Genomic DNA, 115,343 nt, shown 5'->3' on the forward strand with positions numbered 1-115,343 from the left:
TGTAGTGCGATACCGTTCATGATAGCAGTCATACCAAATTCACGTACACCGTAGTGGATGTAGTTACCAGAGAAGTCGTTCGCTTCTAGAGACTTAGAACCAGACCACATGGTTAGGTTAGAAGGCGCTAGGTCAGCAGAGCCGCCCATGAACTCAGGTAGTAGAGCACCAAATGCCTCTAGAGCGTTTTGAGATGCTTTACGTGACGCAATGTTTGCTGGGTTTGCTTGAAGATCCGCAATGATTTGGCTTGCTTTCTCTTCCCACTCAGCTGGAAGTTCACCGTTTACGCGGCGTTTAAATTCAGCTGCCAGCTCAGGGTACGCTGCTTCATAAGCTGCAAATTTCTCGTTCCACGCTGCTTCCTTAGCTGCGCCTGTTTCTTTCGCTGACCATTCTGCGTAGACTTCCTGCGGAATTTCAAAAGGACCGTGCTCCCAACCTAGTTCTTTACGTGTCGCTGCAATTTCTTCAGCGCCTAGTGGTGCACCGTGACAGTCGTGTGAACCAGATTTGTTTGGTGAACCAAAACCGATGATAGTCTTAGTACAGATTAGAGTAGGGCGAGGATCCGCTTTTGCAGCTTCAATCGCTGCGTTGATTGCGTCAGCATCGTGACCGTCTACTGCTGGGATTACGTGCCAGCCGTACGCTTCGAAACGCTTAGGTGTATCGTCAGAGAACCAACCTTCAACGTGACCGTCGATAGAGATGCCGTTGTCATCCCAGAATGCGATCAGTTTGCCTAGGCCTAGCGTACCAGCAAGAGAACATGCCTCGTGCGAGATACCTTCCATTAGACAGCCGTCGCCCATGAACACGTAAGTGAAGTGGTCAACGATGTCGTGGCCTTCTTTGTTGAATTGCGCTGCTAGCGCTTTCTCAGCCATTGCCATACCAACAGCGTTGGTGATGCCTTGGCCTAGAGGGCCCGTTGTTGTCTCGATACCAGGAGCGTAGCCGTACTCTGGGTGACCTGGAGTCTTAGAGTGAAGCTGACGGAAGTTTTTCAGATCATCGATAGATAGCTCGTAACCGCTCAAGTGCAGTAGAGAGTAAATTAGCATTGAGCCGTGGCCGTTTGAAAGTACGAAACGGTCGCGGTCTGCCCATTCAGGGTTTGATGGGTTGTGGTTTAGGTGAGAACGCCAAAGAACTTCAGCGATATCAGCCATACCCATAGGTGCGCCTGGGTGGCCAGAGTTAGCTTGTTGAACACCGTCCATGCTTAGCGCACGGATTGCATTTGCTAGGTATTTACGATCCATAGTGATTACTTCTCGATAAGTGTTTAAATAGAGGGAACTCGTCTAAACAAGTTCAAATAGAAAATCTTGAATGAGCGTTGATGCTAAAAGCGAGTAGACGGGCTACTCGCTCTTGGTAAGCAATTAAAGCTTAGCTTCGATCATCGCTTCTAGTTTGCCTTGGTCAACTGCGAAGTTGCGGATGCCTTCTGCCAGTTTCTCAACAGCCATTGGGTCTTGGTTGTGTTCCCATAGGAACTCAGCGTGAGTCATTGGTGCTGGACGCTCAGCTGCGCCTTTAGAATCAACTAGCTTCTCAACCACTTCACCTTCTGCAGCTTCTAGTTCTGCAAGTAGAGCAGGAGCGATAGTTAGACGGTCACAACCAGCAAGTTCTAGGATCTCACCGATGTTACGGAAGCTTGCGCCCATAACAACCGTTTTGTAGCCGTACTCTTTGTAGTAGTTGTAGATCTTAGTAACAGACAGTACGCCTGGATCTTCTGATGCTTCAAAGTCGCGGCCTTCTTTCGCTTTGTACCAGTCCATAATACGGCCAACGAATGGAGAGATTAGGAATACGCCCGCTTCTGCACAAGCACGCGCTTGAGCGAATGAGAATAGAAGAGTCAGGTTACAGTTGATGCCTTCTTTCTCTAGGATTTCAGCTGCGCGGATACCTTCCCAAGTAGACGCCAGTTTGATAAGGATGCGGTCGTTAGTGATGCCAGCATCGTTGTACATTTTCACTAGTTGGCGTGCTTTCGCTACGCTGCCTTCCATATCGTAAGATAGGCGAGCATCAACTTCTGTAGAGATACGACCTGGGATAGTTTTTAGGATTTCTTTACCGATGTTTACTGCAAGCATGTCACAAGTGTCTTGAACTTGTTGAGCTTTATCGTTGCTCTGTGCTTTAGCGTATTCGATTGAAGCATCGATTAGAGGTGCGTACTCTGCGATTTGAGCTGCTTTTAGGATAAGAGAAGGGTTAGTTGTTGCGTCTTCTGGCTGGTACTTTTTGATTGCATCAATTTCACCAGTGTCTGCTACTACAGTCGTTAGTTTACGAAGTTGCTCTAACTTGTTGCTCATAATCGATCATCCTATATAAATGGGCTTAAGCGTGGTTTTTGTTGCCACAGCTTGTGCATTTGCAAGCGAGTTAGCTAATCGTCTCATCGCGTTTAATGAGACATCTGCTCAGCCAACTACGGAAAATTTCGTTACCGAACAAATGCTATGAACATTTGATCGATAGCTGAGTAAATGATGTGTTCATATTTATCCTATCTATGCCGAAAGTCAATCGGTGAAATCGACTTATAGTGAACTTCATCAACGTTTTTTTACTGTGTGTTTAGCGGTTAACCCAAATAAACGTTTGCCCTTATTGCTCAATGCTTGAGCGTTGTTAGAAATAGCAAAAAACCGTACTGAGAAAATGTTATTGCAGTGAGCAAATGTTGCGTTTAAATTGATGGAGAACATATGCTAAGTCAATGAGCAGATGCTCACTTATTGCATACAATGTCGGGCCTCTTAAACGACGAGAGTAAACATGAGCAGTTCTAACCAAGATATTTCCATTGAAAACACGGATTTGTTGACAGAGATCTCCGTTGCCTACTATCAGGACGGTGCGACTCAGGAAGAGATATCGAGAAAATTTGCCATTTCACGCGCGAAGGTAGGGCGAATGCTCAAACAAGCGCGTGATGAAGGCATCGTTGAAATCACCGTTAAATATCACCCGGTATTCAGCGCCAAGATTGAGCAACGTTTGATCGAGCGATTTGGCGTAAAGCGCGCGCTTGTCGCTCTTGACCAACCGAATGAAGAAGCGCAGCGACTGCAGGTATCGGGATTAGTATCCAATTATCTCACCAGTACGCTTAAAAACGGCATGGTGGTGACCGTTGGACAAGGGCGTAACGTCTCTTCTGTTGCTCATCATATTGGGGTGATCACCCCACGAGACTGCAAATTTGTGTGTGGTATCGGCGGTATTCACCCACGTGGTGGTATGTACAATGCTGACCACATTTGTCGTCAGTTAGCTAAAAAGTACGGCGGAACGTCCGAAACGCTTTACGCGCCGGCTTATGCAGAAAACCGCGAGCAAAAAATGGCGTTCATGCAGAATGCGACCGTCAAACAAACGCTCGATTTGGCACGTAAAGCCGATGTCGCTTTAGTCGGTATTGGTGATATGAGCGAAAACAGCTACATGGTCGATCTAGGGTGGTTTACACCAGATGAAGTGGTTCAATCTCGACTAAAACAAGGCGTAGTAGGAGACTTTGCGGGTTATGACTTCTTTGATATTCACGGTAACGTTGCCAACACCGTAATGAGTGACCGTGTCATTGGCCTTGGAATTGAAGAGTTTCGGCCAATCGCAGAAGTGATTGCTATCGCTGCTGAAAACAGTAAACCGCTTGCATTACTTGGTGCGTTACGTACCGGTGCAATCGACGTGATTGCTACCAGTGTAAGCAACGCTTTGACAGTATTGAACTTGGATGAGCAAATGCACGGTAACGCGGCATCTGAGAGTTAGCACAAATAATATGCAACTTATGTAATCAGGCTGCGAGGATTTATAAATGACTCGCAGCCTGATTTCGTTTTCAAGTTAAAAATATTCTCTAGGAGTAGCTTTAAATTTGTACACCTACTCTGGAGAAAACAATGAAAAAGACACTTCTTGCTGCACTAATTATGGGGATAACTGGTGCGGCGCACGCCGAGCAAAAAGTCGTAGCGGGTTACTTTGCGGATTGGCAGTACGCGAATGCAGAAAACCCATACACGGTGAAAGATATTCCCGCCGATAAACTGACACATGTGATTTACGCGTTTCTCAGTATGTGCGGTCCTCATACCGGTGCCTCTGAAACGGTGCAAAACCTAGTAGCTAAACAATGCGAAGGAAAAGATCCCTATACGGCGATCATTGTCGATACCGAAGCGGCACTGGAAAAGAACTTTGGCGCTGTCTCAGTTAACGTGCCATACAAAGGTCACTTCGCTCAACTTGCCGAAATGAAGAAACAACATCCTGATCTCAAAATTCTTCCTTCTTTTGGTGGTTGGACAATGTCCGAACCGTTCCATGCTATGGCGAAAAACAAACAAGCGATGGATCAGTTCTCAAAAAGTGCCGTTGAGTTGATTGCTCAATATGATTTCTTTGATGGCATTGATCTGGATTGGGAATACCCAGGCGGTGGCGGTTTAACAACGTCGCCTTGGAACCCAGATACCAAGCTTTCTGATGAACAAAAAGCGTCTGAGCGTGAGGCGTTTACCTACTTGGTGAAAACCATGCGTGCAGAGTTAGATGAACTCACAAATCAAACCAAACGTGAATACGAACTCTCTACGGCGGTAGGCGTTGGTCCAAAAGCGGCAGGTATCGATTGGAAAGCAGCAGAACCGTACCTAACCAACATGTTTGCGATGACGTATGACTTTCTTGGTGGGTGGGGACAACAAACTGGCCATACTACCAACTTGCACGCGACAGAGCGAAGCTGGTGGGGCATGGGCGCAGACGTGTTCATCAACCAGATGATCGAGCTGGGTATTCCAAGTGAAAAACTGGTGATTGGCGCTGCATTTTATGGGCGTGGCTGGCAAGGTACTAAAGATTTTTCGGGTGGCTTACCAACGCAAGATCTCGTATCCGAGCAAGGAGCGCAGTTTGGTACGGGTGAGAACGGCTATTTCATGTTCTGGGATTTAGTGAAGAACTATGGAGCGAAGCAGGGCTACGAGTACAACTATGATGAGCAATCCCAAGCGCCGTACTTGTGGAATCCTGAAAAGAAAGTTTTTATCTCTTACGAAGATCAACGCTCGATCAAAGCCAAAGCAAATTGGGCGAAACAGGCGAACTTAGGTGGCATTTTTACTTGGGAATTGTCGGGCGACCCGAAAGGCGAGCTTGTTGAGGTGATGTACCAAGAAATGCAGAAATAAACGGAAATCGTGGTCTAAAACCGACATCACTAAAGCCATCGTTAATCTATGATGGCTTTTTCTTCTTTATTGTCTTTCACAAAGCTAACCAGTTGGTCAAAAGAGAGAGGCTTGGAGTAGAAATAACCTTGAATCAAATCACAGCCACACGCTTCTAATTGGTCGTGTTGGCGTTGCGTTTCGACCCCTTCAGCTAAGACTTTCATTTCGAAGTTTTTGCCAATAGCGATGATGTTTTTCACCATATTCAGCGCTTTTTTATCGTGCTCAATATTGTCGACAAAGCTCTTGTCAATTTTAACTTCATCAATCGGCAATGTTCTCAACATGCTTAGTGACGAGTAGCCCGTTCCGAAATCATCCAATGAAATCTTAAAGCCCAAAGCGTGCAAGCGCTCGCAAGTCGGAGAGAACTTTTCTAGATCTTCGATAAACAAGTTCTCGGTAATTTCTAACGTGATTCTATTGCAATCAAGATGGTATTTGTCCATCGCTGCCATCAAGCGCTCTATAAATTTGGCGTGCAGGAACTGTTTGACGGAAATATTGATCGACATCTGAATTGGAGTGGCAAGGTGGGTTGTCAGTAAGCCCATATCTTCAAGGCTCTTTTCGATGATCAACTCACCCAATCGCACCATCAAACCAGAGCTTTCAGCGACAGGAACAAATTCGTTAGGTGGCACTTTGCCCAGTTCTTCGTCTTCCCAACGAACAAGCGCCTCAACACCATAAATCTCGCCATTAATGTTTAACTGCGGTTGATAAGCCATAAACAGCGTTTGCTTCTCAATCGCAAGCCTCAGACGTTGCTCGACTTTCATCTTGTGCAGATGACTTGCTTGCATCTCCTGATTAAACAGACTGTACGCATTACGCTGTTTTTTCGCTTGATACATGGCGATATCTGCAGAAAGCAGCAGCGCGTCTAAGTTGTCGCCGTGCATTGGGTAGAACGCAATCCCAATGCTGCAACTGAGCAGGAACTGGTTATCGTTAACGTTATATGGTTTGGAAAGCGTTTGAATCAGCTCGCTTGCTAGATCTTTGATGGTCTCTTCATCAGTTCGATTAACGATAAAGATGAACTCGTCGCTTGCCTCACGGACGATCAAACGACCTTCGCCCGAAAAGTGGTTAAGGCGAGTCGAGATCTGTTTTAGAACTTCGTCACCAAATTCGTGGCCGTGTGTGTCATTGACCGATTTGAAGTTATCGATATCAATGAACATTAAGGTGAACGGGTTACTGCTGCCACACATCCAACGTTGAATGTTGGAACGTAAATACTCACGATTAGGTAGGCGAGTTAGATGATCATGACAAGCTTGGTAAAGCAAACGCTCTTTGGTTTCGTGTTCATTGTTAGCGATTGAGCGAAACAGCGCATAAAACGCTGCTTGAACGATCAGAAAGACGATGCAGTAAAACGCAAATTGGCTGTAAAAGCCGCGCTTAATGAAGCCCAAATCGGTCGACGACGCCGCCCATAAGCCATAATCAGGAAGGTATTTGAGTGTGATTAATTCATTCAAACGTTGGGTATCGACGACGACATTGATTGCTCGGGTTAGCTGTTTTACTTGGTCGGCATCCCAGCCGTAGTCTTGCTGGATTTGATCCAATAAGGCTTGTTTATTTAAATCATCGGCGGGCTTTTGATAGTCCTTGATCGTGGTGTCTTCAGATGAGCTAAACGTAAGGTAGCCGTCATTTCTAATTAGGGACACGCGATTGTGTTCATTAGCATGAATGTCGTTACGAAACACTGACGACGTATTCATGTTAAAGCCAGCCGTCATTACCGCTTGTACTACGCCATTTTTATCTGGAATCGCTTTACGAATGGGAATAACTAACGAATCTTGCGCTTCCATAAAGTAGGTTCTGCCGATGACCATGCGATCGGAGTTCAACGCTTCAAGGAAGGTCTCTCTGGTCAGCGGATCTTGCTTGAGATTGTGTAGCTTTTCCAAAATCAAGTTCGAGCTAACGGAAATGTAGTCGCCGTTGGGATTGGTCAAGCCAAAACCGATGATCGCCGGATGAATGTTGAGAAGTTTATCTAACATTGGGCGAGTTTGAATGGCCGCGGTACGAGTGAAGCTATTTTGCTCCACCAGTTGATGACCAACGACTTCTAGCAGCGATTCTTGCCCTTTTAAAAGTGACTCAACGGAGGAAGCAAACAGCTCCAATTGTAGGAGCTGTTTGTCTTTGTATTTGTCTAACGTTGCTTGGTAGTGGTAATAGCCGAATAGCGAAAATGTCACGATACTGACGGTGAGCAGCATCATGTAAAGAGTCCAAATGTTCTTCTTTAATCCGACCATGTTGTTTTGATAACCCCTAGCTTAACGCGTAATTGGCAGTGAGCAGTCTGCACCCCATTCTGTCCATGAACCGTCATAAACAGATAAGTTGCGTAAGCCTAGTTGATGAGCTGCCAACAATAAAATACAGGCAGTCACACCTGAGCCACAGCTGAAAATGATTGAATTGTCATTATATAGCGACAGTTCGCTAAATGCTTGTTTCAATTCTGAGTTCGGTTTGATGTAACCGTTATCCAGCAGTTCTTGAAAAGGCAGGCACAACGAGTTTGGAATATGGCCACTGCGCAATCCTTCTCTTGGCTCAGGCACTTCACCAAAAAAGCGCGCTCGTGAGCGAGCATCAACAATATGCGCACTGCAATTGTTTGAGTACTCTAATACTGCATTTGCGTCCAAAAATGCATTTTTATTTAATTTTCCCGCAAAATTTCCTAATTGTTCAGGTTTTGCTAGTGAATCTACGACGGGCAATCCCGCTTCGATCCAAGCTGGAAGTCCACCATTAAGTACTTTGACGTTCTCGTGTCCCATCGCTTTGAGCATCCACCATGCGCGTGGTGAAGCAAGCGTACCTGAGTTGTCATAAACGATGATCAAGTCTTCGTTATTTAGCCCAAGCTTTTGTGCGCTTACATTAAATCCTGCTTCGGTTGGCATCATGTGCGGCAAAGAGGTATCAGGCAGACAAAAGTCATTGTCGTAATCAAAACGGTAAGTGTTTGGAATCCATTTATCGGTGATTTTTTTGCTTTCAGAAGGAATTTGAAAGCTAATGCTTGCGTCTAAAAGCTTTACATTTTGTTGGTCAAGTAGGGCATGGAGTTCTTTTGCACTGATCAATGCTTGCATTGCTAAATCCTTCTTGTCGTGGGAGTGACCACTGTTCTAGTTACAGCTGACGAATGAAAGTGATGGTTCAAAAGTTGAGCTTGTTGCTTGCCTAAATGTGGCTGTCGAACCGATCGCACAATCAGTTGTTATCGGAACGGCGACGCGTTGTTGTTCGATATCAGGAGCGTCTATCGTCAGGTAACGTCGTTGCCCGTCTAAAGACTGAGTCAAAGTGTTGCTGATGACGGTCGCTGATAAGGTTTTTTCGCTGGTGGGTGAGCCCCACAAAAGTAAAAGGAGCAGAGCAATCGAACCGATGAAGACCAAAATGTAAGTTTTGGGGGTATCCAAGTTGAGTTCCACCCGTTTAGGCTAGCGTAAGCCTATTGTTTTACAATAAAAAAATCGCATGTTCAAAGAACGATGCGATTTTTGCTGATATTTAACATCTCTAAGAGGTTTAGGTTTGTTTGCTATTCATGACATTAATGCTTACAGGCGCCAAGATGAATCTTCTGCTGATATCACGTGCTGCACGGGGTCTGAACCGTCATAAAACCAAACTTCGACTAATAGATTTCCTTGGCTATCGGAGACCGGAAAATTCATTTCGGCTTTTCCGTTGATGAGTGCTTCAGAAGCTACTTTGCTTGCGTATTTCGCTTGATAGGTACCTGAAGTCATCTCTTGATACTCTTTATAGACACTAAGGTGCGCGCGTTGTGAAGAGTAGCCACTAATGTCAACAGATAGAGCACGAGCGACGATCGGATCGTAGTCGTAGCCATCTGGTACGTTCAGCGTTTGCATGCTTGGTTCTTCGACCACGATGGTGGTCTGAGTTGGTGGAGGCGTTGAGCTGTCACCGCTTTTATCACCGCCGCCACCTCCACCGCCGCAGGCTGTTAACGCTAATCCCATGATGATTGTGATTAAATTTTTCATAATGTGGTCTCCTATGGAATGTAGCATTTGTTTGCTTTTGGTGAGGCATGCCAGTTAGCATTTTGACTGCCGGCTGATTCAGCGTAAGTGGCAAATTGTGGATACGCGTCAACCAAGTCTACGTTTTCCAATGGCCACTCCCAGTCCTCAACAATCAGCAGAGCCCAAGGTAGGTTGTTGCTGGTTTTGAAGTAAGTACCTTGTACAGGATCACTTGCATCAACCCCGAGTCCGTACAAATTGGCATCATCAAACTGCTCGGTTGGCGCTTGATCCGGTAGGTGTACTTCCCATTTCCGGCCTGGTTGGAAGGTAATACCGTCACCGTGGTAAGTATTTGGTGTTGCAAAGATAAATGGGTCGTAAGGCATGGCTTGTAAGCCAGAGCGGTCGGAGCCTTCCTTAAAATAAACCGTCAACGTAAAAGAGAAAGCAACGTTGTCATCACATCCTGATTGAGTTCGGAAGTAGGTACAATTGCTTTGCGTGTATTGGCTGAGATCATCGCTGACGATGAAAATGGCCTCTTCCGAGACAGTTTCTAATCCATTGCTTGATTGTTGAACGCCGTTAAACGACAGGGTAGTTAAGCCATTCTCAATACTTGTTTTTGCTACGCCCGGTAAACGAATAGCAAAGCCATTTTTGTATCCTGCACCGTAAGCGGCGAGGTCACCGGTGATTTGAATGTTCTCGACCACACCTTCCGTACGCGTTTCTGTGATTCGGAACTGAATGACGACGTCGTTCATGTCGTAATCTGCGGTGTATGGCCAGTTATCCTCAAACGCTACCGTTGCGTAGCCTTCTGCACTTGGGAAATGCTGAACAGATACGCCATTTTCGGTGATAGTGATTGGATGATCTTCCACTTCGCCGGAGGTTGAGCCGCCATCGTATTTGAGCCCTGTTTGTTGGCTAAAGCGAAATCGGCTCCAACTTGGTCCTGCGGTTGCCAATTCAGAGACAATAAATGGAAGTGTGTTGTTTCCTGTTGCGAGTAGCTGGTCTGTAAATACTTGTTCACCTTCATCTGCGAAATCACCGTCTCGGTTCCAGTCAAACCAAGCAGACAAGTAACCAGAAGTAGACGCCATCACATTCACCAGTGAACTCAAACCTGGATCGAGTGCGGCAACAAAACCAACACCATCTTCGTCTGCGGTACCAACTTTGTTGTCGCCAGAAGGCGCAATTTGTCCGTCAGGATCGCCATCAGGCGCAATGACACCAAGCCATGTCACACCATCGATTTCGTGTCGTGGGCCGTTTGAGGAAAGAAGCGTGTGGTAACTGTCTGGAGCATCGCCAAAATCGATTGGGTCATCTTCATCTATAACTGGCGCGTTGGCGCAGCGTGCACCGTCATTTTGGCTTGAACTTGGGCCGTTCGAGACAAACTCAACCGCTGGGACAATGCCCGCGTTGATGTTTGAAGCGTTGTCCGCTGACAAATTAATACGGTAGATTTTTCCGTCTTGATTGCGGGAAACGTAGTAATTGCCGTTGACGTCAAAATAGCCCGCACCAAAGGTACCGGTTTCGCCCGTATCTCCAATCATAGTGGCTTGGCCGTTTGCAGTATTGAATTTGTAGAGAATGCCGGAGTTGTTGTCGATTCCGTAAAGCGAACCGTCGCCAGGATGAAAGGCAAAATCCGTCAAGTTGACGTTTGCGGTCGCGGTAATTTGCGTAAGTGTTAGCGTCGCATTTGGATCGGTATCTAACGGTGATAAATCAATGGAAAATAATCCTTTTCCTTTGCGATATAAGTAGTAAACGTGATTATAAACATCGCCAACAAAAAACGTATGGCTAGGCAAACCAGCGACATTCAGTGTTTCTGCTTGAAAGTCTTTCCCTAAACGGACGATTTTCAAGTTGGTGGTATCGTAGCCATAAATGTATCTGTCTGTGAAGTCGAACCCGACGGCATTGATCCCTGATGCCAAACCCACATCATCAGCTAATAAAGTGGTGGAACCCGTAACCAGATTGACGCCATAAACTTGAACGGGGGTCGATTGGAATAAATACGCTTTGCTCGGACAAGTGTCGAAAGGCGCCGCATTCGCATAAGCGCTTACGAACAGTGATCCGAGTATTAGTGATGTTCTTTTCATGATTCGCCCTCTCATTGATTTGTTTTATATGCAATGAAAGGAGCGTGCCAATTCTTAAGTGGCTGTTTTTGAAGGATATTGACAACTAAAAGTTCGAGGTTTTAATTTTGAATCTCAGAATAAGAAAAAAGCCCAACGTTGCGTTGAGCTTTTTGAGAACCGATTGATACGGGAGCGAATACGTTACTTACCCACAAACAGGGCAGGTGGGCATTTTCATCAAGTTCATTTCTCGCCACGACATGCTGAGTGCATCGAGAATAAGGATTTTCCCTTTCTTTGGCTGGCCGTAATTTGCGATCACCTTGATGGTTTCCATCGCTTGTACGGCGCCCACAATCCCGACCACTGGTGCCATTACACCCGCTTCAACGCAGCTTAGTGCACCGCTACCAAATAGTGCGCTCAAGCACTGGTAACAAGGTTGAGTTGGATCGTCGTACGTAAACACACTCACTTGACCTTCCATACGAATTGCCGCCCCAGAGATAAGCGGGGTTTTCGTTGCAAAACAGAGACGGTTCAGTTGATTACGAGTGTCGACGTTATCAGACGCATCAACTACCACAGTGTGTTGTTCAATCAAAGCTTGAAGTTGAGCATCATCGAGACGTTTGGCAACGGTGTTTACCTCGACGTGGGGGTTAAGTTCTCGTAGCGCATCGGCGGCAGAATCCACTTTTTTGCGGCCGATATCTGTGTCGTGGTGTAATACTTGGCGCTGCAAATTAGAGAGCTCTACAATGTCGTCATCGATGAGTGTAATACTGCCGACACCTGCTGTGGCGAGGTATTGGCTAGAAGCACAGCCTAAACCGCCCGCACCCAAAATAAGCACGGAGCTTTGTTTGAGCGCTTCTTGCCCTTCGAAATCGAACTGGCGAAGAATGATCTGGCGGTTATAGCGCAGCATCTCCTGATCGGAAAGAATATCCACAGCACGTCCCTAGTATAACGTTGAGTTAAACAGTTGGATTTGAACCGTTTCGCCAACTTCCACGCGGCCACGCTCACGTTCCAACACCACAAAGCAGTTTGCCAAACTCATTGAGCGGAAGGCACCAGAACTTTGGTTGCCAGTGGTTTCAACGACAAATTTGCCATCTTCTAGCGTGTAGATGCCACGTTGGTAATCCGTGCGGCCCGGCGCTTTCTTAAATGCAGTTTTTGTCGTAGCAGGGATAGACTCAGGTGCTTTCCATTCAGTATGGCCAGCCAATTTCGCCAACATTGGCTGAACAAGTACGTACATGGTTAGCACAGCAGATACAGGGTTACCTGGTAGACCGCAGAACCAAGCTGTACTTAACTTACCAAATGCGAAAGGTTTACCCGGCTTGATTGCCAGTTTCCAAAAACCGATTTCCCCAAGTTGTTCAAGAATGTCCTTGGTGTAGTCTGCTTCGCCAACACTGACGCCGCCAGAGGTGACAACCACATCCGCGAGCGTTTGTGCTTTTTCAAACGTCGCTTTTAATGTTTCTGGGCAGTCAGGGATAATGCCAAGATCAATCGCTTCACAACCAAAGTTTTCGATAAGTGGTTTAATGCCGTAACGGTTGCTGTCGTAGATTTGACCTGCTTCGAGTGGCTCACCTAATGGTTTAAGTTCATCACCTGTCGAGAAAAACGCCACCTTCGGTTTACGCACAACAGTGATATGGCTTACGCCAAGAGAAGCAATCATTGGAATATCGCGTGGTGTTAGGCGCGCGCCTTTTGCTAATACGATATCGCCTTGCTTGATGTCGTCACCAGTTGGGCGGATGTTATTTTGAGGTTTCACATCCGTTTGGTTGAACTGGATACCCGCTTCGGTCACGGTCGTGTTTTCTTGCATGATAACGGCATCGCAACCTTCCGGAATTTTCGCGCCAGTCATGATTCGAACACAAGTGCCTGTTGGCCATTCACCTTCAAAAGGTTGGCCCGCAAAGGATTTGCCCACCATCGGCAATACAGTCGACGCTTCTAAATCTTGAATACGGATTGCATAACCGTCCATTGCTGAGTTGTCAAAAGGCGGTACGTGAATTGGCGATAAAACGTCTTCGGCCAGTACAAAACCCAGAGCATCAGCAAGAGGAAGAGAAAGTGTCGTTTGGATAGGTTTGATGCGCGATAACATTTTGTCCATCGCTTCTTCAATTGGCATCAAGCCAGGTGCGTCGCAGCAGCCCATTGAGATAATCCTATGTTCTTTTGTTTTGTGGCAACTCTACCATAAAATCGGACTTGGTAAGAATGTCCACCTATAAAATATGGGTGTAATTATTCAAAAATCCGAGTATCCTTGTCACCCATCCGAAAGGGGTAAACGCCTATCGGAACTAAAGAAAACGGCTCAGTGTATTCTTGTTATGTGCCTTGGCGATATGAACATCTAACTGAGCAACTTAGACGCTAACGGGATGAAAACACTGCAATTGTATTTCACACCGAGAGTGGTAGTTACAAAAGAGGAAGTGGAATGTCAGGTCTTAGCGAGTCAGCGAAGTTAGTAAAAGAAGCGCTAGAGCAACGCGGTTTAGAAACACCAATGCGTCCTAATGCCGTGAGCCGTGAAGAGAAGAAAGAAAAGATCGAGCACCACATGCGTGAGATCCTAACCCTGCTTCAACTCGACCTTACGGATGACAGCCTAGAAGAGACGCCACATCGCATTGCAAAAATGTACGTGGACGAGATTTTCTCTGGTTTGGATTACTCCAACTTCCCAAAAATCACGGTTATTGAAAACAAGATGAACGTAAGTGAAATGGTTCGCGTGAAAGACATCACCGTAACCAGCACGTGTGAACACCATCTTGTCACGATCGACGGCAAAGCGGCCGTTGCGTATATTCCTCGTGGTAAAATCATTGGTCTCTCTAAGATCAACCGCATTGTCCGTTTCTTCGCGCAACGTCCTCAAGTTCAAGAGCGTATGACACAGCAAATCCTAGTTGCTTTGCAAACATTACTTGAGTCTGACGATGTGGCCGTGACTATCGACGCGACGCATTACTGCGTGAAATCACGTGGTGTTATGGATGCAACCAGCGAAACGACAACCACAGCATTAGGTGGTATTTTTAAGAGCAACCCAGCCACTCGCGCAGAGTTTCTTCATGGTTTACGCTAGTCAAAGCGAAGTATAGATTTGAGAGAGGATGGCAACGTGCCATCCTTTTTTATACCTGAATCATGGGTAAGTGAGTCGCAATAAATAATATTTATGCAATTGTGTGTTGACAGTCACATTCGTTGCTCTTAGTATATGCGCCCAATGAACGGCTACAACGTGTAATCGTTTGTTTTGAAAAGAGATATCTCTCTAAGTTCAGCTGATCTCGGTCAGTTGTCTTTCTTTTTTTCTAATAATAGAAAGACAACAAATTTGAGACTTGGCATGACTACACAAAGCACTATCAGCACCTCTTCCATTTCCGCTCCTGTAACAGAAACCAGTTGGCAAAAGAAAGCCATGCTAAGTGTCGCGTTTTTGATGGCGACGACCTCTGTTGGCCCAGGCTTTTTGACTCAAACTGCTGTCTTCACGAACATCTACAAAGTCGACATGGCGTTTCCAGTATTGGCTTCGATCTTTATCACGTTTGGTATCGTGATGAACTTGTGGCGCATTGTGGGCGTTTCTGGCATGCGAATCCAAGACATTGCGAACAAAGTGGCGCCGGGTATGGGTTATGGTGTCGGTATTCTCCTTGCGCTTGGAGCTGTGGCGTTTAACTTTGGCAACGTAAGTGGCGCGGCGTTAGGCATTAATGTGTTAACGGGCGTGGACACGACTTGGGGTGCGCTGTTTACTGGTGTGGTCGGCTGTTTGCTGTTTGTGGTTCATAACGCCTCCAAACGAATGGACCAAATGGCTCGCTACCTTGGCTTGTTCATGATTGTTCTGATTGCATATGTGGCAATGACGAGCTTACCTCCGATGGGAGAGACACTAAGTGCAGCGGTGATGCCTATGGATGTTGGAAGCTTGCTTCTGCCTACATTGACTATCGTTGGTGGCGCAGTTGGCGGTTACTACACGGGTGCACAACGTCTAGTGGACATTGGCTTGAAAGGTAAAGAGAACGTACCTTCCATCACTTCAACGGCGTGGGCTGGTATCTCTATTGCGGTGGTTATTCGCGTACTACTGTTTTTAGCTGTATTTGGTGTTATCGCGACAGGCGCAACGTTGGATTCAGCTAACCCGGCAGCCGACGCTTTCCGTCAAGGTGCTGGCCAGCTTGGTTACTTCATCTTTGGCTTAGTACTGTTTGTTGCTTCCATCACGTCTGTAGTGGGTAACTCTTACATGGCTATCTCATTAATTAAGACGCTTTTCCCCGTTGTAGCGCGAAACGAAAAAGCGTGGTGTGTCGGTTTCATTATCCTAACCTCGCTAGGCACGGTTACCATGGATATGCCAATTCTTCTACTTATGTTAGCGGGTTTAGTGAACAGCATTATCCTTCCTATCGTTTTGGGTACCGTCTTAGTTGCGACAAAACGCAAAGATATCGTCGGTGACTACCAACACCCAATGTACTTAACGCTAACTGGAGCAGCGATTGTTATCGTGATGGCTGCATCGAGTTTGACTAACATCGGTAACTTCATGGCGAAGTTTACGGGTTAACACTTTGTTGATAGTGATAAAAAGCGGCCTCTTAATGAGGCCGTTTTTTATGCTTGTTTGGTCGGGGTTCTTACAATTTCTGGCCAGTACATTTTCACATAACCTGCCGATACCCAAACGACCAATACGGTCGCGATACTGAGTTCTAAAAAGCCGAAATCGTGTAACCAATGCCATTGAGGATGAGATTGTTCGAAAAAAGAGGTTAATCGGTGCATCGCAATGGCGCTGATGACTGAAGGAAAAGTCACCGCTGCAATCGAGGGTTGGAACTTCAATCGAAGTAAGCGGAAATAACATAAGTAGATCAGTAGCGTCATTGTGATCGCGATCCCCGCCAATGCGCCCGTCAGAATAGGGTCGGGTTGGGGAAAATTCACTAAATAAGCTGCCAGTGACAAGTTAACTGGCGCGGCCATAATTGCGAGCGTTGGTCTTGCTCGTCTTGGCAGTGAGCCAAAAAACACCAAGCGATACAACACCAGTGGCAGCATAAAGAAGTAAATGCCGATACACATGATCGCGAGGGTTTCGGAAAATAGATTATGACCGAATTGCGAACCAGCCAACGAGCTACTGATTAATCCAACAGGGTAGAGAAACCAGCTCGGGACGATGTTCGACATTTTGAAGTTCATGAGCTGGAAGCCAAAAAACAGCACCATCATTGTAAAATGCAGCAGCACAGCTAAACACCAAAGGGGATAGGCAATGAGTGGTGAAACCGACGCGAGATAATCGGTCAGGATCAATAATGCCATACTCATTGGTGCCATTAAACTACCACTTAACGGGTGCTTAATATCCGCCATAAATAGGCGAGGATTGGTGGCGTACTTAATCAGAACGGGAGCGAGCAATAACGCGCCAAATGAAGCCAGAAAAGGACGAATTGGCGTACCAATATCGGGAACATAGAGCGCCCACGCTTGGCCAAGCCCGATCATACCCAGTGCCAGCGCCGCTTGAGAAGGCGGGACACTATAAAACTGCACAAGTCTTTTCCAGTTCAAATCTACTCCGAATTGATTTTGCCCGAATGAAACGAAAAGTGATGTTTAAAACCAAATTATCTTTGGCTGCTTTGCGTGTGAAAATCGCGAACGGTGTGGAATCAGAACGTTGATTATCTTCATCTTAGCCTGCTGCTGCCTTGCATTGCGAAACGCGAATTTTCAACGCATGTTTTACGCAATTGTTGACTCATTTTGGCCTGTAATGGGCGGATTTGAGTGGAACAATTGCTCTATTTTATGGCGCGAATATTAACAAGTTTAACAGGCGATGACGCCTAAACATGATGGGTAAATATCAGAGAATGAGAACTTTGTGAGTTTGGTATCGAATATTTGCGAACCGTTGCAAAATTATAGAAATGCAGGCTCCAAACATTCGTGATACTTACAAGTAGGTTTGGAGCCGGAGTGCTGTAAGTTGCCTAGGAGGCCTGATTTTCAGGGAGATCTTGTTGACGTAGCTTGTCATTTTTAAGCGTACGATGCAGCAACTGGCTGTAAATAGGTTGTCCACCAAGCAACTGTGCGACAATCACCGCCCCTAGACAGGTAATGATTAGCGGAAGAATCAGATAGTAGTTGTTGGTCATTTCGATCACCAACAAAATACCAGTGATAGGCGCGCGAACTGTCGCAGCGAACAGAGCTCCCATTCCTGCAATCGCAAAGACGCCAGGTTCTATATCAAGCGTTGGCAATAGAACATCTGCGCTTGCGCCAAATGCGTATCCAAATAGTGTGCCCAGCGCGAGCATTGGCGCGAAAATACCGCCTGGTGCGCCAGAGCCAAAGCAAAGCAAAGTTGTGACCACGCGACCAATAAACAGCAGCACTAAAATAGAGATTGAGTAGTTACCTGTTGTGACATCGGGAATAAGTGCAATGCCCCCGCCCGTTAATTGAGGTACGTAAAGTAACAGCAGACCAAATACGCCGCCCAAAATTGAGCCTGTGATCAGGTAACGTTTACGATCGTTTTTATGAATAGCAACAAAGCTGTCTTGCGCCACTGTAATCAGTTTGTTGAAGATCACGCCAAACACGCCAAACAGTGCGCCAAGTAATAGGAACAACCACAAGGTTTGTAGCGCTGGGGATTGATATTGCGGCATGGTGATTACGGCGTCTTGACCATTGATGGCGCGGAACACAATGTTCGCCATAATGGCAGAAATGATCACGGCACGAATCGAGATGAGCGAGTAGCGAAACTGAGGTCGCATTTCCTCAACTACGAACATGATCCCCGCAAGCGGTGCATTAAAGGCCGCAGCCAAACCGCCAGCAGCACCAGAAGCGAGCAGGGAATGGCGGGTATCATCATCTTTAACGCGGAAAATATCGGTCACCATTCGACCGACAGCACCGCCCATTTGCACCGTTGGGCCTTCACGACCGAGCACCATACCAGATCCAAGTGCGCCCATGCCGCCGAAGAATTTTACTGGCAGGACTCGCCACCAACGCACAGGACGAATGTTGTCCATCGCGCCTTCAATTTCAGGGATACCTGAGCCCGCCGCCTCTGGGGCAAAGCGGTGAACAAGAAAGTAGCCAATAAAAGCAAGCAGCGCGCTGATCAGCACCGCAGCAAGCCAAAGAGGAAGTACGCTACCGATTTCGCTTCTCAGCCATTCGGTGCGGGTTTCAGAAACAAAATGAACCGCAAGTTCGAAGTAAGTACCGACGAAACCAGCTAATGTGCCGACGATGGCGGCCATAATCAGGACAGAAAATGGTGTGGACCCTCGAGAGACAAACTGGTTAATCGCATCTTTCGGTACGTGCGCTAACACAGATTTCACAATTCTCTCTCGTTTGGTCATTAACAAATTCTCCTGAAGCTTGTGGAAAGGAAGAACGAAAGTATACGCTTCGGAGAGTCTAGACCTAATCAGTAAAGATGCAATTTAGCTTTCCACTATTGAGTGTTCGAAGAATCTCGACGACAACCATTATTTAGGATTGTGCTATTGCTCTCATATTTGGCGGTTTTTTGATATAAAAAAACTTGTTTTCTGAGCAAAATGAACCATGCTTTAAGTGTAAAGCAACATGACTGCTTCAGAAGGAGGGATGTGAGGTTTTACACACAATTTGGATGGATTCAAACCCTACAGTAAGTCCTCGTTTTATGTTCGGGATGCATCAATAGACATCATCGATTCGCAAACTCACGATTGAGTAACGAGGTAGAGGCGCACGCAAGAGTGCGCCTTCTTAATGTCTGCTAGATAACATTTTCGTACTCGCCTCTAAAATATTCTCTTTGATAAATCTAAGCCTAACGTTAAGGTCGTTGTTTTCCGTTTTTAACTTTAAACACACCATGCGATTTGCTTCTCGAACTTTGCTATTTTCCTGCTGTGTCGCGGCATCCTTTTCTTCATTGGCTTCGCAACGCTGGTGGCAAGAAGTCTTGTCTTCTACGCCGTACCAGAAATTGAGTGAACAGGTTCAACATGATGGGAACTGGTATCCGTGTGATGTGCAGATTGGCGAGACAGAAAATCTCAGCCGTTCTTTCTGTTTAGATGAGTTTTCCTACTATCAGCAGACGCTATACGGCGAGGCGGTATTCGAAGAAAAGAAAGCGCAATTCTCCGTTTTAACCGAGTATCAGAGACAAACGCTGAGTGAGCTCATTCTTAATCTAAGAAAAGATGGTTTGGTGATGCGAAGCTTAGCAATCGGCAACGAGCAATACGATGTCGCAGCGTCGCTGAAAAACAAATCTGCAGGAGAGGTCGACAAAGAAGTGGTGTTACTGATAAATCGCTACCCGCCAGAGATTGAGAGGTCGATGGTTTGGGTAAAAGCAGATGAGTTTACAGAGCCATCACCGCACGTAGTCATTACTTTACGCAGTGATGGCGAAATGATCGAGTTGCGACTTACTCGGCTTTAGTTTCTTTATGCAAAGCAAGAAATGTCGCCATGGCGGATTCATCTAAAAATCCGTCTGCCTTTTTATGTGCGCGCAGGTATTGGTACCCTGCAATGAGCTTTCGATGAAGCTCTTCTTTATCTTCTGTCAGCTCTTCATTCATCACGTGTTGGAAAGCCAATTTATAGGCATCCATATCCACCACTTCAGCTCGGCGGTAGAGATAACCGCAACCCGTCGCTAACCATTCAAGAGAGCAGTTAGCCCGCATCGCAATCTGATTGGCTTTGGTTAGGCTAGGTTCGCTGCCTTTTAGGTACTTTCGGATGAGCGCTTCCGACACATCAACGCGTCGCGCAAATCCGCTGATGCTTTCTTCGCCAATCAAAGTGGCTAAACGTTGGGCAAAAGACATATTTCGTACTCCAGTTCGAATTGCGAAAGTTTACCCGTTGAGACGACGTGAAAACAAGACTAGGATGAATGCAGTTCAATTGAAGGAGAAAACCCATGGTTGCAAAAGTTGTGACTGCACCAAATGGCCCTGAATTTTCAGAGCTAGTTCAAGGATATTGGCGTGCGGCAGATTGGGGAATGACGGCTCAAGAGCGTTTGTCATTTCTTAAGCAACATATTGAGTTAGGGATCACTACGGTAGATCACGCAGACATTTACGGTAATTACGAATGTGAAGCGTTGTTTGGTGAAGCGTTAGCTTTGGATAAAAGCGTACGCGACCAAATCCAGATCGTGACCAAATGTGACATTAATTTGTGTGGTGACAAAACACCTGAACGCAAAATTAATCACTACGACACAAGTTCTGCACACATTTACCAATCAGTGAACAACTCACTTGAGCGCTTAAATGTGGATGAAATCGATGTGCTATTGATCCATCGTCCAGATGTATTGATGGATGCTGATGAAGTTGCGGAAGCATTCACGGAGCTGCACAAAGTAGGTAAAGTGAAGCACTTTGGTGTGTCTAACTTTACGCCGCGTCAGTTCGAATTGCTGCAATCGCGCCTTGGTAAACCTCTTGTGACTAACCAAGTGGAAATCAACCCGCTTAATTTTGAGGTTGCGCACGATGGAACGCTGGACCAAATGCAAATGTTGCGTACGCGTCCAATGGCTTGGTCTTGTTTAGGTGGCGGCTCAATCTTCAGTGGGGAAAGCGAGCAAGCGATTCGCGTTCGTAACGAGCTAGAAGCGATTCGTGAAGAAGTGGGGGCGACCAGCATTGACCAAGTTATTTACGCTTGGGTACGTCGCTTGCCATCTAAGCCAATTCCAATCATTGGTTCAGGGAAAATTGAGCGTGTGCAAACGGCCGTGAATGCACTGAATATCGAATTGACTCGCGAGCAATGGTATCGAGTTTGGGTTGCTTCGAAAGGTCACGGTGTGCCATAGAAAGCGCATTAGCATCGTGATTTTACTTAAGGCATCTTATTAGATGCCTTTTTTGATGTTTCATCTTTCCTTTCTTCACTTTAGCAAGTAACAAACTTTTTCTCGGTTTTCTGGAGCTTAGATAAACGCAACCCTATGCGTATCAAGGGCAGAGAATGGTCAGTAGGCTTTGTTCGATGTCACTAAATCGACAGTGAAATGCGTTGTTTCTTGTTGGCTAGGTTCACTCATCTATTGATCTTGCGTATGCTTACTGCATAAACAAAAAATACAAATTCCTCGTCAGTTTTCTCGTACTATATGCGGTAACAATCTGGTAGACTCCAGCGCAGATTGTTGAATATAAAAAGGTGATTGAATGTCTTTTCCTGTACTCATCTGTGATGATTCAGCGCTAGCACGCAAGCAGATGGCTAGATCACTGCCAGCAACATTGAATCCGGATATTACGTTTGCTATCCACGGAAAAAATGCGCTTGAAGAATTAGCGCAAAAAGAATTTAAACTGATGTTTCTTGACCTCACCATGCCAGAAATGGACGGTTTTGAAACCTTAGAAAACATGCAGCGTTTAGGAAATAAAACGCCAGTTGTGGTTGTGTCGGGGGACATTCAACCCAAAGCCAAAGAGCGCGTTTTCGCGTTAGGTGCCAAAGCATTTATTCAAAAGCCCATCGCAAAGGATGAGCTAAAAAACGCCCTCAAAGAGCTGATTGAGCCAGAGCCTCGACCGCTTATCATCACACCAAGCGTGATTGAGCTACCAATTCTCCGCCGACGTGATATTTACATGGAAGTGGCGAACGTTTCTATCGGCCGAGCTGCCGACGCGTTAGCTCGCCATTTTGACGTATTTGTTCAACTGCCTTTACCAAACGTGAATATCTTTGAAGTGAGTGAGCTTCACATGGCGCTGCGTGACTTGGCATCGCACGATAACGTCTCAGGCGTTTGTCAGGGCTTTTGTGGCGAAGGCATTGCCGGGGAAGCATTGGTCATTTTGAGTGACTCTAGCGTATCGGATCTGAAAAAGCTGATGAAAGTGCCAGCCGACAGTGAAGAGCTTGAAGAACTCGAGCTGTTGATGGATATCTCTAACATCTTGGTTGGCTCGTTCCTAAATGGTTTAGGCGAGCAATCAGAAGTGCGTTTCTTCCAAAGTCCGCCGGTATTGCTTGGTCAGCACATTTCGATTGATTCCATTATTGAGTCCACAACGGGCGCATTCAAACGCACAATGACGTTTGAAGTGAGCTACAACATCGAAGGCACATCGATTCGCTGTGATTTGCTGTTTATGTTTGTTGATGAATCGCTGCCATTGCTTGATAACAAACTCGCATACCTAATGGAGGAGTTCTAATGTTGAATATGCCAGCAGAGTTTGAACAATTCCATTGGATGGTCGACATGGTACAGAACGTCGATATGGGGTTGGTGGTGATTGATCGAGATTACAATGTTCAAGTCTGGAACGGTTTTATGACGCACCACAGCGGTTTGCAATCGCATGAGGCAATTGGCCGTTCGATCTTCGATATCTTCCCAGAAATCCCGCCGGAATGGTTTAAGTTGAAGACGAAACCCGTGTACGACTTGGGTTGCAGAAGCTTTATTACGTGGCGTCAACGTCCGTATTTGTTTCGCTGCCGCAACGTACGCCCTGTTACACAACAGGCGGAGTTTATGTACCAGAACGTAACGCTTAACCCAATGCGAACACCAACTGGAAAAATCAACTCACTGTTTTTGTCTATCCAAGACGCGACAGCAGAAGCCTTGATGTCACAACATAAATAGCGATTGAAATTTATTCGTTAAAAGCCAAGGGGAACCTTGGCTTTTTTGTATACTTATAATTGTGTTTCCCCAATGCGCAGAACGTAAATATGGACTTTAATCTCGCCTTAAAACTCTACACCGCCGAGCAAGTCAAAAACGGAGAAGTGGTTGCCGCCCACATGGCAGGCGTTTCTATGTATAGCCTAATGCAGCGAGCTGGCATGGCTGTTTATGAACGATTTCTTCATTTATACCCAAGAGCGAAAAACGTTCTTGTCGTGTGTGGCAAAGGCAACAACGGTGGCGATGGCTACGTGTTTGCATCCCTTGCAAAACAAGCTCAGCTGAATGTTCAAGTTTTTCAAATTGGTGATGTAACGCAGCTTCAGGGCGATGCTTTGCGTGCGTATCAAGACTGGCAAACCGTTGATGGTAAAAACAGCAGTTGGGATGACTGGAATACTGCGTTACTTGAAGCGGAAGTGATCATCGACGCTATGTTAGGCACGGGGCTAAAGGGTGAAGTCCGAACTGAATATCGTCGTTATATAGAGCAGATCAACCAAATTCAGTGCCCGGTTATTGCGGTCGATATCCCGTCCGGCTTGTGCGCTAACACTGGCTCAGTTTTAGGTGACGCAATTCAAGCTGACCATACAGTTACGTTTATTGGCGTTAAGCAAGGGTTATGTACCGCTCAAGCGAGAGACCGAATTGGCGAGCTGCACTTTTGTGGCTTGGGCGTCAACGTGGAATTCGATTCCATAGAAGAAGAAAGCGCACTGGGCATTGACCATAAAGTCATCCCTCGTTTGCTCCCAAAGCCAAAAGCGACCGCTCACAAAGGCGATAACGGTAAATTACTTTGCGTCGGCGGGAATCAAGGTATGTCTGGTGCAATCCGTTTGTGCGCGTCTGCGGCGGTTCGAAGCGGGGCAGGGTTAACAGCAAGTATTACGCACCCAGATAGTTTCATCCCTCTGCAGGTCAGTTGCCCAGAAGTGATGAGTCAAAGCATAACCACGGATTTACTCAGAGACACGGAAAACGCGCTCACTAAGCGTATTCGCTGGGCGGATGTTTTGGTGTTTGGCCCCGGTTTTGGCGACGATGAGTGGGCGTATCAAGCTTATCAATACCTATCTCAAGAACAAAAACCGAAAGTTGTGGATGCGGATGGTCTAAATATTCTGGCAATGTTAAGTCAACGATGTGATGGCACATTGGTGTGTGACAACCAACGTGTCATCACTCCTCATCCGGGAGAAGCCGCTCGTTTGTTAAATGTGACCACTCAACAGATTGAAAGTGATCGATATTCCGCAGCACGCCAACTGCAAGAACGCTATGGTGGCGTAGTGGTGTTAAAAGGTGCAGGAACGCTGGTTTTTGATGGTGTCAGAATGTATGTGTGTCTTGCAGGTAATCCGGGCATGGCGACGGGCGGAATGGGTGACGTACTTTCTGGTGTGATTGGCGCACTGCTTGCCAAAGGTTTACCGATCTCTATCGCAGCGCGATTAGGAGTCATGATTCATAGCCACGCTGCCGATCTCAATGCAGAAAAACATGGAGAAGTGGGATTATTAGCCACAGATGTCGTGGAGACTCTTCGCGCTGCGACTCATATTAAACGAGCGAAAAACTGAATCTCGGGCGAAAATGTGACTTTAAAAGTGAAATTTCTTTAATGATCTTTGAGATGTATACGCGAGATTGAAGGTTAACTGGTTGAGTTTTAATCAGGTTTGAGAGGTATATCGGTCAAGATAAAAGTGAATGACGCAAAGGTTTGCGCAATGGATTAGCTTTTAGGTTTTCTTAAGTTGTTGAATATGTTAATTAAGAAGAAAAAAGAGTGTCTTGAAAGGGATTTTTGATATGCGATTTTCAAGATGGTAACACAAAAAAAATGCAAATATCAGACTTGTAGGAAAGAAATCACAGCCTATAATGCTGAAAACCGGAGCGTCTGCCAACGCTCCGGTTTTTTTGTGTCCGAAGAACAGTGAACCCGTCTGCCAACGGTTTCACTACGCACTCTGAGATGACACATAGACATATGAATCAAGGAATTACACAATGCGTATCGAACAAGAACTTAAGTTAGGTTTTAAAGATGTACTGTTTCGCCCGAAACGTTCTACCCTGAAAAGCCGTTCTCAAGTAAATTTAACCCGCGATTTTACATTCAAGCATAGTGGTCGTCAATGGTCTGGTGTGCCTGTAATCGCAGCGAACATGGATTCAGTTGGTAGCTTTGAAATGGCTAAAGCACTGGCTGAGCATGGTGTAATGACAGCCGTTCACAAACACTACACAGTGAACGACTGGGCAGACTTCGTAAAATCTGCTGACAACGCAACGCTAAAAAACGTGATGGTGTCTACGGGAACTTCTGACGCAGATTTCCAAAAAACAAAAGATATCATGGCGCTTTCTGACGAGCTCATCTTTATCTGTGTTGATATCGCGAACGGCTACTCAGAGCATTTAGTTGAGTACGTAGAGCGTGTACGTGCAGAGTTTCCAGACAAAGTGATTTCTGCGGGTAACGTGGTTACTGGTGATATGTGTGAAGAGCTTATTCTTGCTGGCGCAGACATCGTAAAAGTGGGCATTGGCCCAGGTTCAGTATGTACTACTCGTGTCAAAACGGGTGTGGGTTATCCTCAGCTTTCTGCAATCATTGAGTGTGGTGATGCGGCGCACGGCCTGGGTGGTATGATCATCGGTGACGGTGGTTGTTCATGCGCGGGTGACGTATCAAAAGCGTTTGGCGGCGGTGCAGACTTCGTGATGCTTGGCGGTATGTTAGCGGGTCACGAAGAGTCAGGCGGCGAGATCATCGAGAAAGATGGTGAAACTTTCATGAAGTTCTACGGCATGTCTTCTCAGTCGGCAATGGACAAGCACTCTGGTGGTGTGGCTAAGTACCGTGCCGCTGAAGGTAAAACCGTACTATTGCCATTCCGTGGCAGTGTTCACGGTACGATCTCAGATATCCTTGGTGGTGTGCGTTCAACCTGTACCTACGTAGGCGCAGCGAAGCTTAAAGAACTAACGAAGCGTACGACTTTCATCCGCGTACAAGAGCAAGAGAACAACGTATTCGGTAAAGAGAAGTAATTTAAAACTTCGAATAAATTGAAATAGTAAGAGCCGCAATAGCGGCTCTTTTTTATAGCGCATTGGTCAGTGCGGGCTGTGTTTCAACGGCAATTGTGGCTATCTCTTCCAAAACCTCCGGATTCGCAATTGCGCCGATATTTTTAACTGTCTGACCATTCACGACCTGCTTTACTGCCAGTTCAACCGTTTTACCGGAACGCGTTCGTGGAATATCACTGAGTGCGAAGATCTTGCGCGGGACATGTCGCGGTGAGCACTTCGTTTTCAACGTTTGGCGGATCAAGTCAGTCAGTTGTGGCGTTAACTCAACACTTTGGCTTAATTTGACGAATAACAAGATCTCTTCAGATTGCTGGCTCAACTTACCGACGGCAATCGAATCTTCGATACCCGATAGCGAATTCACTTGTTGATAGATTTCTGCTGTACCAATACGTACTCCGCCGGGATTGAGCGTTGCGTCACTTCGGCCGTAGAAGATAAAGCCGCCGTTTGCGGTTTGCATGACGTCATCACCGTGGTGCCAAGTATCCGCAAATTTGCTCCAGTAAGCATCGTGATAACGTTCGCCATTGTCATGCCAAAAGCCGATAGGAAAGTTTGGCAGCGAGTTGTTACATGTCAGTTCTCCGCGTTGTGAAACTACTTCGCTCCCTGCGTCATCAAGTACTTTTACATTGTTACCGAGCCCCGCGCCTTGGCATTCCCCTTTGTAGACGGGAGAAATCGGGTTACCGAGAACAAAGCAGCCACAAATGTCGGTTCCGCCTGCGATGGAAGCTAAGTGTAAATCCTGTTTGATATGTTGATAAACGTAACTGAACTGCTCAGGATAGAGCACGGAACCTGTGGAGCATAAGGTCTTCAGCGAATCCAAATTATGCTCTGACCGAGGCGAATAATTGGCTTGCTCAAGCGCTTCGAGATACTTTGCAGAGGTACCAAACAGTGACACCGACTGTTCTTCCGCCAAGCGCCAAAGCACAGAATGGTCGGGGTACACGGGGCTACCGTCGTAAATCACCAACGTGGCACCGCTCGCGAGTGCGGAAACATGCCAGTTCCACATCATCCAACCACAAGTGGTGTAGTAGAAAACCTTGTCGAGAGGTTTTACATCGCAGTGCAGCTGATGTTCTTTCAAATGATTGAGTAAGGTTCCACCTACGGAATGGACAATGCACTTAGGCTGCCCTGTGGTTCCTGACGAATATAAAATGAATAACGGGTCATTAAACAGTACTGGTTGGTAGCGAATAGCTTGTGGAGCAATGTGTTCAGACAACTCGTTCCATGTGACGAAGTCGGAGTCGGATCGTTCGTCTCTTGGTTTTAATTCGCTGCTTGGCGTTAAATAGTCAATTTGGCAAACGCTGATGGTGTTTCCGAGTTTGCTGCTAATCGCTCGGTTTTTTTGCGTCATATCGAAGATCTTGCCGCCAAATTGGTAGCCATTACAACAAAACAATACTTTGGGTGTCACTTGGCCGAACCGCTCCAACACGCTGTCGACGCCAAAATCTGGAGAGGTCGATGTCCAAATAGCACCGAGGCTGGTGGTCGCAAGCATCGCGATTACGGTCTCAGGAAGGTAGGGCAAGTAGGCCGCTACGACATCTCCTTTGCCGACACCATTTGCAATCAACCATTGTTGGACGATGGACACTTGCTCAATCAACTGTTGACCAGAGAGCTGTTTTTGCTCGCCACTTTCATTGCTGAAAACAATCAATTGTCCCTCTGGTGATTGCTCAGCGTGTACAAGTAAATTCTGAGCGTAGTTAAGGGTTGTATCGCAGAACCAAACCGTATCTCTGTTGATATTTGGTGAGTTTGAATCGCTCCATTTTGGCTCGCCTAAACTTTTGACTTGTGAACCTAACTTGCCAACGACTTTACAAAATTGCCAAGTGTGCTGCCAAAATGCGTCATTGTGTTCAATAGACCAGCGGTGTAATGACGCATAATCGCTAATCTCATTACTTGTGCTGCTTCGTACATTAGTGCTCTCGATAAATCGAAGCAGGTTACTGTCTCTGACTCGCTCAGCAGATGGCGACCAAATAGGAGTTTGGCTTGGCATAGTTCCCTCTATATTCAATCCATTGTTAACTTACGTTGATCAAAAAGGGCGAGCATCATCATGCTCGCCCTTAGTCGGTTTATTTATAGCTGTTCAGCGAGCTGAGGCAATATCTCAAACAGATCGCCGACTAACCCATAATCTGCCACTTCGAAGATTGGGGAGTCTGGATCTTTATTGATCGCAACAATCACTTTCGACTCTTTCATGCCGGCAAGGTGTTGGATTGCACCAGAGATCCCGACGGCAATGTAAAGCTTAGGCGCGACGATTTTGCCGGTTTGACCGACTTGTAAGTCGTTAGCGACAAAACCTGCATCGACAGCAGCGCGAGACGCGCCAATCGCTGCGCCGAGTTTGTCGGCGACTTTTTCGATAAGCTCGAAGTTCTCTTTGCTACCCACGCCACGACCGCCAGAAATTACGATTTCAGCAGCCGTCAGTTCAGGCCGTTCAGATACAGTTTTGTCGATAGCAACTAGCTCTACAACGGGAGATTGAGTCGAGGTTTGCTGATGTTCAATATCGACTTGGCTATTGCAAGCAACAGGATCAAAAGCAGATGCGCGCACGGTGACCACACGTAAACTGTCATTTGAAGTCACTTTAGCGAAAGCGTTGCCCGCATAAATTGGGCGTATAAACGTTTTGTCATCCACCACTTGAACGATGTCAGATATTTGCCCAACACCACATTTAGCGGCGATACGTGGCGCAAGATCTTTGCCTTTGGACGATGAGTTAGCCCAAATGCCATCAAAGCTGTCTGCAAGTCCTACAACAACTGGCGCGACATTTTCGGCGAATTGGTGCACCAGCGATTCGTCGTCAATGCAAATCACTTTAGCAATGCCATCAACTCGGCTTGCTTGTTGGGCAACGTCTTCACACTGATAACCAACCACGAGCAATGTGTTATCTTGGCCCGCTTGACTTGCGGCATTCACGACTTTCAACGTATCGGCGTGCAGTTGGTTGTTGTCATGTTCTGCAATAATTAAATTCTTCATGAAATCACCTTCGCTTCGTTACGTAGCTTATCGAGAAGTTCTGAAACAGACTCCACTTTGATACCGGCTTTTCTTTGCGCTGGTGGGGTAACTTCCGTGATGGTTTGGCTAAACACAACTTCAACACCCAAGCTCTCTGGTGTGATCGTGTCGAGGGGCTTACGTTTGGCCTTCATGATATTAGGTAGGGAAGCGAAGCGAGGTTCGTTTAAACGCAAATCAGTGCTGATCACCGCTGGCAAGTTCATTGCTACCGTCATCAATCCACCATCAACTTCTCGCACAACTTGCACTTTTTGGTCTTCAATCTTCACATCCGATGCAAATGTTGCTTGTGGCCAATCAAGCAAAGCGGCCAGCATCTGCGCGACTTGGTTGTTGTCCGTATCGATCGATTGTTTGCCGGTGATCACCAGTTGGGCTTGCTCTTGTTCAACAATCGCTTTGAGCAACTTGGACACCACGAGCGGCTCAATCTTGTCCGCCGTGTCGATATGAATCGCGCGATCTGCTCCTAGTGCTAGGGCCGTGCGCAATTGTTCCTGACATTGTGTGCCGCCAGCACTCACAACGATAACTTCTTCTGCAATCCCTTGCTCTTTTAGTCGAACCGCTTCTTCAACGGCGATTTCGCAAAACGGGTTGATAGTCATCTTGACGTTATTGGTTTCAACATCGCTGTTGTCCGGTTTAACACGGACCTTAATGTAGGGATCAATGACCCTTTTTATTGGCACTAGTATTTTCACGTTAGATTCCTTTTTACAGTGAAGACTATGTGTTTACGTCTTTAAATTGATGTTAATTTACCTTTACGTTTGCGTCAACTTTAAATATATTGTTGATTAACAAGTTGGCAACATGCAAAGAAAGAAGGGAATACAACCATGGAAAGAGACTGCATGGAGTTTGATGTTCTGATTGTTGGTGCGGGCCCGGCGGGCTTGTCTGCTGCTTGCCGTATCAAACAGTTGGCAATGGAAAAAGACCAAGAAATCTCAGTTTGTGTTGTAGAGAAAGGTTCGGAAGTGGGGGCGCACATTCTCTCTGGCGCGGTGTTTGAAACGCGCAGTTTGGATGAGTTGTTTCCGGATTGGAAAGAAAAGGACGCGCCGCTCAATACCAAAGTCAATCAAGATAAAACTTACTATTTAAGTAACGAACTTAATGGCCATGAACTGCCAACGTGGGCGGTGCCGAATACGCTGCATAACGATGGTAATTACATCATCAGTTTAGGTAATTTGTGCCGTTGGATGGCATCGCAAGCAGAAAACCTAGGCGTAGAAATCTACCCTGGCTTTAGTGCTAACCGAGCCATTATTGATGAACAAAACCGTGTTTGTGGCGTGATCACAGGAGATATGGGACTCGACAAAAACGGCGAGCAAAAAGCCAATTTCGAGCCGGGTATCGAACTTCGAGCTAAGTTTACGCTGTTTGCCGAAGGTGCCAGAGGTCATATTGGTAAGCAATTGATTAACAAATTTAATCTGGCTGAAGATAAAACGCCACAGCACTATGCGATTGGCTTTAAAGAGCTGTGGGAAATACCCGCAGAGCAACATCAGCAAGGATTGGTTGTTCATGGGTTAGGTTGGCCGTTGGCAAACGAAGCCAGTGGTGGCAGTTATCTTTATCATCTTGAGGGCAACCAAGTCGCAGTTGGCCTGATTGTTGACCTTAATTACGAAAATCCCCACCTGAGTCCGTTTGACGAATTTCAGCGTTTTAAACATCACCCGTTGATTGAGCAGTACCTGAAAAACGGTAAGCGCATCAGCTATGGGGCTAGGGCGATTGCCAAAGGCGGCTTTCATTCCCTTCCGACCCAACAATTTGCGGGTGGACTATTGATTGGCTGTGATGCTGGCACGCTCAATAGCGCGAAAATCAAAGGCACGCATACCGCGATGAAGTCGGGGATACTCGCCGCTGAAGCCGTTTTTGAAGCGGTTTCAAATCAATCGGTTATTGCCGACTACCAAAGCCATTTCAAACAGTCATGGCTATATGAAGAGCTTTATCAAGCACGCAACTTCTCTAGCGGAATACACCGTTTTGGCTCTTGGTTAGGCGGTGGTTTAGCGATGTTGGAACACAACGTGTTAAAAGGCAAAGCAAAGTGGAATGTACGTTGTGAACATCCCGATCATCAGTCTTTAATTCTTGCGGAAAACAGCGATGAGATCCTCTATCCGAAACCTGATGGCGTGTTGAGTTTTGACCGCCTTTCTTCCGTCTATTTATCCAATATTTTCCATGAAGAAGACCAACCGTGTCATTTGCAGCTTGCCAGCCAGCGCATTCCTATCGAACAGAATTTGGCGCTCTATGCCGAGCCCGCTCAACGCTACTGTCCTGCTGGGGTGTATGAAATTGTAGAAGGTGCAGAGCAAGCCGAATTACAGATTAATGCGGCGAACTGTATTCACTGTAAAACCTGCGATATCAAAGACCCAAGTCAAAACATCACCTGGACGCCTCCTGAAGGAGGTGGTGGTCCCAACTACCCAAATATGTAGTGGTCTGAGAATAATTTTTATTAACAACTTATTTACTTAAAGTTTGCGTCAGTTCAAATCTTTATCGGTGAACTCGATTGCAACTTAATCTTCAAGGCACTATTCTGATTTTAAATTGACGTTTACGTAAACTGAATGAAAAGTTGATGCATAGGTGTAGAAGCGGTTACCAGTATCAAAGTGAAGTTTGATATCGAAATAGTGCTCAAGGAAACGCACTCAAAATGAAAGGGAGATCAACTATGGTATCGGAAACACCTCTTTTGCAGGTAAACGATATTTCATTGGCCTTTGGTGGGGTGAAAGCGTTAACCGACGTGAGCTTCCATGTGAACGAGAAGGAAATTTTCTCAATCATCGGTCCCAATGGTGCTGGTAAAACCTCGATGCTCAACTGCATCTCTGGCCGATACACTCCGAACAAAGGTTCGGTCATCTTTGCTGGAAACGACGTAACCAAACGCACACCCAGCCAACGCGCTGAGTTAGGTCTGGGCAGAACCTTCCAAAACTTAGCCCTCTTTTCACACATGTCTGTGCTCGACAACATCATGGTTGGCCGACACCACCTATTGAAAAACAACTTCGTGACAGGCCCGCTTTACTGGTTCTCTAACGCGCAAAAAGAAGAAATGGCGCACCGCAAATACGTGGAAGATGTGATCGATTTTCTTGAAATCCAACACATCCGCAAAGCCACCGCTGGCACGCTTTCTTACGGTTTACGTAAACGTGTCGAGCTTGCGCGAGCAATAGCGTTAAGACCAAAACTGCTTTTACTCGATGAGCCGATGGCCGGTATGAACCTTGAAGAAAAGGAAGACATGGCACGTTACATCATGGATCTGAACGAAGAACTCGACATCACCATCATCATGATCGAACACGATATGGGCGTGGTCATGGATATCTCTAACCGCGTGTTGGTTTTGGATTTTGGTAAACACATTGCAATGGGCGAACCGGAAGAAGTCATGGCGAATCCACACGTGAAACAAGCTTATTTGGGTGAAGAACTACCGACATTAGAGGAGAGTGCATAATGGCACAGCAACATAATGATTGGGCAGATATAACCAGCTTAGATACCTTTCCAAAAGTGTTGCAGCACAATGCCAAGCACTGGCCAGAGCAAGTGGCAATGCGTGAGAAAGAGTTCGGTATTTGGCGAGAGTTTACTTGGCAGGATTACGAAAACCGAGTCAAGTGGATGGCATTATCGCTACAAGATTTAGGCATCGGCGAGCAAGATGTGATTGGCCTGTTGGGGGATAACCGACCTGAATGGGTTTGGGGTGAACTGGCTGCGCACGCGATCAAAGGCTATTCACTGGGTATCTATCAAGATTCCATGCATGAAGAAGTGGCGTACTTAATCAACTACGCCAAAGCCAAAGTTGTGATTGCCGAAGATGAAGAGCAATGCGACAAACTTCTTGAGCTTGGGGATGAAATTCCAAGTGTGGAATACATTATTTACTGCGATCCACGCGGGATGCGCAAATACGATGATCCGCGACTGATTGATGTTGAGCAGGTCTACAAAAAAGGTCAGCTGATTGATAAAGCGGATCCAGATGAGTATCTCAATATGGTTGCCGCAACCAAAGGCAGTGATCTCTCGATTCTTTGTACCACTTCGGGTACGACCTCAAAACCGAAATTGGCGCAACTTCACAGCGGCACGTTCTTAGATCACTGTGCGGCTTACTTGCGTGCGGACCCACGCTCTCCGGGCGACAACTACGTTTCTGTTCTGCCTCTGCCTTGGATCATGGAGCAGGTGTATGTGGTTGGTCAGGCGTTGATTTCACGTCAAATCGTCAACTTCGTGGAAGAACAAGAAACCATGATGTCGGACTTACGCGAGATTGGCCCGAACTTTGTGCTGCTTGCACCGCGAGTATGGGAAAACATTGTGGCGGACGTCTCTGCGCGAATGATGGACTCCACACCGTTTAAGCAGAAGATGTACAAACTTGGCATGAGCTTGGCGAACAAAGCATTGGATCAAGGCAAACGTTCTAAGCTCGCGGAATGGATTCTACTGCGTGCTCTGCGTGACCGTTTAGGTTTCTCGAATCTGACTTCTGCGGCTACTGGTGGTGCGGCAATGGGGCCAGACACGTTCCGTTACCTGCAAGCGATCGGTGTGCCACTCAAACAGCTTTATGGCCAGACCGAAATGTGTGGCGCGTACACCGTGCATAAAGCGGATGATGTCGACTACGACTCAGTCGGTGTCGCATTTGACAATGCAGACGTGAAAGTCATCAACCCAGACAGCAACGGTGTAGGCGAGATCATTGCGAAAAGTACCGGCATGTTTACCGGCTATCTCAATAACCAAGCGGCGTACGACGAAGATGTTCAAGACGGTTGGATGCATACCGGCGATGCGGGCTACTTTAAAGATACTGGTCACTTAGTGGTGATTGACCGTCTGAAAGACATGTCGGAAACCAGCCATGGCGACCGTTACTCTCCGCAGTTCATTGAAAACAAACTCAAGTTCTCGCCATTTATCGCAGAAGCGGTGGTGGTGGGTAAAGGCCGACCTTGGCTCTCTGCGATCATTTGTATCCGTTATGCGATCGTCGCGAAGTGGGCGGAGCAAAAGGGGATTGCATTCACCAACTACACCAATCTTTCTGCACAGCCAGAAGTGTACAAAGCGATTCGTGAAGAAGTACTTAAAGTGAATGAATCGCTGCCTGACGCACAGAAAATCAGCAAATTCATTCTGCTTTATAAAGAGCTGGACGCGGATGATGGCGAGCTAACTCGTACACGTAAAGTTCGTCGCGGTGTGGTTGCCGAGAAATACGGTGACATCATCGAAACCATTTACAGTGCTGCGCCAAATGTCGATGTCGATACGGTGATCACTTATCAGGATGGAACCAAGACACGCATTCAAACGTCGCTGGTGATAGAAACGCTTATTCAACATGAGCTGACACTGGTGGATAGCGAACAACGGAGGATCGCATAGTGAATACGGATTTATTACTGCAACTCGTCATTAATGGCGTGATCGTCGGCATGTTGTATGGCGTGGTCGCCATGTGCTTTGTACTGATTTACAAATCAACTCAGGTGGTGAACTTTGCGCAGGGTGAGTTTCTACTGATCGGCGCGTGGGTGTGTTGGGCTGCATTGGTTCATCTACAACTGCCATTTTTCGTCGGCTTCTTACTCACTCTCGCCTTTATGATGGTGTTTGGTATCGCCGTGCAAACCATTGTGCTCAGGCCGTTGATTGGTGAGCCTATCATCTCGGTGATCATGGTGACCATTGGTTTGTCGATGTTCTTCCAAGCACTGATGAAATGGATGTTTGGTGTGTCTGCGGTGTCGTACCCACAGGTATTCGAAACCAACGTCGTCAATATTGGTGGTTTGAACGTAGAATTTGCTTACATCCTGAGCTTGATCTTCTCGATGATCATCATGGGCGCGTTCTACTGGTTCTTCAAATTCAGCAAAATGGGTTTGGCGATGCGTGCGACCGCATTTAACCAGCAGGTCGCCCAGAGTCTTGGCATTTCCATCAAGAAAGTGTTTGCGATCAGTTGGGCTATTTCGGCGATGGTATCCGCGACAGCAGGGATTGTTATCGGGATCGTAAATGGCGTATCAGACGCGCTATCTATCATCGGCATCAAAGTGTTCCCAGCGGTTATTTTAGGTGGCTTGGATTCAGTGGTCGGCGCAATCGTCGGTGGCATCACCATCGGGGTGCTGGAAAACTTAGCTGAGTTCTTTGATAGCCAATACCTGCAAGTGGGTAACCTTTACAACATCGCACCGTTCTATGTGCTGTTAATCATTCTTGCCTTCAAGCCATACGGCCTGTTTGGTACCAAAGATATTGAGCGTATTTAAGGAGAAATACTATGGCTCAACTTAGCATGCGCCCATGTGGGGATTTTCGAACCACATACAAAAGTGATACGCCAATTTTTGAAACCAAAACCATCAGAAGCCTCGCGATAGCGGGTGTGATCGCCATGCTGGCAGCGCCTCTGGTACTGGATATTTACTTCCTTAACTTGTTTATTCAAATTGCGTACCTCGGTATCGCGGCCCTTGGTTTGAACATTTTGGTCGGCTTTACCGGACAAATCTCGCTAGGTCACGGTGCGTTCTTTGGCTTTGGCGCATTTGCATCGGCTTGGCTGAACAACCAGTTCAACATTCCAGTGGTGTTTGCCATTCCGCTCGCGGGTTACTTGACCATGATCGTCGGGATGCTCTTTGGCTTGCCAGCTGCGCGAATCAAAGGTTTGTACCTTGCGATTGCAACTTTAGCCGCGCAGTTCATTTTGGAAGACTTCTTTGCTCGTGCTGAATGGTTCAGTGGCGGTTCATACGGCGCGAGTGCCAGCCCAATCAACCTGTTTGGCTTTGAGTTCTCGACCGATGAAAGCTTCTTCTATGTTGCACTGTTTGCTCTGATCTTTATGTATCTATGGGCTTCCAACCTCATCCGATCTCGTGATGGCCGCGCGTTTGTTTCGGTACGCGATCATTACCTATCGGCTGAAATCATGGGTATCAACCTGACCAAATATCGTCTGCTCTCTTTCGGTGTGTGTGCGTTTTATGCAGGCATCGGCGGCGCGCTCTACGGGCATTACTTAGGGTTCGTGTCTGCTGAAGGCTTCACCATCATGATGTCTATTCAGTTCCTCGCGATGATCATCATCGGTGGCCTGGGATCGGTGAAAGGTACATTGATGGGCACGATCTTCATCGTATTGCTACCGGAGGTTTTAGAGTTTGGTGTGACGGGGCTGGCAGCGTTTAGCGATAACACGTCGTTCATTGATGGACTTGCTTACTTCAAAGAAATGGCGATTGGTCTGGTCATCATGCTGTTCCTGATTTTCGAACCGCAAGGATTGTCGCATCGCTGGCAACAAATTCGAGCATATTGGAAACACTATCCGTTTTCTTATTAACGTGTATTTAAGTGGAATATACCTAAATAACAAGGACAACGAGTTATGAACAAAGGACATTTAGCGACAACGTTGGTGCTATCTTCGGCGCTGTTTACTACCGCATCTTGGGCAAAAGATTCTGTATTTGTCGGGCATCTGGTGGACTTCTCTGGTCCTACTGCTTATGTGAGCAAGCCTTACGGCTCTGGCGTGCGAGATGCGCTACAGTGGATCAACCAAAATGGTGGCATCAACGGGACCGAACTGGAATTTGAAACGGTGGACATGGCGTACAAAGTGCCCGTGGCGATCTCCAATTACAAACGTTGGGTTGCGCGTAAAAACATGGTGGCGATGCAAGGTTGGGGTACGGCGGATACCGAAGCACTGATCTCATTCGTAACCAAAGACAAAGTGCCAGTATTCTCGGCATCTTACTCGGGTCATTTAACGGACCCTACGGGCAAAAACCCGAAAACCGCCAAGCCTGCTCCGTATAACTTTTTCTATGGCGCGTCTTATTCAGATGCCTGTCGTGCATTGGTGAAATGGGCGAAAGAGGATTGGGAATCAAAAGGCAATACCACGGCACCTAAATTTACTCACATTGGTGATAACCATCCGTTCCCGAATGCACCAAAAGACGCGTGTGCGGAATACGCCAAAGAGCTGGGCTTTGAAGTGCAAAATCCTGTGGTTGTATCACTCAAACCGGGTGATTTCAAAGCGCAATGTCTGTCGCTAAAAGAATCCGGCACCAACTACGGTTACATTGCGAACCTAGGTGGCTCAGTCATTTCACTAGTGAAGTCGTGTAACACTGTTGGCACGGAATTCCAGTACATGGCGAATATCTGGGGTGGTGATAAACCCGTAATTGAAGCGGCAGGTGACGGTCTGAAAGATTACGTATTCCCAGGCATGACGGCATTCTGGGGCGACGATAGCGAAGGCATGAAGTTGGTTCAGAAAATCTCCAAACTGTCCGAATCTGAGCCGGGCGAGTTCCGAACTCACCATTACATTCGCGGCGTTTGCTCAGCGTTTTACATGAAAGAAGCGATGGAATGGGCGAAGGACAATGGCGGCATTACGGGTGAAAACATCAAGAAAGGCATGTACGTTCACAAAAACTGGGTTCCAAAAGGTCTAGAGGGCGTGTGTATTCCTGCTAACTGGCAACCAGAAGATCACCGTGGCACTACCACCGTAAACGTGTTTATGGGTAACAACCAAGGCGGTGCAGTAGACATCAAGAAAGTGTCTCAGGTGACATTGTCACGCCGTGACGATTGGCTAGGTTACTAACAACAAAACAAGAACAGGTGAGGGGATACGATATACGTCATCCCTTCTCCTGAACAAGGAGTGGCTTGATGAGTGAATTAGCAAGGGATATAGAACCAGCGGAGATTTTACTCTCGGTAAACAACATCGAAGTGGTTTACGACGAAGTTATTTTGGTTCTGCGTGGCGTGAGCCTTGAAGTACCTAAAGGTCAAATCGTGACGCTGTTAGGCGCGAACGGGGCAGGTAAATCGACCACACTAAAAGCCATTTCGGGTTTGTTAAAAACCGAAGATGGTGAAGTGACTCACGGTGAAATTACCTTCATGGGCGAGCGTATCGACAACAAAAGCCCAGAAGAGATTGTCCGTTCGGGTATTTTCCAAGTGATGGAAGGGCGTAGAATCGTCGAAGACATGACGGTTATCGAGAACCTTCGTTTAGGGGCGTTTACCCGCAACGACAACGAGGTCGAGAAAGACATCGAAATGGTGTTTGATTACTTCCCTCGACTCAAAGAACGAACTGGTCTCGCGGGCTATTTGTCGGGCGGTGAGCAGCAGATGTTGGCTATTGGCCGCGCATTGATGGCGCGCCCGAAAATGATCTTACTTGATGAGCCGTCGATGGGGCTTTCGCCACTGCTGGTGAAAGAAGTGTTCAGCATCATTGAAAAGATCAACAAAGACCAAGGCATTACCATGTTGCTGGTGGAACAGAACGCAAACTTTGCGCTTCATGCGGCCGACTATGGCTACATCATGGAATCAGGCAAGATTGTGCTCGATGGCAGTAAGCACGAGCTGCTTAATAACGAAGACGTGAAAGAGTTCTACCTTGGTGGCGGCGATGAAGAGCGCAAGAGCTTCAAGAATCTTAAGTCCTACAAACGTCGTAAGCGCTGGCTTTAAGGAGTGATGATGAACGAATTATTCGATGCAAAAGAGTCTTTATCTCCCGCTGAGAGAGAAGAATCGTTGTTTCAACGTCTGCCGACACTGATTGAAAATGCAAAAGCGAACAGCGAGCACTACGGCAACATTTTTGCTGATATCGACGCCTCAATCGCAAGTAACCGTGAAGGGCTTGCCCAGTTTCCGATCACTCGCAAATTCAATGTCCCAAGCCAGCAGCAACTCAAGCCGCCGTTTGGTGGCTTAAATAGCGTTGCGATTGGCCAGATGGCGCGTGTGTTTCAATCTCCGGGACCGTTGTATGAGGCTCAAACGGATGAATCGGACTTCTGGCGTATGGGACGAGCGTTTTATGCCGCAGGATTTCGCCGTGGAGATTTAGTCCACAACACGCTTTCTTATCATTTCTCTCCGGGTGGATTCATTATGGATGGCGGTGCTAGAGCGTGTGGTTGCGCGGTATTTCCGGCTGGGGTAGGTAATACCGAAGCGCAGATTGAAGCGATCAAACAGCTTCAGCCGACGGGTTACACGGGAACGCCATCTTATTTGTTGACGTTGTTACAGAAATACCAAGAGCAATACGGCGAGTTACCTAGCTTTACCAAAGCGTTGGTTTCTGGTGAAGCCGTCACCGCAGACATGCAACAAGCGTTTACGGACAAAGGGATTACTGTATTTCAAGCCTACGCGAGTGCCGAGCTTGGTTTGATTGCGTATCAAGTTGCTGGCGAGCAAGGCTTAGTGATTGCCGAAGATATTATTGTTGAAATCGTTGATCCCGACGGTATGCCAGTCCCGCTGGGTGAGGTCGGAGAGGTGGTCGTTACCTCGCTTGATGACAAGTTTCCGCTGATTCGCTACGCAACGGGAGATTTATCGGCTTATTTAGACTCAGGCTCAGATTCGGCACGCACAAATGCGCGAATAAAGGGTTGGATGGGGCGTGCGGACTCGGCGGTGAAAGTCAAAGGGCTGTTTGTTTATCCGCATCAGATCCAAGAAGTCTGCCGTCGCCACGATATTAAAGGCTCCTTGAAAATTGAGCGCGATGGCTTCAACGATGCCATCACATTCTGTTGTCATGATGTACATGTATCGGCAGAGGACATTCAAGCGACACTTCAATCCGTCACCAAGCTCAAAGGCAATGTTCAGTTTGTCGCAAACGATGCGGATCAGCCCTTGATCAATGATTTGCGCAGTTAGATGAATAATAAGAACAGCTACGTCATTAACAACGTTAAACATCAACACTAGGCATTTAATGCTAGGCTATCAACGAAAAAGGGATACCGAGATTCATCGCGTATCCCTTTCTTTTTTTGAGTGCATGCTTTTGTTGAATGTGTGCATGTAAGCGAGAACAAGAACGATGAAAAGCAAAGATTTACCAATCATCAATGAACAATTTTGGGATGCGCTGTTTTTTAACGGCACGATGCCTTGGGATCGTAACCAAACGCCAAACGAGCTGAAGCACTACTTAAAGCGCATCGCTGACAAGACTCACTCGGTGTTTATCCCCGGCTGCGGCGCAGCTTATGAAGTATCGCATTTTGTCGATTGCGGACATGACGTTATCGCGATGGATTACAGCGCAGAAGCCGTCAACCTTGCGAAATCTCAGCTTGGTCAATATCAAGATAAAGTGATGTTGGGTGATGTGTTTGGAGCCGAGTTGTCACAGTCGTTTGATGTGATTTACGAGCGCGCCTTTTTAGCCGCACTGCCGAGAGAGATGTGGGATGAGTATTTTGCAATGATCGAACGTTTGCTACCAAGTAATGGCTTGCTGGTGGGGTATTTTGTTATCAGCGACGACTACCGATCGCGTTTTCCTCCTTTTTGTTTACGCAGCGGAGAGATTGAACAAAAGCTAGCGGCCAACTTCCACCTAATCGAAAGCGCACCCGTTACCGACAGCGTTGATGTCTTCAAAGGCAAAGAACAGTGGATGGTGTGGCAGAAGAAATGAGGCCATGGTAATTCAATCTGACATTGTTGGTGATCTTTAGTTGTCCAATTACCTATTAGTAGTTTAGCAGTTGACTCATTTTTGGATTAGATATGGAGACATAGATGATACCGAATAGACACCTTGCTATCCTCGAACTCCATTGCCTAGACTTTAATCTGATTACCCATGCTAAACGAAGGTATTCTTCATGAAAATAATGTCTAAATGTAATGTGTTCGTTATCTCTTTATTCACTTTGGGGCTTTTAGGCTGCGCAAGCACGAAAGACAATATGGTGGCCAAAGGGTTTCCTGTTCAATATGCAGAGGGTTTTGATGACGGGTGTCACAGTGGATACAAAGCGGCTGGAAGCTTGTTTGATGAATTTAAGAAAGACATTTCCCGATTTAACTCTGATAAAAAGTATGCTCAAGGTTGGTCTGATGGATTCAGACAGTGTGAGAGTGAACAGGAAGCAATTGAGCGTCAAACCCGAATAACAATAGAGCAGCAAAAACTGATTGAACAACGCAAAGCCAATGAACGCTCAGAGACATATCTTCTTGAAAAACATGCATTAGAAGGAGTCGATACAAGCGGACTTGAGAGTTTAACCCCCAAGTAGCGGTGGAGTATTGTGATTGTGAGTCGATGTACTTTCCATACATTTAGTATTTCGCAAAACGACGTAAATGTATGGAATGGGCCGCAGTCGCTTACTATAACTGGCGGTCGCGCTGAACTTCACTTTGTCCAAGGACAGGTTGAATCTCGTGTAATCAAATATCAAATATCAAATAGCGATAGCTGCTGACGTTTGGTTACCCCCCATAATAGGTAGAAAGGTATTCCAGAATGGCTTCTCGGTCGTCGCCTGATAAATCTTCCATTCCTTGCTCCTCAATCATCCAGTCGAGGGTTTCATCCCATCTTTGGCGGCTTAGTCCTTGTTGTGTGACCATGTGTAACGAATGACAGGCTGAGCAGACTGCAGCGACGAGCTCCATATTCTCTCCCGGCGTTAATATCCCATCACCTGGCGATTTAACCTCCAATCCTGATGACGTCATATTCCAATTGGGTGGTGTCGGGTTTTTCGTTGCAAGCCATGCAATGATAGCCGCGCGCGCACCGGGATCTGTTACGCCAGGGAAGACCATGTTGGTTCCTGGCGCGAAGTCATTCGGAGCGGATAAAAATGCGTCCAACTTTTCAGCGTCCCACTTTCCTTGATGTTGTCTAATTCCGTCGCTGTAATTGAAGCCCTCAAAACTGGCGATATTGCGCTCCGCTAGCCCCCATAAGGGCGGGCCAACCACCGTTACGCCATTCGGCTCAAATTGATGGCAGGCTTTACAAACCATAGCTTGCTGCTCGCCTGCTGCTACCAACTCGTCGTTACTCGCAAGGACAGGGTCGCTCAACAAAGCCAAAAGGGTGAAAGCGAGCGGGAGTACCCGCTCTGATGGTTGTTTTGTTCTCACCGTGTCATGTCCCCTAAGTGCTCACCATTCTGCTACTGACCCTTTAACTTCGTACAATCAATGCGATGCGGTGGAAAGTGTTGTTGAGGTAACCTTTCGGATTCCATGCGATGGCAAAAGGCTGGCTGACGCCTTGATCGTCAGTTGCTTTCGCCCACACTTCGTAGTAACCCGCTTGAGGGAACTTCACCTTAGCATTGAACGTTTGCCAAGCACCGTCATTGGCAGGAGCTGCGAGGTCGGCATCCATCCATGTTGCGCCAAAATCAATCGAAATCTGCACTTTGGTCACTTTTTGGTCGCCAGACCAAGCGTGTCCGCGAATGGCGATTTCATTGCCATTGACTTCTGTGTTGGTTTGCGGAGAGGTGATGAGTGATTTTACTGGCATGCGCTCTATGATCTCGAAATCCTCTTTCGCCACGTTTTCTCCCGGGGCGACAGGTCGGTTAGGGACTCGGTAGGAAGTGCCTGTCATCTTTGGCCCATCGTGTATTTGATCGCGAATTTGAATGCGAGTGAGCCATTTTTGCGAACAAGAACCCGGCCAACCTGGAACTACTAAACGCAATGGCGCGCCATTCATAGGGTGAAGCGCTTCGCCGTTTTGGGCAAAGGCGATGAGATTTTCACTGCTCATGGCTTTAGCGATGGGGACGCCACGAGAAATTGGTAACTTGCCTTCTTTGCCTGAAAGATGCTTGTCGGCACCATAGTGCGCGGTGTAAACGGCTCCGTCTTTTACGCCTGCGGCTTTGAGCACGTCAGCCAAGCGAACGCCTGTCCAACTAGAGCAAGCCACAGCGCCGTAAGTCCATTGATTACCGGATGCTTTGGGATCAAAGAAAGCACGGCCGTTACCGCCACATTCAACGACCAGTTGTTGTTCTACGACATCGAAGTTCTTTTTGAGATCGGCAATCGACAGCGACATTGGTTTGTCGACCAATCCATCAATGGTCAACGTCCAAGTTTCAGGGTTCACGTCTGCTGGTGGAATACCGTTGTTGCGAATGAAATGGCGTCGAGTTGGAGTTACGTCGTCATTCAACAAATGGGGTGGGGTTTCTGCATTCATCGGTCTGTCGTTGAGGACCGTTAAACCGTCTTTGCCTTCGATCATGACGTCATCAAGACCCTCTGCAAAAGCTGCGGGGATGATGCCAGCCGGCATATTACGGTGAAATGGGATAAATCCACCAAGCGCGGCGGCCATGGTCGCTAAACCAGCGCCTTTTAGAAAACCGCGCCTGTCTGGGTAGCTGACTCGTCCAAAGACTTTCTCATCCGCAGATTTGGGATTGTTTTCATAATATTTATAGATCCCTTGCGGTTTGTTTTTCTCGTTCTCACTCATGATGTGTTCCTTTGTCGGCACACGCCCAAGAACTGCTACGTCATTCTCGTCCCTTAGTTCGTATCGCCGATCTCTACAGTTGCCTTACTAAAGGGTTTACATCAATAAAAGTAGACGACTATTTATAGTCTTAACAACATCGGTAAGAAACTAGACTGCTTGCTTTGCAAAGGTTATCCATAGTGTGGTTACATAACTTGTGGTCACAGGAAAGGATAATCTTCGGTAAAAATAATGAATATGAAAGAGTTTTCTAGCGCAGTTGGGTTGTCGTCATACACGCTTCGATACTATGAAAAAATTGGCTTACTGAAACATGTCCACCGAAATAGCAGTGGGCACCGTGTCTACACCCATCGAGATATTGATTGGGTCAACTTCATCAAGCGGCTGAAAGAGACGGGAATGCCGTTAGAAGAGATTCAAGAATATGCTTCATTGAGGGAGATAGGCTCGCAAACGACTGCTGACAGACAAAAGCTTTTGGAAGTTCATCGAGATAATTTAATCGAACATATCCGACAACAAAATGAGCATCTGAAACGATTAGAAGAAAAAATAGATCTGTATAAAAGCGGAAAAGTACGTTGACTTAGAGTTCACTCTAACTTGTAAGGTGTGCGGGTATTCACTCAAAGGAGCACACAAAATGGAAAATACGCGATTTCAAACAGGGTTAGAGCAGTTATCAAAAATCGATGGGGAGGCTGGCCAAAAAGTTATCGAAAGCCTGAACGACATTTGCCCTGATTTAGCAAAGTTCACGATTGAGTACCCGTTTGGCGACATCTACACCCGTGAAGGGCTAGATCTAAAATCGCGAGAGATCGCTACGGTGTCCGCATTGACGGCGATGGGGAACTGTACTCCACAGCTTAAAGTGCATTTACACGCTGCGCTAAATGTTGGTTGCACGGAAGAAGAAATCAAAGAAGTGATCATACAAATGTCTGTTTACGCAGGATTTCCAGCTGCATTAAATGGCATGTTTGCCTTTAAAGAAGTACTCTCGGAAAGGCAGGTTTAGCTGCCTGCAAGCAACATTGAAAGTGAGCGTTAGGAATCTCTAACGCTTTTATTCTTATATTTTTTAACGCGTTATTAAACCGCAAGGATGGTGGATGATTAAAGCGCAGATATATGATGTATTTTGTGATGAGTTGGCTCAAGGTAACCCTTGTGGCGTTGTCGAACTAAATCACTGGCTGAGTGATTCTGAGTTACTTCAAATCACTCATCAGGTCGCTCAACCTGTCACATCATTTGTGGTTAAGTCTGGCAGTGACTACCACATTCGTTGGTTTACTCTAGCAGGGGAAATCAACTTATGCGGACATGGGAGTTTAGGCGCAGGAGCCGCGCTCATTTCTAAATATCATCAGAATGAGGTCATTCTTCAAAGTTCGCATGGTCATATTACGGTTTCTGAACTGGATGGAATGTACAGGATTGTGATGCCAAGTTGGCAAGCCAAGCCTCATGCCATCCCCTTGGATATTTCAGGCTTCTCCAATTGCCCCGTAGATGCTTTTACAACGCGTGATTTGGTTGTTGTTCTCGAATCCGAAGATAATGTTGTTCGCTATCATCCTAACTTTGATGAGCTGATTAAAATTGATGAGTTTCATGCTGTCATCGTGACGGCTCAAAGTTCTGATAGTGGCTATGTGCTGCGTTACTTTGCACCTAAAATCGGTATTTCAGAAGATCTTGCCACAGGTTCGGCTCAGTGCTCATTAGCGCCTTATTGGTTTGAAAAGCTGGGCAAAGAAAAATTGACGGCTCGTCAGCTATCTCGTGCTGGTGGTTATTTTGAAGTGGCTCGTGGTTCAGAATCTACTATCGTATTGTCTGCACGCGTAAAAAGTCGGACTTGAATGTAAACGCCTCTAGCTCTGACCAAGAACCGGAGGCGGTCGATTTTTTGATTGTCCTATAAGTGCCGAGCTAAGATTTTAACCCTGCAGCGGTCATCATGACTCGAAACAGCATTGATACGAACCCCAGAGCGAGCACACTGGCCGCCCAGATCCCAACCATCCAAGCCCATTGGCGACACCAATTTTTGATTTTCATACTCACTCCTTATCAACTCGTTAATGGTACGCTTCGCCTTCTTTCACTTTTCCGGAGAAGACGTAGTAACTCCAAAAGGTGTAAGCCAGAATGATCGGGATGATGATCACCGCTCCAACGAGCATAAAGCGCTGACTGCTTGCAGGAGCCGCTGCTTCCCATATCGATATGCTAGGAGGAATGATATTTGGCCAGATACTGATGCCAAGCCCAGCGAATCCGAGAATCACGATCACCAATGCCATCACGAAAGGGCTGCGCTCTTTTCGCTTTTTTACGGAGTCGGCAATCTTCAAACAGACCAGCCCAGTGATGACAGGTACGGGCAGTAAGTAGAACAAATTGGGCAGAGAAAACCATCTTTCCGCAATGGCAGGGTAAGTAAGTGGGGTCCAAGCGCTCACAATGATTAATGCGGAGATCATCGCCAGTAGTGTTTTGTTAGTGAAGCGGTACATCGTGTTTTGCAGTTCACCTTCCGTCTTCATGATGAGCCATGTGCTACCAAGCAGCGCGTACGTTGCGACTAAACCCAAACCACAAAAGATGGGAAAAGGGCTGAGCCAGTCGAGTTGGCTACCTACGAAGACGCGGTTTTCCACCGCAAAGCCTTGAATTACCGCGCCAACAACGATGCCTTGGAAAAACGTGGTTAAAATCGAGCCGACCATAAAAGCTCGATCCCAGAACTTTAAGTGGTTTTCCAATGCTTTAAAGCGAAACTCAAACGCTACGCCACGAAAGATCAAAGCAATCAACATCAACGTCAAAGGGATGGTTAGCGCTTCAATAATTACCGCGTAAGCCATGGGAAAAGCGCCAAATAGAGATGCACCTCCAAGCACAATCCAAGTTTCGTTGCCGTCCCAAACAGGCGCGACACTGTTGACCATGACGTCTTTTTGTTTTTCATCCTTGATGAAGGGCATCAGTATTCCAATACCCAAATCGAAGCCATCCATGATGATGTACATCAAAGTGGCAAAAACGATGATCGCGAACCAAATCACGGATAAATCAAAATGCATATTCTTTACCTTCACTTTGTGACAAATTCTAAATGCGACCTGAAACGGTCGTCATGTCGTGCTCATCGTGTTCGATAGCATCGGGGCCTTTCTTGATTTGGTGGATCATGTAGTAATACCCAAAACCAAACACCAAGCTGTACACAACAAGGAAACACAGCAGGCTGATGCTCATTTGTAGGTCTCCGTGTGCAGAAACCGCGTCACGCGTTTTTTGTACGCCATACACCACCCAAGGTTGCCGACCAACCTCAGTCGTAAACCAGCCAGCGAGTATCGCGATAAGACCAGATGGCCCCATAAATAATGAAAACTTGAGGAACCAACGCGAGGTATAAAGCGTGTTCTTTTTTCGTAACCACATGCTGTAGAAGCTTTGAAAAATCATCAGAAGTCCTAGTCCGACCATGATTCGAAATGACCAAAAGACGATAGGTGAGTTCGGTCGTTCCTCTTTCGGGAAGTCTTTCAGCGCCGGGATTGGCTCAGTTAAACTGTGGCGTAGGATCAAACTTCCTAGAACAGGAATTTCTAAGGCATAGTCTGTGCGTTCTTGTTCCATGTTTGGGATGCCGAACAATATCAATGGGGTTGGTTTGCCATCGCTGTTATCCCAATGTCCTTCGATGGCGGCAATTTTGGCGGGCTGGTATTCCAAGGTGTTTAGCCCGTGCATATCGCCAATCACGGCTTGGAGTGGCGCAAGGAACACTAAGATCCCGAGCGACATCGAAAACATGGTTTTTACCGCAGTCGATTGATTGCCTCTCAATAAATGCCAAGCGGCTGACGCGCCTACAAAGAGTGCTGAACTGACAAAAGCTGCGACGCTCATGTGCGCCAAACGATAAGGAAATGAAGGATTGAAAACGATAGCAAACCAGTCGGTTGGCACCACACGTCCGTCGACAATTTCATAGCCTTGTGGCGTTTGCATCCAACTGTTGGAGGCGAGAATCCAGAACGTCGAAATGATCGTGCCTAACGCCACCATCGAGGTTGCAAAAAAGTGCAGCTTTTCGCCGACGCGACGCCAACCAAACAGCATCACGCCAAGAAATCCAGCTTCGAGAAAGAAAGCCGTTAACACTTCATAAGTCAGTAATGGGCCAGTGATAGAACCAGCGAAGTCGGAGAAACCACTCCAGTTGGTGCCGAATTGATAGGCCATGACAAGACCAGATACAACACCCATCCCAAAGTTAACTGCAAAAATTTTCGACCAGAAGTGATAGAGCTTTTGGTAATCGGGATTACGTGTTTTTAGCCATAAGCCTTCCAGCACGGCGAGATAGGTGGCCAAACCTATGGTGATAGCGGGGAAAATAATATGAAAGGATACCGTAAAGGCGAACTGTATCCGTGCAAGCATAAATGCGTCGAGGCCAAACATTAAACTTCCTTTGATCTTTTAAGTTTTATGAGAGAGCTATTTTAAAAGGAGCGGAATGAGGGAAGTAGGTACAGACAGTGACTATAAACCTATAACAGATTAAATATTGAAGTGTTATTATTTTGAATTCGGCTTTAGGGAAGGGGATTTGCGTTTGGCGAAGTATCAAGAGTTAGTGGAACAGCTTAAAATGCAGATAAAATCGGGGATATGGCATCCGGGTGACAAGCTGCCTTCTCTGCGTCGCCAATCTGAACACTCGGGTTTAAGTTTGATGACGGTATTGCACGCTTATCAAATTCTGGAATCTCAAGGTTGGGTCACCTCACTGCCGCGCTCTGGTTATCGAGTCGCTCCCAATATTAAGAGTTCAAATGAACCCCAAGCGCCAGCCGCGGTTTCGTGGACAGAGCAGGTAGACATCAATGAGTTTATCTTTGATGTGCTGCAGGCGAGTAAAAATCCATCCATGATCAATTTTGGCTTTGCCTATCCAGATCCAAGTTTGTACCCACGCTATCACGTGAATCGGGCGATGAGCGCAGCCGCTCGCAATATGCCGATTTCCACCACCTTTGATAACTTACCTCCGGGAAACGAACAATTACGCACCATCATCGCGAAGCGTTATGCTGCGAAAGGCATTGAAATTTCACCCGATGAAATTGTCATTACGGCAGGCGCGCTGGAGGCGTTAACGCTCAGTTTGCAAGCCTGTACAAGACCGGGAGATTGGGTAGTTGTGGAGTCGCCTGCATTCTATGGCGCTTTGCAATCCTTAGAGCGGTTAGGTTTGAAAGCGCTCTCAGTAAGAACAGACCCAGTCACGGGCATTGACCTAGACTCATTGGAACGAGCGCTGCAAACACACGATGTGAAAGCATGTTGGCTGATGTCGAACTTCCAAAATCCTCTGGGTTTTACGCTCTCCAACGAGAAAAAACAAAAGCTGATTGAGCTGACACAGCGATATAACGTGCCAGTGATTGAAGATGATGTGTACAGCGAACTGCATGCAGGGAATGACTCGGTCTACCCACTAAGAATGTTTGATGACACGGGCAATACCATGTTGTGCTCCTCGTTTTCAAAATCGTTAATCGCAGGGCTACGTATTGGTTGGGTTGCGGCGGGAAAGCGGGCGCTAGAGGTACAAAAGTTACAGCTAATGAGTACATTAGCGACGAGCGCACCAGTGCAAATGACATTGGTGCACTATTTAACAAGCCGCAATTACGAATCGCATTTGAAGCAGTTACGGAAAAAGCTGTTTGAACGTAAAAGTAAGATGACGGATCTGCTTAGTGAGCTGTTACCTGAAGAAGTCAAAGTGTTAAGCCAAAGCGGCGGGTACTTTATTTGGTTAGAGCTTCCCAAGCATATCGACGCCTTGCAGATATATCGAGAAGCGCTAAAAGATAATATCAGCATCGCACCGGGAAAGATGTTCAGCCTGACAGAACAATACGATCACTGTATTCGTCTTAACGCTTCTTTTGAGCTTAATGACAAATACGTCCATGCTCTCAATTTGCTTGCCAACATTATTCGCTGTCATTTGGCGAAATAGCGACTTTCTTCAGTTTTTGGTTTAATGGAGCGCGCCGGATTTCCAGCAACTCGATCGCCCGGCGCAACGTCTTTGGTTATGACAGAGCCAGCGCCGACGACGGCCTCATCGCCAATAGTCACGCCTGGCAGTATGATTGCGCCCCCACCAATCCAAACGTTATTACCGATTTTTACCGGTTTGGCGATCTCATCTCCGGCTAAGCGTCTTTGTGTATCGAGTGAATGAGCGGCTGTGTAAATTTGCACTCTAGGCCCAATCATGACGTTCGCGCCAATCTCAACCTGCCCATTGTCCAGAATAATGGCGTCCCAGTTGATGTAGGTGTTTTCCCCGATGGACAAGTGGCAACCGTAGGTAAGTTGAAGCGGTGGCTCTATACAGACGCTGTTTTCTAATTGGACGCCCATTTCCGCCAATAGTTGTCTACGGATATCTGGGTTTGGCTCGTGGTTAAATTGGAAGACAAGCTGCGCGGTTTTGGCGCGCATTAGCTTTAGTTCTTCATCCAGGCAATTATAGGTTTCTCCAGAGCGCATCCGAGTCAGTTCTGACATAACAATCATTCCATCAATATTACTTGCAATAAGGTGCATAATGATAAATGAGGGTGATTCGAAGTGAAAATTTGATGCTTAAAAATCAGAAAGTTATCACTGATTTGCCTTGCGTATTCAGTCGGTTGATTGGCTCGTTTAGTACACAAAGACGTACTCCTTAAATGGCTTAATCGTGTTGAAGCCAAAGCGGGAAACCACTCGAAGCGTTTTGCGTAGATTACAATATAGTTAATAAAAAGAACTTAATTGAGCCACTTGCGCTATCGATTGGGCTAAAAATATAAGACTTATGCGCTCTGGCTTGCTGGCAACGATGAATCAAGAGTGAGCACTTTATGTTCGAACGGGTCATTTCATTTTTAGAAACAACGCTGTTTACCTTTAACGAACAACCTATCACGTTGTGGGCGATATTGATGGTGCCGACATGGGTGATTGTCGCTTTATGGTTGTCCAAAATTTTAATCAAAACCGTTACGTCAAGAATGTCTTCATCCGGGAAAGATCCAAACGTCATTCATTTGGTTAAACGGATATTATTTGTCATCGCTCTCGCCATTATTTTTATGACCACACTTTCGATGATCAATGTGCCAATTACCGCGTTCGCCTTTCTGTCTGGTGCCATCGCTATCGGCTTCGGTTTTGGTGCACAAAACATCATTAACAACTTCATAAGTGGCTGGATTTTGATTGGTGAAAAGCCAATCCGAATTGGGGACTTTTTAGAGGTTGAGGGCGCCAAAGGCATTGTCGAGCAAATAAATACACGTTCAACTCGAATCAGGCGAACCGATGGCGTTCACATGCTCATTCCCAACAGTCAATTGATTGAGAACGTGGTGATCAACTGGACGTTATGCGACAGATTAGTTCGTGGCTCGGTTGTCGTCGGCGTCGCGTATGGGAGCGATGTCAAACAGGTTGCTGCCTTAATGGCGGAAGTGACTTCGCAGCAAGCGCAAGTTCTGAGTTCACCAGCTCCAGACGTGTTTTTTCAAGACTTTGGCGATAATGCTTTGATCTTCGAATCTTATTTTTGGATTAACTCAACGGTTGAGGGCGGGATTCGATCGGTCGCAAGTGCCATACGTTTTGAAATCTATGAAGCTTTCGAAAAGCACGGTATTGAAATCGCGTTTCCACAACGAGATGTGCACATTGATGGGGAAATCAAGTTGTCTAGGGAGAGAAACGGATAGGGCGATAAGCGGTGTTGGTGCCCTTATCTTGGCTTCGAGTAGTGATAGCGAGGCGGTCACAATATGGATTCACCTCGCTAGAAACCAGTTTGAAGGTGTTATTGGTTGTCCCACATGACTTCGCATTCTTCTTTGATTGCTGATTTTAGCAACTCAATCAGTGGAAACGCTCTGCGCCCTAAGCTTACCGCAGGCTCTACTTGTTCTTCCTCTACATCTACATCAGTAGGGAGGTTTTCCTCAGCCGCATTTTTCGCAGATAGAGCAGAAGTTAACTTTGATAGCACGTCAGGAACATCTTGAGCGGAAATTGAGCCCGGCACTGTGCCGCTGTGACCCATCATTTTGATCATCTCTAATGCAATGTCGCCAAACATCGTGACATTTGCGTAGCTACGACAACGAAATGTAATAAGCATGTACTGCTCCTATTTTTAGGTGTTCGTTTGAGTATAAATCCTATCCGAGACATGAGGCAATTTAACGCGTTAATTCGCAATCTTTCAAATAGCTATCTATCTTTAACGGAAGACAAACACAAGGAGGTGATTTTGTTGAATTCTCAATTGCGGAAGCTGACTTGGCTGTTTAAAAGGCGAATTTTTACGTTGCTTATGACGTTATGCATATTGTCGCCTTCCATCTTCGCTCAACCCTCTCTTGTTTTTGGTGTGGTGCCACAACAATCGGCCACCAAATTAGTTCAACAATGGCAACCATTACTGCAACGTTGGGGCGAGCTTGCCGGAGTTGAAATCAAATTTGCTACTGCGCGTGATATTCCTACTTTTGAAGCCCGTTTATTGGCTGGAGAATATGACATCGCGTACATGAATCCTTATCACTTTACGCTGGTGAATCAAACTCCGGGTTATACGGCGTTAGCAAGAGCGAAGAACAAGCGTATTACAGGGATTATTGTGGCGAGAAAAGGGCAGTCAGTTACTCTTGATGATCTGCAAGAAGAGACGATTGCTTTTCCGGCTCCGCGCGCGTTTGCGGCTTCCATCATCACGCAATCTGAACTAGAACAGCAAGGCATCAAATTTACGTCCAAATATGTGGGCTCGCACGATTCGGTCTATTTAGGTGTTCTGAAAGGCTTGTATGTCGCTGGCGGTGGCGTGAAGCGTACCTTTGAGAGCTTGCCGAGTGAAACCAAAGAGCAACTGAGCGTGATTTATACAACCGCAGGTTATACCCCTCATGCCATTGCAGTCGCGAATGAGGTAGATGAAGAGATGGCTTTGGCATTGCGAGCGGCGATCTCACAACTCAATGAGGATCCCAAAGCACAGGTGAGCTTCGCTTTACTCAATATTGATGGATTGCAATTGGCGCAAGACCAAGATTGGCAAGACGTCGTCCAATTGGGCATTTCGAGATAAGTGGGCGCTTTATGACGCTGCGTTCAAAAACGATAATCGGCATTGCACTCATCGAAGCACTCGCGCTCGGTGTACTTATCATCAGCGGCCTCAACTGGTTTAAAAGCTCGAACGAGACCAGTCTCGAAGTTGGTAGCCAGAATTTGGTGAGTGTGTTTGCTCAAGCTTCGAGAGACGCGGTAATCGCGACAGATCTGGCGTACTTAGACAGCTTTGCACGCTCTGTCGTAAGTGAACACAAGTTGGCTTACATCCGTATCGTCAATCAAGATGGCATCGAACTTACGCTTCAAGGTGATTACACAGGCGTTGACACCAATGTTCGTCCTTTCGATGCAAGCGACGGTGTTTATGACGTGGCGAAAGCAATCACTTTAGGCGATCAGACTTTTGGCGTGGTAGAAATGGGTGTTCACGTCGAGCATGTTCATCAAATGCTTTCGTTTGCGACTCATGCGAGTTTGGTGATTGCCTTTGTCGAAATGTCGCTGGTGGCGTTGTTTTCATTTGCGCTAGGCAGCTACTTAATGAAGCGTCTGGATCTTCTCCGCACTGGGGTAATTAAGGTTTCACAGCAAGGGCCGGGTTCGCAAATTTCTATTTCAGGCAATGACGAAGTCACGCGCGTTGGAGAGGCGTTTAACCAAATGTCGCGCTCTTTAGCGCAAGCGCAAAACAAACTTCAGCAAGAACATCAAACCCAGCAGCAGTTATCCGCCAAAATATCGCAGCTTGCCGAGGTGGCGGAACACGCTCGCGATACCATCATCATTACGCATCCTGACGGCACGATTGCTTGGGTAAACTCTGCGTTTGAGCAGTTAACCGAATATTCGTTAGAGGAAGTGGTTGGCAAATCACCGGGCGAACTGCTGCAAGGTGAAGACACCGACGCAAACACCGTCGCGCTGCTCTCGCAAAGTGTTCGCAGCCATTCCCCGGTTAGGGTTGAGATACTCAATTACACCAAGTCGCAGCGCCCATATTGGGTCGAGTTGGAGCTGTCTCCGGTGTTTGATGAAAATGGCGAGCTACTGCGTTTTATCGCGGTAGAACGTGACATCACCGATAGACGCGAGATGGAGAAGCGTTTGTCGTCTGCATTGGATAAATCGAAAAAAGCCACGCAAGCCAAGTCGGAATTTCTGGCAAACATGAGCCATGAGATTCGCACTCCAATGAACGCGATCATGGGGATCAGCGAGATATTGCTTGAGAACGAAAACCGCCGAGAGCCAAGGGAGTTATTGCTCCTGCTGCACAAATCTGCCAATAACCTTGTGACCATCATTAACGACATCCTCGATTACAGCAAAGTCGAAGCAGGCAAGTTGACGCTTGTTGAAGAGGAGTTTGATTTGCGCTCGTTAGTAGAGAGTTGCACGGCATTGTGTGCGTATCAAGCGGATAAAAAGAACCTTAAGTTATTGGTTGATATGCCATTAGCCATGAATACGGTCGTGGTCGGTGATAAAGGTCGGATTAATCAAATCTTACTTAACTTGATCGGCAATGCAGTGAAATTCACGGATGAAGGTCATGTGCTGCTGAAAGTAAGAGAAAGTGAGCTCGGTTTTGATTTTTCAGTGACTGATACAGGTATTGGAATTCCTGAAGACAGGCTAACTCATATTATGGATAAATTTGAGCAGGTCGATACCTCCGCGACAAGGCGACATGAAGGAACGGGCTTAGGGTTGGCAATCTCAAAACGTTTGATCAGCATGTACAACGGTGAGCTTTGTGTGCACTCGGATTTTGGCAAAGGATCGTGTTTTAGCTTTAGTTTGCAGTTGCCTAAACGAAGTCAGCCTCATTCTGAACCGGTAGAACTGAATGCAAATCGACTATTGTTGATTGATGATTATCTACCGCGCGTGGAACATTTGATGCGCTTAGCTAAGGAGATTGGCATCGAGGTGACTCATTGCAACGATTGGGCTGCGGCGCAGTCTTTGGGCAGAGATTTGGATGATTTTGACCGCATCATCGCGAGCGTGAACAATGCTCAGGATAGAGATGCGCTCTATGAGCTTGATGCGACAGAATCAGCCGCCAAACGGGTACTGTTTCTCGCCCCTTGTGTGATGGAGGAAGGGCTGGCATGGTCGTGCGAACGGGATCGTTTACTGCCGCAACCTGTCACACAGCATAAACTGCAAACTCTGCTTTCTAGCAAAATACAAAAGCGTCGAGCGCTTTCCTCACAAGACAATCCAGATTTTTCTAATTTGCACCTTTTGGTTGCAGAAGACAGCCATATCAACCGAATCTTGATTGAAAAAATGTTGCAAGACACCGGTGTGAAACTGACGTTGGCGGAAGATGGTGTCGAGGCCGTTGAACTCTACAAGCAGCTTTCCCCTGATTTGGTGATTACCGATATTTCTATGCCAAACAAAGATGGTTTTGGTGTGACAAAAGACATTCGTGAGTTGCAGGAAAACGGTGAGTTTCCTTGGTGTCCAATCGTGGCGTTTTCTGCTCACGCGATGCAAGAAGAGCAGCAAAAAAGTATTGCATTAGGGATGAATGATTACCTGACGAAGCCAGTTCAGAAAAGCGATTTACTCGATATGATTGCGAAGTGGGGACGGCATACTCAAATAGCTGAAAAGCACGCCTCTGGTTAGTGCTTTTGTGAATCGTATTTGGCCCTAATAAAACGGGCATGTTGTTACGCATGCCCGTTTGTATTTATTGGTTGCTTATCGCGGATGGAGTCTTTTACAAGCTGTGCGGATCACCCAGAGCGAGTGCTACTTTGGAAGACGGACGTTTACCTAACGCACGGCAAATTTGCCAACCCGCTTCATTGATAATGTTGAGATCAATCCCCGTTTCAATGCCAAGCTGTTCACACAGATAAAGCACATCTTCCGTTGCAACATTGCCACTGGCTCCTTTCGCGTAAGGGCAGCCGCCCAAGCCTGCAACAGCACTATCAATGGTATTGATCCCCATCAGTAAGGCTTGGTAGATATTGGCTAACGCTTGTCCATAAGTGTCATGAAAATGTACCGCGAGCGCGTCTTTTGGCAGTTGCGTTAACAGCGAATCCAGCATAGCGATAACTCGATTAGGCGTCGCTTTCCCAACTGTATCGCCCAGAGAAATCTCATAACACCCCATATCAAACAGCGTATTTGCGACCTTGGTAGTTTGCTCTGGCATGATGTCCCCCTCATATGGACACACCATGGTGCAAGACAAGTACCCGCGCACAGGTATGTTATGGTGCTTTGCGAGTTCGATCACCGGCTCAAAGCGAGAGAGGCTTTCGGCAATACTGCAGTTGATGTTTTTCTGGCTGAACGCTTCTGAAGCGGAGCCAAATACCGCAATTTGCTTTACACCGCTTTCCAGCGCACGTTCTAACCCTGCGAGATTTGGTGTGAGCGCGCTATAAACCACGTTTGGCTTTTGCGTGATACCAGCAAACACCTGATCGGAATCGGCCATTTGAGGTACCCATTTCGGCGAGACGAAAGAGCCCGCTTCAATGTGCTTTAAGCCACTAGTGCTTAGCTGATTGATCAAACGGATTTTATCAATCAGCGTCACTGCCGTTTCATTCTGCAAGCCATCACGCGCGCCGACTTCGACGATATTAACCTTCGCTGGTAGCATAATCGCGCTCCTTATTTTCACAGACATTATCGCGTGCAGAAATCAAATGCAGCAGGATGGAACCGTGCTGTACTTGGCCTCCATGTTGATAAAACACTTCATCAACGGTCGCTGCTACCGGAGCGGTAATGGTGTATTCCATCTTCATCGCTTCGAGTACTAACAGCGGATCGCCAGCCGCTACTTTGTCTCCTTTATTCACCATGACCGCCGAGATCACGCCGTTCAGTGGCGCGGTCGGGCTAAGCTCATCGTCTTTGTTCTTAACTGACTCAAAGTTTGGTTGATGAGCAAATGTGCGTTGCTGACCGAGGTAAAACAGCGTTGTTTTTTGCTCGTTGTTGAGTGCATTAAAGGCGTAGCGCACGTCATCAATATTAACGATGAACTGGTTATCTTTTTCCAGCAGGGTTACCTGATGCAGCTCCTCACCGCATCGGACAGTTATGTGATTAAGGTGCAGAGCCCCTGTTTCTTGCGATGATTGTTGCAAGCGTACTTGATGGTTGGCATTGGCATCCGTGAAGTTAAATCGATAAACGTTGTCAACCGACAGCCTAAAACCTTGTGTGGTTGGAGCGGGTAACGTTGAGCTGTCTGATTTTGAAATGAGATCATTCCAGCGAGCAACCGCCGCCAACGTTAGCCAAATAGAATCCGACACGTTTTGCTGCTCACATATGCCTTGCTGGTGTGTGACAAGGAAACCAGTATCGAGCTCAATGTTGGCAAAGGCTGGCTGCGAAACAAGGCTATGCAGATAACCGATGTTTGTCGTTACTCCACGCACGTGATATTGAGTTAACGCCTGCTTAAGCTGTTTGAGGGCGATGTCACGAGTTTGACCCCAGACGATGAGTTTGCTGATCATCGGATCGTAGTATTCGCTAATTGTATCGCCTTGGGTAACACCACTATCAACGCGCACATAAGCTAGGCGCACATTGTTGTCCGAGATGGGTTCTTGTAAATAATCAATGCATCCAGTCGACGGCATAAAGTCGTTGTCGGCATCTTCGGCGTAAATTCGCAGCTCGATTGAGTGTCCGTTATGGGTGATTTCAGATTGCGAGATCGGTAAATGCTCACCAGCCGCAACTTTGAATTGCCATTCAACCAAATCAACACCGGTGATCAATTCAGTGACAGGGTGTTCAACTTGCAGACGGGTATTCATCTCCATGAAGTAGAATTGACCTCGGCTATCGAGCAAGAATTCAACCGTACCAGCGCCAACGTAGTCGATCGCTTGCGCGGCCTGAACCGCGGCTTCACCCATTTGTTTTCGCAGTTCATCACTAAGACCGGGTGCAGGTGCTTCTTCGACTACTTTTTGGTGACGACGCTGAATGGAACAGTCACGATCAGAAAGATAGACACAGTTGCCATGTTGGTCAGCAAAGACCTGAATTTCAACGTGGCGCGGTTGCAATATGCATTTTTCGACAAGAAGCTGCTTATCGCCAAAGCTTGAAAGTGCTTCACGCTGCGCACCGTCAATGGCTAACGGTAGTTCGGCTGCGCTATTGACCACTCGCATGCCTTTACCGCCGCCACCTTGGGTTGCTTTCAGCATGACCGGATAACCGATTTTTTCCGCTTCAGCCGATAAGTGCTCAATGCTGTTGTCTGTGCCGTGATAGCCCGGAACCAATGGTACGTTCGCCTCTGACATGATTGCTTTGGCTTGAGACTTCGACCCCATAGCCTCGATTGCGCTGGTAGAGGGACCAATAAAGACGATGCCATTTTCACTGCACGCTTTAGCCAGTTTTGGGTTCTCAGAGAGAAAACCATACCCAGGGTGGATTGCATCGGCTTGCCATTTTTTCGCTGCGCCGATAATCGCATCGATATCAAGATACGACTCACTCGCCGGAGCAGGGCCGATAAACTCGGCGAAATCCGCTTGTTTAACATGTAAGCTGCTGCGATCCGCTTCGGAATAGACGGCAACCGTCTCTATAGCCATGCTTTTTGCGGTTTTAATGATTCGGCAGGCAATTTCACCGCGGTTTGCGATCAGTATTCTTTTAAACATGATTCCTCCAATTGGCGGCGCGCTTTTCAAAAAATGCACTCAGTCCTTCTTGTCCTTCGCTGGACACGCGGGCGGTTGCAATGGCTTGGCTGGTGTATTCAATTAATGAGTGATCGATAGGTTGGTTGTCACAACGTAAGCAGAGCGTTTTTGCTGCCTGCATGGCTTGTGGACCGTTGTTGAGCAGGTGGTCAATGGTGCGATTGACGGCTTCACGTGGTTGAGAGTCGATCTGATGAAGAATATTCATCGATAGCGCGGTTTCGGCATCAATCAGTTCGGCGGTTAAAAAGTAACGTCGGCTTTGTCGTTGTCCAATCGCTCGGATTACGTAGGGGCCGATAGTGGCGGGCAATAAGCCGAGCTTCACTTCACTCAAACAGAAGCGGCTTTCAGGTGTACCGATAGCGATATCGCAGCAGCAGATAAGCCCGAGTGCACCACCAAATGCCGCGCCATGCACCATGGCAATGGTTGGTTTGCTAAAGGTATCCAGTTTATGCAGGAGCATCGCCAATTGCTGTGCATCTTGAAGGTTTTCACTCTCGGTTTTGGTGGCCATTGACTGCATCCAGCCAAGATCAGCACCCGCAGAAAAGTGTTTCCCTTGCGCCTTTAGTACTAACGCGCGTAGAGAGTCGTCTCGCTCTAGTTGTTCCAAAGTTTCGATAAGAGAAGCAATTAATTCATCATTAAACGCGTTGTGTTTCTCTGGTCGATTCAGGCTCAACCAGGCAACGCCATTGCTGTCTTTTTCAAGCAGTAGTCCGGTCATGTGACTTCCTATGTCTGACATTTCAGTCTGAGATTCCATTGCTCGCTAACCAATACTTGTATAAACATCGGTATTCGCGAGGAATTAAGGTTTACCTTGCATCCGACTACATGCGGAAGATGCCAAATTTACTGTCTGGTATTGGTGCATTGAGCGCCGCAGACAGAGCAATGCCGACAACATCGCGTGTTTTCGCCGGTTCAATAATCCCGTCGTCCCACAGGCGGGCACTGGCGTAATAAGCGTGGCTTTGGACTTGATATTGCTCCGCAATTGGACGTTTGAACGCTTCTTCTTCCTCTACGCTCCAGCTTTCACCTTTGCGAGTTTTGATATCGCGGGTCACTTGCGCCATCACGCCAGCCGCTTGCTCTCCACCCATGACGGAGATGCGCGCGTTTGGCCACATCCACATCATGGTTGGATCATAGGCGCGGCCACACATACCGTAGTTACCTGCGCCATACGAGCCACCAATCACTACGGTAAACTTCGGTACGTCTGCACACGCCACAGCGGTTACCATTTTCGCGCCATGTTTGGCGATGCCTTCTGCTTCATATTTTTGGCCGACCATAAAGCCCGTTATGTTCTGCAAGAAAAGCAGAGGAATTTTGCGTTGTGCACACAGCTCAATAAAATGCGCGCCTTTTTGTGCGGATTCTGAAAATAGAATGCCGTTGTTAGCGACAATGCCAATCGGCATACCGTGAATATGGGCAAAGCCACAGACTAAAGTTTCACCAAATAGCGCTTTAAATTCATCGAACTGCGAATCATCAACAATTCGGGCAATCACTTCTTTTACATCAAACGGCTTTTTAAGATCGGTTCCGACGATGCCGTACAGCTCTCGCGCAGGAAAGCGTGGTTCCTGTGGCGTTTTTTGCTTGAGTTGGACGGGTTTCAAGTGGTTGATTTGTGAAACCGCTTGTCTTGCCAGCTCTAATGCATGGTGGTCGTTTTCTGCGTAATAGTCCGCCACACCAGATGTACGGCAGTGAACGTCTGCGCCGCCAAGATCTTCCGCGCTGACTTCTTCACCTGTTGCTGCTTTTACAAGAGGAGGACCTGCTAAGAAGATCGTACCTTGCTCTTTTACTATGATGGAGACGTCACACATGGCAGGAACGTACGCGCCGCCAGCGGTACATAGCCCCATGACCACAGCAATTTGCGGGATCCCCTTGGCCGACATTCGGGCTTGATTATAGAAAATACGACCGAAGTGTTCTTTATCTGGGAAGACCTCATCTTGGCGGGGGAGGTTAGCGCCGCCAGAGTCGACTAAGTAAACACACGGCAGTTGGCATTTTTCTGCAATTTCCTGCGCGCGTAAGTGTTTTTTCACTGTAAGTGGGTAGTAACTGCCGCCTTTTACCGTCACGTCGTTGGCGACGATCATGCATTCGGTGCCGTCAATCACACCAACCCCCGCTACTACGCCCGCACATGGAACGTAATCTGGATACACATCCCAGCCAGCAAACTGACCAATTTCTAAGAAGGATGAACCGGGGTCGAGTAGGGCAAGAATGCGCTCACGTACCGGAAGTTTGCCTTTCTTCTGCTGATGTTCTCTAGCTTTCTCACCGCCGCCATCTTCGATTTGCGCAGTCACGGTATAGAGTTGATCTACAAGCGATGCCATAGAGCGGTAGTTTTCATGATACTGCTCTGAATGGGTATTAATATTGGTCGTCAAACAAGCCATAAATAGCCGATCTCCATTCGGTAGACGGGTGACACCACCCGTCTTTATCTATGTTGAATAAGATTTAGGTTGAATAAGGAATTTATTTAGAGTCAGAACGCCTGAGTGGATTAACTAGGCGCTTTCGTTAAACAATTCGCGACCAATAAGCATGCGTCGAATTTCTGAGGTGCCCGCACCGATTTCATACAGCTTGGCATCTCGCAGCAAACGACCAGTATCAAACTCATTGATGTAGCCGTTACCACCAAGTAGCTGAATGGCATCCAACGCCATCTTGGTTGCCAGCTCAGCGCTGTAGAGGATCGCACCAGCAGAGTCTTTACGTGTGGTTTCACCGCGATCACAAGCGGCTGCCACAGCATATACGTAGGCTTTAGCAGCATTCATTTGTGTGTACATATCCGCGATTTTCGCTTGCACAAGCTGGAATTCACCGATGGATTTGCCAAATTGTTTGCGGTCATGGATATAAGGCACAACGATGTCCATACATGCTTGCATAATGCCAAGCGGGCCACCGGCAAGCACCACTCGCTCGTAGTCCAAACCGCTCATCAACACTTTCACACCTTGGTTTTCTTCGCCGAGAATATTTTCCGCAGGGACTTCGCAGTTTTGGAAGACCAACTCACACGTATTCGAGCCGCGCATACCCAACTTGTCGAGTTTTTGTGCTTGAGTGAATCCAGGAAAGCCGCGTTCCACAATAAACGCCGTGATGCCTTTGGAATGTTGGCTTGGGTCGGTTTTGGCGTAGACAACATAGGTGTGTGCATCAGGGCCGTTGGTGATCCACATTTTGTTGCCGTTTAGCAGGAAAATATCGCCTTTACGTTCCGCTTTAAGCTGCATAGAGACCACATCAGAGCCAGCGCCGGGCTCGCTCATTGCTAGAGCACCAATATGTTCACCGGAGATGAGTTTAGGTAGGTATTTCTCTTTTTGCGCTTGTGTGCCGTTGCGGTGGATTTGATTGACACAAAGATTGGAGTGAGCGCCGTAACTTAATGCTACCGAGGCGGAAGCTCGGCTGATTTCTTCCAAGGCAATAACGTGGGCGAGATAGCCCATGCCTGCACCACCAAACTCTTCGCTGGTGGTCACACCTAAAAGACCCATATCACCCAGTTTGGACCAAAGATGGTTTGGAAAGTCGTTAGTTTGGTCGATAGATTGCGCTAGCGGCGCAATTTCTCTTGCAGCAAAACTATTGATTTGCTCGCGAAGCAAATCGGTATTTTCGTCATAAACAAAGTTCAGGGAAGAGTAGGTAGATTTCATTGCGTGTCCTTGCCTTTACGTCACCTACATCCCAGAGTTGAGGTGTTAGGTGACTTTTTCGCCTTTCATGGATCTCAGTGTGTTTTGGCATCGCAACTGTGCCGCGTTTAACTCCATCATTACCGCTTGAATGTCGTTTGCTTGCTGTTGCAATGCTGCCTTCTTCTCTTCGATCAACCGAATCATATAGTTCAACTGCTCAGTACTTTGATCGGTATCGTAGAGTTCAAATAACTCTTTGATATCTGCAAGAGAAAAGCCCAATCGCTTACCTCGCAAAATCAGTTTTAGTCGAATTCGATCGCGACCATTGTAGATTCGAGTGTTGCCTTTACGTTCTGGAGTTAGGAGACCTAAATCTTCGTAGAAGCGAATACTTCGGGTAGTAATGTCGAACTCTTTCGCGAGCTCACTGATCTTAAATGTGTTCATTCCTTAACCTTACGACTTTCGTATAACATTCATACGAATATACAATTCGTTAACGTTAAAGTAAACAAACAACATCCACTCTTGAGCCTTGATATCACTCGCATTTACTCGAAATAAAAGAATCACTCGAACAAACAATAACCTCAAACTTGACGTTAACGTAAATGTTAGTATAGTTATGACGTAAACGTCAACAAAAGGTTAATGGAATGAAAAATGAAACATGGATTGTTGCCGCTAAGCGAACGCCTATCGGCTCTTTTCAAGGTGCATTAGCTTCATCAGATGTCACGGAACTCGGTGCGAAAGCCATCCAAGGGGCACTAGCCGAAAGCCAACTCGATGTGCAAAAAATAGACGAAGTGTTGATGGGATGCGTTTTACCCGCCGGCGTGGGGCAAGCGCCAGCAAGACAAGCAAGTCTTAAAGCAGAAATGCCACAATCGATTGGTTGTACGACACTGAACAAAGTCTGTGGCTCGGGTATGAAAACCGTGATGCTGGCGCATGATCTTATTCAATCTGGTAATGCGCATGCGGTTATCGCTGGTGGTATGGAAAACATGTCGTCTTCTCCTTATCTATTAAAGAAAGCGCGTGATGGTTTCCGTTTAGGTCACGAGCAAGTGCTTGATCACATGTTTTATGACGGTTTGCAGGATGCCTACCAAGGCGAATTGATGGGTGTCTTTGCCGAACAAACCGCTCAAAAGTACCAATTCAGCCGTGAAAGTATGGATGCATGGGCACAACAATCGGTGACTCGTGCGCAGCAAGCGATTGAGCAAGGTTTGTTCAAAGAAGAGATCGTGCCTGTTAACGTAAAAAGTCGACGTGGTGACACCTTGGTTGTAGACGATGAGCAACCGAGTAAACTCGACGTCACTAAAATTCCTACCTTACGCCCTGCGTTTGCTAAAGATGGCGGCGTAACGGCAGCCAACTCAAGTTCTATTTCTGATGGTGCATCAGCAATGGTATTGGTTGATAGTGAATTTGGCCGTCAGGAAAACCTTCAACCTCTAGCCAAAATTGTCGCGTACAGCACGCATGCAAGACAGCCGGATGAGTTCACCATCGCACCCGTATTCGCGATTGAAACGCTGTTGGAAAAAACGGGCTGGGACAAATCAGACGTGGACCTTTGGGAAATCAATGAAGCCTTTGCTGTTGTCACTCAATACGCAGTGAAAGCGCTTGAATTGGACGCGAGCAAAGTGAACTCTCGCGGCGGTGCATGTGCTTTAGGCCACCCCATTGGTGCAAGTGGTAACCGAATCCTCGTGACTTTGATTCACGCTCTTAAACAAACAGGCGGTAAACGTGGCGTTGCATCGCTTTGTATTGGTGGCGGCGAAGCTACCGCTATCGCGATTGAAATCTGCTAAATCATTCTCAACTCAATTACTCACAGTAGTCAGTGAAACGCTGAAAAATACAAGGATGTCATCATGACAGAACAAGTAAAGCAGTATATCGGTGGTGAATTTGCCATCTCCGACTCAAAACAATGGCTAGATGTAACCAACCCGGCAACCAACGAAGTGATTGCGCAAGTACCTTGTGCCACGGAATCGGAAATGAATGCGGCGATCGCCAGCGCAACAGAAACATTCAAGCATTGGAAAGAAGTTGCAGCGCCGGAGCGTGCGAGATTGATGCTGCGTTACCAACACCTGCTAAAAGAGCAACACGATGAGTTGGCGATATTGCTTTCAAGTGAGACAGGCAAAACCCTAGCGGATGCAAAAGGTGATGTTTGGCGCGGGATTGAAGTGGTAGAACAAGCGGCGAACATTTGTAGCTCAATGATGGGCGAAACGGTGGAAAACGTTGCGACCAATATTGATGGTTACTCTTACATTCAACCGCTCGGCGTTTGTGCTGGCATCACACCGTTTAACTTCCCTGCGATGATCCCATTGTGGATGTTCCCGATGGCGATAGCTTGTGGCAACACCTTTATTTTGAAGCCGTCAGAGCAAGTGCCACTAACGGCAATGAAACTTGCGGAGCTGTTTGAACAAGCTGGCGCACCAAAAGGCGTATTGCAAGTTGTTCACGGTACCAAAGGGCAAGTCGATCGCATTCTGACTGATCCAGTCGTTCGTGCGATCTCTTTTGTTGGCTCTGTGCCAGTTGGTGAGTACATCTACAAAACGGGTACGGACAACCTAAAACGCGTGCAGTCGTTTGCGGGTGCGAAGAACCACATGGTCATCATGCCAGATGCAAACAAACAGCAAGTGATTAATAACTTGGTTGGCGCGTCCGTCGGTGCTGCAGGCCAACGCTGTATGGCGATTTCGGTGGCAGTATTTATCGGCGAAACTAAAGAATGGATTCCAGAGCTTAAAGAGGCGTTAGCTCAGGTTCAGCCAGGCGCGTGGGACGATGAAACTGCCGGTTATGGTCCGCTGATTAGCCCTCAAGCGAAGCAGCGAGTGGTGAATCTGATTAATGAAGGCAAAGCGTCAGGCGCGAACTGTGTTCTGGATGGGGCAGATTGCCAAGTACCTGGCTTCCCGAACGGTAACTGGGTCGGTCCAACACTGTTTACCAACGTGACCACAGACATGTCGATTTATCAGGAAGAGATTTTCGGCCCAGTGCTACTCACCATGGAAGTGGATGATTTAGATGAAGCGATTGAGCTGATCAACGCGAACCGCTTTGGTAATGGTACGTCCATTTTCACAGCGAATGGCGCAGCTGCGAGAAAGTATCAGCACAATATCGAAGTGGGTAACGTAGGTATTAACGTGCCGATTCCGGTGCCATTGCCGTTCTTCTCATTTACGGGTTGGAAAGGCAGCTTCTACGGCGATCTTCATGCTTACGGCAAACAAGCGGTTCGCTTCTACACCGAGACGAAAACTGTCACTGCGCGTTGGTTTGAAGATGACATTCCAAGCGGTCCAAACATGACTATCCAACTTAGCTAATTACTGGATTGGCGATACCTCCAGCCAAGCCTTCCGTTTAAGTGGGCTTGGCTTCAATTGCAACGAATTAGACCTTAGGACTTCAAGATGGATTTTGAATTAAACGAAGATCAACTCGCGTTTGCCGAAGTAGCAAAGCAGTTTGCAGACCAAATGTTAGCGCCACACGCGGCCGAGTGGGATGAAAACCATCACTTCCCTAAAGATGTACTGCGTCAGGCGGGTGAGCTTGGCTTTTTGAGCATTTACACACCGCCAGAGCACGGTGGCTTGGGGTTATCTCGTTTGGATGCAGCGATCATTTTTGAGCAGTTGGCTATGGGTTGTACCGCGACTACAGCGTTTATGACAATCCATAACATGGCAACTTGGATGATCACCAGCTTTGCCAAAACCGAAGTCGCGCAGCAATTTAGCGCGGATTTAATTTCGGGTGAAAAGCTTGCTTCCTACTGTTTAACCGAGCCAAACGCAGGCTCTGATGCCGCTTCGCTGACGACACGTGCGGTACGTGAAGGTGACGAGTTTGTCTTGAATGGCGCAAAAGTGTTTATCTCTGGCGCGGGTGATACAGATGTTCTCGTCGTGATGGCGCGTTCGTGCGGTGAAGGGGCGGGTGGCGTTTCTGCATTCGTCGTTCCTGCTGATTGCGAAGGCATTTGCTACGGTAAGAAAGAAGCGAAAATGGGTTGGAACTGCCAGCCAACGCGCATGATCACCTTTGAAAATGTCCGTATTCCAGCCGACTATCTGTTGGGTGAAGAGGGCGAAGGCTTTAAGTTCGCCATGCTTGGTCTGGATGGGGGTCGAATCAACATTGCTACTTGTTCCGTGGGCACTGCACAACAAGCACTGAACGAAGCCAAACAATACATGACTGAACGCAAACAGTTCGGACGTTCACTAGCGCAATTCCAAGCCCTGCAATTCAAGCTGGCCGATATGGCTACTGAGCTGGTTGCCGCACGTCAAATGGTGCGACTCGCTGCCGCCAAACTCGATGCTCAACATGCAGAAAAAAGCGCGTACTGTGCCATGGCAAAACGCTTTGCTACTGATGTGGGCTTTAAAGTCTGCGATCAGGCGCTGCAAATTCACGGTGGCTATGGCTACATCAAAGAATACCCAGTCGAGCGCCATTTCCGAGACGTTCGTGTTCACCAAATTCTTGAAGGTACCAACGAAATCATGCGTCTGATCATTTCAAGACGTTTACTCACGGAAGGCGTAGAGCTGCTTTAGAAAGCGAGACAGAGCCTTACCTCAAGGAACAACAAAGGACTGAAAGATTATGACGGCACAAATCAAATTAGAGCGTGAAGCGCACATTGCCAAGCTCACGATTAGTAACCCGCCAGCAAACACTTGGACGCTTGAATCTTTGAATCAGCTAAAAGAGTTGGCGATTGAACTCAGTAATGATCGCTCCATTTATGCGTTGGTACTGACGGGCGAAGGGGAAAAGTTCTTCTCTGCTGGCGCGGATCTCAACAACTTTGCATCCGGCGATAAATCACAAGCAACAGATATGGCGTTCGCATTTGGTGAAGCCTTTGAAGCGCTGTCTGCGTTCGATGGTGTTTCCATCGCGGCAATTAATGGTTACGCGATGGGTGGCGGTTTGGAAGTGGCAATGGCGTGCGACATTCGCATCGCAGAAGAACAAGTACAAATGGCACTTCCTGAAGCATCGGTCGGCTTGTTGCCTTGCGCGGGCGGGACGCAAAACCTGACCGCGTTGGTTGGTGAAGGTTGGGCGAAGCGCATGATCCTGTGTGGTGAGCGTGTGACGGCCGAGCGAGCGGAAAAAATTGGTTTAGTCGAAGAAGTGGTTGCAAAAGGCCAAGCACTGGAAGCGGCTATGGAACTTGCACAGCGCGTCGCAGGTCAATCGCCGAAATCCGTGTCTGCATGCAAAACGCTTATTCAAGGGCGACGCAGCCAAACTCACGCGGCCGGACTCGTACTGGAGCGTGAACTGTTCTTACAGCTGTTCAATACACAAGATCAGACTGAGGGTGTGAACGCCTTCTTGCAAAAGCGTAAGCCACAATGGACAAACAGCTAGCGGAGGCCAAATGACAGGTACAGTAAATGTTTCACAGATAGAATGTGCTGACGGTTCTGCCATTGGTGTGTTGGAGCTTGATAATCCAGCCGCCCTTAACGCGCTGAGTTACGTAATGATTGAGCAGTTGTACAAACAGCTTAATGAATGGCAAATGGACGACAGTATCGTTGCGGTCTTTTTGCATGCCAAGGGTGACAAAGCGTTTTGTGCTGGCGGCGATATTCAAGCGATCTACCGTGCTCTAGAAAACAAAGAAGAAGATTTTGATTCTGCGTTTTCAGCGATGGAGACCTTCTTTGACCTCGAATATCGCTGTGATTATCTTATTCACACTTATCCAAAACCGATCATCGCGTGGGGACATGGTTATTTGATGGGCGGCGGTGTGGGCTTATTTATGGGCGCAAGCCATCGCGTTGCAGAAACCACCACACGCTTTGCGATGCCAGAGATCAAGATCGGCCTCTACCCAGACGTAGGTGCGACCTACTTCCTAAATCAGTTACCAAAACATTTGGCACTTTTTCTGAGTTTGACGGCTTGCCAAATTAACGCGACCGACATGAAAGCGTTGGGATTAAGCCAATGGATTGCAAAGCCAGAAAGCAAACAAGCACTGTTGGATCTGCTCGCATCGGTAAGTTGGAAAGGTGAAGCGAACATCAACGAAAAAATCGCCACTACGCTGCGTTCGGTACAAGTGGACGAGCCAAGCGAAGGGATGTTGATGCCATATGCGGGCTTGATTGAGCAGCTTTGTTCTGGCGATTTAGATTCGATTGTTCGCGCAATCAGCAGTGCTGACGTTGACGATAAGTGGTTCGTCAATGCGCAAAAAGCATTGAGCTATGGCAGTCCGTTGTCGCTCAATATCACCTATCAGCAGTTAACGCAGTATCAAAACCTCTCTTTGAAAGCGTGTTTTGATATGGAATTTAACCTAACACTACGTTGTGGTTTAGAAGGTGATTTTAGAGAAGGGGTTCGCGCGTTGATTATTGATAAAACCAATCAACCGACTTGGCAACATCGCACGGTTTCTGACGTAACGCCACAAGCTTTGGAACGCTTCTTCGCACCAATTGACTCAACAGAATACCCACTGACCGCATCGTCGGTTGCTACTGAGGCACTTTAGACAAGGAAGAAATACGACATGGACAAAATTGCATTTATTGGCCTTGGCAACATGGGTGCGCCTATGGCTAAGAACCTACTCAAAGCGGGCTTGAACGTCGAAGTGTTTGATTTGAACCCGAACGCAGTAGAGGAACTTACCGCACTTGGCGCTTCACGTGCCGATTCGGTTCAGCAGGCAGTTCAAGGTGCGGGCGTGGTAGTCACCATGCTACCAGCTAGCCAACATGTTCAATGCGTCTATCTTGGTCAAGACGGGATCTTAGACAGCGTTGAGTCGGGCACTTTGCTGATTGACTCATCGACCATCGATCCGGCGACAGCACGAACAGTCGGAGAACAAGCAGAGCTGCGTGGCATCAGTTTTGTGGATGCGCCGGTGTCTGGTGGGGTTGCGGGCGCAGCAGCAGGTACGCTGACTTTCATTGTGGGCGGCTCACAAGAGAACTTTGTTCAAGCCAAAGCGGTGCTTAGCCACATGGGCAAAAACATTTTCCATGCAGGTGACGCTGGAGCCGGTCAGGTGGCGAAAATCTGTAACAACATGATGTTGGGCATTTTGATGAGCGGCACCTCTGAAGCTCTCAATTTAGGCATGGAAAACGGACTCGATCCTAAAGTGCTGTCCGACATCATGCTGCAAAGCTCAGGCCGTAACTGGGTGCTAGAGCTTTATAACCCTTGTCCGGGCGTGATGGAAAATACACCAGCAAGCAATGGTTATCAAGGCGGCTTTATGAGCCAGTTAATGGCGAAAGATCTCGGTCTTGCGATGGAAGCGGCGGTTGCCAGTCAAACATCAACGCCAATGGGCAGCTTGGCTCGTAATCTGTTTAATTTTCACAACGGTCAGGGCAACGGGCAAAAAGATTTCTCAAGCTTGTTTGAGTTCTACCAAAAGCAAAATCAGGCCTAAGGAGTGCTTATGGAGTTAGCAAATAAGGTCATTGCGATCACGGGGGCAGGGCAGGGACTGGGTAAACAAATGGCACTGTCTTTGGCGCAAAGTGGCGTTCATCTTGCGCTTATCGACCTCAATTCAGACCAACTGGCTGAAACGAAAGCGGAGTGTGAATCTCTCGGTGTTACCGCTCGTTTTTATGTGACGAACGTGACCGACGAGCAGCAGGTGTGCGCTGCTTTTACGCAAATTGAAGCGGAATTTAAACAGCTCAATGGCGTGATCAACAACGCAGGCATTATGCGTGATGGCATGTTTGTCAAAGTCAAAGATGGTCAGATCAATACGATGTCGCTAGAGCAGTTTCAGTCCGTTCTGAATGTGAATGTAACGGGTACTTTTCTATGCGGTCGCGAAGCAAGCAAGGTAATGCTGAACACCGACAGTAAAGGCGTGCTGATCAACATATCGAGCGTTGCGCGTGCCGGGAATATTGGTCAAACCAACTACTCCGCATCCAAAGCGGCGGTAGCCACCATGGCGACGGTGTGGGCGAAAGAGTTAGGGCGTTTTGGCATTCGCTCAGTAGCGATTGCACCGGGTGTCATCAAAACTGCAATGACCGATCAAATAAAACCTGCAGCGATGGATCGCTTGGTTAGTATGATTCCTGTGGGACGCTTAGGGCTTGCGGACGAAATTTCATCGACCATCAAATATGTGTTAACCAACGAGTTCGTCACCGGGAGGGTACTAGAAGTCGATGGTGGAATGCGAATGTAATCTTAATAAGAGGACCAGCGATAACAGTGTTGCTGGTTCTTCCGTATTATTGTAGTGAGCGTTAAAGCGCCACTTTAGTTTCACGTAATGCCCTCTTCCAACAGCGTTTATACGCTAGTTTTCATAACGCACCATGCTCAGTGACACGACGCAATTATCTCTTTTATCCAAAATTGTGATGTTTTCGAGCAAAATAACCACAAAATCTATTGTTGCGTCAAAACTGAAATTATTCATTTGTCTCTTAAATGAGAAAATCCCTTTTATGGTTGAAAATTATTCTCTTTGTCTTTTTTGTGGGACGAAATCGTTTCTACATCGAAAGTTGGTGATTTATTATTCACTACAGAATGCATGGGAAAGCATGCGCGGTGTGACCATTGTCATTCACGTGCAAAATAATAATCAAAACTTCCCACCACACTGAAGTAACTACCCATCAGGGAATAATAATAATGTCGCAATTTTATAAGCTCAGAGCGTTGTCTCTTGTGTTTTGGTTCGTGTTTTTGACGACCAAAGTCTACGCACAAAGCCCTGAGCCAAAAGATAAGTTTCTGCAATCTCTTGAAGGGATTGAGAGCCAAATTTACGCGCTGCCACAAAGTTCACTAGCACAAATCGAATCATTAGAAGAAGACTCTCTACTGCAAAACCAGCCCAAGGATCTGTTGATTCGTTATTGGCTGGCGAAGTCGACTGTTCTTGAGTTGTTAGGGCGCGATAAAGAGAGCTTAGCAGTGGTAGATAAAGGACTGAGTTTGACACCAGAACAAAGCCAAGAGCACTTGCTGTTCAAGCTGATCCAAATTCGAGCCATGATGGGCAATCGAGATATCGATACCGCGCTCTCGTCGTTGGATGCTTTGCTTGAAACGTCACGAGAAAAAGGTGACAAGAAATTGGAATCGGAAGTTCTGTTGCTCAAAGGTCGTTACTACGATGAGCAAGGGGACTATAAGAAATCGTACGCGGCGTTGATGTCTTCGATGGAAGCGGCGGAGTCATCAGGTGCGCAGGGCTTAGTCGAACGAGCAGCACTAGAGCTCGGTGATGTATTGGTAAAAATTCAAGGCTATGACCGCTCTGAAGTCGTGCTGAAGCAGGCGTATCGTTATTTTAAAGACCGCCGCATGTCGTTTAATGAGTTGCTTAGCGTCCTAACTATTGCAAAGCTACACAAAGCTCAGTTCCAATACGATGAAGCCATCACATCTTATCAAGCAGCTTTAAAGCTTGCGCAGATTATTGGTGACGGACGTTTTCGCTTTCGGGTGAACTTGGAGCTTGCGTCTCTGTATCGCGAAACCAACAACGAAAAAAACATGCTGCGTCATCTCAAGCTTGCCGAAAACTTGCAGTACCGTGAAACCTCGAATGCGTACTTGGCAACATTTAAGTTGTTGCAAGCTGAGTACATGCTAGAGCGTAAGCAGTATCAAGCTTTGTTAACGATGATTACGCCTTTACTTCCTGAGATCATCGAGAGTCGCTACATCAAACAGCAGCAAATGGAGCTGTTAAAAGTCGCTGCTATGGCTTACGCCGGAGATCAAAACTTCGAATTGGCCTATCAAACCTACGGTCAATATCATGAAAAATTCATTCAATTTAGTAATCAGCGTGAAGTCGAGAACTTAGAGCGACAACAAACCTTGTTTGAGCTAGAGCGATTAGAGTACGAGAACGAAAACCTCAACTGGAACAATGTATTACAGCGTTTAGAGCTGGAGAATAATCGCCGAACGTTCTACCTGTTGGGTGAAGTGTTATTGGTAATGATTGGTATTTTATTGCTTATGGCGTTGGTATTTTTGTACGTGAACCGTTCGCGTTTACGTATGCGTCGTTTGGCGAAAACCGACATGTTAACGGGCCTGTTTAACCGCCGATTCTTGGAAGAATGGTTTGCGAAACCTGCAGAGCAAAAGCCTAAGCTGATTGAAAAGCCAATTCCAGAAACGAAGAAAGGTAAGTTGGTTCACAAGCTAAATAAGCAAGTCATGCGTGTTAAATACGGCTATTTGGCGCTCAATCATTGGGTTGAAAGAAAGCTTGATAAGCAAAAAATGGTAGCGAAAAAGCCGGAAACAGGGCCGATCACGCTGGTTATGATGGATGTCGACCACTTCAAACAGGTCAACGATACCTATGGCCATGTGTTTGGTGACGTCGTATTAACTGGCGTAGCCAAAGTGCTCGATTCGTCGGTGCGTGAGAGTGATATTGTTGCTCGCCTTGGTGGGGAAGAGTTCGTTATCGTTCTTCCTAATACCGATCTTGAAGAAGCAACCGCGCTGGCTGAACGACTGCGTATTGCGCTTTCTCAACGTGGCTTTGTAACGGAGAACAATCAAGCCGTGAATGTCACTTGTAGTTTTGGTGTGATCACTTCGGATGACGTCGACGTTGCATTTGAAGTGCTTTGTAGCCAAGCAGATAAGTTGTTGTACGAAGCCAAATCCAGTGGACGAAACTGTGTGAAAGCACTGTCGTTTAGCTGATCATGGCACAATAAGAGTCGCGCAACGCGGCTCTTTTTTTGCCAGTTTTATGTGCTCATCACGTCCCTCTTAGGCTCTGGCAGAACTCGACTTACTTATCTATCTGATTCTTATCAATATGCTTCCTGCAAGTGCAGCACTTGGATATGCGTCCATTTTGCCAGGTGCTCCCATCTTTCATTTAAATCTTCTAATTTACGTAGTTGTGGTTGGTAACAAATCAGCAATACACGGGACTGGGCAGTCAATTGGAATTACTTACCTATCATTCAGAAATGACACAGTACAAATAATTAGTGTTCGATGTAAATTTTTTATAAGGATTCTACATTGCTTTATTTTCTGCGTTGATGCTTAAGTTGAGTTTAATTAAGGATCTTAATTAAACTATTGAAAATAAATGCATTAACTTGTTTTGTTTGTTGTTTTTGGGTGGTTCTTTGAATAGATAATGGGGTTGGGTTTGTCTTGGTATAGTGTGTATTTAAATCTCATTATCACTACTTTTAACAATAAATAGTTTGAGTTCGAACTAATTTTTTGGCATTTTATATTTAACTAACCGTTCAATTAAAAATAACAAGGACGCAAAATGCCAAAGGTGGGGATGCCTGAAATCAGAAAACCGCAGCTTGTAAAAGCGACCATGTCAGTGATTGACAGAGTCGGTTTACATGCTGCGAGCATCTCGTTGATCAGTAAAGAGGCTGGAGTATCAACGGGGATAATTAATCACTACTTCGGTGGTAAGCATGGGTTGTTAGAAGAAACCATGCGCGAGATCCTTCGTCAGCTTTCTTCAACAATCACTGGGAAGCTTCGTGCGTTGCCAGCAGATGCTCATCACCAACGTATCAACGCCATTATTGACGGCAACTTTGTTGGTTATCAGGCAGAAAACAAAGTCGCTAAAACGTGGCTGGCTTTCTGGTCTTACTCTATGCATGACGAGCAACTTAAGCGTTTGCAACGAGTGAATGAACGACGTCTGTTGTCCCATCTAAGAAGAGAACTAAAAGCACTATTAAGTGCGGAGCAAGCAGAGTTGGTTGCTCACGGGATAGCATCACTGATTGACGGTATATGGCTACGCGGTACGCTCAACCCGCAAGGCATCGATGCTGATAAAGCGAGGATCATCATCAACGATTATCTCGAAAAGCAGCTGACGTTTTACTCTCATAAAATATAAAAGTCACAGGTCTTCACTATGGAAATGAAAACACATTACATCGATGGTGCAATGTATATCGGATGTTCTGAAGAGCATTTCACCACTTACAATCCGGCAAATGGTGAGCCATTGGCCAATGTTAAACAAGCAAACCAGAGCGATATGGAAGCTGCTATTGAATCTGCAAAGCGCGGTTTTGAGGTTTGGTCTGCAATGACGGCCATTGAACGTAGCCGGATTCTTAATAAAGCGGTAGCGATTCTGCGTGAACGCAATGACGAGTTAGCCGCTTTAGAAGTGGCGGACACAGGTAAGCCAATTCAAGAAGCGATCGCTGTTGATATTACGACAGGCGCAGATGTTATCGAATATTACGCTGGTCTTGCACCAAGTTTGCAGGGTGAGCAACAACCACTTAATGAAAACCAGTTTTTCTATACCCGCCGTGAACCTTTGGGAATTTGCGCAGGTATTGGCGCCTGGAACTATCCTATTCAAATCGCAATGTGGAAATCAGCACCAGCACTGGCAGCTGGTAACGCAATGATCTTTAAGCCGTCGGAAGAAACACCGCTTACAGCGCTTAAGCTTGCGGAAATTTATTCTGAAGCGGGTCTTCCTGATGGTGTGTTTAACGTCGTGCAGGGTGACTACCGCGTAGGGCAGATGCTAACGGCGCATCCGGATATTGCTAAAGTATCGTTCACTGGCGAATCAGGTACTGGCAAAGTTGTTATGGGTGACAGTGCAAAAACGCTTAAGCAAGTCACAATGGAGTTAGGTGGCAAGTCACCACTGATCGTTTTTGATGATGCGAAGTTGAATGATGCGGTATCGGCCGCTATGGTCGCTAACTTTTACACTCAGGGTGAGGTATGTACCAACGGTACCCGTGTATTTGTCCATGAATCTATCTACGACGACTTTGTTGCACAGCTTAAAACTCGTACTGAGAAACTGGTTGTCGGCGACCCTCTTGATGAAAATACACAAATCGGTGCCTTAATTTCAAAAGAACATGAAAGCAAAGTGCTGTCAGCGATTGAGGGCGCAAAAGCGAGCGGTGCCACTCTGCTGACCGGCGGTTACAAAGTAACAGATAATGGTCTGGAAAGTGGTAACTTCGTTGCTCCAACCGTATTTATCGACTGTGACGATAGCATGAGCCACGTACAGCAAGAGATCTTTGGTCCTGTCATGTCCGTGCTTAAATTCAGCGACGAAGCTGAAGTTATCGAACGCGCTAATGATACAGATTATGGCCTAGCTGCTGGTGTCTTCACTCAGAATCTCTCTCGCGCTCATCGCGTTATTCACAAAATTCAGGCAGGTATCTGCTGGGTTAATGCTTGGGGTGACTCTCCGGCAGAAATGCCCGTTGGTGGCTACAAGCAATCCGGCATTGGCCGTGAGAACGGTGTCGAAACACTGAAGCATTACACGCAAACTAAGAGCGTGTTAGTCCAGCTTAGCGATTTCGAAAGCCCTTATCTCTAAACACACCTAGGAGACACAAAATGAAACAACACTACGATTATATTATCGTCGGTGCGGGTTCGGCCGGCTGTGTGTTAGCGGATCGCTTGAGTGAGAGCGGTCAGCACTCAGTATTATTGCTGGAAGCGGGTGGTACGGATAAGAGTATTTTCATCCAAATGCCAACAGCACTTTCGTACCCGATGAATACTGAAAAATACGCTTGGCAGTTCGAGACCGTACAAGAAGATGGTCTTGATGGACGCCAGTTGCACTGTCCTCGCGGTAAAGTTCTTGGTGGTAGCTCTTCTATCAACGGCATGGTTTACGTACGTGGCCATGCTTGTGATTTCGACCAGTGGGAAGAAGAGGGAGCAAAAGGCTGGAATTACCAGGCGTGCTTACCGTACTTCCGCAAAGCGGAATCTTGGGTCGGTGGTGCTGATGAGTACCGCGGTGACAGTGGCCCGCTAGGTACATGTAGCGGCAATGACATGAAGCTGAACCCGTTGTATGAAGCCTTTATTGAGGCTGGTAAAGAGGCGGGCTATCCAGAAACTGACGATTACAACGGTTTCCAGCAAGAAGGCTTTGGACCGATGCACATGACGGTTGATAAAGGCGTACGTGCTTCAACCTCTAATGCATACTTAAGCCGTGCCAAAAAGCGCAAAAACTTCACGCTCATGAAGCGAGTGACTGTGCGTCGTGTATTACTTGAAGAAACAAGGCTTGAAGAAAAAGGGCTTGAAGAGACAGGACAACAAGGCAAGAAAGCGGTCGGCGTTGAATTTGAGAAAGCAGGTTCAATTCAGCAGTGTTTCGCGAAAAATGAAGTCATTTCTAGTGCAGGCTCAATCGGCTCGGTACAGCTACTTCAACTTTCCGGTATTGGTCCTAAAGATGTACTAGAAAAAGCGGGCATCGAGTTGAAACACCAGTTGGAAGGGGTAGGTAAAAACCTGCAAGACCATCTGGAAGTGTACTTCCAATACCACTGTAAGCAGCCAATCACACTGAACAGTAAACTCGGCTTGGTGAGCAAAGGGTTAATCGGTACCGAGTGGATTCTGACTCGAAAAGGTCTTGGCGCAACCAACCATTTTGAATCGTGTGCGTTTATTCGCTCGCGTGAAGGGCTGAAGTGGCCAAATATTCAATATCACTTCCTACCTGCAGCTATGCGTTATGACGGTCAGGCTGCCTTTGATGGCCATGGTTTCCAGGTTCACGTCGGCCCTAATAAACCAGAGAGCCGGGGCACTGTAGAGGTGGTTTCTTCTAACCCGAATGATAAGCCAAAGATTGAGTTTAATTACATCTCGACTGAGCAAGATAAGCAGGACTGGCGTGATTGTATTCGTCTGACACGTGAGATTCTTAATCAACCTGCGATGGATGAATTCCGTGGCGATGAGATACAGCCCGGTCTCAACATCACTACCGACGAGCAAATTGACGAGTGGGTTAAACAGAATGTAGAGAGCGCTTATCACCCATCGTGCAGTTGCAAAATGGGTGCAGACGATGATCCGTTAGCCGTACTGGATGAGCAGTGTCAGGTACGCGGTATCCAGGGTTTGCGTGTTGTGGACTCGTCAATTTTCCCAACCATTCCAAATGGTAACTTGAACGCACCAACCATCATGGTTGCAGAACGGGCTGCGGACATGATTCTGGGTAATACGCTCGAAAAATCAAATAACACTCCGGTTTGGATTGCACCGAACTGGCAAGAGATGCAGCGAATGCATCCACCGAAAAGAGACTTAGATTCGATCTCTATTTAAAAATTTATAGAAAGTCAGAAATTATAAAAATCACTAAATATCAAAAGGAATTCAATATGTCTAAGATGACGAAAATACTATCGACTATCGCATTAACTTCTGTCGCTACCGGCGCTTACGCAAATCAATGTGAAACGGTACGATTTGCCGATGTAGGCTGGACAGACATTACCGCAACCACGGCTGTAACCACAGAGCTACTGAAAGGCTTGGGTTACAAAACCAAGACGGATCTGCTGTCTGTACCAGTAACTTATTCCTCTATGGCGAACGGCGACATTGATATCTTCCTTGGTAACTGGATGCCAACGATGGAAGGTGATATCGCTAAGTACCGAGATGCTGGCACTGTCGAAACAGTAAAAGCGAACCTTGTCGGCGCGAAATACACTCTGGCAGTACCAAAATACGTTTATGACGCCGGTGTGAAGAGCTTTGCTGACCTGGAAAAACATGCCGACAAATTTAAAGACCGTATTTACGGCATTGAACCAGGTAACGATGGTAACCGCCTGATTCAATCCATGATCGACAGCAATGCGTTTGGTTTAAAAGACTTCAGCCTGGTTGAATCAAGTGAAGCGGGCATGGTGTCACAAGTATCACGTGCGGTACGCCGCAATCAGTGGATCGTTTACTTGGGGTGGGCGCCGCACCCAATGAACAGTAATGTTGAAATGGAATACCTAGCGGGTGGCGATGATTTCTTCGGCCCAAATTACGGCGGTGCGAACGTTTATACGAACGTACGTCAAAACTACCTTGCTGAGTGCCCAAATGTGGGCCAATTGGTGAAAAACCTAGAGTTCAGCCTAGAAATGGAAAACGAGCTGATGGAAGCGATTCTCAACCAGAAGCAAAAACCATCTAAAGCCGCACAAGCTTGGTTAAACGCGAACGCAGACAAAATCGAAGTGTGGCTGAAAGACGTGAAGACCGTCGATGGTCAAGACGCACAGTCGGCAATTGCTCGTTACCTTAAAGACAACGCTTAATTGATTTTCTTAGTGGGCAGCAATGCCCACATCATCAACACAAAGGTTTTATTGTGAATTTTATTACGGACAACAAACTACCGTTGGGCCAATGGATGGAAACGGGCGTCGATTGGTTAACCATCAATGCATCCGGCTTTTTCGATGCAATCTCTATTACCCTAGAAACCATCATTATGTTTGTGGTGGATATCTTTAAATGGATGCCGCCAGCCGCTCCTATCATTATGACTGCTGCGTTAGCGTGGTTTTTGCACCGCAGTCTCCCGTTGGTCGTATTTATTGTATTGGCTCTGTTGGCAATTCTTAACCTTGGCTACTGGCAAGAAATGCTGGAAACCTTTGTTCTTGTGTTTGCAGCGACAACGATTTCCGTATTAATTGGCGTGCCACTGGGGATCATGGCAGCGCATCGCCCTTGGTTATACACGTTACTCCGACCTATTTTGGATCTGATGCAAACCGTACCGACATTTGTGTACTTGATCCCGACCTTAGTTTTGTTTGGATTAGGCATTGTACCGGGACTGATTTCAACCATCATTTTTGCCATTGCAGCACCAATCCGATTGACGTATTTGGGCATCATCAAAGTGCCAGAAGAGTTGCTGGAAGCGGGTAAAGCATTTGGCGCAAGCCGTATGAAATTGCTGTTTAAAGTGGAGTTACCTGCGGCATTACCAAGCATCATGGCAGGTGTGACCCAATGTATTATGCTATCTCTTTCGATGGTGGTTATTGCCGCGCTGGTAGGTGCAGATGGTTTAGGTAAGCCTGTTGTACGCGCACTGAACACGGTAAATATCTCGCAAGGTTTTGAAGCTGGTTTAGCGATTGTTCTTGTTGCCATCATTCTTGATCGCTTATGCAAAGCGCCAAACCAGAAGGAGGCTTAATCATGGACGCAATTACAATTGAAAATCTTGATGTGGTGTTTGGTCAGCAGCAATCACAAGCTTTGGCTTTGCTAGACCAAGGTAAGTCTCGTCAGGAGATCATCGACGAAACCGGTCAGGTCGTCGGTGTTGATAATGTCTCTCTGAGCGTCAAACGCGGCGAGATTTGTGTGTTGATGGGTTTGTCGGGTTCTGGCAAATCCAGCTTGCTTCGTACAGTAAACGGACTCAACGATATTTCTCGTGGTTCGCTGAAAATTCAAGATGGCGACAATATGGTGGAGCTTGCTAACTGTAATGAGCAAACGCTTCGTCATCTACGTACTCATCGAGTGTCGATGGTGTTCCAGAAGTTCGCTCTGATGCCTTGGCTAACGGTACTCGATAACGTGGCGTTTGGCCTGGAAATGCAAGGTATAGGTAAAGCCGAGCGCCGTGCAAAAGCACGTGAACAGTTAGAAATGGTGGGCTTGTCAGAATGGGAGAGTAAGCTCCCGCATGAGCTATCTGGTGGTATGCAGCAGCGTGTGGGCTTGGCTCGTGCGTTTGCGATGGACACAGATATTCTTCTCATGGATGAACCGTTTTCAGCACTTGACCCACTGATCAGAGCGCAGCTGCAAGATGAACTGATTCTGCTGCAAGAAAAGCTCAATAAAACCATTTTGTTCGTGAGTCATGACTTAGATGAAGCACTTAAAATTGGTAACAACATTGCCATTATGGAGTCGGGTAAACTGATTCAGCATGGTAAGCCAGAGCAGATCATTCTGGCACCAGAAACCGATTATGTGGCGGACTTTGTTGCCCACACGAATCCTCTGAATGTGCTTAAAGGTCGTTCGTTAATGAAGTCGAGTGATGCTTTGGTACGTGAAAAAGAGCGTGTGCTTATTTGTCCTGATAAAGAAATTTGGGTGACACAAGAGTCGAAAGGGCTGAGCTTGTCGGATTCTAAACAGTCACTGATTCAGTGGGTGAGCGAATCATCGAACCTCGATGATGTCGAATCTAACTCTGTGGTTCAGGTTAGCCCGAACATCAGCATGCGTGAAGCGATAGAGCTTAAGCAGCGTAGTAATCAACCACTCTTGATGGTGGAAGACAATAAGTTAGTCGGTGTGTTGAGTGATCACGAATTGTATGACGCGTTGCTTGGTAATTTTAAATCCGAGCAAGTGGCTTAGTTGAGATAAACGTCTGAACTGAAAGCGATACTCAACTCAAATTACACTCAAAATAAACAAGCCGCACATCAATGTGCGGCTTGCTCATTCAACAATGATGATTTCAATCAGCTTTTATAGCGTGGTGATAACATCATCCAATGCCATACGCGCTTTAGGTAGACCGTGATTGTAGTCTTCACCATCTTTGTGGTAACCGATCGCCAGCGCAACTTCACAAACGTGGCCTTCCAACTCGTCTTTAAATTCTTCGCCAATCAGCTCAGGATCAACGCCTTCCATCGGAGTGGAGTCAATACCAAGGCGCGCTAATGTGTGCAGTAGGTTACCCAGCGCGATGTAAACTTGCGCCTTAGTCCAATGACCGTTGAAGCCATTTTCATCGGTGTTCGCTTCGGCAAATGCGTATGCGCCCATAAAGGTGTTGTACATATCTGCTGGTAGGTGACCTGAAGTGACTTCGGCATCCACGCGTTTTGCAAACTTCTCTTTTGTGAACTTAGGATCGTAAGCAAGAAGGATCGTGTGCGACGCCGTGGTTGCGTGGGGTTGGTTAAATTGGTGTTTGTTCGCGAATGTGCTGTGGAAGCGTTGTTTCGCTTCATCACTTTCAATCACGATGAATTTCCATGGTTGCGAGTTGATTGACGATGCAGACAGACGAATGGCTTCTTTGATGATGGCCATATCTTCTTGAGAAATGCGTTTTTCTGCGTCGTATTTTTTCGCTGTGTAGCGGCTGTTTAGATCTTTAATGATTTGATGAGACACGTTTTTATCCTCGTTATTCAGTTTTATATCGGCCGCTTTTAGCTTCGACAACCACGCGTACCTCGAAAGTGAGTTCATAGTACCGAATAACCAGCAATTGATAAGATGGCTTTTATTTAAATCACTTTTAACTTTTTGTTGAAAATCGAACAGAGAACGTGGTCTTTGCTGTTTCTTGGCCAAAATTACAAGCTTTGAGATATTCGCTTGCCCCTTGTTTGAGATATTAAATTACACTCATAAAATATGAGTTGTACTCTGGTTTTCGTTTGGAGTGGTCATGAATGTGATTGAGGTTTTCAACGACAGTTACGAGCGTTGTGTTCTCAGTGAGCACTTTTTCGAGCGGTTTTATGCCAAGTTTTGGTCGAAAGGAGAGAACTTTCGGCAGAAATTTGAAGGCGTAGATATGCAAAAGCAAGTTCGTATGCTCAAAGGTTCGATCGTCTTTTTTATGATGACAGACACGTCTTCTGATGCGCGAAAAATGATGGAAAAGTATGGCAAAAAGCACGGTATCGGTAACATTGGTGTCAAACCCGAAGACATTGATATTTGGTTTGAAAGCTTATTGGAAACAGTACAAGAGTGTGATTATGAGTACAACTCCGACGTTGAAAAGGCATGGCGCGCTTGTTTTAAATCGGGTCTGGAAATCATGAAACGCGAATGTGGTACACCGCCAAGTAAATCCGACACGGATCAGTGATCGAAAGGTTTGTGATATCTAATATGAAGAAGCGGCCTTACTGTTTACACCAAACTCAACGAGACCAAACTAAGTCCGCTCAAGTTAAACCCAAGCCACTTCCGCCCTTATTTGAAAATTAATGTGGCTATTCTTCTTTATCCTGCCCCTGATTCTTTTTAACGGCGTTGGCAATGTCCGTCACCGCTTCGACCAAATTAATTGGCATTGGGAAGATGATGGTTGAGGTTTTGTCCGTCGTAATTTCGGTTAAGGTTTGCATATAGCGTAATTGCAGCGCGTTTGGCGCTTCGTTTAGCATTTGTGCGGCTTCTTTCAGCTTGTTTGACGCTTCTAATTCACCCGTTGCGTGAATCACTTTCGCTCGGCGGTTACGTTCCGCCTCGGCTTGGCGAGCCAGCGCGCGAACCATGCTGTCGTTCAAATCGACGTGTTTGACTTCGACGGTGGAGATTTTAATGCCCCAATCGTCGGTTTGTTGATCGAGGATGGATTGTAAATCCTTGTTGAGTCGTTCTCGTTCGGATAGCAGTTCATCCAACTCGTGTTGGCCCAGCACCGAGCGTAGCGTCGTTTGTGCTAACTGGCTGGTGGCATCGCTGTAACTTTCAATATTGTTGATTGCCATTTGTGGGTCAACCACACGAAAATACACCACCGCGTTAACGCGCACAGAGACGTTATCTTTGGTGATCAAATCTTGTGTTGGTACATCCAGCACAATGGTTCGTAAATCAACACGCACCATTTGTTGGATGAAAGGAATCAAAATGATCAAGCCCGGGCCTTTTACTTCTTGAAATCGCCCCAGAAAGAACACCACGCCTCGTTCGTACTCGCGCAGAACCTTAAACATTTGTGTCGCTAATGCGAACAGCAGCACCACGATCACAGCAACAGTGTAGAGCATCATAAACGCCTCCTATTCTTTAGGGCGGTCATTGGGCTTCACCGTTAAGGTTAGCCCTTTAACATGAACAATGGTGACCGATTCACCTTGTTTGAGTTCTTGATCTTGTTCGGTCTTCGCTTGCCAAAATGCACCTTCAAACTGCACGCGGCCTTGTCCGTCGATGAAGTCGTCACTCACAATGGCATGTTTACCGGGGTAGGTCTCTAAACCTGTGGTGACGCCTTTTCCTCGAATCCTGAGTAAGAAACCAATAGTGAGAAGAATCAACGCGATAGAGAAAATAGCGATACCGAAAATCAACGGTAGGGCAATTTGGAAGCCCGGGAGCTCGCTGTCCATCAGGAATATTGAACCAAGCACAAATGCTACTACGCCGCCCAAGCCTAAAATGCCAAAGCTTGGGCTAAAGGCTTCGGCAATCATGAGCGCGATACCGAGTAGCAGCAGTCCTAAACCTGCGTAGTTGACGGGCATCATTTGCAGTGCGTACATCGCAAGTAGTAAGCAGATGCCGCCAAGCACACCGGGTAAACCCACTCCGGGGTTATAAAACTCGAGTAATAGGCCGTAAATGCCGATGAGCATTAGAATGTAGGCGACATTAGGATTGGTGATCACCGCAAGCATTTCTGCGCGCCAGTCCGGTATTCTTTCAACCCAAATGGGATTGTTGAGTGACAATGTCACGGGGAGATTGTTCACCTTGACGGATTTACCGTTTATCGCGGTGACCAACTCTTCTGGCGAGTTGGCGATGACATCAATGACATTGAGTTCTAAGGCTTCTTCTGCGTCTAAACTGGCGGCTTCACTGACGGCTTTTTCTGCCCATTGCGCATTGCGGTCATGTAATTTTGCGAGCCCTTTAATGTAGGCTTTTGCGTCATTGATGACCTTTTTCTCCATGGCGGTTTTAGCCGGAACTTGATCGCCGCTCTTTTCTGCATTGGGTTTGTTTTCATCCGAGGATTCGTTGTCTTTGCCGTCATCAGAAGAGGGTGCTTGTGGCGCACCACCTATGGCGACAGGGGTTGCTGCGCCTAGGTTGGTCGCTTCTGCCATTGCCGCAACGTGGCTGGCAAGCAGAATGTAGGTGCCCGCGCTCGCGGCTCTTGAGCCTGAAGGCCCAACCCAAGTCGCAATCGGTGTGGTCGAGGTTGTGATGGCGTGAATAATGTCTCTCATCGCGCTATCTAGCCCGCCAGGGGTATCCATTTTGAGAATCACTAGGCTCACGCCGTTAATTTGAGCTTGTTCAATTTCCCTAGTGAGGTAGTCACTGTTGGCTGGGCCAATTGCCCCTTTTACGGGCACAATCCAAACCGTATTTGCCAGTGTTTGGCCAGCAAATAGAAGCAGCGGTAGCAGCCATATCCATGTCCGTTTCATGCAGTCCTCCTTGTCCGGTGACAGGGACTTATTGAAAACCTTGTTTAAAGTATATACGCAGACATTTATATCGGGTTGAAACTGTGTTCGATCATCAGTGCGATGCAATACTGAGTCTTACTTGGCAAGAAGCAGAGAGATTGGGGAACAAAAAAGGCAAAGCGACAGAGACCGCTTTGCCTTGGGAGGGGGAGCTAGATTAACAGTGGGGCAAGCCAGAAAACTGAGCGAATGCGTCTTCTCTAGTCATCGGTTTATAGAAGTAGAAACCTTGTAACTCATCTATATTCCACACTTTTAGTTTGCGGACTTGGCTGGCCGTCTCGACGCCTTCTGCGACGATGGTTAATCCCAACTCTTGAGACATATTGGCAATGTTTCGCACGAGCGTTTTGGCTCGGTCGTTGGTTTCAATTTCATCCACGTACGATTTGTCGAGTTTGACGATGTCTAGCGGGAAGTTGCACACGCTGCTAAATGATGCGTAGCCCGTACCAAAATCATCCAACGCCAGTTGTACGCCCAGTTGTTTGATTTCGTTGATGCAGTGGATGGATTCCGTTTCGCCGCCCATCAGCATACTTTCGGTGATTTCTAGCACCAAATGACCTGCAGAGATGTTGTGCTCTTCAATCATGGATTGCAGGAATGAAATCAGCCGTGAATGGTAGAAATGCTGCGCACTCAGGTTGACGTGCACCGTCAGTGGCGGCAAGCCTTGGCTGTGTCTCTTTGTGTTCAGTTTGCCGATAAAATCGCAAGACTGATTGAGGATGGACTCTCCAAGTTCCACAATCAGTTTCCCTTGCTCTGCAAGTGGAATAAAGATCAACGGCGAGATAATGCCGAGCGTTGGGTGCGGCCATCGAGCCAATGCTTCAAAGCCAATGATTTCACCTGATTTCGCGTTCACGATTGGTTGAAAATAAGGAATGATGTTGTCTTGTCGAATCGCTACTTCTAAGTCGCGATTGATGATCATCGACGTTTCTGCCTGCTCAGATAATTCACCATCAGCGACCAACACTTCATGCATGTGACGACCGCTCATTGACTGCGCTGAGTAACGAGCAACAAGCAATAGGTGTTCAAGGGATTGGTGGGTGATTTTAGGGTCAACCATCACGGCTTTGCTGTCGAGCGACAACATAATCCCAGAGAGTTCGATTTTGTAAGAGAGCTGATTTAACAGTCGGTTTGCCGCTTCCAACGCGTCGCTGTGACCGCTTGCGTTGGGAAGAATGACGATGAACTCATGCTCACTAATCCGACCAATTTGGTGAGTGCCCAAATGGTCGCGCAACAAAGTCGAGATGTACTGGATCGCCTCATCAAAAATCAGGTGTCCGTACACTTCAGCGATTTGCTTGAGGCTCTTACTTGTGATGTAGATGAACGAGAAGTGATTCGGCTGGTGTTTCACCAACTCTTCAAGTGCGCCTAAGATTACCGGGCGATTACAAAAGCCAGACACAGGATCAAAATCGGTCAGCTTTTGAATCATCTCAGCTTGTTGTTTGTTTTCACTCAAATCTTGCAACAGCAGCATCAAGGCGGTGTGCCCGTTGTGCTGAATCAGTGTTGCTTCTATTAAACAATCGATGGTTTCGCCATGGCTGTCTAGCATCTGTGCTTCAAACTGATTGCGGCCATGTTGAAGCTCTCGATACATTGCATCAACACGACACTCATCAGCAGTCGTAGGGCAGAGCGAGTCTAATGGCTGCTCAAGAAGGTCGGACTTTTTATAACTCAGTAGTTCAAGCGCTCGATGGTTGGCGTCGACGATTTCACGTTCAATAACGATCAGCATGCCTAACGATGAGCTGTGGTAAAGTGCGCCGAATTTCTCCATGGAGTCTTTCAGCTGTAACTGAGTCATAGACGTGTTTTCAGAGAGCTTTTGCACAAGCTTTGTCGCGAGTTCTAACTCATCGAACTTTACGGACTGCAAACCTTCAAGCTGATATTGGGAGGCGATTTCGTTAATGCCTTCTGCAAAGTGGCTAAAGCGTGTTGCCACCTTTCTTTTGAAGATGAAAAACGTGCTGGTAGCAATGATTGACGCTACCACCCCAACCGTCGCAAAGAGGTAAATAAAGAGCGTATTACCTTTTGAATAGTGTTCACGTTTGGTTTGTGTTTTCAACCACGCAATCGGCTCACCCGCGAGATCGCTGATTGGGGTCCATTTGATGATGGACTCTGAGGTTTTATCGATGCTTTTAGTTTTGGCATGATCGACAGGATTAAACGACTTGGTCACGAGCGTATTGCTGGCAGACATCATCGCTTTAAAGTCGCCAGGGAAACGCTCAGACAGATTGCGTCCCCACAGCATCCAGCCGTTCGAAGGACGATCTCCTTCGCTGTTTCGAACTGGAGCTAAGCTCAACCCCCAAATGTTGTCATTGATCTTAAATATGCCCGCCAAACTTTCGCGGTGAACATCAAGCTTACTGTTCATCGCCAAAATATGCTGTTGGAGTAGTGGCACGGACACGACTTTATTGTTTAGTGAGGATGAAGACTCAGGTGTGCTTTCACGACTCAATGACACTAAGGACTGACCATCCAGTGTGATAAACGACATCAAATCGAGGTTCAGCGCATCAAGGGTTTCGACATATAAGTTGCGTTCGCTGTAACCTGCGATGTCACGGTGTGCGAAAAGGTCATAGGTCTCATCCCAGTAAGCCCAATCATAGGAACTTCCTTCTTGTTGAGTCACCATCATGTCAATTACGGCTATAGCTTGCTGACTTGAGTGGTCAATTTCCATGTTTTCCAACTCATCTAAGCTGTACAGGAAAAAGTATCGGCTGATAAAAAGGAAACTAATTATCATCCCGAGCAGACCGAGCGAGAAATACAAGGCAGTCTTGTAGCGAAGATTTAAGTTAAACAAGCGAGGTGTTTGCATTAAAAAATAGTTATAAGTATTAGTTTTAAAAAAGTGTACGACATATCATATTTGAAATAGTTGATGCTCGTCCAACTTGTCGACATCCATTTTCGCTCGCTTATCTAGGTTATACAGTGAGTTAACCGATTGCTTTTTAAGCAAAACGAGCAGTAAATTAATAAAAAAGTAGATAGTACAATCGCTTAGATAACAGCGCTTCTAGCACGTCATTTTTTGCAAAAAATTTTGTTGATTGTTTAACACGCCTTGATACAAGCATCCGTTTTTCATTCGCCTGTTGACGTAGTAAACTGCGAAAAAACAACAGGAAATTGTGATGTTTATAGTTCAACGCTTGGTCAAATTGGCCATCATCTGTGTCATCTTCTTCACCATCTTTGATTTGATTGCTTACGGTGAAGTCACTTGGTTTTATCGCCTGCTTGCCTTCATCAACTAGCCACGCTCTATTGCCTTCCTGACGCGAGTTCGAATTCTATTGGACTCGCTCTGTCTGTTTTAATCTCTCTCCCTCTTGAGCTTTATACGAAACACAATCATACCTTTTACTCTCGCCTGAAAATGGCAAAAAATCGCATTTGCAACTAGGTTCATAATTAGGGCGTTCTAGGAAGTTCAAGTTATGAGGCTGAGTACAGCTATCAAATGGGGTGCCGCCGTGCTATTCGTTTGTACCGCATCATCCGTCAGTGTTGCAAAAGCAGAAGTCGAACTTGTTTTGCCTATCGAGGGCGATCCGGTCGTCGACGTTAAGTTAGCGCGGATTGGTTGGTATTTATTTAGAGATCCCAACTTGTCATCGAATGGTAAAGTCAGTTGTGAAAGTTGCCACAATCTACAAACGAATGGCGCGCAAAACACAGCCGTAGCAGCAGGTGTAAAAGGGGCAGGAACACGAAACGCGATCACGGTTTTTAATGCGTCACTGAATTACCGACTGTTATGGGATGGCTCGTCGAATGCGTTAGTCTCTCAAATGGATGGCCCAATTCACGACCCGTTAGAAATGGATTCCAACTGGCCGAAGATTGAAAGCTACGTTCAAAACAACGAGCAATATCAAGCGCTGTTTAAACGCGCTGGAAACCTGCCAATTTCTATCGACAACATCAAAGCGTCCATTGTTGAGTTTGTGAAAGGGCTTGAAACTCCAGGCGCGCCGTTTGATGCCTACTTATTGGGTTACACGCATGTTTTGAATGAGAAAGCGAAACGCGGTTGGAAAACCTTCCAGAAAGCTGGGTGCGTACAATGTCATCAAGGGAAAAATGTTGGCGGCGCGATGATTCAACGCTTCGCTTACTTTGAGCATAAACCCGTGCAGAAAGACACAGGTCGCCATTTACTCACAACGGAAGGGGATGAGGGGTATTATTTCCGTGTTGCCAGTTTAAGAAACGTCGCATTAACGGGGCCGTATTTTCATAACGGGCAAGTGACCACCCTTGCTGAGGCCATTCAAATCATGGCACAAACGCAGCTTGGTATTACGATGAGTGATAGCAATATCGAAGACATCGAAGAGTTCTTGACGTCACTCAGCGCCCCAAGGCCAGTAATATTAGAGGTGCTGGAAAATGAATAAGTTTAGGTTGGTCAATTCATGCTTATTTATTGCGATGCTGGTGGCGTGCACCTTTGCCTACATGGCTCACATTAATTCCAAGAGTACGCAACAACTTCATAGCGCGCTTTCTGAGGTCGGCCATCAGCTGATTGAAGAACGCGATGTGATTGTGAATCAGTATGCCATCAAGGAGCGAAAGAACTTCGAGCTCACTAAATCGTTGGTTGATATTGAAGTTGAAGCGGAAAAATTGGCTGATACCTTCGATAATGCCGTTTGGTTTCCCATCTCACCCAACCGCCAGAAAATACAACAGACGTTAGCCAAATTTGAGCAACGGGTTATTCAAACCACTTCGCAATTAGACATGTTGATTGGGGTACAAGTCGAAAATCAATACGCCTTGCTGATGCTGTTGGACATCTATGAAGAGGAGTTTTCGACGCACATTGGTGAAACGCAATTAGATAAACATTACGTCGAGTTTTTTAGCCGCGACTTAGTGAATCAAAGTGGGGAGCAAAGCGAAAGTGGCGCGAACTTTTTGGGGCGCTTACATGAAAGCGATAAAAAAATCGAGCTGTTGACCACTGAGCTACTGGATCACAATTACTTTGTGTTTGTGGAAGAGGCCGAGCACTCACTTCTTGATCTCGCCCAAAATGAGGCGCGCTTCACTTGGCTGTTTGTTTTTGTCGCAGTGATGTTGTTAGTCGGGTCGTTCTTGTATCAACTGCAATACCGAATGCACAACTTGAAGCAGCTTAACTCGGAGTTGGAAGCCGAAACGGACAAAGCAGAGCGAGCCGCGAAGGCTAAATCCAGCTTTCTTGCTGCAATGAGTCACGAATTAAGAACGCCAATGAATGGTGTGCTCGGGATTTCTCAGTTGATTGCAGAGGAAACCAAAGAGCCCGTCACCAAAGAGCATATTAAGGTAATTCTGGATTCAGGGCAGCATTTAATGACTATCCTCAACGACATCTTGGACTTTTCTAAAGTTGAGGAAAATAAGTTAGAACTGGAAGAAGCCCCGTTTCATCTTGAGCAAGTCTTAACTCCGGTGTGCAGCGCCATACAACCGTTAATTGATGAAAAAAGCATTGAGCTGATTGTTGAGAACGACGTTCCGAACAACACCGAGTTCACAGGCGATTGTGCTCGACTTCGCCAAATTTTGTTTAATTTGGCGGGTAACGCCGTGAAGTTTACCAATGAAGGGCACGTACTGATTCGTACCGAGTTAAATGGTGAAGACAAACAGCTGTTGATCATCGTCAGTGATACGGGGATCGGTATCGCACCCGATAAACAAGGGCGAGTATTTAACTCCTTCGAGCAAGCAGATTCTTCAACTACAAGAAGGTTTGGAGGAACGGGTTTAGGGTTGGCCATCGTTAAAAAGCTCACTGAACTTATGGGTGGTTCTATTACCTTAAAGAGCGTAGAAGGGGTCGGCACGCAGTTTATTGTCACTTTGCCGATACCATGGAATGAGAGCGAAAAACCGAGCCCGCAGCATACGCCAGTTCAAACCCGAAGCACTCAGAACTTGCGCATTTTGTTGGCAGAAGATAACCGCGTAAATGCTTTGGTGGCGAAAGGCTTTTGCGAAAAGTTAGGGCACGCAGTGGATGTCGCAGAAAACGGGCTGGTTGCTGTAGAAAAGGCACGCGACAACGACTATGACCTTATCTTGATGGATAATCACATGCCAGAGATGAATGGTGTCGAAGCGACCCGTTTTATTCGCGAAAAGCTAGGGGTAAAGACGTTGCTGTTTGCCTATACTGCGGATGTCTTTCGTGAGGCCCATGACCACTTTATCGCGGCAGGTGCCGATCATGTCCTAACCAAGCCTCTGCAAAGGGAAAGTTTTGCTGACGCTTTGAAGCAATTCAGTACGAGGCTCAAAGTGAAGCAAACCGAAGAGGTATCGCCAGCGAGCAATGTATTGCAACTGCAACGTAAGCCGATTGAAAACTTGAGGCTGACGGAAGAGGAACTGTCGAACTCAGAAATGTTGGCGTCCCTCAAAGAACATCCGAATGAGTTACTTGATCTGCTCAACAGCATCATCACCGATTTTGAACTGGCGGTTGATGACCTGATTGAAAACTTTATGCAGAGCGATTTCGACTCTCTCAAATTGACGATGCATACGACCAAGGGAATGGCGTTGAATTTAGGGCTGAAGATACTGGCTAGCCAAGCGCTGGAACTCGAAACACAGTTAAAAATGAACCAAGTGCCAGCGATTGAACAGCTTCAGATGTTGATCAATCGCCTCCAAGTGAATATTCATCAAGGACACCGTTTGAGAGATGAGTTAGTAAAAGCGCAACAAAACTCAGAACAGGTGCTTTGAAGTGGCTGTTCGCTCATTTCACTCAGTGTCTGTTTTCTTTCCGTATTGAGCTGTGATTTACTACACCACTCAACAATCAGGGAATGAGTATGAGTAAGCACACGGCATTAATAGCGTGGCAACGCCAGGCCAATGAAATCTTTAGCGATAATCAATACAGTAGAGCGCACACTTGGCGCTTTGATGGCGGTTTGTTAGTTCCTGCTTCGCCATCTCCTTATGTTGTTCCGTTGCCGCTGTCGGTAGAAGAAAACGTCGATCCCGAAGAGGCGTTTGTTGCGGCACTTTCTAGTTGCCATATGTTGGTTTTCCTTTCGATTGCAGCAAAGCGTCGTTATGTGATCGACTCTTATGTTGATGCAGCTGAAGGGGAGTTGACCGTTGGTGAAAATGGGAAAGAGTGGGTTTCGAGAGTGGTGTTAAATCCGACAGTTGTATTTTCTGGTGATAAGCAGCCAAGCTATGAGCAATTGGAAAAAATGCATCACATGGCGCATGAAAACTGTTTTATCGCGAATTCGGTGAAAACGGAGATCGTGACCAATATTCTTCATTCTGATTAATGCTCTACAGCCAAGCTAAAACTCTAAATCGCAGTGATAGTGATGAGATATGAGTGACCTGTTTCACACTATTGCTTCGTTGCCTGCCTTAAATGCGTGATTGTTGTGCAGTCGCGCAACTCGTTTGTTGTTAAATTAATGTTAATCTTGTGCCATGTGTGATTAGAAAAGTCAGAATCATGGACGTAATTAAGCCTTTGGACTCGTTTATTCAGCAAGATGGTATGCCGGTTTTTGGGCACCTGTCGGCGATTCCAAGATCACTCGATTTAGAGTCATTTCAATATCTCAATGAGATGGACAATCCTGTATCGAAGTGGCGAAAACATTTCGATTACAAGCAGTTCCAGTTCGTGTCTCTCGTGACGCCTGACTATGTCGTCGGGATTGCTATTGCCGATATTCGCTATTTGGCCTCCGGATTTTGTTATTTGTTCGATATTAAGCGCAATGCACTCACCGAGCAGCAATGGCTTAAACCTTGTCAGCTTGGTTATCAGACTCAACCATCGAGCTGGTTGAGCAAAGCGCATCTCGCGAACAATACAATTCAGTTCTCCATTGAGGAGGGTCAGTGGCATGTTCAGTTTGTGACGCCTTCCGTGAACGCCAACATTACACTGCATCCTCAGCCACAAAGTCTGCCTCTTATGCTCTCTACGCCAACGGGTTACTCCGGATGGACGTATACACAAAAACACAACGCGCTGACGGTAACAGGGAATCTATTTATTCTGGGTGAAGAGCAAGATCTGTCACAGGTTGCTGCGGGTTATGATTTCTCGGCGGGTTACATGCGAAGGGAAACGAGCTGGCGCTGGGCGAGTATCAACCATAAAGATGGCGACAAAAGCTTGGGTCTCAACCTCGCCGCTGGCGTAAACGAAACCGGGTTTTGTGAAAATGTACTGTGGGTGGACGGTGAAAGGCATTTGCTTAATCCGGTGCAGTTTCAATTTTCACGTCAGAATCCACGTACTGATTGGCGCATCACCTCCGAAGATGGTTGCGTAGACTTAGTGTTTGAGCCTATCAATCAACGTTCTGAGAAAAAGAACTTCTGGTTTTTGAAAAGTAACTTTCGTCAATATATCGGCCACTTTTCGGGGTTTGTTGTGGATGGCAATGGCAGTAAGCACGAACTAGACGGTGTTGTGGGTTTAACGGAAGATCACTACGCAAAATGGTAGATAAGACAATGGATTGGTCACAAATCATGGAACGACCGGAGCTCTTGCTTATGGCTTTGGCTCCTATCTTTTTTCTCTGCATCGCCGCGGAATACGGTTTGGGACAGCGTCGAGGTAAACTGCCTGACAGCGCACAATATTATTTGCCGGAAGTGGCGTGTAACTTTGTGTTGGCAGGATTACATCAAGCTGCTGATATTTTAACGGGGTTGCTGATTGCGCATTTCTACTTGTGGATATTTGATTGGCGATTATTTGATATCGAAATGAGTGTATCGGCCTTCTTGCTTCTTATGTTGCTGCAAGACTTTTTCTATTACTGGTTCCATCGTGCTAGCCATCGTATTCGTTGGATGTGGGCGGCACATGTGGTGCATCACAGTTCAGAAAGAATGAATTTTAGTACGGCGTTTCGCCAAAGCTTGATGTACCCATTGGCGGGGATGTGGCTGTTCTGGCTACCTTTGGTCATTATTGGCTTTGACCCTAAATGGGTTGTATTCGTGGTGTTGTTGAATCTAGGTTTGCAGTTCTTTGTGCACACGCAGTCGATTCGGTCACTTGGCCCACTGGAGTGGGTATTCAACACGCCGTCTCACCACAGAGTGCATCACGGGATCAATCGTCAATATATTGATAAAAATTACGCAGGTGTTTTGATTCTCTGGGATCGAATGTTTGGCACTTTTGAACCAGAAATAGAAACGGTTCGTTATGGCATTTCTAAACCGGTAAACAGCTTCAACCCAATCAAGGTGACGTTTGCAGAATGGAAAGATATGTTCAACGAGGTACGTCGACCAAATTTAACATGGCAACAACGTTGGCGCTGTTTGTTTGCTCCGCCTTCGGATTCAACTGAGTAACTTAGAAAAGAATTTCTTGGGAGTAGATATTGGAGCGGGCAGCGGGAATCGAACCCGCATCATCAGCTTGGAAGGCTGAGGTAATAGCCATTATACGATGCCCGCGCATCGATAGGACTCCGCTAATATGCCACATTGATTTCAAAAGAAAAGTCTTTTTTCATCAGTCGCTTGTCAGTTGTATAAAAAATTGTCTTCTTGGTGAAAAAATACGCTTTCGATGAACTTAAATGGCTTCCTGATGATGCTCGACGAAAATGACACCGTTATGTGACAGAGCTAGCTCATTAATCGTCAATCCATTTGATGGTTTAATCATCACCTGACATTGAACACTTATCATTCATGGTCAAGACTCAATATTGAAATGACACAACTTTATTGTCAGCCGTATAAGTAAAAAAACGAGGAGAGCGCGTATGTGGAAAACAGTAACAATTGGGGCAATGGCGCTTTTGATGGCCGCTTGTACGACAGTAACAACAGACGTGGATAAACAAGCGGACTTCGCTTCTTACAAAACGTTTGATTTTGGTACTCAAAATGATGCTCCAGCAAGTATCGATGGACGCCGTATAGAACAAGGTTTGGCTGCTCAACTGGAATCGAAAGGGCTTTCTCGAGTTGCAAGTGGTGGTGATTTATACGTTCATCACGATATCGTTGAGGAGTCGGAGTTAGTTTCGTCTGGTTCTTCTTTTAGCGTCGGTTATGGTTGGAACAGCTTTGGTGTGATTACATCAAGCCCTGAACGATATAAAGAACGCAAATACGGGAAGTTAGTGGTAGAGCTGGTGGATAGTAAGGCGAACCAAGTTGTGTGGAAAGGCGTTTCAAGCCGCAAGTTAACCGAATCAATGAGTACTGAGAAAAGGGAAAATTTGATCACAGAAGAAGTGGCGAAAATGTTCGAAAACTACCCATATGGCAAGAACTAAGTCCTCAGTTATATCAAACTGAGTGGCTAAAACCACGAGGCGAGAATTTCGATTGCAAATTCTCGCCCTCAGAGTTAAAAGTACGTATTACTGTGATGTAGGTGAACGTTGTGCGTGCTCTTCTTATTAGCTTTTTCGGGCTATTTCTGAGCTTATTGGCGGTTTCTGTCGGCCAAGAATCAACGTCGCCTGAAACTACTCACCACTACAGCGTCGGCATTGCGTTTTATGATGAAGACGCACAAGTTTCCGAAACGCCACTAGCACCACCATTTCATTCGTTTGCTAGCCTGTTAAATCGCAATGCACTGCGAGTTCATGATTCAAAATCAGATCTTGATGAGCTCGATATTGGTTGGTTCGAAACGTTGGCTCCTCATTGGAACCGCGCTTTATCAGAAACGCCATATTTGAACGCGGGTCTGACGGCTTTTCTTGGTCTTGCGAAAGACTTCTCTCATTCAAAATACCAAATTGGAGATGGGTTAGGCTCTAATCTTATCTATCGGTTTATTCACGCTCGATAGTTCTAAGCATCTACCTTGTTGTTATTTAGTGATGTTTAGGAGCTCTTTTTATGTTTGATTCAATGATGGGCGTCTTGCTTGCCTTTTGGCATCAAGACTTTTCTGCACTTATGGCGCCAGGAAGTGCAGGGATTATTTATATTGTCGTGGCGACATTAATCTTTTTGGAAAGTGGTTTTATTCCTGCTGCGCCATTTCCGTGCGATAGTGTGGTGGTATTGTCTGGCACACTTGCGGCGGTAGGCGTGCTTGATCCTATTGCCATCATGTTGGTGATTATTGTGAGTGCGGGCTTAGGAAGTTGGGCGGCATACTTGCAAGGAAAATGGCTAAACCTCCTACCTAAAGTTCAAGGCTGGGTGAATGCTGTCCCACAGAAAAGACTCGAACAAGTCGATGTTCTTTTGGGTAAACATGGCTTAATTGCATTGTTTTGTGCGCGTTTCATTCCTGTGGTGCGTTCGCTTCTGCCATTGATGATGGGATTACGTGTGAAACGCGTGTCGAAGTTCCATTACTTTGCATGGCTGAGCGCCATATTGTGGACGTTGTTACTGTGCGGCTTTGGCATGCTCCTGCCTTTACTTCCGGAGAATATCAGCAAGATGGTGACAATGGGGTTACTGGCTGCGCCAGTGATTACTCTTACTATTGCTGTGATGAGTTTTGTAATCCTCAAGGTGCGCAAAGCGCGGTTTAAATCTAAGGCGGCGTCTCAACTCTCTTAACAATGGTTCACTCATTTGTAGCTAGGATATTGATATAAGCAAAAGGCGCAGAGAATGCGCCTTTTGTTTTTGGATCTTTTAACCCTTTACCGAGTTCTTCATTCTCGCTGGTGTCAGTAGCCCACGCGGTAGAGTTGCTCACCAACTTCTTTACACTGTGTTTGATAGAACTGTTCTATCTCAGAATCGTTGTTGTCTTGTGCTTTAAACTCGGTTTCGGTGGAAGAGAGTTGGCTAAAGCTGTAACCACGTTCAGACATCAAGTAGTGACGAAAAACGGCTCGGTGCTCTGGTATCGCGTTACGAGCATTGGAAGCATTTGCGCATTCCAATAGCGTTTTGTTTGTCATTTTGTCCGCGTTTGTGTCTGTATTTGCAAATGTTGGTACTGCAGTGAAAAGTAGGGCCGTTAACGCTGCTGCTGTGAATTTTTTCATAAATAGACCTCGAATCAGATCAGATAAATTTGAGGACATCCATGCCTAGTGTGACATGCTTCCTTGTTTTTCTTTGTGGTATCAAACTGTGATGATCGATTCGCGGCCGTGTTTAAACACGTACAGTAAATTCGCCTCTTTCCGCCCTGATAAACGATAGAGAGAACGTTGGTTTTTTAACATGCCATAGCTATCAGTAGGCAACGGAATAGTTTGCCACGCTAACTCTTTTAATGGGGGAGGCAAAAACGCGACAAGCAGATGGTATTCAGATTCAAAGCTAAGGGAGAGCGATCCGTCATCAGTAGACGTTCGGCGGTAACTCACCAGAGCGAACAAGTCTCGCTTGATGTGGCGCTCAAACCCATCAGAACCCCAATAGTGTTGTTGTGCTTCTGAATGTGGTGCGTTGACTACGGATTGAAAATCAGATTGCAAGAGTTTGTCGAGGCGTTCTGACGTCACGTGATTTGTATTGTGGTGCTGCGCTGCATGCAAATGCCCAGAGAGCATGGACAGTGTCAGCACAAATAAAATACGAAGAAGATAACGCAAAAAACAATCCTAAACGTCAGTGGGTATAGATTTGGGCAATACATCAGTCGGTAAGTGACCAATTGTGCGTATACTAACGAGACGAAACAGGAATGAACAGTGTTTTAAGCGAATCTAACCAACACCTGAAAAAGTGCTAATAGATTCATGACGTGATTGACTCTCAAAGATTACACAAATATTGGCGTTGTTCTGCTCGAAATGCGATTTTACCCGCGACTTGTGAGCACATCAGGCAACAAAAAAGGGAGCTAGGCTCCCTTAGTTTTGGTATTCAGCGTGGTTTACGCGCTGGCGTAGATCACGCTGCCACCTTTAATCGTATCAATGATTTCGCGTGACAGCTTTTGAGGTAACGCTGGGCAACCCCAACTGCGTCCCAAGTAACCATTCTTTTTAATGAAAGAAGGATTCGCATAGTCTGCGCCGTGTACAACGATGTAGCGCTCGCGAGCTTTGTCATTAAGGCCAGAGCTAAGACCATCTAGTCGCAGCGAATAGCCGTTAGAACCGTAGTATGTTGTGTCTGTCAAAAACGTGCCAAGTGATGTTTTGCGAGAATTCACGACATTCGAAAACTGTGTTGCTGTTTTCTTTCCGCTATTCACACCATGAGCCACGTAAGTGTTGTAAATCAGCTTCTTTTTGTTTACGTCCACAACATAAAAACGTTTTTCGGTCGATGGTTTGCTGTAATCAATAATGGTTAGTATCGACTTCTTTCTGTCTGGTGTTTTTTGGTAAGCGATAAAGGCATCGCGAAACAGTTTAAAGTCGATGACGCCATTGAGTTTGGCTTCTTTATATGTGTTTTCAATAACTTGTTGGGATACGCGGTTCTCTGCCTTGCTATTTGGGTGTTGCGCCATTGCAAAAGGAGATACCGACAAACATGTCCATATCAACAATAAAAATAACTTTTTCATTTTGACTAAATAAAAACTCTTTGGTGTTACAAATTTATCGATTGCTTCATGCACTCGTTAAAACAACTTGCACATCAATATAATTATATTCCCAATGTTTCTTATTATGCACAAAAGCACGTAATGTTGGGATTCCATTAAGTTTCAAGGGTTCTGTCTAACCAATTGAAACTGCTTAATATTAATAAGTTAATCGTTGCTTTTGAAAAACTTCGACGTAAATACTAGCCGATTTCGCTAATTAATAAAACTGTGTTTAGCAATATTTTTGATAGAGTAAAGTTAAAAAACAATGTTTAATTAAATGGATGTGGAAAATATCTTTTAATTTCAAAGTATTTATTAGAACCATGAGCGGAGGACAAAAAGTTTACTCTGTGATCCAGCTCGAAACGCCGCGTTACTTAAGGGGCTGTCTCTTATCGTTGTGATTACAGTTTTATAAGTAGAATAAAGGATGTAGAACGGAAAGATAGATAAACAGCTCTTCATATGAGCGTTTCACTCCAACTGAAAAAAGTGAAAAAAATGTGATGATGAGTTTTATAAGGTACGGATATGGAACGAATGGAAACTCTAAATCAGGCATTTCTATATAAGGAAAAACGAAAATGATGGGTATCCATTATTTTTATGTTTGCTTTGTATGAACTGAATAAGTAATTAGACTTTTCTTATAAATAAATTAACGATCGGTTAAGACAAGTTAAAACGGAATTAGTTTCATTTTTTAAAATTGCTCTTATTCGATAAATAAAATTTGTGGTCTGGATAAAACATTATTTTGTATTCTCTGAATTTGTTTCTTAAGTTTTTGAGCAAAGTACGGTTATAAGTCAAATCTTCACTCAGAACATCGTGTTAGTTTCTAAACACTAATTTGGCTAGTTGAGGTCGTTATCGCGTTATAGAATTACGCTTAACGACCGCTTGCTTATCAATAAGATCATTTTCAGGGAGAAGAATTAATGACGAATAAATGTGGTCAATGCCGACAATTCACGAGAGTGAAATCAAGCGATCAGGATATATGTAGCGCTTGGGGACACCCTACCTGCGCAACTAGGATAGCTTGCGAATTTTTTATGCCTACGATTTCAGCAAAACTGCGTGTCCCGACAGGTCAAGAACCCAAAAATTGAGGTTGTAGAGAAGCTCACCTTGTCTCATTGCTGATTGTTTTGACTGATAGCGTACGGAATATTCCCCCTTTAAATCTCAAGGGTATATAATGTGTGGCGCGTCGCAAAAGGGCGGCGCATTGCTACACTTCAGGACTCGTATGTTTAAGAAATCTCTTGTTTTCATTCTTGCCGCGTTTTCACTTCCTACTTTTGCTGCATCAACGATAGGTATTGTTGGCGCGATGGATGTAGAGGTTGAAGCTCTGCTGCCAAAAATTCAGAATCAACAAATCAAGAAAGTTGCGAACCACACTTTTTATATCGGTGAGCTTGAGGGCAAATCCGTCGTGGTAACGCAATCTGGTGTTGGCAAAGTCAATGCTGCGATGACGACCACTTTGCTGATTGAATCTTTTGGTGTGAACCAACTGATTTTTACTGGTATAGCAGGAGCAAGTGACCCGAAACTTGATCCATTGGACGTGGTTATTTCTACTCGTACTGTACATCATGACGTTGATTTAACCGCATTCAACAAACCGAAAGGGTTATTACCGGACTATCAAGAGCGTTACTTTTATGCTGACAAAGCGCTACAAAATTACGCGTATGAAGCAGCGGTGGAGACGTTAGGCAAAGAGAGTGTGTTCCGAGGCATCATTGCTTCTGGTGACCAATTTATCGCCAGTAAAGTAAAAGTCACGGGCATCTACCAAGAGTTCAACGCGATGGCCGTCGAAATGGAAGGTGCAGCATTGGGACAAGTTGCAACCGCCTTTAAGGTTCCGTACGTTGTCATCCGCACGATTTCCGACAAAGCGGATGGTTCTGCTGATGTGGTTTATTCTGAGCTGAAAAAAGCGACGGCAGATAACTCAGCAACCATTACGCTCAACATGCTTAAGCGCATGCAATAGGGTGAGAATACGAAAAGCAGCACATTAAGTGCTGCTTTTTTATGAGTTCGTCAAAGTAAACATTATCGATTCTTTACCTTCAAATTCCACCCTCAGCCGCGAGTTTGGTTGTAAGCGGCTGAGAGAATCGATTGTCATCGTTGGCCGATTTCCACCACAAGCTAAGTTGCTCTTTGTCCATTGGCTTTCCGAACAAGTATCCTTGCATGAAATCACATCGATAAGCGGACAACCATTTGTGCATAACGTCGTGTTCAATGCCTTCGGCGGTCACGGTTTTGTTTTGGGCATGGCACAGCTCAATGATCGGTTTGATCACGTGTCCATTATTGGTATTCATTAACGTCAGTAGAAACTCTCGGTCAAACTTAATCTTTTGTACTGGGTATTGAACAAGTTGAGTGAGCGACGTGTAGCCAGAGCCGAAATCATCAATAGCAAGTCGATAACCCAGTTTCGAAAGCTCATCAAGCAATGCCGTGCCTTGCTGTTCCGCGGCAAATGTCTCGGTAATTTCTAGTTCGATACATTCTGGTTTGATGCCATTTCTCGTTACGTGTTTATGAATAAATTGCGCCATTTCTAACGAGTTTAATTCGGCCGATGAAAGGTTGATGGACAGGACAATGTCTTTGCCAAAAATGCTTCTTAAATGATGGTATTCCTTGGTTGCATTGGCAAACACCCAACGGTCTATTCTGTCAAACAACCCAGCTTGTTCGGCGATTGGAATAAATTCGGTTGGTGGCACTGGCCCCAAGCCTTCTGCGTCCCAACGTAGAAGCACTTCCAAGCCTTCAATTTCGTTGTCTTTGTTATTCATGTAAGGTTGAAACACAAGCCTAAACTCATCTTCAACGTTGCTTTTACGCAGTGCGCGTTCGATCTGACTGCGTCGCTGAGATTCCAAATTTAGCTCTGCTGAATAGTACGCGTACTGATTTTTTCCAGCACGTTTGGCTTGGTACATTGCTGCGTCTGCATTGGACAACAGTTTCGCGATGTCTTGCCCATCTTGCGGGTACTGAGCGATGCCAACACTGGCGGTCACCGGGAAGGCGTTCGCCCAAGTTTGGCTTAGGTTGCTAATTGGTTTTAATAGTTCTTTGGCGAGTAAATCTGGGATGCTGCCCACGTCTTTATTGGAGCTGAGTAGAATGGCGAACTCATCACCAGATAAACGCGCGCCAAAACAAGGGCTGTCGTATTGCTGAGAGAACTTTTGACAGGCGTTTTTAATGTGAGTCGAGAAGACCTTTAGCAGGTTGTCGCCAAGTTCATGACCATATTTATCGTTCACGTACTTGAAGTTATCCAGATCGACATAAATCACCCACAAATGAGAAGGGGGCGAGGCCAACTCACGCGTGGCAAGTTGGTGGAATCGATGACGGTTAGCCAGCTGAGTAAGGTGATCTGTTTCTGCGAGACGTTTGGTCTTTTTGTAAATGACGTTGAGTTCTTCGTACATATCAAAAAAGCGTGATGAAAGACGGCCAATTTCATCATTGGTTCCGAGCTTTTCGATGTTGTCTCGCTGATTCGATTCTAGCTCGCTGAGTTGTTTATCGAGGCGAGAGACTGGATGCAAAACGTAACGATAGAGCACTAAGACGATCAGCGTTATGGTACAAAATGCCGCGATACCAAAAGAAAGTGCAAGCTCTAGCCATACTTTGTCCACTTTGTTCCACATCAGATACTCCGCAGGGGAGAGCACCGCATAAAAGTGGGGCAGAAGTTCAATGGTTTGCGCAAGAGGGATGTCTAGATAAATGGGTTTATCGGCAAACGTAATCACACTATGAGTATCGAATTCGACGTCGTGTTTGATATCGTTAAACACTTCTAAAGATACGGACACGACAACAAAAAACACGTTGCTAGGATCGAAGCTAACTGGCGGTGCGCCCGTTCGTTTGTCAATGAGTTCGTATCGCAACAAGATGCTTTGGCCACTGGAGTTATAAATGAAACCTGTGTGACTGTATTCACCACGAGCCGCGAAGCTGGTTGCTATGTACTCCAGCACCTTTGGGTCAACAACGCCGGACGATTCGTAATATTGGTTTTCGGTGTAATAAAGCAGATTTTGCTTGCCGTCGAGGATCGCCATGCTCGCATCCCCTTTATAACCATGGCTCAGGACATCAGCGGTTTCATCTAGGCGGCTAAAAAGTACTCGCTCACGGTAGGGATTGTCGTGATTGATAAAATAGTCCTGCAGCACATCACTTTTACTCAGCGTGTACGCATAGCTGTTAAGAAAAATATTGGCTTGTCGAAATTGCCCCGCCAGTTTTTCCATCTGAAGTTGTATGTAGCTATCTTCGCGCTTGATGAGTGTTACTTTTTGAATGCTATAGATGATGTAACTCGATACCAGCGCACTCAAAATGATCACGGGTGCGACAAGCAAGATAACTCGATTGCTTAATTTCATTATGGTTCTTCGACTTCCGTTTGTGTCCCTACAAACGTTGCTTACCTAAACGGTACTGAACGGATGATATATTTTTTGCAAATTGTAACCAGATTGTAAGGTGGGTGTTCTCGAAAATCAGACAACCATTTTAGAAATGTGATGATGTGGCAGATTTCCTTCCCGTTAACTAGAGGCTTTCTCAGTAATTGGACGTATTTCTGCTTTCTCGGGCACAAACCGTAGGGTTTTTGTGGGCTTTAAATATACTCATCGAAACGTTTCGATGAGTAAAGTGTGACTTGGTCGGCCTTTTCTTTCTCTTAGTTGGAAAAATCACGGATCATTCTCACACCTTACCGATCGGTGACTGGTGAAATCTCGCAAGCGTCTTATTATTGCATCGAAACGTTTCGATGAGTTTTCTGTTAATAATGAAAATTTCCTAAAACAGGCACTCATTGTTGTATGAACGTGTAACCGAAAGGTCGATGAGATGAAAAAAAGTACCCTTATTAACTCAGATATTTCTTACTTAGTGGCAACGCTAGGCCACACCGATGAAATCACGATTTGTGACGCGGGGCTGCCGATTCCTGATCATGTACAGCGCATCGATTTGGCGCTAACGCATGGCGTACCAAGTTTTCTTGATACCGTTCGCGTGATTTTGTCTGAGTCACAGATTGAAGGGGTCATCATTGCAGAAGAATTTTCCGATGTCAGTCCTGTTCTTCATGAAGCACTGCTTAAAGAGTTGAGCAAAGAGAGTGAGGAAACGGGCAAATCGATTGAAATCAAATACGTTTCGCACGAGGCCTTTAAAGCACGCACCGAGCAAAGTCGCGCAGTGGTTCGAACCGGTGAATGCACACCGTACGCGAACGTGATTTTCCAAGCGGGCGTGGTTTTTTAAGCCTGAGAATTGAGGACAGATTATGACTCAAGCCATTCTACAACTGAGCGAAATCGAAAAAGCGTTCCCAGGTGTAAAGGCGCTAGATAAAGCGAGCCTGAATGTATACCCAGGTCGTGTTATGGCGCTCATGGGCGAAAATGGGGCAGGCAAGTCAACTTTGATGAAAGTGCTGACCGGTATTTACCATATGGATGCGGGTAGCATTCAGTATCAGGGTCAACCTGCTGCATTTAAAGGTCCGCGAGATTCTCAAGAAGCGGGCATCAGCATTATTCACCAAGAGTTGAACTTAATCCCTGAACTGACAATCGCTGAGAACATTTTTCTCGGTCGTGAATTTACCGGTTCTATGGGGCGCATTCAGTGGAGCAAAATGTACGCGGAAGCGGACAGACTTCTACAACGTTTGAACGTGAAACACAGCTCGAAAACCTTGCTTGGTGATCTAAGTTTGGGTGAGCAACAAATGGTAGAAATTGCCAAAGCGCTCTCGTTTGAATCGAAAGTTATCATCATGGATGAACCAACCGATGCGCTTACTGATACAGAAACCGAATCTCTGTTCAAAGTGATTAATGAGCTTCGTGAGCAAGGCTGCGGCATTGTATATATCTCACACCGCCTGAAAGAAATCTTTGAAATCTGTGACGACATTACCGTGCTTCGTGACGGTAAATTTATCGGTGAATGCCGAGTAGCAGACACGGATGAAGACGGCCTAATCGAAATGATGGTTGGCCGTAAGTTAGAAGAGCAATACCCGCGTATTGATGTGAAGCACGGCGAGACATGCCTTGAAGTGATTGGCTTGACGGGCTCTGGCGTTCACGATGTGAGCTTCACGCTTAAACGCGGTGAGATTTTGGGTATCTCTGGTTTGATGGGCGCAGGCCGTACCGAGTTAATGAAAGTGATTTACGGCGCGCTACCAAGCGAGCATGGCGTTATCAATCTCGATAACAAAACCATTAACCCGGTTAGCCCGCAAGATGGCTTGGCAAATGGCATCGCTTACATCTCGGAAGACCGCAAAGGGGATGGTCTGGTGCTGGGTTTATCCGTGAAAGAGAACATGTCTCTGTGTGCATTGGATAAGCTAACCAAAGGCGTACAAATCCAGCACGGCGAAGAAGTCATCGCAGTGGAAGATTTCATCAAGTTATTCAACATTAAAACACCAACTCGCGACCAAATTATTGGCAACCTTTCTGGTGGTAACCAACAGAAAGTGGCGATTGCGAAAGGGTTGATGACCAAGCCTAAAGTTCTGATTTTGGATGAACCAACGCGTGGTGTTGACGTTGGCGCTAAGAAAGAAATCTACCAACTCATCAACAAATTTAAAGCCGACGGCATGAGTATCATCTTGGTTTCTTCCGAGATGCCAGAAGTGCTAGGCATGAGCGATCGCATTCTTGTGATGCATGAAGGTCGCATAACTGGCGAATTTGATGCGAAAGACGCCGACCAAGAAAAATTACTCGCCTGTGCCGTAGGCAAAAAGATCAATGAGGAAGCAGCATGAGTACCAATACCATGAGCAAACCGACCGAAACAAGTAGCAAAAAGCTGTTTACTAAAGAGTGGTTGATTGAACAAAAATCACTGATTGCGCTGTTATTTTTGATTGTTGTGGTGTCTTTTTTAAACCCGAACTTTTTTACGGTAGACAACATTCTTAACATCCTTCGTCAAACCTCAGTTAACGCGATCATCGCCGTAGGTATGACTCTGGTTATCTTAACTGCTGGTATCGACTTGAGTGTCGGCTCTGTCCTTGCGCTTTGTGGTGCATTTGCCGCGAGCCTAATTGCGATGGAAGTGCCAGTTTTAATTGCGGTTCCAACGGCTCTATTAGCTGGTGCGGCACTGGGCGCAATCAGTGGCATCATCATCGCTAAAGGCAAAGTGCAAGCCTTCATCGCGACGCTGGTCACCATGACATTACTGCGCGGTGTGACCATGGTTTACACCGACGGTCGACCAATTTCTACTGGCTTCACTGACACGGCAGACGCATTTGCATGGTTTGGTACAGGCTACGCGTTAGGTATTCCAGTGCCAGTTTGGTTGATGGTTGTTGTATTCGCAGCGGCTTGGTACCTACTTAATCACACTCGCTTTGGTCGCTATGTTTACGCACTAGGCGGCAATGAGTCTGCGACTCGCCTGTCTGGTATTAACGTAGATCGAGTGAAGATTGGTGTGTACGCCATCTGCGGTATGTTAGCTGCACTTGCGGGCATCATCGTGACATCTCGTCTGTCTTCTGCTCAGCCAACGGCGGGTATGGGATACGAACTGGATGCGATTGCAGCTGTGGTACTTGGCGGTACGAGCTTGATGGGCGGTAAAGGCCGTATCATGGGGACATTGATTGGTGCGCTGATCATCGGCTTCTTGAACAATGCACTTAACCTACTGGACGTTTCTTCTTACTACCAAATGATTGCAAAAGCAGTGGTTATCTTGCTGGCGGTATTGGTAGACAACAAAAACAAGTAATTCATAACAATCTACATATCAATATGTGAATACAAATCGAGCCAGTAGGCGTGTGCTGGCTCACCCTACACAAAGGACTAGAACGATGAAAAAACTTGCAACTCTTATCTCTGCTGCACTTCTTTCTTCCACTGTATCAGTAGCGGCGCAAGCCCAAGATACGATGGCGATTGTGGTTTCGACGCTAAACAACCCGTTCTTCGTAACGATGAAAGATGGTGCGGAAGCTAAAGCGAAAGAACTGGGATACGATTTGATTGTACTGGACTCGCAAAATGACCCGAGCAAAGAACTGTCAAACATCGAAGACCTAACCATTCGCGGTGTAAAAGCGATTTTGATTAACCCAACGGATTCTGACGCAGTGTCTAACGCGATTCGTATGGCAAACCGTTCTAACATCCCTGTGTTAACGCTAGACCGTGGTGCAAGCCGTGGTGAAGTAGTGAGCCACATCGCATCTGACAACGTTGTAGGCGGCGAGATGGCTGGCCACTACATCATGGAAAAAGTCGGCGAGAAAGCAAAAGTGATTCAGCTGGAAGGTATTGCTGGTACGTCTGCGGCTCGTGAGCGTGGCGAAGGCTTCATGACCGCTGTGAAGGGTAGCGATATGGAGCTTCTGGCTAGCCAACCAGCTGACTTTGACCGCACGAAAGGTCTAAACGTAATGGAAAACCTACTGGCTGCTAACCCAGATGTTCAAGCGGTGTTTGCGCAGAATGATGAGATGGCTCTAGGTGCACTACGCGCGGTTCAAGCGTCTGGTAAAAACGTCATGATCGTTGGTTTTGACGGAACAGAAGACGGTATCGCAGCGGTTAACCGTGGCAAGCTAGCAGCGACCATCGCGCAGCAACCTGATCTTATCGGCGCGTTAGGCGTTGAAACGGCTGACAAAGTACTGAAAGGCGAGAAAGTGGATGAGTACATCCCAGTTCCTTTAAAAGTGGTAACAAAATAAGCCTGACGTGCGTTAAAGCGTCCTAATTTCTTTGCTTTCTCCTCTGTTTACATCTGTCGTTTAGGGGGAGAGGGCAAGGTTTACCTAAGCAGCCATGCATCTTGAGGTTGCTTGGGTATAGATGCCTTTGACTTTTTATGGCGACTCAAACGAGAAGTTAAAGTCATCTAAGTATTTTCCAAAAACAGTTTTTCAAAAAAGGGTTCATTCAGAACCGAGGATAACCGTATGAATAAGTTAGTGGTGTTAGGTAGTGTAAACGCTGACCATGTTCTTCAAGTGCCTTCTTTCCCTCGCCCTGGCGAGACGCTGCATGGTCGCAACTATCAAGTTATCCCAGGTGGCAAAGGTGCCAACCAAGCCGTCGCGGCGGCGCGATTAAATGCAGACATTGGTTTTATTGCTTGTGTAGGCGATGACTCTTTCGGCATCAACATTCGTGAAAACTTCAAAATGGACGGCATCGATATCACTGGTGTTAAGATGCAACCAAACTGCCCGACAGGCATCGCGATGATTCAAGTGTCGGACAGTGGTGAAAACAGCATTTGTATATCAGCAGAAGCGAACGCCAAACTGACAGCAGAAGCGATTGAGCCAGATTTAGAGCGTATTCGCCAAGCGGATTACTTGCTAATGCAATTGGAAACGCCGATGTGCGGCATTGAGAAAGCCGCGCGTGTGGCAAAAGATGCAAAAACCAACGTAATTTTAAACCCAGCTCCAGCTCGCGAATTGTCAGATGAACTGCTTGCTTGTATTGACGTGATCACGCCAAATGAAACGGAAGCTGAAGTGCTGACAGGTGTTACTGTAACAGACAACGAAAGCGCGCAAGAAGCGGCGAATGTGCTACATGGTAAAGGTATTGAAATTGTCATGATCACTCTCGGTGCAAAAGGTGTTTGGTTGAGCCAAAATGGTCGAGGTGAAATCATCTCGGGTTTCCGCGTTGAAGCGACCGATACCACTGCGGCAGGTGATACGTTTAATGGGGCATTCGTCACTGGTCTCTTAGAAGATTTACCTTTAGAATCAGCGATTAAGTTTGCACATGCGGCGGCTGCAATTTCTGTGACCCGCTTTGGCGCGCAAACGTCGATCCCAACTCGCGAAGAGGTGGACGCGTTTCTCGCTGAACAATAAAGCGCACAAGGCCTTTTAAAATAGGAGTAATAACATGGCGACGATGAAAGACATCGCAAAACTGGCAGGGGTTTCCACTTCAACAGTGAGCCATGTTATTAACAAGACGCGTTTTGTGAGCGAAGAAATCTCTGAACGTGTTAACAATGCAGCCAAAGAACTCAACTACTACGCGCCATCTGCTTTGGCGCGTAGCCTTAAAGTCAATCGTACCAAAACCATTGGTATGCTAGTGACAACCTCTACCAACCCATTCTTTGGCGAGGTCGTAAAAGGCGTGGAACGCAGCTGTTACCACAAAGGTTATAGTCTCATTCTATGTAACACCGAAGGCGACAACGAACGCATGCGCCAGTCCATTAATACGCTTTTGCAAAAGCGTGTCGATGGTTTGATCTTGATGTGCTCGTCGTTAGAAGGGGAGCGTATCGATGTATTTGAGCGTTATCCGGATATTCCTGTCGTGGTGATGGACTGGGGGCCGATGCTGTTTACAAGCGATAAAATTCAAGATAACTCACTTCGTGGCGGTTACTTAGCGGCAAAATACTTGATTGATTGCGGTCACACTGAAATCGGATGTATCACTGGCCCTTTGATTAAACACCAAGCGCAAATGCGATACGAAGGTTATAAGCGAGCAATGAACGAAGCTGGCTTGGAATTTAATGCCAATTGGATCATTGAATCGGACTTCGAATGTGAGGGTGGGTATCAAGCGTTCAAGAAAATGGCTGAACGAGGTACGTTACCCAGCTCGATTTTTGTCTCTAACGATATGATGGCGATGGGTGTGATTAACGCCGCAAATGAGCTCGGTATTAAAGTGCCAGATGATCTTTCCATTATTGGCTACGATGACATTCATATCGCGAAATTTATGTCGCCTTCCTTAACGACCATCCACCAACCCAAATATCGACTCGGCCAAGCCGCCGTCGAAACTCTTGTCCGAAGACTGGACGACAAATCTAACGAAGCTCAAGTCGTTCAACTGGAACCAACATTGGTTGTACGCAATAGTGTGAAATTGCTAAATTGTTGAACTCATTGTGCAAACGGATATCACATAACCACAAATTACGTGTGATATTGAGCTAGAAAATTAAAAAAGACATTTCTCTTGAAACGATAAAAGCTTATTATCATCGTTGCTTATAAATAAAAATGTTAATTGTTGTCTAGCGGATTAGTTAAATGTTATCAAAAGGTTATGCGAAGTTCTCGGTCAAACATCCTTGGTTTCACCGAGCGAATGTTCTCGCAGTAGTGATCACTTTTCTCGTGAGCTGTTACCAGCTATTAGTGAATGAAGCTTTTGAATACGTGATTGGCTTTGTTGTTACGCTATTGGCATCGGTGCTATTTGCGTCAGCTTCCGCTTTCAAAAAGCGCTACTTAGGACTCGAGTCCTAGTTCATTTAGAATGAATGGTTGATATAAATAGGCGCTTTCAAGCAAGTAATGATCTGATTTATGATCGAGTGCATCAAGAGGAGGACAAATGTCCTCCTTTTTGTTTGTTGCTGCACCCTAATATGGGCGTATTCCAAACAAAATAATAAAGGACATCACCATGGACCTATTCGCCTTACTCGATATCAACAATACCCTCGTTACCATTCCGATTGGAGACGGCTACGCAATGAGCTGGATCGAAGCATTCGGAACCGTCTTTGGTCTGCTTTGCATTTGGTTTGCGAGCCAAGAGAAGACCGTCAACTACGTATTCGGCTTACTGAATGTCACGCTTTTTGCTGTTATCTTTTTCCAAATTCAGTTGTACGGGTTGCTACTTCTTCAACTGTTTTTCTTCTGCGCCAACATTTACGGTTGGTACGCATGGACTCGACCAAATGCACAAGGTGAAACGTTGGAAGTTCGTTGGCTTAGCAAGCAAAAGCTGATGGCGACTGCGGTTGTTTGTGTGGTCTCGATTGCATTGTTGACCATCTACATTGACCCATTCTTCTTCGCGCTGGCAAACATAGCTGTTGATAGCCTAAACATTTTCGGTGCAGGCCTGTCTGAGCCAGTACTTGAGCCTGATGCGTTCCCGTTCTGGGATGCAACCATGACGGTACTTTCTGTTGTTGCACAAATTCTGATGACACGTAAATACGTCGAAAACTGGATTCTATGGGTTGTGATTAACATCATCAGTGTGGGTATCTACGCGACGCAAGGTGTTTACGCAATGTCTGTTCAGTACGCGATTCTTATGTTCATTGCTGCCAATGGTACGCGTGAGTGGGCTCGTAGTGCCAAGCGCAATGGCGATAAAACCTTAGCTCAAGCAGCAGCGTAAGGAACAAGCAAATGGCTAAACAACCTCATATCGGTGTTGATGAAACACAAGTCGCTCCTCTTGTTATTGTATGTGGCGAGCCAGATCGAGCGAATCGTATCGCGGCATTATTTGATGATGCAGAAATGGTGTCGGAAAACCGTGAGTACCGCGTGTTTACCGGCAACTACAAAGGTCAGGCTGTTTCTGTATGCAGCACAGGCATCGGCGCGCCATCGATGATCATTGCGGTAGAAGAGCTCAAACAGTGCGGCGTAACTCATGTGGTACGTGTTGGATCTGCGGGTGCTATGCAATCGCAGATTCAGCTTGGAGAATTGATTGTTGCTGAAGGTGCAATAAGAGACGAAGGTGGCTCCAAATCGTACGTCGATTCTGCTTACCCTGCGTACGCAAGCTTTACTCTACTGAAAGAAGTCGAGCGTTATTTGTCAACGCAAACGACGCCATATCATTTCGGCGTAGTACGTTCTCACGACAGTTTCTACACCGATGACGAAGAGGCCATTTGTCAGTACTGGAACAAGAAAGGTATTCTAGGTGCAGACATGGAAACTTCGGCGCTGTTTACGGTCGGTCGATTACGAGGCCTTCATGTGGCTTCGATTTTAAACAATGTCGTACTCTACCAACAAGATGTGAAGGAAGGGGTAGGTCAGTACGTAGATGAAGCTAAAGTGATGATGGAAGGTGAAAAGCTTGCATCTTTCACGGCTTTAGAAGCGTTGATTGCCCAAGCATAGCGTCATCTCTTTCTAAGATTAATATCAAAAGCGGCACATGGTTGTCGCTTTTTTTATTTGGTTTCATCGTCTTAATGGAAGGGGTACAATCCATCTGAGATTGTTATCAATAGTAATTGTCTGGATGAATAAGCAAACTGGCTTAGTCTTTGAGTTGCTCATTTGTCCGGATTCGCATCCTTCCTAGCGCAGAGAAAAACGCATGAAAATCAGCCCTTATCCGACTGGTCGCTTCAAAAACTATCTAGAACAGAAAAGTGCCGCGTTTCGTGATCTCATCTATCAGTGCCAAGTAAACACTCGTTATTTTGATGCAGGCGAAGCCATTTTGCGCCAAGGCGAGCAACTTCAGTACCTGTATATCGTGCCTGTTGGACGTGTTTCTATGAGCATTTTGGCCGCCAATGGGCGACGTTTCCAACTAGGGGAGGCGAACTGCGATTACCACATTTATGGCGAAATGGAGTACTTTACTCAAACCCCTTGCCAGTGGAATGTGGTGGCTGATGAGCACATGCAAGTCGATGTCATTTGCATTCAAAAACTGACCGAAGTACTACAGCAGCACCCTGAGATGATGGTGTTTTTTGCCTCAGCACTGGCAGAAGACTATCAGGACTCAATGGATATCTATACTAACCGTTTGCTGCATCCCATCACTTACAATATTGCTTATGATCTTTTCGTCCGTAACCAGACGGATACTCTGCTTGGTGGCTTTGACAAAGTAAACCAAGAGGCGGAACGATTTGGCACGTCAGGCCGTGTTTATCGACGTGCGGTCAAAGATCTTATCGATAAAGGTCTTATTGCAAAAACCGACAATGGCTTAGTGATCCTTGATGAAATGGCGTTAAAAGCGTTCATTGATTCGCACGAATAATTCAATTCGGGATTGCAATGGTTGCCATTCATAAGTGCTTGAAATGGTTTAATCTAAAATCACTGTAATGAATGTAAAGTCGTATAAATCTTGTTGAATGCATTTGAGAGTAACGCTATATTGCGAACGCGCATGATAATAGATCTCATTAAGGCTCAACAAAATGAAAAAACTCGTCAGTGCGGCTGTTTTCTCGCTGCTAACCATTTCTCCATCTTTTGCTGCTAACGTTGTTATTGACCATTACATGGGAAAAACCGAGCTAGAACAATCACCTAAGCGCGTGGTTGTGATTGGTTTTGGTCCTTTAGATACTTTGGATAACTTCGGGATTGACCCTGTAGCTGTGTCAAACGCATCTCATCTTCCGAGCTATCTTTCTAAGTACAGCAAAGAGAATTACACATCAGCAGGCAGTTTGTTTGAGCCTGACTTCGAAGCTATTTATATGCAAAAACCAGATCTGATCTTGGTTGGCCCGCGTGGCTCCGCGAAATATGAAGAGCTAAGTGAAATTGCCCCAACGGTTGTGTTTGCAGCTAAAGAAGGTGAAGGCTACTGGGAAGGCACGCAGGCTCAATGGCGTAACATTGGCAAAATCTTCAACATTGAAGACAAAGTCGAGCAAAAGATTGAAACATTGGATGCTCAATTTAAAGCGATTCGCGACTACAACCAAACGAACAATAACGATGCACTAACGATTTTGAGCATCGGTGACAACATCAGTGCCTTTGGTGCGAAGTCCCGCTTCGGTGCGATTTACAATGACTTTGGTTTCATTGAAACGGTAAAAAACATCAAGACTGGTACACACGGTGACGTGATTTCTTACGAGTTTATCCGCGAAGCTGATCCGAAAAACATTTTGGTTATCGACCGTAACTCGCTGCATGCGAAGCCAAGCCAAGACCTTCGTAAATCGATGGACAATGATTTGGTGAAAGCGACGACGGCATACAAGAACCAAAAAATTACGTTCTTGGATGTTGATGCTTGGTACTTGGCTATGTCAGGCGTGACTGCGACAGAAAAAATGGTCAACGAGATCAAAAACACCGTCGATCTTTAAGCCCGGCTAGCAGAGGTTAACTTTGAAAAAGTTATTGCTAACCCTTGTGGTTTTAAGCACGGTTTCGTTGTTTGTTGGGGTGGCAGATATGACGCCCCAACAATTGTTTTCTGGCGATGCAAAAGCGTTAGAGCTTTTTTTCACTAGCCGTATTCCTCGTTTGTTCGCGATTTTGCTTGCTGGGGCAGGGCTGAGTATCGCTGGTCTTGTGATGCAGCAGATCAGCCAAAACCGTTTTGCCGCGCCTTCGACAACGGGAACAATTGAGTGTGCTATGTTGGGCTACGTAATGAGCGTGGTGTTCTTTGGCGATGGTGATCATCTTTGGTTGGTGTTTGGTATCTCCGTGCTCGGAACGCTTACGTTTGTGCATTTCATCCAACGTATCCAATTCAAAAGTGTGGTGTTTGTACCGCTCGTCGGGATCATTTTCGGTAACGTTATTGAATCGATGACCACGTTCATCGCCTACAAGTACGATGCGCTCCAAAGCTTGAGTGCTTGGTCGGTCGCGAACTTCGCCAACATTTTGCGGGGGGATTTTGAACTGCTTTACATTGCGGTTCCGATGGTGATTCTCAGTTACTTGTTTGCCGCAAGAATCTCTGCGGTCGGTATTGGTAAAGACTTTGCCGTGAACTTGGGTTTGAACTATCAGCAAGTGGTTACTATTGGCGTGCTGTTGGTGTCCATCATGTCCGCAAGTGTGGTGATGATAGTTGGTCAGCTGCCGTTTCTTGGCCTTATTGTGCCGAACCTCGTCAGTCATTTTTACGGTGATAACCTGAAGAAGAACATTCCTTTAACCGCCATGTATGGTGCCATATTGGTTCTCGGCTGTGATTTAGTGAGTCGTTTGATCATCTTCCCTCATGAAATGCCAATTTCCATTGTGATCAGCATTTTAGGTGGCGTGGTATTCATTGCGATGTTGCTAAGAGGTAAGCAGCATGCGTGATTCAACCAAAATCGTTTTGCTTGGTGTTATCGCTCTGGTGTTTGCCTTTTTGTTTATCGGCATTGGCTTGAACGCAGACAACTACCAGTACTTTCTTTCGCGACGCGTACCCAAAGTGTTGGCGATTGTATTAGCTGGCGTGGCGATTGCTCAGTCATCTATGGTGTTTCAAACCATTACGCATAACCGGATATTGACGCCAAGCATTATGGGCTTTGATGCTTTGTACGTGTTAACGCAAGTGTTGATCGTATTGTTGTTTGGTGGGTTGAGCACATTAGTGTTGAATATCTACGTCAACTTCACCATCGCGGCATGCATCATGGTGGCGTTTTCACTGCTTTTGTTTGGTTTCTATTTCTCCAAAGGCAGCCGAAATTTGATCACCTTATTGCTGGTCGGTTTGATATTTGGGCAGCTCTTTTCTAACATTGCGTCTTTCTTCTCGCTATTGATGGATCCCAATACGTTCGCTTTCGTGCAGTCCAAACTGTATGCAAGCTTTAACAACGTAAAGGTTAATCTCGTGTACTTCAGTGCGCCTATGTTGATATTGGCTTGCTGGTTGCTGTTTCGTATGCATCGCACATTGGATGTGTTCTGGTTAGATCAAGACAACGCGAAAAGCTTGGGTGTTGATGTGCCGAAAGTGACGCGCAACGTCTTCATCCTTTCTGCGGTTTTGATTGCAATTTCTACCGCTTTGGTTGGCCCAATTATGTTCTTTGGTTTGCTTGTGACCAACTTGAGCCGCGAGATGTTTCATTCCTATCAACATAAAACATTGTTGATAGGCTGTTCGCTGTTGGCCATTAGCTCCTTGCTTTCAGGGCAGTGGGTCATTGAAAACGTATTTAATTTTGAGACAACGCTAAGCGTGGTCATAAACTTCCTTGGCGGCATTTATTTCTTGTATCTGCTGTTGAAAAACAAAGTCGTATAAACATGATAGTCATAGAGAAACTAACCAAAGCATTTGGTTCGAGTAAAGTCGTTGATAGCGCGGATACTCAGTTCGAAAAAGGCAAAGTCACGTCGATCATTGGCCCAAATGGAGCAGGCAAGAGTACCTTACTTTCCATGGCTTCTCGCCTAACAGAGCGAGACGGTGGTAGCGTCATCATCGACTGTAAAGAGATCGCTGAGTGGGATA

At 46.3% G+C, this 115,343-nt stretch carries 102 protein-coding genes and 1 tRNA gene (1 of these 103 running past the window's edge); 66 read left to right on the forward strand and 37 right to left on the reverse strand.

The window, feature by feature from the left end:
- A partial coding sequence (locus tag BIW15_RS10020; RefSeq protein WP_276202911.1) for a transketolase occupies positions 1–1,268 on the reverse strand: 1,268 nt, incomplete at its 3' end.
- Positions 1,269–1,391: 123 nt separating this feature from the next.
- Positions 1,392–2,342 (reverse strand): transaldolase, encoded by a 951-nt coding sequence (tal, locus tag BIW15_RS10025; RefSeq protein WP_005463537.1) that lies wholly within the window; start codon positions 2,340–2,342, stop codon positions 1,392–1,394.
- A gap of 466 nt (positions 2,343–2,808) precedes the next feature.
- Here tal and BIW15_RS10040 point away from each other — a divergent pair, with 466 nt between their 5' ends.
- Together BIW15_RS10040 and BIW15_RS10045 are read left to right on the forward strand one after the other, a co-directional pair.
- Positions 2,809–3,810, forward strand: a complete 1,002-nt coding sequence (locus tag BIW15_RS10040; RefSeq protein WP_005463541.1) for a sugar-binding transcriptional regulator — start codon at positions 2,809–2,811, stop codon at positions 3,808–3,810.
- 131 nt (positions 3,811–3,941) lie between these two features.
- Entirely contained in the window at positions 3,942–5,234 is a 1,293-nt protein-coding gene (locus tag BIW15_RS10045; RefSeq protein ID WP_015313412.1) for a glycoside hydrolase family 18 protein, read from the forward strand.
- A gap of 41 nt (positions 5,235–5,275) precedes the next feature.
- Here the strand turns inward: BIW15_RS10045 and BIW15_RS10050 are convergent, their stop codons facing one another.
- The 7 genes from BIW15_RS10050 to moeA form a co-directional block, all read right to left on the reverse strand.
- Positions 5,276–7,567, reverse strand: a complete 2,292-nt coding sequence (locus BIW15_RS10050; RefSeq protein ID WP_077280930.1) for an EAL domain-containing protein — start codon at positions 7,565–7,567, stop codon at positions 5,276–5,278.
- A 21-nt stretch (positions 7,568–7,588) separates the two neighbouring features.
- Positions 7,589–8,419 carry a sulfurtransferase gene (locus BIW15_RS10055; protein ID WP_005477173.1) on the reverse strand — a complete coding sequence of 277 codons (831 nt, stop codon included), beginning with the start codon at positions 8,417–8,419 and terminating at the stop codon, positions 7,589–7,591.
- Between the two features lie 36 nt (positions 8,420–8,455).
- The gene (locus BIW15_RS25105) at positions 8,456–8,752 is read right to left on the reverse strand and encodes a hypothetical protein (RefSeq protein WP_179115260.1); all 297 of its coding nucleotides are present in this window, start codon (positions 8,750–8,752) and stop codon (positions 8,456–8,458) included.
- Between the two features lie 141 nt (positions 8,753–8,893).
- Positions 8,894–9,346 (reverse strand): hypothetical protein, encoded by a 453-nt coding sequence (locus BIW15_RS10060; RefSeq protein ID WP_017447385.1) that lies wholly within the window; start codon positions 9,344–9,346, stop codon positions 8,894–8,896.
- An 11-nt stretch (positions 9,347–9,357) separates the two neighbouring features.
- Positions 9,358–11,469, reverse strand: a complete 2,112-nt coding sequence (locus BIW15_RS10065) for an LruC domain-containing protein (protein WP_077280931.1) — start codon at positions 11,467–11,469, stop codon at positions 9,358–9,360.
- 187 nt (positions 11,470–11,656) lie between these two features.
- Positions 11,657–12,406, reverse strand: a complete 750-nt coding sequence (moeB, locus tag BIW15_RS10070; protein WP_021452207.1) for a molybdopterin-synthase adenylyltransferase MoeB — start codon at positions 12,404–12,406, stop codon at positions 11,657–11,659.
- A gap of 9 nt (positions 12,407–12,415) precedes the next feature.
- On the reverse strand, positions 12,416–13,651 hold the full coding sequence (gene moeA, locus BIW15_RS10075; RefSeq protein WP_005477201.1) for a molybdopterin molybdotransferase MoeA: 1,236 nt from the start codon (positions 13,649–13,651) through the stop codon (positions 12,416–12,418).
- A 288-nt stretch (positions 13,652–13,939) separates the two neighbouring features.
- On the opposite strand from moeA, the gene folE reads away from it, so the two are divergent.
- Both folE and BIW15_RS10085 read left to right on the forward strand, forming a co-directional pair.
- Positions 13,940–14,593, forward strand: a complete 654-nt coding sequence (gene folE / locus BIW15_RS10080; protein WP_005477356.1) for a GTP cyclohydrolase I FolE — start codon at positions 13,940–13,942, stop codon at positions 14,591–14,593.
- 267 nt (positions 14,594–14,860) lie between these two features.
- A complete protein-coding gene (locus tag BIW15_RS10085) occupies positions 14,861–16,099 on the forward strand; it encodes an NRAMP family divalent metal transporter (RefSeq protein ID WP_021452208.1) in 1,239 nt (412 codons plus the stop codon).
- A 47-nt stretch (positions 16,100–16,146) separates the two neighbouring features.
- Here the strand turns inward: BIW15_RS10085 and BIW15_RS10090 are convergent, their stop codons facing one another.
- Both BIW15_RS10090 and clcA read right to left on the reverse strand, forming a co-directional pair.
- Positions 16,147–17,094: a TDT family transporter gene (locus BIW15_RS10090; protein ID WP_179115261.1), complete on the reverse strand. Its 948-nt coding sequence runs from the start codon at positions 17,092–17,094 to the stop codon at positions 16,147–16,149.
- Between the two features lie 443 nt (positions 17,095–17,537).
- Positions 17,538–18,941: a H(+)/Cl(-) exchange transporter ClcA gene (gene clcA / locus BIW15_RS10095; protein WP_005463563.1), complete on the reverse strand. Its 1,404-nt coding sequence runs from the start codon at positions 18,939–18,941 to the stop codon at positions 17,538–17,540.
- Positions 18,942–19,444: 503 nt separating this feature from the next.
- Between clcA and BIW15_RS10100 the strand changes: the two genes are divergently transcribed.
- The gene (locus BIW15_RS10100; protein ID WP_077280933.1) at positions 19,445–20,023 is read left to right on the forward strand and encodes a hypothetical protein; all 579 of its coding nucleotides are present in this window, start codon (positions 19,445–19,447) and stop codon (positions 20,021–20,023) included.
- Here BIW15_RS10100 and BIW15_RS10105 read toward each other — a convergent pair.
- Positions 20,010–20,417, reverse strand: coding sequence for a transcriptional regulator (locus BIW15_RS10105; RefSeq protein WP_005499247.1), 408 nt, complete (start codon positions 20,415–20,417; stop codon positions 20,010–20,012). The two genes, BIW15_RS10100 and BIW15_RS10105, sit on opposite strands and share 14 nt — an antisense overlap.
- 95 nt (positions 20,418–20,512) lie before the next feature.
- On the opposite strand from BIW15_RS10105, the gene BIW15_RS10110 reads away from it, so the two are divergent.
- The 5 genes from BIW15_RS10110 (at position 20,513) to BIW15_RS10130 (ending at position 26,332) form a co-directional block, all read left to right on the forward strand.
- Positions 20,513–21,421 (forward strand): aldo/keto reductase family oxidoreductase, encoded by a 909-nt coding sequence (locus BIW15_RS10110; RefSeq protein WP_005487989.1) that lies wholly within the window; start codon positions 20,513–20,515, stop codon positions 21,419–21,421.
- Positions 21,422–21,779: 358 nt separating this feature from the next.
- Positions 21,780–22,784, forward strand: a complete 1,005-nt coding sequence (locus tag BIW15_RS10115) for a response regulator (protein ID WP_005463571.1) — start codon at positions 21,780–21,782, stop codon at positions 22,782–22,784.
- A complete protein-coding gene (locus tag BIW15_RS10120) occupies positions 22,784–23,221 on the forward strand; it encodes a PAS domain-containing protein (protein WP_005463573.1) in 438 nt (145 codons plus the stop codon). The genes BIW15_RS10115 and BIW15_RS10120 overlap by 1 nt, the downstream gene beginning before the upstream one ends.
- 89 nt (positions 23,222–23,310) lie before the next feature.
- On the forward strand, positions 23,311–24,852 hold the full coding sequence (locus BIW15_RS10125; protein WP_029852473.1) for a bifunctional ADP-dependent NAD(P)H-hydrate dehydratase/NAD(P)H-hydrate epimerase: 1,542 nt from the start codon (positions 23,311–23,313) through the stop codon (positions 24,850–24,852).
- 433 nt (positions 24,853–25,285) lie between these two features.
- Positions 25,286–26,332 (forward strand): GMP reductase, encoded by a 1,047-nt coding sequence (locus BIW15_RS10130; protein ID WP_005463577.1) that lies wholly within the window; start codon positions 25,286–25,288, stop codon positions 26,330–26,332.
- A 52-nt stretch (positions 26,333–26,384) separates the two neighbouring features.
- On the opposite strand, the gene BIW15_RS10135 is transcribed toward BIW15_RS10130, so the two are convergent.
- From BIW15_RS10135 to BIW15_RS10145, 3 genes are all read right to left on the reverse strand, one after another.
- Positions 26,385–28,418, reverse strand: a complete 2,034-nt coding sequence (locus BIW15_RS10135) for an acetoacetate--CoA ligase (RefSeq protein WP_077280934.1) — start codon at positions 28,416–28,418, stop codon at positions 26,385–26,387.
- Positions 28,419–28,501: 83 nt separating this feature from the next.
- Positions 28,502–29,428 (reverse strand): electron transfer flavoprotein subunit alpha/FixB family protein, encoded by a 927-nt coding sequence (locus BIW15_RS10140; RefSeq protein WP_025626349.1) that lies wholly within the window; start codon positions 29,426–29,428, stop codon positions 28,502–28,504.
- Positions 29,425–30,177: an electron transfer flavoprotein subunit beta/FixA family protein gene (locus BIW15_RS10145; protein ID WP_017447395.1), complete on the reverse strand. Its 753-nt coding sequence runs from the start codon at positions 30,175–30,177 to the stop codon at positions 29,425–29,427. The genes BIW15_RS10140 and BIW15_RS10145 overlap by 4 nt, the downstream gene beginning before the upstream one ends.
- A gap of 138 nt (positions 30,178–30,315) precedes the next feature.
- On the opposite strand from BIW15_RS10145, the gene BIW15_RS10150 reads away from it, so the two are divergent.
- The 10 genes from BIW15_RS10150 to BIW15_RS10200 all read left to right on the forward strand — a co-directional run bounded on the left by BIW15_RS10150 (position 30,316) and on the right by BIW15_RS10200 (position 41,688).
- The gene (locus tag BIW15_RS10150) at positions 30,316–31,953 is read left to right on the forward strand and encodes an electron transfer flavoprotein-ubiquinone oxidoreductase (RefSeq protein WP_062888537.1); all 1,638 of its coding nucleotides are present in this window, start codon (positions 30,316–30,318) and stop codon (positions 31,951–31,953) included.
- 242 nt (positions 31,954–32,195) lie between these two features.
- A complete protein-coding gene (locus BIW15_RS10160; protein ID WP_005463591.1) occupies positions 32,196–32,996 on the forward strand; it encodes an ABC transporter ATP-binding protein in 801 nt (266 codons plus the stop codon).
- Entirely contained in the window at positions 32,996–34,948 is a 1,953-nt protein-coding gene (locus tag BIW15_RS10165) for a long-chain fatty acid--CoA ligase (protein WP_077280935.1), read from the forward strand. The genes BIW15_RS10160 and BIW15_RS10165 overlap by 1 nt, the downstream gene beginning before the upstream one ends.
- Complete coding sequence (locus BIW15_RS10170) at positions 34,948–35,841, forward strand: branched-chain amino acid ABC transporter permease (protein ID WP_005463595.1); 894 nt, start codon at positions 34,948–34,950, stop codon at positions 35,839–35,841. The genes BIW15_RS10165 and BIW15_RS10170 overlap by 1 nt, the downstream gene beginning before the upstream one ends.
- Before the next feature lie 11 nt (positions 35,842–35,852).
- On the forward strand, positions 35,853–36,920 hold the full coding sequence (locus tag BIW15_RS10175) for a branched-chain amino acid ABC transporter permease (RefSeq protein WP_005463596.1): 1,068 nt from the start codon (positions 35,853–35,855) through the stop codon (positions 36,918–36,920).
- Between the two features lie 45 nt (positions 36,921–36,965).
- Positions 36,966–38,210: an ABC transporter substrate-binding protein gene (locus tag BIW15_RS10180; protein ID WP_029803492.1), complete on the forward strand. Its 1,245-nt coding sequence runs from the start codon at positions 36,966–36,968 to the stop codon at positions 38,208–38,210.
- 68 nt (positions 38,211–38,278) lie between these two features.
- The gene (locus BIW15_RS10185; protein WP_077280936.1) at positions 38,279–39,100 is read left to right on the forward strand and encodes an ABC transporter ATP-binding protein; all 822 of its coding nucleotides are present in this window, start codon (positions 38,279–38,281) and stop codon (positions 39,098–39,100) included.
- Positions 39,101–39,109: 9 nt separating this feature from the next.
- Positions 39,110–40,312, forward strand: a complete 1,203-nt coding sequence (locus BIW15_RS10190) for a phenylacetate--CoA ligase family protein (RefSeq protein WP_077280937.1) — start codon at positions 39,110–39,112, stop codon at positions 40,310–40,312.
- A 166-nt stretch (positions 40,313–40,478) separates the two neighbouring features.
- Positions 40,479–41,081, forward strand: coding sequence for a methyltransferase domain-containing protein (locus BIW15_RS10195; RefSeq protein WP_077280938.1), 603 nt, complete (start codon positions 40,479–40,481; stop codon positions 41,079–41,081).
- Between the two features lie 190 nt (positions 41,082–41,271).
- Complete coding sequence (locus BIW15_RS10200) at positions 41,272–41,688, forward strand: hypothetical protein (protein WP_020838025.1); 417 nt, start codon at positions 41,272–41,274, stop codon at positions 41,686–41,688.
- A 196-nt stretch (positions 41,689–41,884) separates the two neighbouring features.
- Here the strand turns inward: BIW15_RS10200 and BIW15_RS10205 are convergent, their stop codons facing one another.
- Positions 41,885–42,547: a c-type cytochrome gene (locus BIW15_RS10205; RefSeq protein ID WP_025790878.1), complete on the reverse strand. Its 663-nt coding sequence runs from the start codon at positions 42,545–42,547 to the stop codon at positions 41,885–41,887.
- 43 nt (positions 42,548–42,590) lie between these two features.
- Positions 42,591–43,904 carry a molybdopterin-dependent oxidoreductase gene (locus BIW15_RS10210; RefSeq protein WP_077280939.1) on the reverse strand — a complete coding sequence of 438 codons (1,314 nt, stop codon included), beginning with the start codon at positions 43,902–43,904 and terminating at the stop codon, positions 42,591–42,593.
- A gap of 234 nt (positions 43,905–44,138) precedes the next feature.
- Here BIW15_RS10210 and BIW15_RS10215 point away from each other — a divergent pair, with 234 nt between their 5' ends.
- The 3 genes from BIW15_RS10215 to BIW15_RS10225 all read left to right on the forward strand — a co-directional run bounded on the left by BIW15_RS10215 (position 44,139) and on the right by BIW15_RS10225 (position 45,781).
- Positions 44,139–44,495, forward strand: a complete 357-nt coding sequence (locus BIW15_RS10215) for a MerR family transcriptional regulator (protein ID WP_024700743.1) — start codon at positions 44,139–44,141, stop codon at positions 44,493–44,495.
- A gap of 58 nt (positions 44,496–44,553) precedes the next feature.
- Positions 44,554–44,931 (forward strand): carboxymuconolactone decarboxylase family protein, encoded by a 378-nt coding sequence (locus tag BIW15_RS10220; RefSeq protein WP_005463606.1) that lies wholly within the window; start codon positions 44,554–44,556, stop codon positions 44,929–44,931.
- A gap of 94 nt (positions 44,932–45,025) precedes the next feature.
- The gene (locus BIW15_RS10225; RefSeq protein WP_077280940.1) at positions 45,026–45,781 is read left to right on the forward strand and encodes a PhzF family phenazine biosynthesis protein; all 756 of its coding nucleotides are present in this window, start codon (positions 45,026–45,028) and stop codon (positions 45,779–45,781) included.
- A gap of 70 nt (positions 45,782–45,851) precedes the next feature.
- Here the strand turns inward: BIW15_RS10225 and BIW15_RS10230 are convergent, their stop codons facing one another.
- Genes BIW15_RS10230 through BIW15_RS10240 form a run of 3 tightly spaced genes read right to left on the reverse strand, consistent with a single transcriptional unit; the run spans position 45,852 to position 48,401 of the window.
- The gene (locus BIW15_RS10230) at positions 45,852–45,980 is read right to left on the reverse strand and encodes a DUF2474 domain-containing protein (protein WP_015313385.1); all 129 of its coding nucleotides are present in this window, start codon (positions 45,978–45,980) and stop codon (positions 45,852–45,854) included.
- Between the two features lie 20 nt (positions 45,981–46,000).
- Complete coding sequence (gene cydB / locus BIW15_RS10235; protein WP_077280941.1) at positions 46,001–47,008, reverse strand: cytochrome d ubiquinol oxidase subunit II; 1,008 nt, start codon at positions 47,006–47,008, stop codon at positions 46,001–46,003.
- A 28-nt stretch (positions 47,009–47,036) separates the two neighbouring features.
- The gene (locus BIW15_RS10240) at positions 47,037–48,401 is read right to left on the reverse strand and encodes a cytochrome ubiquinol oxidase subunit I (RefSeq protein WP_077280942.1); all 1,365 of its coding nucleotides are present in this window, start codon (positions 48,399–48,401) and stop codon (positions 47,037–47,039) included.
- Between the two features lie 154 nt (positions 48,402–48,555).
- On the opposite strand from BIW15_RS10240, the gene BIW15_RS10245 reads away from it, so the two are divergent.
- Positions 48,556–49,971, forward strand: coding sequence for a PLP-dependent aminotransferase family protein (locus BIW15_RS10245; RefSeq protein WP_077280990.1), 1,416 nt, complete (start codon positions 48,556–48,558; stop codon positions 49,969–49,971).
- Here the strand turns inward: BIW15_RS10245 and BIW15_RS10250 are convergent.
- Positions 49,956–50,528, reverse strand: a complete 573-nt coding sequence (locus BIW15_RS10250) for a sugar O-acetyltransferase (RefSeq protein WP_077280943.1) — start codon at positions 50,526–50,528, stop codon at positions 49,956–49,958. The genes BIW15_RS10245 and BIW15_RS10250 overlap by 16 nt on opposite strands.
- A gap of 338 nt (positions 50,529–50,866) precedes the next feature.
- Here BIW15_RS10250 and BIW15_RS10255 point away from each other — a divergent pair, with 338 nt between their 5' ends.
- Entirely contained in the window at positions 50,867–51,733 is an 867-nt protein-coding gene (locus BIW15_RS10255) for a mechanosensitive ion channel family protein (RefSeq protein WP_005463614.1), read from the forward strand.
- A 98-nt stretch (positions 51,734–51,831) separates the two neighbouring features.
- Here the strand turns inward: BIW15_RS10255 and BIW15_RS10260 are convergent, their stop codons facing one another.
- Positions 51,832–52,152 (reverse strand): DUF1840 domain-containing protein, encoded by a 321-nt coding sequence (locus BIW15_RS10260; RefSeq protein ID WP_077280944.1) that lies wholly within the window; start codon positions 52,150–52,152, stop codon positions 51,832–51,834.
- A gap of 132 nt (positions 52,153–52,284) precedes the next feature.
- Here BIW15_RS10260 and BIW15_RS10265 point away from each other — a divergent pair, with 132 nt between their 5' ends.
- Together BIW15_RS10265 and BIW15_RS10270 are read left to right on the forward strand one after the other, a co-directional pair.
- Positions 52,285–53,121 carry a phosphate/phosphite/phosphonate ABC transporter substrate-binding protein gene (locus tag BIW15_RS10265; protein ID WP_179115262.1) on the forward strand — a complete coding sequence of 279 codons (837 nt, stop codon included), beginning with the start codon at positions 52,285–52,287 and terminating at the stop codon, positions 53,119–53,121.
- Between the two features lie 11 nt (positions 53,122–53,132).
- Positions 53,133–55,754, forward strand: a complete 2,622-nt coding sequence (locus BIW15_RS10270) for an ATP-binding protein (RefSeq protein WP_077280946.1) — start codon at positions 53,133–53,135, stop codon at positions 55,752–55,754.
- A 94-nt stretch (positions 55,755–55,848) separates the two neighbouring features.
- On the opposite strand, the gene BIW15_RS10275 is transcribed toward BIW15_RS10270, so the two are convergent.
- The 6 genes from BIW15_RS10275 to BIW15_RS10300 all read right to left on the reverse strand — a co-directional run bounded on the left by BIW15_RS10275 (position 55,849) and on the right by BIW15_RS10300 (position 62,997).
- Positions 55,849–56,751: a hydroxymethylglutaryl-CoA lyase gene (locus BIW15_RS10275; protein WP_020838013.1), complete on the reverse strand. Its 903-nt coding sequence runs from the start codon at positions 56,749–56,751 to the stop codon at positions 55,849–55,851.
- The gene (locus BIW15_RS10280) at positions 56,732–58,792 is read right to left on the reverse strand and encodes an acetyl/propionyl/methylcrotonyl-CoA carboxylase subunit alpha (protein WP_179115263.1); all 2,061 of its coding nucleotides are present in this window, start codon (positions 58,790–58,792) and stop codon (positions 56,732–56,734) included. Before BIW15_RS10280 ends, BIW15_RS10275 begins: the two co-directional genes overlap by 20 nt.
- On the reverse strand, positions 58,785–59,567 hold the full coding sequence (locus BIW15_RS10285; RefSeq protein WP_179115264.1) for an enoyl-CoA hydratase-related protein: 783 nt from the start codon (positions 59,565–59,567) through the stop codon (positions 58,785–58,787). The genes BIW15_RS10280 and BIW15_RS10285 overlap by 8 nt, the downstream gene beginning before the upstream one ends.
- 106 nt (positions 59,568–59,673) lie before the next feature.
- Complete coding sequence (locus tag BIW15_RS10290) at positions 59,674–61,281, reverse strand: carboxyl transferase domain-containing protein (RefSeq protein WP_077280950.1); 1,608 nt, start codon at positions 61,279–61,281, stop codon at positions 59,674–59,676.
- 114 nt (positions 61,282–61,395) lie between these two features.
- Entirely contained in the window at positions 61,396–62,565 is a 1,170-nt protein-coding gene (locus tag BIW15_RS10295; protein ID WP_077280951.1) for an isovaleryl-CoA dehydrogenase, read from the reverse strand.
- 45 nt (positions 62,566–62,610) lie between these two features.
- Complete coding sequence (locus BIW15_RS10300) at positions 62,611–62,997, reverse strand: MerR family DNA-binding transcriptional regulator (protein WP_005373242.1); 387 nt, start codon at positions 62,995–62,997, stop codon at positions 62,611–62,613.
- A gap of 209 nt (positions 62,998–63,206) precedes the next feature.
- Here BIW15_RS10300 and BIW15_RS10305 point away from each other — a divergent pair, with 209 nt between their 5' ends.
- From BIW15_RS10305 to choV, 14 genes are all read left to right on the forward strand, one after another.
- Entirely contained in the window at positions 63,207–64,385 is a 1,179-nt protein-coding gene (locus BIW15_RS10305) for a thiolase family protein (RefSeq protein WP_077280952.1), read from the forward strand.
- Positions 64,386–64,448: 63 nt separating this feature from the next.
- The gene (locus BIW15_RS10310; protein WP_077280953.1) at positions 64,449–65,942 is read left to right on the forward strand and encodes a CoA-acylating methylmalonate-semialdehyde dehydrogenase; all 1,494 of its coding nucleotides are present in this window, start codon (positions 64,449–64,451) and stop codon (positions 65,940–65,942) included.
- Positions 65,943–66,029: 87 nt separating this feature from the next.
- On the forward strand, positions 66,030–67,184 hold the full coding sequence (locus tag BIW15_RS10315; protein WP_077280954.1) for an acyl-CoA dehydrogenase family protein: 1,155 nt from the start codon (positions 66,030–66,032) through the stop codon (positions 67,182–67,184).
- Between the two features lie 49 nt (positions 67,185–67,233).
- Positions 67,234–68,010: an enoyl-CoA hydratase gene (locus BIW15_RS10320; RefSeq protein ID WP_069514741.1), complete on the forward strand. Its 777-nt coding sequence runs from the start codon at positions 67,234–67,236 to the stop codon at positions 68,008–68,010.
- 10 nt (positions 68,011–68,020) lie between these two features.
- Positions 68,021–69,151 carry an enoyl-CoA hydratase/isomerase family protein gene (locus tag BIW15_RS10325; RefSeq protein WP_077280955.1) on the forward strand — a complete coding sequence of 377 codons (1,131 nt, stop codon included), beginning with the start codon at positions 68,021–68,023 and terminating at the stop codon, positions 69,149–69,151.
- Positions 69,152–69,169: 18 nt separating this feature from the next.
- Complete coding sequence (gene mmsB / locus BIW15_RS10330) at positions 69,170–70,066, forward strand: 3-hydroxyisobutyrate dehydrogenase (protein WP_077280956.1); 897 nt, start codon at positions 69,170–69,172, stop codon at positions 70,064–70,066.
- Between the two features lie 9 nt (positions 70,067–70,075).
- Complete coding sequence (locus BIW15_RS10335; protein WP_077280957.1) at positions 70,076–70,834, forward strand: SDR family oxidoreductase; 759 nt, start codon at positions 70,076–70,078, stop codon at positions 70,832–70,834.
- Positions 70,835–71,289: 455 nt separating this feature from the next.
- Complete coding sequence (locus BIW15_RS10345; protein WP_077280959.1) at positions 71,290–73,338, forward strand: GGDEF domain-containing protein; 2,049 nt, start codon at positions 71,290–71,292, stop codon at positions 73,336–73,338.
- A gap of 592 nt (positions 73,339–73,930) precedes the next feature.
- A complete protein-coding gene (gene betI / locus BIW15_RS10350) occupies positions 73,931–74,530 on the forward strand; it encodes a transcriptional regulator BetI (protein ID WP_005463648.1) in 600 nt (199 codons plus the stop codon).
- A gap of 18 nt (positions 74,531–74,548) precedes the next feature.
- Positions 74,549–76,009 (forward strand): betaine-aldehyde dehydrogenase, encoded by a 1,461-nt coding sequence (gene betB, locus BIW15_RS10355; RefSeq protein ID WP_077280960.1) that lies wholly within the window; start codon positions 74,549–74,551, stop codon positions 76,007–76,009.
- A 20-nt stretch (positions 76,010–76,029) separates the two neighbouring features.
- Positions 76,030–77,778, forward strand: a complete 1,749-nt coding sequence (gene betA, locus BIW15_RS10360) for a choline dehydrogenase (RefSeq protein WP_077280961.1) — start codon at positions 76,030–76,032, stop codon at positions 77,776–77,778.
- 56 nt (positions 77,779–77,834) lie between these two features.
- Positions 77,835–78,773: a choline ABC transporter substrate-binding protein gene (locus tag BIW15_RS10365; protein WP_077280962.1), complete on the forward strand. Its 939-nt coding sequence runs from the start codon at positions 77,835–77,837 to the stop codon at positions 78,771–78,773.
- 53 nt (positions 78,774–78,826) lie between these two features.
- Entirely contained in the window at positions 78,827–79,669 is an 843-nt protein-coding gene (choW, locus tag BIW15_RS10370; protein ID WP_005487988.1) for a choline ABC transporter permease subunit, read from the forward strand.
- A gap of 2 nt (positions 79,670–79,671) precedes the next feature.
- Complete coding sequence (choV, locus tag BIW15_RS10375) at positions 79,672–80,856, forward strand: choline ABC transporter ATP-binding protein (RefSeq protein ID WP_077280963.1); 1,185 nt, start codon at positions 79,672–79,674, stop codon at positions 80,854–80,856.
- 114 nt (positions 80,857–80,970) lie between these two features.
- Here the strand turns inward: choV and BIW15_RS10380 are convergent, their stop codons facing one another.
- Positions 80,971–81,627 carry an NAD(P)H-dependent oxidoreductase gene (locus BIW15_RS10380; protein WP_005499154.1) on the reverse strand — a complete coding sequence of 219 codons (657 nt, stop codon included), beginning with the start codon at positions 81,625–81,627 and terminating at the stop codon, positions 80,971–80,973.
- Positions 81,628–81,907: 280 nt separating this feature from the next.
- On the opposite strand from BIW15_RS10380, the gene BIW15_RS10385 reads away from it, so the two are divergent.
- Positions 81,908–82,336: a globin gene (locus BIW15_RS10385; RefSeq protein ID WP_077280964.1), complete on the forward strand. Its 429-nt coding sequence runs from the start codon at positions 81,908–81,910 to the stop codon at positions 82,334–82,336.
- 127 nt (positions 82,337–82,463) lie between these two features.
- On the opposite strand, the gene BIW15_RS10390 is transcribed toward BIW15_RS10385, so the two are convergent.
- The 3 genes from BIW15_RS10390 to BIW15_RS10400 form a co-directional block, all read right to left on the reverse strand.
- Positions 82,464–83,249: a slipin family protein gene (locus BIW15_RS10390; RefSeq protein ID WP_005488077.1), complete on the reverse strand. Its 786-nt coding sequence runs from the start codon at positions 83,247–83,249 to the stop codon at positions 82,464–82,466.
- 9 nt (positions 83,250–83,258) lie between these two features.
- Positions 83,259–84,638, reverse strand: a complete 1,380-nt coding sequence (locus tag BIW15_RS10395) for a nodulation protein NfeD (protein ID WP_077280965.1) — start codon at positions 84,636–84,638, stop codon at positions 83,259–83,261.
- Between the two features lie 199 nt (positions 84,639–84,837).
- Positions 84,838–87,561 carry an EAL domain-containing protein gene (locus tag BIW15_RS10400; protein ID WP_077280966.1) on the reverse strand — a complete coding sequence of 908 codons (2,724 nt, stop codon included), beginning with the start codon at positions 87,559–87,561 and terminating at the stop codon, positions 84,838–84,840.
- A 319-nt stretch (positions 87,562–87,880) separates the two neighbouring features.
- Here BIW15_RS10400 and BIW15_RS25315 point away from each other — a divergent pair, with 319 nt between their 5' ends.
- From BIW15_RS25315 to BIW15_RS10425, 6 genes are all read left to right on the forward strand, one after another.
- Complete coding sequence (locus BIW15_RS25315) at positions 87,881–88,003, forward strand: hypothetical protein (RefSeq protein ID WP_017447435.1); 123 nt, start codon at positions 87,881–87,883, stop codon at positions 88,001–88,003.
- Positions 88,004–88,186: 183 nt separating this feature from the next.
- Positions 88,187–89,149, forward strand: coding sequence for a cytochrome-c peroxidase (locus BIW15_RS10405; RefSeq protein WP_077280967.1), 963 nt, complete (start codon positions 88,187–88,189; stop codon positions 89,147–89,149).
- Positions 89,142–91,499 (forward strand): ATP-binding protein, encoded by a 2,358-nt coding sequence (locus BIW15_RS10410; protein WP_025611190.1) that lies wholly within the window; start codon positions 89,142–89,144, stop codon positions 91,497–91,499. Before BIW15_RS10405 ends, BIW15_RS10410 begins: the two co-directional genes overlap by 8 nt.
- Positions 91,500–91,588: 89 nt before the next feature.
- Positions 91,589–92,062: an OsmC family protein gene (locus tag BIW15_RS10415; RefSeq protein WP_005488054.1), complete on the forward strand. Its 474-nt coding sequence runs from the start codon at positions 91,589–91,591 to the stop codon at positions 92,060–92,062.
- A 179-nt stretch (positions 92,063–92,241) separates the two neighbouring features.
- Complete coding sequence (locus BIW15_RS10420) at positions 92,242–93,252, forward strand: DUF2804 domain-containing protein (protein WP_005463681.1); 1,011 nt, start codon at positions 92,242–92,244, stop codon at positions 93,250–93,252.
- An 8-nt stretch (positions 93,253–93,260) separates the two neighbouring features.
- Positions 93,261–94,118, forward strand: a complete 858-nt coding sequence (locus BIW15_RS10425) for a sterol desaturase family protein (RefSeq protein ID WP_025517096.1) — start codon at positions 93,261–93,263, stop codon at positions 94,116–94,118.
- A gap of 30 nt (positions 94,119–94,148) precedes the next feature.
- On the opposite strand, the gene BIW15_RS10430 is transcribed toward BIW15_RS10425, so the two are convergent.
- A tRNA-Gly gene (locus tag BIW15_RS10430) sits at positions 94,149–94,223 on the reverse strand.
- Positions 94,224–94,537: 314 nt separating this feature from the next.
- Here BIW15_RS10430 and BIW15_RS10435 point away from each other — a divergent pair.
- The 3 genes from BIW15_RS10435 (at position 94,538) to BIW15_RS10445 (ending at position 96,311) form a co-directional block, all read left to right on the forward strand.
- The gene (locus BIW15_RS10435) at positions 94,538–95,056 is read left to right on the forward strand and encodes a DUF4136 domain-containing protein (protein WP_005463686.1); all 519 of its coding nucleotides are present in this window, start codon (positions 94,538–94,540) and stop codon (positions 95,054–95,056) included.
- 110 nt (positions 95,057–95,166) lie between these two features.
- Complete coding sequence (locus tag BIW15_RS10440) at positions 95,167–95,583, forward strand: hypothetical protein (protein WP_029847614.1); 417 nt, start codon at positions 95,167–95,169, stop codon at positions 95,581–95,583.
- A 50-nt stretch (positions 95,584–95,633) separates the two neighbouring features.
- Positions 95,634–96,311: a DedA family protein gene (locus tag BIW15_RS10445; protein ID WP_077280968.1), complete on the forward strand. Its 678-nt coding sequence runs from the start codon at positions 95,634–95,636 to the stop codon at positions 96,309–96,311.
- A 113-nt stretch (positions 96,312–96,424) separates the two neighbouring features.
- Here BIW15_RS10445 and BIW15_RS10450 read toward each other — a convergent pair whose 3' ends face one another.
- From BIW15_RS10450 to BIW15_RS10460, 3 genes are all read right to left on the reverse strand, one after another.
- Positions 96,425–96,748 (reverse strand): hypothetical protein, encoded by a 324-nt coding sequence (locus BIW15_RS10450; protein WP_179115265.1) that lies wholly within the window; start codon positions 96,746–96,748, stop codon positions 96,425–96,427.
- Between the two features lie 81 nt (positions 96,749–96,829).
- Positions 96,830–97,303 (reverse strand): hypothetical protein, encoded by a 474-nt coding sequence (locus tag BIW15_RS10455; protein WP_025623283.1) that lies wholly within the window; start codon positions 97,301–97,303, stop codon positions 96,830–96,832.
- Positions 97,304–97,587: 284 nt separating this feature from the next.
- The gene (locus tag BIW15_RS10460; RefSeq protein WP_025550987.1) at positions 97,588–98,229 is read right to left on the reverse strand and encodes a murein L,D-transpeptidase catalytic domain family protein; all 642 of its coding nucleotides are present in this window, start codon (positions 98,227–98,229) and stop codon (positions 97,588–97,590) included.
- 1,282 nt (positions 98,230–99,511) lie between these two features.
- Between BIW15_RS10460 and BIW15_RS10470 the strand changes: the two genes are divergently transcribed.
- Positions 99,512–100,270, forward strand: coding sequence for a 5'-methylthioadenosine/adenosylhomocysteine nucleosidase (locus BIW15_RS10470; RefSeq protein ID WP_005463697.1), 759 nt, complete (start codon positions 99,512–99,514; stop codon positions 100,268–100,270).
- Positions 100,271–100,349: 79 nt separating this feature from the next.
- On the opposite strand, the gene BIW15_RS10475 is transcribed toward BIW15_RS10470, so the two are convergent.
- Positions 100,350–102,713 carry an EAL domain-containing protein gene (locus BIW15_RS10475; RefSeq protein ID WP_075984670.1) on the reverse strand — a complete coding sequence of 788 codons (2,364 nt, stop codon included), beginning with the start codon at positions 102,711–102,713 and terminating at the stop codon, positions 100,350–100,352.
- Positions 102,714–103,188: 475 nt separating this feature from the next.
- Between BIW15_RS10475 and rbsD the strand changes: the two genes are divergently transcribed.
- The 14 genes from rbsD to vctC form a co-directional block, all read left to right on the forward strand.
- A complete protein-coding gene (gene rbsD / locus BIW15_RS10480) occupies positions 103,189–103,608 on the forward strand; it encodes a D-ribose pyranase (protein ID WP_015313345.1) in 420 nt (139 codons plus the stop codon).
- Between the two features lie 22 nt (positions 103,609–103,630).
- On the forward strand, positions 103,631–105,136 hold the full coding sequence (gene rbsA / locus BIW15_RS10485; RefSeq protein ID WP_021449517.1) for a ribose ABC transporter ATP-binding protein RbsA: 1,506 nt from the start codon (positions 103,631–103,633) through the stop codon (positions 105,134–105,136).
- A complete protein-coding gene (gene rbsC / locus BIW15_RS10490; RefSeq protein WP_005463702.1) occupies positions 105,133–106,116 on the forward strand; it encodes a ribose ABC transporter permease in 984 nt (327 codons plus the stop codon). Before rbsA ends, rbsC begins: the two co-directional genes overlap by 4 nt.
- 85 nt (positions 106,117–106,201) lie before the next feature.
- On the forward strand, positions 106,202–107,080 hold the full coding sequence (rbsB, locus tag BIW15_RS10495; protein ID WP_005463703.1) for a ribose ABC transporter substrate-binding protein RbsB: 879 nt from the start codon (positions 106,202–106,204) through the stop codon (positions 107,078–107,080).
- A gap of 228 nt (positions 107,081–107,308) precedes the next feature.
- Positions 107,309–108,226 (forward strand): ribokinase, encoded by a 918-nt coding sequence (gene rbsK, locus BIW15_RS10500; RefSeq protein ID WP_069547320.1) that lies wholly within the window; start codon positions 107,309–107,311, stop codon positions 108,224–108,226.
- A gap of 34 nt (positions 108,227–108,260) precedes the next feature.
- Positions 108,261–109,271: a substrate-binding domain-containing protein gene (locus BIW15_RS10505; protein WP_021485288.1), complete on the forward strand. Its 1,011-nt coding sequence runs from the start codon at positions 108,261–108,263 to the stop codon at positions 109,269–109,271.
- Between the two features lie 152 nt (positions 109,272–109,423).
- Positions 109,424–109,642, forward strand: a complete 219-nt coding sequence (locus BIW15_RS10510; protein ID WP_021485268.1) for a hypothetical protein — start codon at positions 109,424–109,426, stop codon at positions 109,640–109,642.
- A 160-nt stretch (positions 109,643–109,802) separates the two neighbouring features.
- Complete coding sequence (gene pnuC, locus BIW15_RS10515; RefSeq protein WP_023584864.1) at positions 109,803–110,534, forward strand: nicotinamide riboside transporter PnuC; 732 nt, start codon at positions 109,803–109,805, stop codon at positions 110,532–110,534.
- A gap of 11 nt (positions 110,535–110,545) precedes the next feature.
- A complete protein-coding gene (locus BIW15_RS10520; RefSeq protein WP_077280971.1) occupies positions 110,546–111,277 on the forward strand; it encodes a nucleoside phosphorylase in 732 nt (243 codons plus the stop codon).
- 202 nt (positions 111,278–111,479) lie between these two features.
- Positions 111,480–112,160, forward strand: a complete 681-nt coding sequence (locus tag BIW15_RS10525) for a Crp/Fnr family transcriptional regulator (protein WP_053313735.1) — start codon at positions 111,480–111,482, stop codon at positions 112,158–112,160.
- 163 nt (positions 112,161–112,323) lie between these two features.
- Positions 112,324–113,232: a siderophore ABC transporter substrate-binding protein gene (locus tag BIW15_RS10530; protein WP_021485291.1), complete on the forward strand. Its 909-nt coding sequence runs from the start codon at positions 112,324–112,326 to the stop codon at positions 113,230–113,232.
- A gap of 22 nt (positions 113,233–113,254) precedes the next feature.
- Complete coding sequence (gene vctD, locus BIW15_RS10535) at positions 113,255–114,190, forward strand: iron chelate uptake ABC transporter permease subunit VctD (RefSeq protein WP_005482134.1); 936 nt, start codon at positions 113,255–113,257, stop codon at positions 114,188–114,190.
- Positions 114,183–115,133 carry an iron chelate uptake ABC transporter permease subunit VctG gene (gene vctG, locus BIW15_RS10540; protein ID WP_077280972.1) on the forward strand — a complete coding sequence of 317 codons (951 nt, stop codon included), beginning with the start codon at positions 114,183–114,185 and terminating at the stop codon, positions 115,131–115,133. Before vctD ends, vctG begins: the two co-directional genes overlap by 8 nt.
- Positions 115,134–115,135: 2 nt before the next feature.
- A protein-coding gene (gene vctC / locus BIW15_RS10545; protein WP_025623710.1) for an iron chelate ABC transporter ATP-binding protein VctC crosses the window boundary here: on the forward strand, positions 115,136–115,343 show its start. The gene runs 548 nt beyond the window's last position; 208 of the gene's 756 nt are visible here — the first part of the coding sequence; it begins with the start codon at positions 115,136–115,138; its stop codon lies off the right edge, out of view.

This window comes from Vibrio sp. SALL6, from assembly GCF_002002385.1.
Lineage (GTDB): Bacteria > Pseudomonadota > Gammaproteobacteria > Enterobacterales > Vibrionaceae > Vibrio > Vibrio parahaemolyticus.

What these genes read in the sequence shown, in the direction of transcription:
- tal (WP_005463537.1), bottom strand. Translation starts at nt 2,342, where the DNA reads ATGAGCAACAAGTTAGAGCAACTTCGTAAACTAACGACTGTAGTAGCA.
- BIW15_RS10040 (WP_005463541.1), top strand. Translation starts at nt 2,809, where the DNA reads ATGAGCAGTTCTAACCAAGATATTTCCATTGAAAACACGGATTTGTTG.
- BIW15_RS10045 (WP_015313412.1), top strand. Translation starts at nt 3,942, where the DNA reads ATGAAAAAGACACTTCTTGCTGCACTAATTATGGGGATAACTGGTGCG.
- BIW15_RS10050 (WP_077280930.1), bottom strand. Translation starts at nt 7,567, where the DNA reads ATGGTCGGATTAAAGAAGAACATTTGGACTCTTTACATGATGCTGCTC.
- BIW15_RS10055 (WP_005477173.1), bottom strand. Translation starts at nt 8,419, where the DNA reads ATGCAAGCATTGATCAGTGCAAAAGAACTCCATGCCCTACTTGACCAA.
- BIW15_RS10060 (WP_017447385.1), bottom strand. Translation starts at nt 9,346, where the DNA reads ATGAAAAATTTAATCACAATCATCATGGGATTAGCGTTAACAGCCTGC.
- BIW15_RS10065 (WP_077280931.1), bottom strand. Translation starts at nt 11,469, where the DNA reads ATGAAAAGAACATCACTAATACTCGGATCACTGTTCGTAAGCGCTTAT.
- moeA (WP_005477201.1), bottom strand. Translation starts at nt 13,651, where the DNA reads ATGGGCTGCTGCGACGCACCTGGCTTGATGCCAATTGAAGAAGCGATG.
- folE (WP_005477356.1), top strand. Translation starts at nt 13,940, where the DNA reads ATGTCAGGTCTTAGCGAGTCAGCGAAGTTAGTAAAAGAAGCGCTAGAG.
- BIW15_RS10085 (WP_021452208.1), top strand. Translation starts at nt 14,861, where the DNA reads ATGACTACACAAAGCACTATCAGCACCTCTTCCATTTCCGCTCCTGTA.
- clcA (WP_005463563.1), bottom strand. Translation starts at nt 18,941, where the DNA reads ATGACCAAACGAGAGAGAATTGTGAAATCTGTGTTAGCGCACGTACCG.
- BIW15_RS10100 (WP_077280933.1), top strand. Translation starts at nt 19,445, where the DNA reads ATGCGATTTGCTTCTCGAACTTTGCTATTTTCCTGCTGTGTCGCGGCA.
- BIW15_RS10105 (WP_005499247.1), bottom strand. Translation starts at nt 20,417, where the DNA reads ATGTCTTTTGCCCAACGTTTAGCCACTTTGATTGGCGAAGAAAGCATC.
- BIW15_RS10110 (WP_005487989.1), top strand. Translation starts at nt 20,513, where the DNA reads ATGGTTGCAAAAGTTGTGACTGCACCAAATGGCCCTGAATTTTCAGAG.
- BIW15_RS10115 (WP_005463571.1), top strand. Translation starts at nt 21,780, where the DNA reads ATGTCTTTTCCTGTACTCATCTGTGATGATTCAGCGCTAGCACGCAAG.
- BIW15_RS10120 (WP_005463573.1), top strand. Translation starts at nt 22,784, where the DNA reads ATGTTGAATATGCCAGCAGAGTTTGAACAATTCCATTGGATGGTCGAC.
- BIW15_RS10125 (WP_029852473.1), top strand. Translation starts at nt 23,311, where the DNA reads ATGGACTTTAATCTCGCCTTAAAACTCTACACCGCCGAGCAAGTCAAA.
- BIW15_RS10130 (WP_005463577.1), top strand. Translation starts at nt 25,286, where the DNA reads ATGCGTATCGAACAAGAACTTAAGTTAGGTTTTAAAGATGTACTGTTT.
- BIW15_RS10135 (WP_077280934.1), bottom strand. Translation starts at nt 28,418, where the DNA reads ATGCCAAGCCAAACTCCTATTTGGTCGCCATCTGCTGAGCGAGTCAGA.
- BIW15_RS10140 (WP_025626349.1), bottom strand. Translation starts at nt 29,428, where the DNA reads ATGAAGAATTTAATTATTGCAGAACATGACAACAACCAACTGCACGCC.
- BIW15_RS10150 (WP_062888537.1), top strand. Translation starts at nt 30,316, where the DNA reads ATGGAAAGAGACTGCATGGAGTTTGATGTTCTGATTGTTGGTGCGGGC.
- BIW15_RS10160 (WP_005463591.1), top strand. Translation starts at nt 32,196, where the DNA reads ATGGTATCGGAAACACCTCTTTTGCAGGTAAACGATATTTCATTGGCC.
- BIW15_RS10165 (WP_077280935.1), top strand. Translation starts at nt 32,996, where the DNA reads ATGGCACAGCAACATAATGATTGGGCAGATATAACCAGCTTAGATACC.
- BIW15_RS10175 (WP_005463596.1), top strand. Translation starts at nt 35,853, where the DNA reads ATGGCTCAACTTAGCATGCGCCCATGTGGGGATTTTCGAACCACATAC.
- BIW15_RS10180 (WP_029803492.1), top strand. Translation starts at nt 36,966, where the DNA reads ATGAACAAAGGACATTTAGCGACAACGTTGGTGCTATCTTCGGCGCTG.
- BIW15_RS10185 (WP_077280936.1), top strand. Translation starts at nt 38,279, where the DNA reads ATGAGTGAATTAGCAAGGGATATAGAACCAGCGGAGATTTTACTCTCG.
- BIW15_RS10190 (WP_077280937.1), top strand. Translation starts at nt 39,110, where the DNA reads ATGAACGAATTATTCGATGCAAAAGAGTCTTTATCTCCCGCTGAGAGA.
- BIW15_RS10195 (WP_077280938.1), top strand. Translation starts at nt 40,479, where the DNA reads ATGAAAAGCAAAGATTTACCAATCATCAATGAACAATTTTGGGATGCG.
- BIW15_RS10200 (WP_020838025.1), top strand. Translation starts at nt 41,272, where the DNA reads ATGAAAATAATGTCTAAATGTAATGTGTTCGTTATCTCTTTATTCACT.
- BIW15_RS10210 (WP_077280939.1), bottom strand. Translation starts at nt 43,904, where the DNA reads ATGAGTGAGAACGAGAAAAACAAACCGCAAGGGATCTATAAATATTAT.
- BIW15_RS10215 (WP_024700743.1), top strand. Translation starts at nt 44,139, where the DNA reads ATGAATATGAAAGAGTTTTCTAGCGCAGTTGGGTTGTCGTCATACACG.
- BIW15_RS10220 (WP_005463606.1), top strand. Translation starts at nt 44,554, where the DNA reads ATGGAAAATACGCGATTTCAAACAGGGTTAGAGCAGTTATCAAAAATC.
- BIW15_RS10225 (WP_077280940.1), top strand. Translation starts at nt 45,026, where the DNA reads ATGATTAAAGCGCAGATATATGATGTATTTTGTGATGAGTTGGCTCAA.
- BIW15_RS10230 (WP_015313385.1), bottom strand. Translation starts at nt 45,980, where the DNA reads ATGAAAATCAAAAATTGGTGTCGCCAATGGGCTTGGATGGTTGGGATC.
- cydB (WP_077280941.1), bottom strand. Translation starts at nt 47,008, where the DNA reads ATGCATTTTGATTTATCCGTGATTTGGTTCGCGATCATCGTTTTTGCC.
- BIW15_RS10240 (WP_077280942.1), bottom strand. Translation starts at nt 48,401, where the DNA reads ATGTTTGGCCTCGACGCATTTATGCTTGCACGGATACAGTTCGCCTTT.
- BIW15_RS10250 (WP_077280943.1), bottom strand. Translation starts at nt 50,528, where the DNA reads ATGTCAGAACTGACTCGGATGCGCTCTGGAGAAACCTATAATTGCCTG.
- BIW15_RS10255 (WP_005463614.1), top strand. Translation starts at nt 50,867, where the DNA reads ATGTTCGAACGGGTCATTTCATTTTTAGAAACAACGCTGTTTACCTTT.
- BIW15_RS10260 (WP_077280944.1), bottom strand. Translation starts at nt 52,152, where the DNA reads ATGCTTATTACATTTCGTTGTCGTAGCTACGCAAATGTCACGATGTTT.
- BIW15_RS10270 (WP_077280946.1), top strand. Translation starts at nt 53,133, where the DNA reads ATGACGCTGCGTTCAAAAACGATAATCGGCATTGCACTCATCGAAGCA.
- BIW15_RS10275 (WP_020838013.1), bottom strand. Translation starts at nt 56,751, where the DNA reads ATGCTACCAGCGAAGGTTAATATCGTCGAAGTCGGCGCGCGTGATGGC.
- BIW15_RS10280 (WP_179115263.1), bottom strand. Translation starts at nt 58,792, where the DNA reads ATGTTTAAAAGAATACTGATCGCAAACCGCGGTGAAATTGCCTGCCGA.
- BIW15_RS10285 (WP_179115264.1), bottom strand. Translation starts at nt 59,567, where the DNA reads ATGACCGGACTACTGCTTGAAAAAGACAGCAATGGCGTTGCCTGGTTG.
- BIW15_RS10290 (WP_077280950.1), bottom strand. Translation starts at nt 61,281, where the DNA reads ATGGCTTGTTTGACGACCAATATTAATACCCATTCAGAGCAGTATCAT.
- BIW15_RS10295 (WP_077280951.1), bottom strand. Translation starts at nt 62,565, where the DNA reads ATGAAATCTACCTACTCTTCCCTGAACTTTGTTTATGACGAAAATACC.
- BIW15_RS10300 (WP_005373242.1), bottom strand. Translation starts at nt 62,997, where the DNA reads ATGAACACATTTAAGATCAGTGAGCTCGCGAAAGAGTTCGACATTACT.
- BIW15_RS10305 (WP_077280952.1), top strand. Translation starts at nt 63,207, where the DNA reads ATGAAAAATGAAACATGGATTGTTGCCGCTAAGCGAACGCCTATCGGC.
- BIW15_RS10310 (WP_077280953.1), top strand. Translation starts at nt 64,449, where the DNA reads ATGACAGAACAAGTAAAGCAGTATATCGGTGGTGAATTTGCCATCTCC.
- BIW15_RS10315 (WP_077280954.1), top strand. Translation starts at nt 66,030, where the DNA reads ATGGATTTTGAATTAAACGAAGATCAACTCGCGTTTGCCGAAGTAGCA.
- BIW15_RS10320 (WP_069514741.1), top strand. Translation starts at nt 67,234, where the DNA reads ATGACGGCACAAATCAAATTAGAGCGTGAAGCGCACATTGCCAAGCTC.
- BIW15_RS10325 (WP_077280955.1), top strand. Translation starts at nt 68,021, where the DNA reads ATGACAGGTACAGTAAATGTTTCACAGATAGAATGTGCTGACGGTTCT.
- mmsB (WP_077280956.1), top strand. Translation starts at nt 69,170, where the DNA reads ATGGACAAAATTGCATTTATTGGCCTTGGCAACATGGGTGCGCCTATG.
- BIW15_RS10335 (WP_077280957.1), top strand. Translation starts at nt 70,076, where the DNA reads ATGGAGTTAGCAAATAAGGTCATTGCGATCACGGGGGCAGGGCAGGGA.
- BIW15_RS10345 (WP_077280959.1), top strand. Translation starts at nt 71,290, where the DNA reads ATGTCGCAATTTTATAAGCTCAGAGCGTTGTCTCTTGTGTTTTGGTTC.
- betI (WP_005463648.1), top strand. Translation starts at nt 73,931, where the DNA reads ATGCCAAAGGTGGGGATGCCTGAAATCAGAAAACCGCAGCTTGTAAAA.
- betB (WP_077280960.1), top strand. Translation starts at nt 74,549, where the DNA reads ATGGAAATGAAAACACATTACATCGATGGTGCAATGTATATCGGATGT.
- betA (WP_077280961.1), top strand. Translation starts at nt 76,030, where the DNA reads ATGAAACAACACTACGATTATATTATCGTCGGTGCGGGTTCGGCCGGC.
- BIW15_RS10365 (WP_077280962.1), top strand. Translation starts at nt 77,835, where the DNA reads ATGTCTAAGATGACGAAAATACTATCGACTATCGCATTAACTTCTGTC.
- choV (WP_077280963.1), top strand. Translation starts at nt 79,672, where the DNA reads ATGGACGCAATTACAATTGAAAATCTTGATGTGGTGTTTGGTCAGCAG.
- BIW15_RS10385 (WP_077280964.1), top strand. Translation starts at nt 81,908, where the DNA reads ATGAATGTGATTGAGGTTTTCAACGACAGTTACGAGCGTTGTGTTCTC.
- BIW15_RS10390 (WP_005488077.1), bottom strand. Translation starts at nt 83,249, where the DNA reads ATGATGCTCTACACTGTTGCTGTGATCGTGGTGCTGCTGTTCGCATTA.
- BIW15_RS10395 (WP_077280965.1), bottom strand. Translation starts at nt 84,638, where the DNA reads ATGAAACGGACATGGATATGGCTGCTACCGCTGCTTCTATTTGCTGGC.
- BIW15_RS10400 (WP_077280966.1), bottom strand. Translation starts at nt 87,561, where the DNA reads ATGCAAACACCTCGCTTGTTTAACTTAAATCTTCGCTACAAGACTGCC.
- BIW15_RS25315 (WP_017447435.1), top strand. Translation starts at nt 87,881, where the DNA reads ATGTTTATAGTTCAACGCTTGGTCAAATTGGCCATCATCTGTGTCATC.
- BIW15_RS10405 (WP_077280967.1), top strand. Translation starts at nt 88,187, where the DNA reads ATGAGGCTGAGTACAGCTATCAAATGGGGTGCCGCCGTGCTATTCGTT.
- BIW15_RS10410 (WP_025611190.1), top strand. Translation starts at nt 89,142, where the DNA reads ATGAATAAGTTTAGGTTGGTCAATTCATGCTTATTTATTGCGATGCTG.
- BIW15_RS10415 (WP_005488054.1), top strand. Translation starts at nt 91,589, where the DNA reads ATGAGTAAGCACACGGCATTAATAGCGTGGCAACGCCAGGCCAATGAA.
- BIW15_RS10420 (WP_005463681.1), top strand. Translation starts at nt 92,242, where the DNA reads ATGGACGTAATTAAGCCTTTGGACTCGTTTATTCAGCAAGATGGTATG.
- BIW15_RS10425 (WP_025517096.1), top strand. Translation starts at nt 93,261, where the DNA reads ATGGATTGGTCACAAATCATGGAACGACCGGAGCTCTTGCTTATGGCT.
- BIW15_RS10435 (WP_005463686.1), top strand. Translation starts at nt 94,538, where the DNA reads ATGTGGAAAACAGTAACAATTGGGGCAATGGCGCTTTTGATGGCCGCT.
- BIW15_RS10445 (WP_077280968.1), top strand. Translation starts at nt 95,634, where the DNA reads ATGTTTGATTCAATGATGGGCGTCTTGCTTGCCTTTTGGCATCAAGAC.
- BIW15_RS10450 (WP_179115265.1), bottom strand. Translation starts at nt 96,748, where the DNA reads ATGAAAAAATTCACAGCAGCAGCGTTAACGGCCCTACTTTTCACTGCA.
- BIW15_RS10460 (WP_025550987.1), bottom strand. Translation starts at nt 98,229, where the DNA reads ATGAAAAAGTTATTTTTATTGTTGATATGGACATGTTTGTCGGTATCT.
- BIW15_RS10470 (WP_005463697.1), top strand. Translation starts at nt 99,512, where the DNA reads ATGTTTAAGAAATCTCTTGTTTTCATTCTTGCCGCGTTTTCACTTCCT.
- BIW15_RS10475 (WP_075984670.1), bottom strand. Translation starts at nt 102,713, where the DNA reads ATGAAATTAAGCAATCGAGTTATCTTGCTTGTCGCACCCGTGATCATT.
- rbsD (WP_015313345.1), top strand. Translation starts at nt 103,189, where the DNA reads ATGAAAAAAAGTACCCTTATTAACTCAGATATTTCTTACTTAGTGGCA.
- rbsA (WP_021449517.1), top strand. Translation starts at nt 103,631, where the DNA reads ATGACTCAAGCCATTCTACAACTGAGCGAAATCGAAAAAGCGTTCCCA.
- rbsC (WP_005463702.1), top strand. Translation starts at nt 105,133, where the DNA reads ATGAGTACCAATACCATGAGCAAACCGACCGAAACAAGTAGCAAAAAG.
- rbsB (WP_005463703.1), top strand. Translation starts at nt 106,202, where the DNA reads ATGAAAAAACTTGCAACTCTTATCTCTGCTGCACTTCTTTCTTCCACT.
- rbsK (WP_069547320.1), top strand. Translation starts at nt 107,309, where the DNA reads ATGAATAAGTTAGTGGTGTTAGGTAGTGTAAACGCTGACCATGTTCTT.
- BIW15_RS10505 (WP_021485288.1), top strand. Translation starts at nt 108,261, where the DNA reads ATGGCGACGATGAAAGACATCGCAAAACTGGCAGGGGTTTCCACTTCA.
- BIW15_RS10510 (WP_021485268.1), top strand. Translation starts at nt 109,424, where the DNA reads ATGTTATCAAAAGGTTATGCGAAGTTCTCGGTCAAACATCCTTGGTTT.
- pnuC (WP_023584864.1), top strand. Translation starts at nt 109,803, where the DNA reads ATGGACCTATTCGCCTTACTCGATATCAACAATACCCTCGTTACCATT.
- BIW15_RS10520 (WP_077280971.1), top strand. Translation starts at nt 110,546, where the DNA reads ATGGCTAAACAACCTCATATCGGTGTTGATGAAACACAAGTCGCTCCT.
- BIW15_RS10525 (WP_053313735.1), top strand. Translation starts at nt 111,480, where the DNA reads ATGAAAATCAGCCCTTATCCGACTGGTCGCTTCAAAAACTATCTAGAA.
- BIW15_RS10530 (WP_021485291.1), top strand. Translation starts at nt 112,324, where the DNA reads ATGAAAAAACTCGTCAGTGCGGCTGTTTTCTCGCTGCTAACCATTTCT.
- vctG (WP_077280972.1), top strand. Translation starts at nt 114,183, where the DNA reads ATGCGTGATTCAACCAAAATCGTTTTGCTTGGTGTTATCGCTCTGGTG.